Here is a 115,343-nt window from a genome sequence, read left to right as displayed (position 1 = left end):
ATACATATAAGACTTCGAAGGTGAAGTCGTTTTTATTCTTCTTGTTGTTGGCAATGATCTTTTGGATACTCGCCAAATTTTCTACCGAAACAACGGCATTGGTCTATGCCAATATTCTTTACGATAATGTTCCAGAACATATTTCAGTGACTAAGGAAGGTTCCGATAAACTATCCTTCGAAGTAGAGACGAACGGATTCCAAGCCTTGTCGTATGGGTTTAAACAGCCTTCCATTTCCATAGATATCTCTAGGTATTATAAAGAAGGGGACACCGTCGTCGTATTGGAGAATGCAGATCTGGTGCAACTCATTGCTACACAATTGGACAATAGTTCGGGTATAAACAATCTGTCTTCAAATTCCCTTCGGGTTTCACTGGATAGGCTGGAAATGCGAAAGGTAGCTGTAAAGTCGATGGTAGAAATTCAGTATAAGGAAGGCTACAGGAATTTAGGAGCCTTGCAAATACAACCCGATTCTGTATTGTTGGTGGGGCCTTTGCAAAAGCTGGAAAAGATCGATTTTATTGAAACAGAAAATGAGGTTGTGAAGAATGCCTCCGATCGCATTGAAAAGAAGATAAAATTGAAGGTGCCCGAAGATCCGGAACTTTCAATAAAGACGGATGAGGTTAGTATTTCGGCGGCTGTGGAGGAATTTACACAAAAACAATTCCCCATTTCGGTACAATTAATCAATGCTCCAAGAGATGTAGAAGTGAAGTTGTTGCCTTCAGAAATCAATGTGTCTTTTAATGTAGCTATGAGCCGGTTCAATTCGGTATCACCCAATGATTTTAGATTGGTATGCGATTACCGAAATAGAAATGAAGCCGAAAGCTTTTTAATCCCTTCATTGGAAACCTATCCCAATGATCTATACGATGTAGAAGTGGCTACCAAACGGGTAGAATATTTAATCTTCAAATAAATTGAAAGTCGTCGGGCTTACGGGAGGAATTGGGAGCGGTAAATCTACCGTAGCAACAATGTTTGCCAAATTGGGTATACCCGTTTATATCGCAGACATTGAAGCGAAAAAGCTTACCAATAGATCTAAGGTGATTCGGAGAAAGTTAATTGCCTTACTCGGAGAAGAAACCTATATAGACGGTTCCCTAAATCGGGAATACGTAGCTCAAAAAATCTTTAACGACACAACACTGCTGCAGCAGGTTAATGGGATTATTCACCCCAAGGTAGGTCAGCACTTTAAGCGATGGCTCAAAAAGCAGGAGGGATCTTACTGCATTAAGGAAGCCGCCATATTATTTGAAAATGGGGGATACAAAAATTGTGATTATACCGTTCTAGTAACAGCTCCTAAGGATATTAGGATCCAACGGGTTATGCAACGTGATGCAACCACTCGTGAGGCAATTGAACGTAGAATGGCAAATCAATGGACCGATGAAGAAAAGATACCTCTGTCTAATTTTCATATTGAAAACATCGATTTAGTTTCCACCCAGTCGAAGGTGGAAGAGATTCATAACATCCTGCAAAACAGCTAAAAAGAGATTGCTTCTTCCGTGTGTTAACATTAGGTTAAACAACCCAATGTCTAAATGTTAAAATCTTACTTTTGGATCATGAACAAAAGGTTGTTTGCCCTGCTTATTGGTTCTATGTCGCTGTCCTTATTGGGAATCATTTTTGTTCAAGGATACTGGATTAATAATGCATATAAAACGAAGGAAGATCAGTTCACCTTCAATGTAAGACAGGTGTTGACGGAAGTTTCCAAGAGTATCCAACTTCGTGAAATTGACGATTATTATCGTTTGTACAGTGGACTGATTGAAAATGTAGAGGAACCCGATAATGTTAGTGTTACAGAACTAATCTATAGGATCGTAAATGAGGACAATAATGAAACCATCATCTTTTCGGATGGGATCATTGAGGAAGATTACAAACTTTCTACTGGGTTTTTCGATACGGAAATGGACAGTATTGAGTTTACGAAGATTACGAACAAGCAGAAAACAACCAAAATTATTGGTGGGCTGGACGGAAGTAGTTACACCACCCAAACGCAGGTTAATTTTAAACGATTACCAGATTACGAACGCAAACAGTTCGAATCGTTTGTAAGCAATATATCTTCCAGAACACCCATACATAAAAGGGTAGGCAAGGAAGAAATCGTAGAATTGATAGATAGGGAATGCCGAAGAAGAGGACTGGAGCCTAAGTTTGAATATGCTGTGTACAGCAATGAACTGGCCACAAAAATTCACTCGAAGAATTTCGATTTGGATCCGGCAAGCACCTATGGTGTTCCGCTCTTTGTAAACGATAATTATAACACCAGTTATAAGTTATACGTTAATTTTTCGAACAAAGGGAAATTGGTATTGAATACCATTTTAGGAATGGCACTGTTATCCTTGGCGTTTACCACGGTGATTATTTTAGCCTATTCTAACGCTCTTAGACAGATTTTTAAACAACGACAGATTTCGCAGATCAAGACCGATTTCATCAATAATATGACCCATGAGTTTAAGACGCCCATTGCTACCATTAACTTGGCATTGGATGCGCTAAAAAACCCAAAAGTCTCCGAGAATAAAGATTTTATTTCTCGCTATCTAAAGATGATTCGGGATGAGAATAGAAGGATGCATGCCCAGGTAGAAAATGTATTGCGAATCTCGAAATTGGAAAAGAACGAGCTCGATATCCCAAAGGCACGTGTAAAATTACATGAGATTGTAGAGGATGCCATATCGCACGTGAGCCTTATCGTGGAAGACCGGGGCGGATATATAGAAACCCATTTAGATGCAATGAAATCATCGGTACTGGCAAACGAACTACACCTTACCAATGTGGTGGTGAATATGTTGGATAATGCCATTAAGTATTCGGAAGAAGCACCGAAAATTGATATCTATACCGAAAATGTGAAGGATAATATCCTGCTTAAAATACAGGATCAAGGACTGGGGATGGGTAAAAATGTTCAGAAAAGAATATTCGAAAAGTTCTATCGTGAACACACGGGAGATATTCACAATGTAAAAGGGCATGGTTTAGGACTGTCCTATGTGAAGCGAATATTGAACGATCATAACGCAGAAATATATGTAGAAAGCGAAAAGGGAAAGGGGAGTACCTTTATAATAAAAATGCACTTAATATCTTAGAAATATGGAAACAGAAAACAAAAAAATCTTGTTAGTAGAGGATGATCCAAATTTTGGAACTGTACTCAAGGACTACCTTTCAATGAACGAATATGATGTTACCCACGCCAAGAATGGGATGGAAGGTTTTGAAAAATTTAAAAAAGACGACTTCGATCTCTGTATCCTTGATGTCATGATGCCATATAAGGATGGATTTACCCTGGCCAAGGAAATCCGTGAGAAAAATGAAGACGTGCCGATTATATTTTTAACGGCTAAGGCGATGAAAGAAGATGTTCTTAAAGGATATAAAGTTGGAGCCGACGATTATCTTAACAAACCTTTCGATAGTGAGGTATTGTTAATGAAGATAAAAGCCATCATACAACGAAAAGCAACCGATTCTATCGCAGATAGCAAACAATTTGAGTTCAATATTGGTAATTTCCACCTTAACTCAAAACTTCGCTTCCTTACCTACAAGGATGAGGACCCAATAAAGCTATCCCCGAAAGAAAATGACCTCCTACGTTTGTTGGCCTTGCATAAAAATGACTTAATGCCCCGCGAACTGGCATTAACCAAAATTTGGAGAGATGATAACTATTTCACCTCCCGAAGTATGGACGTATACATTGCAAAGCTTAGAAAGTACCTAAGCAAGGACGACGGTGTTGAAATCATCAACATTCATGGAGAAGGTTTCCGTTTGGTTGTAAAAGACGAAGTAGACCAATAATCTAACAGGTTAAGTGTAAAAGAGCATCCTATCCCTTTATGGGATCTGGGTGCTTTTTGTATTTACAAAAGTCACGATTTCCTCGGTGGGGGTCGTATAGTCGAACCAGTGAATGTTTTCATTTTTCCGAAACCAAGTACCCTGCCGCTTCGCAAAACGCCTTGTGTTTTTCTTTATTTCTGAAATGGCCTCTTCCAAACTTAATTCCCCTTCAAAATGTCCGAACAATTCCCGGTAGCCAACTGTTTGCAGGGCATTTAGCTGTCTATGAGGGAATAATGCCTCCGCTTCCTTCACCAGCCCAGCTTCGATCATAAGGTCTACACGTTTATTGATACGGTCATATACGATTTCGCGATCGGCGCTGAGTCCAATATGTAAAGTGTTGAAGGGACGTTTGGCATTCGGGGCATTGAGAAAAGAAGAGTAGGGTTGCCCGGAAGCCCGAAAAACTTCGAGTGCTCTAATAACCCGATGTGGATTTTGAATATCCACTTTTTCGAAATGGGTAGGATCCACTTCCTTCAGTTCCTGTTGTAGATGAGCCAATCCTTTTTCCTCTAGTTCTGAGACAAGTGATTCCCGGATTTCACTAGAGACTTCGGGAAAAGTATCCAAACCTTTCACAACGGCATCCACATACAAGCCCGAACCTCCAACCAAAATAACGATGCTGTGTTTTTGAAAAAGACTTTCAAGCAGCACAAGGGTATCCCGTTCAAAATCACCTACACTGTATTCATCTTCAATACTCAAGTTCTGAATGAAATGATGGGGAGCTGCCGCAAGTTCTTCGGGCGAAGGAACAGCCGTCCCAATGCTCATTTCCTTAAAGAATTGACGGGAATCTGCCGAGATGATTTCCGTAGCAAAGGCTTTGGCCAATTCGATAGAAAGTGCAGTTTTTCCAATAGCCGTTGGGCCTACCACACAAACAAGAAGCGGTTTGGGTTCCATTAGGTGTCCAATTCTTCGGGATTAATGGGTTCACCACAAGCATGACAATAAACGGCATTGTCCTTATGGTGGCTTTCCCCGCAATTGGGACAATTCTGAGTATTGGTATCGATATGCTCTTGGGCCGCCTTACTATATTCTACAGTCATAATGCCCGTGGGAACAGCTATAATTCCGTAACCCATAATCATAATAATACTCGCGATAAACTGACCTAGCGGCGTGGCTGGGGAAATATCCCCATATCCCACGGTGGTAAGGGTAACGATACACCAATACACACTATGCGGAATGCTATTAAAACCATGCTCTTCCCCTTCAATAAGATACATTAAGGTTCCTGAAATAATAGAAATAATGAGTACCGCGAAAAGGAACACGAAAATCTTGGGTCTACTGTGGAGCAAGGCCCTTTTTAGGCGATTCGAAGCTCCGATGTATCGGGTCACTTTCAGGATTCGGAAGACCCTTAGCAAGCGAAGGGCACGAACCGTTAGTAGATAACTGGAACCAGCTAAAATAAATGACAGATATAAAGGGATGGTAGAAATTAAATCTATGATGCCGTAAAAACTAAAAATATATTTAAAAGGCTTCTTTACGGTGATGATGCGAGCAACATATTCGAAAGTAAAGAATATGGTAATGACCCATTCCCCTACATACAACAATTCATGGTATTGTTCATCAATGCTCTTGACACTCTCGAGCATTACGAAAACTACACTTAAAATAATAAGAATGAGTAGAATGAGATCGAAAGCTTTACCGGCAGGAGTGTCGGCCTCATAGATAATGTCGTGAAGTTTCTTTCGCCAAATATTCATCAAAATTTCGTTTGGTCTGCTTAAAGGTAAAGAAGATTATTTAGATGGTGGCTTCCTTAGGAAGGGGAACGATCTTTAACACCTTGTTCTTGCGTAAGTATCCTTGTATGATATGCTGGGCATCCCGGTTATTGTGCATAGGAGTGATGATGGATTTTAGCACATTGGGATTGGTAATCTGAAAATTGAGGTTGAAAAACCCAAAGCCCTTGTAATTTCCATTTTCAATGAGAATTACAGAGCGTTCGTCTATATCCCTGCCTTTATCGATAATGAGCATGTGTTTGTTTTCGTAACTGTTATCATTCAAAAACTCCTGAACGCGCTCATTGTATGCTGCAACGGCCTCTTCCTTAACACAGGCGCCAAGACATTCTTTAATAGAATAGGAAAAACAACTGCCGTTTACTCTGTGAAGGCCGGTTAGTTTCTGGCACAGTTGATAGTTCTCTGTAATCTTAAAAAGTACCGATTTGGCCTGAGCATAATTCGTAAAAGTGGTTACGGCTCTTTTCTTGGCATCCGCCTTTTCAACTTTCAAATTAATATACCCATTGTCATCGGTGTAGGTGCCTAACTGATACTGATAAAGTGTCCTGCGAAGTGCTCTATTGTAAATGGGTTTGTTTTGCTTTATTTCCTCGCTCTCCTTCAAGAGCGCCACCAATTCACTTCCCGTGAGTTCGAAGCTTACCGAGACTACTTCCAACTGAATCTTCTTCGATTTCCGGTTATCGCTCGTAAAGTGCTGCGTAAGCCTTTTCTTTATGTTTTTGCTTTTTCCAATATAGATAACCTGCCCGTCCTTATTGTGCATATAATAAACCCCAGTATCCGTTGGGGCATTATCGATCATATCCAATAGCTTGGGTTCCAAAAGGCGTTTGGGATCCTTACGGATACTCTGAGTAATGATTTCCTTTTGCGTATCCTTAGTAAGTAAGAGCTTGAATAATTCTAGCGTTGCTTTGGCATCCCCTTGGGCTCTGTGTCGATCACTTATTGGGATTCCCAAGGCTCGGACCAATTTCCCCAGACTGTAGGAATCCATATCGGGGATAAGCTTTTGTGCCAGTTCTACGGTACACAAAGAGTCTTTTTCGTACGTATACCCCAGCCGATCGAATTCTGTAGTGAGAATCCTGTTGTCGAACTGTGCATTATGAGCTACAATAATGGTGTCTTCGGTAATTTCAATAAGGCGTTTGGCGATCTCGTAAAACTTGGGCGCATTACGGAGCATTTCGTTGTTAATACCCGTAAGGTTTACGACAAAGGGTTGAATTTTCCGCTCGGGATTCACCAAACTCGAAAACTGATCTACAATTTGATGGCCATCGAAACGGTATACGGCAATTTCGGTGATACCCTCCTCGTTGTACTTTCCTCCGGTGGTTTCAATATCTATAATTGCGTACACTAAGTTGCTTCGTTTGTTATCTTTTTGGTAAGGTAAGTTACGAATAATTACGGGCACCGAAAATGGCACTTCCTACTCTAACCATATTACTGCCATGCGAAATGGCCAAAGGGTAGTCGCCGCTCATACCCATACTTAAAACAGTAAGCTGGGTATATTTTTGCTGAAGGCGATCGAAGGTCGTTTTTAGATATCCGAATTCCTGAGCCAATTGTTCTTGGTCATCTGTAAAGGTGGCCATTCCCATAAGCCCAACGATTTCTATATGTTGTAGGTCATTCAAATCATCCGAACTAAGCAAAACTTCCGTGTCTTCCGCACTCATTCCGAATTTACTGTCCTCTTGGGCAATCTTTACCTGAAGCAAGCATTTAATAATCCGATCATGCTTGGCTGCCTGTTTATTGATTTCTTTCAATAGTTTGAAGCTGTCCACAGCATGTATTAGGCTTACGAAGGAAGCCATGTATTTCACCTTATTGGTCTGTACATGCCCTATCATGTGCCACTCTATATCTTCGGGCATTTCTTCCCATTTGCCCACCATTTCCTGAATTTTGTTCTCCCCAAACACACGTTGTCCTGCTTCATAGGCTTCCATCAGGGTACTCACGGGCTTCGTTTTAGAAACCGCAACCAAGGTCACTCCTTTAGGGAGGTTTGTCTTGACTTTTTCCAGATTATTGAAGATGGTTGACATATTATTGTCTATTGATATTGGAATTTATAACTCCTAGGAGCCGCATATTAAACATCGTTTGTTTTTAATTTTCTTATTTCCCATTTAGAAAATAAAGAGCTTGAAACCAACATTAGGGTTCCCATAACTACAGAGACATCTGCCATATTGAATATACCTGTGTGTAAACTGGCAAATTCTAAATACATAAAGTCGGTAACTGAATTATATAAGACCCGGTCATAAATATTACCTATCCCACCACCTATGATGAAGGAAAAAGCAACAATGTTCCAATTCGAAATTTCTCTTTTTCTTGCTGCGTAAAAGAACATTAGGAAAAGGATTGTTAATGGCAATACTTTCAAAAAAATCACTTTAAGTCCAGATGGCAAGTTTGCACCTAAACTCATGGCTGCACCAGTATTTTCTACCCGCTTCAATACAAAATGATCATCCACTACCTCGATAATTTCGTTCTCCGAAATTTCGGTTCTTGCCTTTTCCTTGCTTATTTGATCACAGCTTATATTACAGCCAATCAAGAAGACTAGGGCAATTATTTTGCAAACTCTTTTCATCTTCAATGTATTTCTAGTCAAATGCCTGACGTCAAATTAAAGAAACTTATCTAAAATTCGTAAATGGTTACCCCACTTCTCAATTTGGGCTCAATATAGGTGCTTTTAGGCGGCATGACCAATCCTTCATCGGCTATGCTTTTCATTTCTTCCACTGTAATGGGAACCATCCCAAAGCCTACCGAGTATTCCCCGGTATCGACCCAGGATTTCACATAAGCCAAATCCTTCTTGCCATGCGAATAGCTCAACCGTTGGTCGTTTCGAACATCCTCAATGCCTAGAATAGGCCGTAAGATGGTTTCAAAAAGAATCTGGGTGTCCAAGGCGTCAAGAGACGTTTCAAAATTATATTCTTGTTTCCGCAGGTAAAGCGAATAAAACTCCCCATCCAAATACATACTGAAATGATGCTTTTTGGAAGGTTTATAGTACTCAGTCCCGCGGTTTTCAATACGATACAATGTATCCAGTTTTATAAGGAACTCTTCCTTGCTAAGTCCATTAAGTCCCTTCACCAACCGATTGAACTCATAGATTTTCAACTCACTTTCCGGAATGAGGTAGCCCATAAAGAAATTATAGGGTTCCTTTCCCGAATGTTGTTCATTTTCGGCACTTAGATCCTTTGCCAATAAATGTGATGAGGAAGAACGATGGTGGCCATCGGCTATGTACAGTGCATCCATTTTGGAAAAGGCCTTCTTTATCTCAGCTATGATGACTGGATCGTCCACCTTCCATAAGAAATGTGTATCGCGATACGTAGTTGTAAATTCGTACTCTGCCCGTTGCTCCATGACCTTGGCAATGCGCTTGCTAAGCCGTTCATTGTCGGGATAAGTAAGCAATACAGCTTCCGCATTGAATCCCACAGCTTTTAGGTATTCCTTAAACAGGGTTTCCCGAAATTCAAGCGTTGCCTCGTGCTTTTTTATCGTGTCCTTTTCATAATCCTCAACACTCAAAGCCGCAGTAATGCCGTTGAATACGTTTCCATCTCGGTTCACGATTTTGTAAACGTAGAAGCAAGGGGAATCATCCTGTGTAAACACTTCATCTTCTATAAACTCCCGGTATCGGTTGTATACCAGTTTATAACGTTCTGGACCCGAAATTTTCTTATGGTATTTGAATCCTGGATTAATGACATGCAAGAATGAAAACGGATTGTCCCGTAAACGGGCTTCCCGTTGCTCTTGGGTATAGCTCTCATAGGAGCGTGAAGCCACTAAGCTTACTTTATCGCGTGTAGGACGAACCGCTCGAAAAGGATGGATTTTAGGCAAAACAGAAGGTTTTAGGCGAACATTTTGGCTACTTTCTCGGCCTTACGGCTTTCTGAATAGTCATAGAACCCTTCACCACTCTTAACACCCATCTTTCCTGCCATTACCATATTTACCAATAGGGGACAAGGAGCGTATTTTGGGTTTTTGAAACCGTCGTACATCACGTTTAAGATGGAGAGACAAACGTCTAACCCAATAAAGTCTGCCAATTGTAGGGGCCCCATAGGGTGTGCCATTCCTAATTTCATCACCGTATCAATCTCCTGAACCCCTGCAACGCCATTGTACAAAGTTTCAATGGCCTCATTAATCATTGGCATAAGAATGCGATTGGCCACAAAACCAGGGTAATCGTTTACTTCTACCGGGACTTTGTTCAGTTTTTTGGAAATTTCTTCGACGGTCGCGTAGGTTTCTGCGCTTGTACTATATCCTTTTATAATCTCTACCAATTTCATGATCGGTACGGGATTCATAAAGTGCATACCAATCACCATTTCCGGACGGGAAGTAACTGCAGCTATCTGAGTTATAGAAATGGAAGAGGTATTGGTAGCCAAGATGGTGTCTTCTGGGCAAAACTGATCCAAATCCTTGAATATTTTCAGTTTTAGATCCACGTTCTCCGTAGCGGCTTCTACCACAAGGCTGGCATATTCTACACCTTCTTCCATGCTGGTATAGGTAGTAATATTGCCCAAGGTACGTTCCTTATCGGCTTCGGTAATTTTTTCCTTGACAACCATTCGATCCAAATTCTTGGCTATGGTGGCCATTCCACGTTTTAGGGATTCTTCGGAAATATCGATAAGTTGAACTTTGTAATCGCACTGTGCGAAGGTATGGGCAATTCCATTTCCCATGGTACCTGCACCTATTACTGCTACATTTTTCATATTTGGAATTTGGTTGTTATAAAATTTTAAAATTTTCGATTACCTGCATGGCTACGCGCAATGCATTGGTCCCTTGCGCTAGCGTCACGATAGGAGTCGTATCATTGTTAATAGCATCGGCAAAGGTTTCCAACTCGTCCAGAATGGCGTTGTTGGAATCGATTTCTGGATTGTCGAAATAGATCTGCTTTTTCACCCCTTCGGCATTGGTCAGGATCATGGCAAAATCATCTGGATGTTCGGGAGCATCCTTCATCTTCACCACTTCACATTTCTTTTCTAAGAAGTCTACCGAGATATAAGCGTCCCTTTGAAAGAAACGTGCCTTTCGCATTTTTTTCATGGAAATACGACTGGCCGTAAGGTTCGCTACACAGCCATTTTCAAACTCAATACGAGCGTTGGCGATATCCGGTGTTTCGGAAATCACTGAAACACCACTGGCTGAAACTGACTTTACCTCACTCTTCACCACACTTAAAATGGCATCGATGTCGTGAATCATTAAATCCAATACTACGGGTACGTCCGTTCCTCTTGGATTGAATTCCGCCAAACGGTGTGCCTCGATGAACATGGGATTTTCAAACTTGTCGCGAACCGCCATGAAGGCTGGATTAAAGCGCTCCACATGCCCCACTTGCCCTTTTACGTTGTATTCTTGGGCCAACTCGAGCAGTTTTTCGGCTTCTTCGACCGTTTGTGTAATGGGTTTTTCTATAAATAAGTGCTTTCCGGCACGAATCACTTTTTCGGCCACATCGAAATGATATATTGTCGGTGTTACCACATCGACCACATCACAAGCCTCGATCAAAGCCTCCATAGTGGGAAAGCTTTTGTAACCGAATTCTTCAGAAATTTTTTGGGAAGCTTGGGTGTCCGCATCAAAAAAACCAACAAGTTCATATTTGCTGGATTGATTGAGAAGTTTTAGATGAATTTTTCCTAGGTGGCCTGCACCCAGAACTCCTGCTTTTAGCATGGGCGTGTATTTTGCACAAAGATACCTTTTTTTGTATGAAATTTAGGCTTCGTTTTGCCGGATTTCGGCAGAGGATTTTAGTAGCTTTGTGGTACCCTAAGATTTCAAAATGAAACAACCCACCCTAGAAACTGAACGCCTTATCATTCGCGAAATGCTCCCAACCGATGCGGAAGGGATGTTTGCCATGGATTCTAATCCCAATGTACATAAGTATTTGGGCAATAAACCTGTGAAAACGATAGAGCAGTCTAAAAAGATTATTGAAGATGTTCGTCAGCAATACATCGACAGAGGCATTGGGCGCTGGGTCATGGAAGACAAGCATACGGGCAAATTCATTGGTTGGACGGGTTTCAAAATAAACACCGAACCCCTTAATGGACGCACTAATTTGTTGGATATTGGGTATCGAATGTTGGAATCTGAGTGGGGCAAGGGCTACGCCACCGAATCCGCGGTTGCTTGTATGGATTACCTCTGTGAAAGGGGCGATCATCCTATTATCTATGGGGCCGCGGTAATTGATAATGACGCTTCCAATAAAATCTTGGGTGAAAAATTGGGTATGCATTTAACGGCTACATTTACCTTCGATGGCGATGAGTGCTACTTTTATGAAATCACTAGGGAAGAGTGGTTAGCGCGACGTAAAGAGTCATGAAGGATACATTTTTACATAAAGGAATGCGCCGAAAATTGGTAGAAACCCTTCGGTTAAAGGGGATTGCCGATGAAGCCGTGCTTGAAGCCATTAATGCAGTGCCAAGGCACCTTTTTATGGATAGTGGTTTTATAGACCATGCCTATGTGGATAAGGCCTTTCCCATTGCAGCAGACCAGACCATCTCGCAACCCTATACAGTAGCACGGCAAACAGAATTGCTCCAAGTAAAGGAAGGGGATAAAATCCTTGAAATAGGTACAGGAAGTGGATACCAATGTGCCGTGTTATTAGAAATGGGAGCTATGGTGTATACCATTGAGCGACAAAATGAACTCTTTAAAAAGTCCAAATTATTCCTTCCCAAAATAGGATATCGCCCTAAGAAAATGATCTTTGGCGATGGTTATATAGGCCTTGAGGAATTTGCTCCTTACGATGGAGTAATCGTTACGGCGGGAGCACCTTATGTTCCCAATCCATTACTGGCGCAGCTTAAAGTAGGAGGGAGACTCGTAATTCCCGTTGGGAAAAACGTTCAGATCATGACAGTCTTCACCCGAAAAAGCCCTACTGAATTCGAAAAGAAGGAATACGGAGAATTTCGTTTTGTACCCTTATTGGAGGATAAGAATTAGGGCAAGTCCCTTTTGCCAAACACGATGGATAGTTCATCATCTGCTATCTGTGGATCATCCCTAAAGTTGAGGAATAATTCATTTCCAACGACTTCATATTCGTATACATTTCCCCAAGGGAGGCCTTCGATAATCACCACATTGTCTGGTAAGACGGTTACACTATAGGTTCCGCTTTCGGGTAGATAAGGATAATCGCTTTCTACATTGTTTACAATAGTAAGGGTATTGGTGACTTGGCTAAAACTCCAAATAACATCCCCTTCCTCAAGTTCTGGAGGTTCGGGTCCAAAAAAGATGTAGGATTGCATATCCCAACTATCTAATATGGAGTTATCGGTCTCAGGTCGGTCGTCACTTGTATCGCAGGACAGTACAACGGTACATAATAGGAATAGAAGGATCTTTTTCATTTTCTTTTTCTGATAAGATGGAAGAACCCAGAAACGTTGCGTTTTGCTATTGCAAATACACATTGGTTATAAGTCGTTCTACGGTGGGATGATCGCTTCCGCCAGCAGGTTCTATGGTAATATTGTAGGACTCGGCATGATCTATATAATTCATAGCGAGGAAATTTTCCCCTTTGGCAATTACCCCCATGTCGATCATCTCACCTTCCACATCGGCCCAAAGCTGGTAGTCGTGCTCTTCCGAAAGTTTAGGTAAGCCTTCGGCATCAATAAATACGGTTTTATCGGTATGGTTTACATAGGTCACTGCAGTCGCTTGGGGTGAATTTTGATTCCCAAGCATGATCAGTTTTTCGGTTTTCGGATTGCTTGTAATCTCGTATGTATTGATGACGTCATCGTAGTTTTTGGTCAGATCCTCAAGTTCATCCGAAAGGATATCATTTTGGGAACGAACCAATTCTAATTGATCTTCGACACCATTCAATTTTGTATACATCCAGAAAGAACTTATTCCAAACAATAAGGCGAGGGCTGCAGCAATGGCCAAATAGGACTTAAGCGCAGAACGGTTGGCATTAATAGGCGGTTGCTGAGGTGTTTTTGAGCCGACTTTATCCATAAGTCCCTCCTTTACCTGTGGAGGGGGTGAAACGGCATTTTCCATCGCCATTCTTTCAAAATCTGCTTCCAATTGGCCGTAGTGCTTCCGTATCTCCGAATCCTGAAGATACCTTTCCACCTGTAGCTGCTCGGTTTCGGAAACCTCACCGATTAGATAGCGCTCCAGTAATCCAGATTCCAATATTTCCTTTTTATCCATCATAGCATCCATTCAATTAACACCCCAATCATAAGGATCATTTCTACTCCATACAATTCCCTAAGCTTCCGTAAGGCCTGTTGTACATACGATTTAAACGTACCCAAGGGTACTCCCATTTCTTCATGAGCTTCCCGATGGGTAAGTCCGTTAAAATACACCAATTCCAAGGCCTTTTGGTGATGTGATTCCAGCTGGCGGATAGATCCGTTGAGCTTGGCCACATCGACGGGAACTTCTTCCGAAACTTCTGTCTCTTTATATACACCTAAATCTTCGGTTTGGATGAGCTTGGAAGGGGAGCGTACTTCATTTAAAGCTGTATTTCTCGCAATACGATATGCCCAGGTGTAAAATCTTCCTTTATCGGCTTTATAGGAAGAAGCGTTGTTCCATATTTTCAAGAAGGTCTCTTGCAGTACATCCTGTGCCTTGCCTTCGTCCTTGCAAATCCTCAGGATAACACCGTACAAAGCCCCAGCATACTTATCGTATAGGCTGGAAAGTGCCTTGGCATTGCCTTCCTGAAGTTGTTGTATGAGCAATAGATCGGATTGCATATCGGGGTATGGGATGTGTTAAAGTTAAGCAAAAATTATAACCCTTCTCATCCACGGTTTGGAATCCGTGTATATAAAATTGAAAGCGCGCAAAACTTTTATACATCAAACTTTAAAAATTAAGATCATGAAAAAATTCGTATTTATTTTATCAACCATCGCATTGTTCTCTTTTGCACAGAATGCGATCGCACAAAAGAAAAGTATCGTAGAGATCGCTTCAGGAAATAGTGACTTCTCTACCTTGGTTACGGCGCTTAAGGCTGCCGACCTAGTAGGAGCTTTACAGGGTGACGGACCGTTTACGGTATTTGCCCCTACCAATGATGCCTTTGCTAAAATTGACTCAAAAGCCTTAGGAAACTTACTAAAGCCAGAAAACAAGAAAGCCTTAGCCAACATTCTTACCTATCATGTGATAAGTGGAAACATCCCAGCCAAAGGAGTAGCATCTGCCCTAAAGAAAGGTGGAGGAAAGACTCAATTGACCATGTTGAATGGAACCGGACTTAAAGTAATGCAGAAAGACGGTAAAATTTGGCTGAAAGACAAAAATGGAAACTATAGTCAGATAGTTACAACGGATATCATGGCGAGTAACGGAGTGGTTCATGTGATTGACACGGTAGTGATGCCAGAGTAGTAATTGTTCGTTTTCACACTTCGCTATGAAAAAGGCCTCCCCTCGGGGAGGTTTTTTTGTTTAAGGTGGAGGGCCGTCGAGAGACGCACGCCAGCGGAGGGTCGAATTTTAAATTATGAAATTCTAAAACATACCCCTAATGCCAAGATTAAAGTAACCTTCACTTTTCCCTTGAGACGAATCGCCAATATAGCCACCTCCCAAAACGGGGCCTAAAAGGACTTTATGTTCTTTACTGCCTACATTGCCTCGCAGATAAATAGATGCTCCAGTATCTATAAAAGCACCACTTTTCGGCTTTTTGTCTTTGGTGCCATAAAGAGAATAGCCTCCAGTAAGATATATATTGGCTTCCCAAATATTTCCAGTATAAATAAAATTGCCTGTAACTCCTAAATTCATGGAACCAAAAGGTTTTCTTTTATCGTCCTCGGTTTTAAAGCCTCCAGAGCCTGCTAAGTAAGGTCCCATAGTTAAGCTGAAATTATTTTGTTTGACTAAAAAATCCAGCATGTCTAGTTGAAACTTTAAACCAGCTTCAAATTTTTCTTTTGCTGGACTCTCTAAAGATTGCTGCCATTTAATAAAGGGCCCCGTCTTTATAGCAAATTTAAAATAGTCTAAAAAAGGGCCACCCAAGGGTATCTTTAACTTTGCGTCTGCACTGGCAGCAAGACTAGTCCCTTTTTTATCTGTTTTTGTACCTGCTGCGGCATTAATCACAGTTTTCAGCTTTTTCTTCTGTTCTTTTTCTTTAGTAGCATGTTCCGAACTGGTTTCTTTTGGTGTTTCCTTAGTTTCAGCATCGTTATCACTAGTTATCCATGCACGATAACCTTCCGTGTATTGCAAACCTAGTCGATAAGGCACACCTGTTTCTCGACTATATTGTGTGGTAAGGTCTTTGTGTAGGCCAATAGTCCCGGCATGAAAATCTGGAGTTTTCGGCGTTTTCTTAGTGTCAACATCGTTTTTACTAGCTAACCATAAACGGTAACCTTCTGTGTATTGCAAACCTGGTCGATAAGGTACACCTGTTTCTTGACTATATTGTCTGGTAAGATCTTCGTGTAGGCCAGCAGTCCCACCATCAAAATCAGGAGTTCTTTGTATTTGTTGAATACCTCGTTGCTGTACTACATGAGTAAGCTCATGTGCCAATAAGTGCTTGCCCTGTTGATTATTAGGACTGTATTGCCCCTGATTAAAATAAATATCGTTACCAACAGTAAAGGCCTTGGCTCCAAGTTGGCGGTTCATCTGGATAGATGATTGGTCTGTATGTATGCGTACATCTCCAAAATTAGTCCCGAATTTTTGGCTCATTTCTGTTTGTGTGTCAGTATCCATAGCACTTCCGCCACCTTTACTTGTATTTATTTTACTTTCAAGTTGACTGCTTGCCATAAGACTTTTGGGGTTCGAGTTGCCTCCATTAGTGCTAGTAGTTTTACGCTGAGTAGCACTAGTATTTAATGGGCTTATCTGCGAAACCAGACTGTTATGCTGTGTTGACGTGCTAATAGCCTTATTAGCTATGCTATCTGCTTCTTTTTCGTAGCTATCGTTTACCTGTCCAATAGCTAGTTTTGGCTGGATAATAGCCGGAGGAAAAAATGACGATTCCGGCTGCTTAGAATTTGATATAAAATTGGCAGGTTTGTTAGTGCTAATAAGTGACTTTGGTATAGCGTTGTATTTTCTGGCAAATGTGATGCTCATGTCGTATTCGTTTTCTAAAAATCCTATTATCTTCTATTTCAGACTTGTGTCAATCAATCTGGCACTTCCTATTTAATATCACTTAATTGCCGAAAGAGATTGATTTTCATTTGGTAAAGTGCTAAAGGTAAGAACTTTAGATTAATAATTTTAAAGGTAAAAACCTATATTTACATGGGAAAAATCACCTGGTTTTTGAATTTCAAGTAGAGGGCGGCAATTGATCCTACGGAAGTATAGAATAAAGCATCATCATTCTCTTACATACACTTGTACCCAACCTCCCCAGCGTTCGGGTAGTTTCCAGTGTATACTGTCCTTGTTTTTAAAAAATAGAGTTCCTGTAAATGATCTTAATTCAAATTTGTCTTTTTCAATAGGTAGTAAATGGTGACCCACATAAAAGTCATTCAGATGAAGGTATAAGTCATTGTCCACATTTTTTATATCTATAATACGATCTTCGTTGAGCTTAAACCTACCGGTATATGTACTGAAATCCTGTGTTGGACTATATGTATCTTCTCTTTTTTTCGGATAGAAAGTGTCGGTTGAATCTTTAAAATAAATTTTCGCGAGGTCTTTGGTCCAATCCACCCACAAACCATTTTCAATATTGGAAAGCAAAACCATAGTTACCTTTTCTTCGGGAAAAATGAATAAAGAAGAAACAAACCCATTATTCATGCCAGTTTGATTTAAACAAAACCTCCCAGCTATAGAATCCCTTCCCCATCCATACGGATAGGCTTCTTTAAAAACATTAACTGAATTTTTACTTGCGATGCTACTTCCCCATTTCCATAAATCAATCGCCGAAGAATACATAGAGCCAGACCCTAAAGACAGAGAATAATTCACATCGGGTATGTATCGGGTTAATTCGGGTCTAGGGCCAGGGAAGTTAGGATTTGAGAAATCTTTGGGGAATTCATGTGTGCTCAAGTCACCCGTGTGCTGCATATCATAAGTTGTAAAGAAGTTTTCTTTTAAAAACGCACCATACGATTGTCCGCTTACAGTTTCTACAACTCTTGCGAGTATTGTAAATCCCGCATTACCATATCTTCCATCGGTCCCTGGTTCAAATTCTAAAGGTTTCTTTTCTATTTCAGATACAAGTGCTTTTGCATCAAGTATGTTGTGCCTGTTAAGCTCCCAATCAATATCTGCCAATCCTGATTCATACCTCAGTAAATTCAATATGGTGATTTGATCACCATATTTAAAATCGGGCAGGTATTTACTTACTTTATCATTGAATTGAATTGCTCCTCTATCCTTCAATAAAATGATGGCAGCTGCGGTAAAGGTTTTAGAGTTAGATGCTATACAAAACGTACTAGTAATAGTATGTTTTACCTGTTTTTCAAAATCTGCATATCCAAACGTATATTGCTCCAGAATTTCATTTTCATTCCCAATCAAAATAGTTCCCGAAAAGTCCTTGTTTTCAGACAACACATTAAAGTAATTGTATATTTCTGTATCCTCCTCAATCTGAACTTCAGCGATTTTTTCTTTACATCCCGTGTTCAGAATTATTAAAAAACCTAGAATATATATAGCATGTGGCTTCATGGTTGTTTCTTTTGAAGGTGCGTATTACGCAAAGCTATTAGGTAGATTTTAGATCAATAGGCTACCACGGTATGAAAAAGGGGTGAAAAAAGGAGGAAAAACGTATTAGGACGTGCTTTTTATAGGATTTTACTTTTCTCTACTGAACAAAAAGTAAATACAGAATCTTCTAAAGGGTACCGGGCAGAACGGCATTTTCTTAAACCGCAAAAATCGATGAATAGAAGACGTATATAGGCCATAAAAAACCCGGCCCGACTGTTATGAAGAGGTACCCCAATACAAACCTTTCAATCGTCGGACCGGCAAACAACTAGTATTAAACTCTTATGTATCTATGGCCGTGTTTCAATAAACACGTTTGATATCTTTTATATCCTTGTCGCAATCCTGTTTGCAAATCGCGAAAAAGCCTTTTATTGCTATGGAGCATCTTGGGAACCCAAGAAAAAATGGCCTTGCGCAATACTATCGATTGAATCGTACCAATGAACGGGAAATCGCCTTCATAAATCTCGTATGGAGCTAGTCCATCTACAGGGAGTTGATTGGTATCAATTATTTTGAGACCCATGCGATAAGGTGTTGCTTAATGATGATGTAAAATTCATACATAGAACAATTCCAATCAAGAGTGGAACGCCCCAAATTACTACAGGAAAAACCCTGATTCTTTTTCCTGTTAGAAGAGGTTCAGAAACTTCAATCCGAAAATAAAGGCACCTTTGCTGTTCCCTTCAAACTGCGAATGCACATAGTCTACACGTAAGAATCGGAATTTGCCCCATCCCAGATTATCAATACCAATAGAGAGTTCGCTATAGGGTTTACGGTCTTCGGTAAGTAGGATGTGCCCTCCAGCAATAAGATTGAAGTTCAGTTGATTGATTCCGGGAATCTTTCCGAGGACCCAGCCCTTAAAATCGTATTCGGCATGTCCTTCAAAATAGCTTTTGTTGGTACTTAAGGAGTAATACGGAAGTAAGTTGAACACGTTGAGGTAGTTGAATGAAGTGCCCACCCGTGTTTGATTGCCATTAAAATGCTGATAGTCCACAAAGGAGATGTCGTCCCCATCTAAAAATGTACCTCCTTTTAGATTGTATTGCAACACCCCAAAACTCTGAAGGGAGACGTATTGATAAAGACGAGCCCTAAGTTGTGTATAGTTATAATCACTATTGGAGGCACCCATACCATTTTCAACCGCGAGAAATAGTTGTGGATATTTTGTAGATCCTATATTGTACTTTCCATCAGGATAGGTAAAATACTTCTGTGCAAAGGAAATATTGGCACTAAAGGTCGATTTTATAATATCATGCTCATCAATAGCTGGTTCTGGAACGTTGACGACCGGATTATTGGAAGTATAGTCCACATCATCATCGGGAAAGATGACATAATCGGTGGTGTTGAAAAGCGGCTTTCGTTTTTCGTATCCCACATTTAAAAAGGCCCGTAGTCCATTAAACCATTCCTGCTGGTATGCCAATCGGGCATAGGTGAGATCGTACACCTTCATATAGTTTCTTTCAAAAAAGAGGGTAGATACGCTATTTATTAGAGGGCTAATAGGTTCACTTGGATTGAATTGCGCCACGGTATTTCCTCCGGAAATGGAAAGTCTTAGGCGATTAATGCGATTAAAATTCTTGGTAAGACTCCCTGTGAATCGTAGTCGATCGTCCGAAATACCATAATTGGCATTCACATTTGCACGAACCCAACGCGTTCGGTTCTCGTCATACCATTTATAGAAACCGATACCTGCACTACTGTTCCAACCCTGAACAGTATTAAAGCTCGTTTGTAATAGGGGACCGTCATAGTTGATGGACCATTTCTCATAACTGTTACGATAGGTATACTCCATTAAAGGATCCAACAATCCGAACTTATTGTTCTTTCGGTCGATGGAATCTAGATAGGTTTTCGATTTTCGCAGTTCCTGAATGCTGTCTTTACGTGTATAGTCATTAACTTCTTCTAGGGTAAGGGGAACTGGGCGGATCGCTTCCCAATAGAGGCTATCCTTTTTGTTGGCCAAGGGTTCAAAAAAGAGTATCTCATTACTGAAGTCTTTCTTTTGAAACCCTGGATTGAAATCATAATCGCTGTAATTGGCTATAAAGCGTCCATCCCCATTAAAGCCAAAGAAACCAAAGCCAAAATCGATGGTCTGTGAAATCTTGACCCATGCATTTTCGGTTTCATCGAAAGTGAAGTTCTGCTTAAATATGAGATCCTTTACAAAAGGCACCTGAATAGCTTCTCCGTTGGTAGTAAGCTCTACTCCATACAATTGCCAGTCGTCTTCCACGATATAAATAACACCCTTCCAAACCCTATCTTTGGGGCGTCTTGGAGTGACGATGATTTTATTGATAAGCTTGTTTCCCTCATAAAAAACCCCATCCAATTGGTAGCGATAATACCCTAAGGCATTGGCGGCAATAGGGGAAACAATTGAGGTGTTCATGGTGATGCTATTTTCATAAAAATTGAAATTGGCATCCCCGGCACTATTAAAACTAAATCCGTTATCATCCCCACTTACTTTACTAGCTGTAACGCGTTCCTTAAAACTATTAGGTCGCTCGTAAGCAATTTCACTAATGGTTTCGGACAAATAGATGATTCCTGTACGTGTCGAATCGAGCGCGCCATTAAAGTCTCCCACGTCCTGTCCAAGGATTTTTTCGGGAGCATCCTTTACCCTCCAAAGTCCACGGGAATAGAATTTCGCAGTATAGGCTGAAATCCGCTCCAGATTTTCCTTCCGCCGTTGAATGGTTTCCCGTATAATTCGATAGGCCGGATCTTCGGAAGTGGAAATCACCACTTCATCCAAACTTACCGTGGCTTCCGAAAGGGACGTATTAAGCTCGTAAGGGAATTGGGCTATGGTTACTTGTTTTTTGGAAGTAGTATAGCCCAGAAACTGAAAGACAATGGTGTAGTTTCCCGTTTTGGATAGATCGAGCGAATAAAAACCTTCTTCGTTACTGGTAGTCCCCGTGTAACTGTTCTCTAAGTAAATATTTACGTAAGGGAGTGGATTTCCTTTCGTATCGGTTATCGTTCCCGTGACTTGGGCATTGGAATAAAGGGTGACGAAAAGAAAAGTAGCTAGTAAAATTCGCTTCATACGGATGGTTTCTTATAAAGACGCTCTGAAATTGAAAAAGGTTGTTTGCTATTGCAACGTGAAAGTAACCAATCTTTGTATGAGAAATACTAAAGAAATGTTAGTTGGGAAATATTTGGGTACGTTTCCTGCTATTTTCGATCCATATCATATCCCTTGTTATCGGTATCCATGGTACTTATAGTATTTCGGTCTGGAGTCAATTCTTAAATGCAGCCAGTACACTCCCAAACCAGCGGTGCTTAACCATTTTCTGTTTTGACCAATGTTTTCTTCATAGGTTTCGCCCACAGTTTTCCAGAAATGGTCTACCTGTTCCTTGGGAGCCCTTCGAACAAAATTTCCAATGTGCGAATAACTTTCGGTTTCGCCCATGGGTGTAGGGACGATTAGGATAGCATCTTTCCTAAGGTTTGGAAAAACAACTGTCATGCTTCCATTTTTGAAATGCGCCCGAAAGGCGTGAGGTTCAGGACTTACTTTTTCTAAGGACGTACTTCTCATCACCACAAATTCATAGGTTTCGTCCAATTCATGGATCGTGATGGAAGGGTTTTCCCAATAAAAAGCCCCAAACTCAACATCTACAAGGAGTTGGTTGTAGAATTGCCTAAAGCTTTGGTTCTCTTTCCAACGTTTAATCACATCCCTTCTTTTTAAAGGGACGTCATTCTCATAAATAACGAACTTAATGAGCTCGTTTTCTTTTAAAACATCTTTTTTGGCTCGCCACATGGTTTCGAGTTCTTATATAGGCTGAGGAGGAAAGTGGTAGACTAGTTATTGAAAGCCTTTTTAATTCTGCTTAGGTTTCGTTTGTTATCGCGATCTTTCATGGTTTCACGCTTGTCGTATTGTTTCTTACCGCGGCAAAGCGCAATTTCCAATTTGGCAAATCCCTTTTCGTTGGTGAACAATAACAGAGGAATAATGGTTAATCCCGTATTTTTCACATCCTTTTCCAATTTTCGGAGTTCTCGTTTGTTGAGCAATAGTTTGCGCTCGCTTTTCGGGGCATGCTGGAAATGGGTAGCGTGCGAGTATTCCTGAATGGTCATATTAATGACAAACAATTCCCCGTTGGCGAATTCGCAGAAACTCTCGGCAATGGATGCCTTTCCTTCGCGAATAGCCTTTATTTCCGTACCTCGTAATACAATCCCAGCGGTATACTTGTCCAGAATTTCGTATTCGAAACGGGCCTTACGGTTCTTTATTTGTACATTTTTTTGCAATGCCATAACGGGGCAAATGTAGTACAAATTTATTCTTTAGGCCTAGTAATTTTGTCACCTTTTACAGGCGAATAATCCCGTTCTAAGGTTCCATTTATCCAAAGGGAATCGAAATAACATTTTACTCCAATATCTCCCAAAACATTGGGCCCGTCCTGTATATGTATGTGAAGATGGGCTTCGGTGGAGTTACCCGAATTTCCACAATTACCCAAATACTGTCCCCGTTTTACAAAGTCGCCTTCCTTTACTTTTACGGTTTCTTTTTCGAAATGGGCATAGACGATGTACTCTTCATTTTCAGTTTTAAGGATCACACTGTTACCCAGCATTTGTGTTGGATTCATGATACCCGGCCGATTATCTTCAACACCCGTAGTAACTTTGTACAACAAAGCGTCGCATACTGCGTATATGGGTTTTCCAAAAGCATAATAATCTTCATTTCGGGTACCGCTGCGTTCGTAGGACTTTCCATTTTTGTCTAAAATCAAAAAATCGAAAGCATGCTTTTGTGTTTTTGAAACCACATGATAGTTCTGGGCCTTGGTATCACCACCCCAGAAGGTATACCACTCACCCTTAAAGGGTAGCGATAATGGCGTTTGGTTTCGGTCCATTTTGGCTACTGAATTTTCTTCGGCGGCGGGTAGAAAGCGAAGTCCACTCATAATACCGTCTGGTTGTAGTGTAAGAGCTATATTTTGTCTTCCATGTTCGAATGTCGCTTCGTAAGTTTCTGTAAAGCCTTCCCTAGAAATGAACTTGTATTCCGTGATGCTTCCTAAATTATCCCGAAAAGTAGTTACGATAGCTTTCACATTTTTAAGACCCAATTGTTCCTGCATGCGCGAATTCATCATGTCGTAGATCGCTTGCGAATCCCCTTGATTGTAATATTCCTGAAAGGTTTTTAAAGTTTGCACATACGATTCTGTCTGGCCGAAAATGGACATGCTTGCAAAAAGGAGAAGGAAACAAAATTTTTTCATTTTCTTGGGATAGTTTTGGTAAGGGATTGTTTTAATTTGTGACCAAATAGCTATGATTGTTACATTTTTAAACGTATGAAACTCCTTCCTATTTTAGCAATCACATTACTTGTTATAGCTTGTAACGAGAAAAACACTGAGCTTACGGCGCAACAGATCGTGGACAAGTCTATCGTCAATGCCTGTCAAGGCAATTGTGAGCATGCCACGATCGATTTCACCTTTAGGGATCGACGTTATGTAAGTAAGCGGGATGGAGGCGCCTATAGTTTAGAGCGGATTATATCAGATTCTACAGGGGTAACCCATGATGTAGTAACGAACGACGGATTTACCCGCTTTAAGAATGATTCCTTAGTGAAAGTTCCAGATTCTATGGTCACACGCTATTCCAATAGTGTAAATTCGGTGCATTACTTTGCACAATTACCTTTTGGGTTGAATGCTCCCGCGGTGAATAAAAAGTTGCTGGGTGAAGACATTATTAATGGTGAGCCTTATTATGAAGTAGGGGTCACTTTTAAGGAAGAAGGTGGTGGAACCGACTTTGAGGACGAATTTGTCTATTGGATACACAAAGATCGGTTTACGGTCGATTATTTGGCTTATAGCTATGCTACCGATGGAGGCGGTATCCGTTTTCGGGAAGCCTATAATCCTCGGGAAGTAGAAGGCATCCGTTTTGTAGATTACAACAATTACAAGCCCAATTCCAAAGATATTGCACTCACTACTCTAGACTCCCTTTTCCAATCCAAGGAACTAAAATTGCTTTCTAAAATTGAGACGGAAAATGTTGGAGTACGTCTCCAGCAGTAGTTTCACAAGAAATTTCTACTTCAGGAAAACCGACTCTTGCCTTTTTACGTATATACGGTTAAGGTTTGAGTTTAGTTGTTTTGTGTTAGGTTGGTTTTTTGTGAAGAAACCCTCCCTTGTACCAGCTTCCTTCGCCATAGTAACATGATTACGGAGGCTGAATAACATTGGAGGGTTTTGTTTGTTATAGATACTGTGTAAGGGTCAAGGCGGTATAAGTAACCATAAATGTAGTAATACAAAGTATGTAAACGCCTAAGGCAGTATTGTGTTTTGTTTGTGTTTTCATGATTTGGTTTTTTTGATTGATACACTACTATGACGATCAAGCAGATCGTTTTGTTACAAAAATTCCGTAAAATTTTGAAAATAAGTTACTTATCGATAGTATAATTCATAAACCCAATGAGCATTTCGTCTATGCTTTGTATGCCATAATGCAATTCTTGTGAAGGGTCCGGATTTAAAGGGTTTTGGTAACTATTGTCGTACACTCCTTCAACCACCAGAACTGTGTTTTTGGGTAAGGAAATAGGTTCCTTTAGTTTGTAGATGAGCTGCCAGTTGAAATTATAGTCGGGAACCGAAACCAAGGTTTGTATTTCTCCCGAAGGAAACGCTGCCATGATTTTGATGCTTTTTCCTCTGTAATGCATATGCGGTCCCAAATAATGAAGCGTAATGTCTTTAGTAATAGTATCCCTTGCCACAACTTTGGTATCCTTGGAGTAGGGTGGAATCGTGAAGGTATGATTGTAGGGAGCAATGGCATACAATGGGTTGGCCGGAGGCGTTTCGTGAAAGTAAAACCCGATTTGGGTTTCGTCTACTTCTGGTTTTCCTGTGGTAGTATAATGAATTTGAATGCTTAAGGAGCTACCTTTTTTCAGAAAAACACCAGTGCTGTCTGGAAAAATGGTTGTTTCATCTCCTCCCGTGCCCACAGCTATGTAATTGTCGATCCATGGCGTAGGAGGTCTATTTACAATTAGGCTTTCTTTGTTGCCGTCCGTTTCAGCAATCACGAAGTGATGCACTACTTTCGGATTCCCTGGTTTCATGGCAATACCACTAATCCAAACATCGCGATCCACATTTAATGTAAACTTTTGGTAGCGGTAGGGAATAACTCCCGTTGCTGGAATGCTTTCTTTTTTCAAGGTTACAATGTCATCGGGCGTTCCCATGGGCCAAACCAAGGTATCGGTTGGGATAGTAGCTAACGGATCTTCACCTGGACCTTGTTTCATGCCCGTTTCGATCCAACGTACGACTTTACGCGCCTGTGAATCCGGAAGGGAAAAACTATTGGTGAATTCGCCAATGGTAGGATCGGCTTTCCAAGGTGGCATTCGCTTGCTCCATAAGACTTCCTTAATCATTTCGGACCAACCCACGATAGTAGGGTAGTCCTTCATTTGCCATGGAGCAATACCGCCATCCTTATGACAGCGAACACAATGATTTTGTAAGATAGGAGCAATGTCTTGGGTGTAGGTAAGCGAATCTTCTTTTTGTGTTTTTGAAAGCCTCGTTACCTTACATCCTTTGGTTACCTCAAAGGTCTTAGCGATTGTCTGACCCTGCAATAGTGTGGTAAGGGCATCTCTTAGATAAGATTCAGTGGGAGCGCTTTTCTGCCCTTCAAAATCCAAACGATTGTTTACAGGGCCACGATATAGCACCTCTCGTGTCGTAGGGTGGAGGATAATGGCTTCGGCCGTGGTATTGATATCCAAGGCATCGGCAAACAACTGATTGGAATCCAATAATACCGGCACTTGAAAATTGAAATCTTCGGCTTCTTTCCGAACGGATTCTCGACTGTCCTGAAGGTTCGCATTCAGCATAAAAAATGCAAAGTCATCTTTGAATTCCGCAACGACTTCATGAAAATCGGTAAGGCCATTCCTAACAATGGGGCAGCCATTTCCTTGTACATATAGGACTATGGCCTTGCTATCGTTGTAACGTGAAAACCTGTGGAATTCTCCATGGGCATCATAGAAGGCATAATCTGCCTTGCGCCCGTCGGCAATAGGCTGAGGTGCTTCCTTGCAACTCACAAGACAACCAAATAGAAATAAAAGAATGAATAGCCGGCGAACCATGTTGCGAAAGTACTAAAAGCTGAACAATCCCTTCAAAATAAAAAACCACCCAGAATCATGCGATTCCGGGTGGTCAACCAACCAAATATGAGGGGTTTTCTGAGTCGATAGCTTCAAGGGAACCCCCAGCCCTTTATGTGTTCACTAAGTCGGATTGATTCCGAAATACCAGTGTGTCGTCAAAACTATCCAGTAGAATGATGCTATCTGTCGTTATTTTCCCAGAAAGGATCTCCTTAGATAGTGCATTCAACACTTCACGCTGTATCACCCGTTTTACAGGTCGTGCCCCGTATTGAGGATCGAATCCTTTTTCGGCCAAGTATGCGATGGCCTCTTGGGTAGCATCCAGCGTAATATTTTGCTTGGATAGCATTTTTGTCACGCCGCGCAACTGAAGCCCCACAATACTGGTAATGTCTTTCTTAGATAACGGCGTAAACATGATTATATCATCTATCCGATTCAAAAATTCAGGTCGAACCGCTTGTTTTAACAATCCCAGTACTTCTACTTTGGCAGCTTCCATAGAAGTTTCCATATCCTTCATCGTCTCGAACTTCTCCTGTATGATATGGCTTCCCATGTTACTGGTCATGATAATAATCGTGTTTTTGAAATCGGCTACACGCCCTTTATTATCTGTTAGTCGTCCTTCGTCCAGTACTTGTAACAAAATATTGAAAGTATCTGGGTGTGCTTTTTCAATTTCATCCAATAACACTACCGAATAAGGCTTTCTACGTACCGCTTCGGTCAGCTGTCCGCCTTCATCATAGCCCACATATCCTGGAGGTGCGCCCACCAATCTACTTACACTATGGCGTTCTTGATATTCGCTCATATCGATGCGAGTCATGGCGTTTTCGTCGTCGAACAAATATTCCGCCAACGCCTTTGCCAGTTCGGTTTTACCCACTCCCGTAGTTCCTAGAAATAGGAAGGAGCCTATGGGTTTTTTTGCATCTTGCAATCCTGCACGACTTCTTCTAATAGCATCGCTCACCGCTATAATTCCCTCGTCCTGGCCTACCACACGTTTGTGAAGTTCGTCTTCGAGGCTTAGGAGCTTTTCACGTTCGCTTTGCAGCATTTTCGTCACAGGAATACCGGTCCATTTGGCAACCACTTCGGCAATATCCTCATGGGTAACCTCTTCCTTGATCAAGGCACTATCCTGTTGTTGCTGTAATTGTGCTTGAAACTTTTCTAAGGCCTCCTGCGCTTCCTTTATCTTTCCGTAACGGATCTCGGCTACTTTTCCGTAATCCCCATCACGTTCGGCCTGTTCGGCTGCCTGCTTATAGGTTTCAATATCTTTTTTGGCGTTCTGAATGTTCTCTACCACTTCTTTTTCGCTCTTCCATTTGGCATTCAGTTCGTTTCGTTCCTCTTTTAGGTTTGCCACTTCGGCACCCAAGGATTTTAACTTTTCAGCATCCTTTTCCCGTTTAATGGCTTCGATCTCAATCTCCAATTGCATAATCTTACGATCCAATACATCCAATTCTTCTGGTTTGGAGTTGATTTCCATGCGAAGCTTAGAAGCCGCCTCGTCCATAAGGTCTATGGCCTTATCGGGTAGGAAGCGATTGGTGATATAGCGTTGTGAAAGTTCTACCGCAGCAATAATGGCTTCGTCCTTAATTCGAACCTTATGGTGGGTTTCATATTTCTCCTTAATCCCACGAAGAATGGAAATAGCACTTTCGGTATCGGGTTCATCCACCAATACTTTCTGAAAGCGTCGCTCCAGCGCTTTATCCTTTTCAAAATACTTTTGGTATTCGTCCAAAGTCGTAGCTCCAATAGCACGCAGTTCTCCTCTTGCTAGGGCTGGCTTTAGAATATTGGCAGCATCCATGGCTCCTTGTCCACCGCCGGCACCTACAAGAGTGTGTATTTCGTCAATGAAGAGTACGATGTCTCCATCACTGGTTGTTACTTCTTTAATTACAGATTTAAGACGCTCTTCGAATTCCCCTTTAAATTTTGCCCCTGCAATCAATGCTCCCATATCTAATGAGAATACTTCCTTACTCTTTAGGTTTTCGGGAACATCGCCTGCAATGATTCGGTGGGCGAGACCTTCGGCAATCGCTGTTTTTCCAGTACCAGGTTCCCCAACCAACATTGGGTTGTTTTTGGTGCGACGGGAAAGTATCTGAAGAATCCTACGTATTTCTTCATCACGCCCTATTACAGGATCCAGCTTGCCGTCTTTGGCCAACTGATTCAAATTACGAGCGTATTTATTCAGTGAATTATAAGTGTCTTCTGCACTCTGGGAAGTTACATTCTCCCCTTTGCGCAATTCTTCGATGGCTGCTTTCAAGGCCTTTTCGGTAACGCCTTGATCTTTTAGGGTTTGGGCTATCACACTTTTCGATTTGAAAATAGCCAGTAGTAGGTGTTCTACAGAAACATATTCGTCGTTCATTTTCTTGGCCAAAATGCTAGCCTCGTTCATCGCCTTTCCTGCATTTTGCGAAAGCATGAGCTGCCCGCCTGATACTTTGGAGAAAGTTTCCAACTGCTTGTCTAACACCTGTTTTAACAAATCGACGTTGACATCTAATTTCTTCAATAGGAAAGGAGTCACATTCTCATCGACAATAAAAATCCCTTTCAAAATGTGTTCGTTCTCTATTTGTTGGTGCCCGAATTCCTGAGCAAGCTGCTGTGCTTGCTGCAGGGCTTCTTGACTTTTTATAGTGAAATTGTTGAAATTCATACATTCAATTTTGTCTGAACCATTCAAAATGCACGCCAAGCTGAAAACAAGCCATTTTGACCGATTTCCGTATTCTTTTTCGGTCAAATTGACGGATTTTGTAAGGTTTTTACCTTTTTTCCGAAGTATTTGGTGTAACGAGATATTATATATTTGACAAAAATTAAAAACAATGGGATTATTTGGGTTATTTGGTAGTAATAAGGACAATTCGGAAAGGGAGCAAAAAGAACTTCCTTGGAAACGACTTACTTCGGTAGATCAGCTTTCACAGATTGTAGCGGAGTCCAAAACCAAGCCTGTTGCCATTTTCAAGCATTCTACCCGGTGTGGTATTAGCCGAATGGTACTACGCAATTTTGAAGGGACCTACGATCTTGATCCCGAAAATATGCACCTCTATTATTTGGATCTTCTTGCGTATCGAGATGTGTCGGATGAAGTGGGATTCCGATTTCAAGTGCTGCATCAAAGTCCACAGTTGATCGTCATTAAGAATGGAGTAGCCGTGGCCCATGCTTCGCATCACGGTATTCGCGCAGAAGAGTTGGTGAATTTCGTTTAAAACTTACCCCATGAAAATTACCCTTACGGTTTTCCTATTTTGTTGGTGTGCGTTCGTTTTCGGACAGGACATTACAGTATTGGAATCGAAGCAAGAGAAAGACTCCGATTTTTTCGATTATGCAGATTATGCCGAGGAAGATGGTAAGTTGGTTCCCATAGGTGGTCTTGAATTCTTGAAGGGATGCAGTTGGTATTGTGGTGGAAGCGTGAACGAGATTACGGCTTCTTCTGAGTTGGCCCAGAACGGATCCATTACTTATGAACCGGATAATGCCCATGATTTCAATGAAAAAACAGCATGGGTAGAAGGCGTTGAAGGTTACGGTATTGGAGAATCTATTGAGTATGTATTCGACTTTATTCAGGATCCTATTTACAATACGAATTTGGGAGTTAATAAATTGATCATTGCCAACGGATACAAGAAAAGCAGAAGTGCATGGGAAAATAACTCCAGAATTAAACAGTTACTTATTTACATAAACGATGAGCCAAAATACCTTGTAAACCTTAAAGATTCATTTGAGATCCAAACAGTAGCATTCGAAACCATAAAATTCTTTCACGACAGAAAGGTTCGGATGAAATTTGAAATCAAGGATGTTTACGAGGGAAAGAAATATAAGGACACAGCACTCAGCCTACTTATGTTCGATGGTGTAGGCGTACACTGATAAATAAAAAAATCCCCGGAATGGGGATTTTTTAATAGATTCATTTTCAACAGAAACCTTAACGTTTTAACGTAAAGTGCCCTCTAAATTCCTTTCGGGTTTCATCTTCTGTATATTCTACCCTAAACCAATAATCACTGGAAGGTAATGGGTTTCCGTTATACGTACCATTCCAACCTGGACCTGAAGGACTAATTTGTTTCAGCAGTTTTCCAAAACGATCGAAAATATAAATCTTGGCTGTAGGATCGGCCGTGGCAATACCTATAATATTCCAAGTATCGTGAAATCCATCCTGATTCGGGGTGAGCAATTTTGGGTAATCTATAACCCCGATTTCTACGGTAACACTTCCACATCCATTAATATCCCGAATGGTCACGGTATGGGTTCCCGCGGACACATTGGTAAAGGTATGGACAAGTTCACCACCGCCTTCGAAAGGACCATCGTCCAATTGGTACTCGTATTGACCTTCTCCAGAAGCTGTCGCTTCTATCATATGGTCACCATCAAAAGCATTGCTGGTAACATCTACATCATACACTTGAGGAGGGGAAGAGAGGACGACCGTCGTCGTAGCGGTAGTGGTACATCCGGATTCCCTTTCGGTTGCGGTTACTTCGTAAGAACCTGCTTCCAAAGCAATAAGGAATGGCTCTGTGGCATTGGGTAAAATTTCTCCGTTCACGGTCCAAGAGAATATGTACAGGCTAGGATCTAACCCCGTATCTATTACGGGTGGAGATACTTCGCCGTCTTCTTCGGGAATGGCTACTCCGTTATCCACACATAATCGATATTCTTCCTCGAGCTCCACGGTAGGTAACTGTTCTACGAGTAAGCGCACTTCAACAATTGCGAAGCAAGGGTCTTCATCTTCTGGGTCTACTTCGTTGGTTACCCTTGCATATATGATTTGTGGGTTTATCACATTTATGTAAATATTGGATAGGGGATCGATCCCCGCTTCTGCATTTTCGAAGGTTTCATGATAGGTGAGTATGTAAATTGCAGGATCTTGTCCATTTAGGATTTCATCACGCAGGGCGTCTGCTTCATTGTCTAATTCTGTTGGGTTATCACTATCACTAGTTAGGGTAAAGGCCCCAACGCCATCGTTTTCTTCCAAATTATCACAAATTATGTAGGGCAAGGCTGGTTCCATGGCAAAAGCCGCTTCCTTCACCTCTATATTGAAGGTAAGCGAGGTTTCTCCCGTGCCGATATCGGTTTCACTGGCCACGAAGCACCCGGTTTCATTATCGGTGATTCTTACATATATAGGCTGTGGATTGCTGGTATTGGGGAAGTTCATGGGGTCTAAAATGACCGAAGTTCCGTTTTGTGCATCGCTTTCGCTTAAATAGTAAGAAACACTGAATAACAAAGGATCTTGTTCGCCCAAAATTTCGCTGTCTTTTTCGGTTAAATCGAAGATGGCTACATCATCCGCCAAAAATTCGCAAGCCACCAAATCGGTTAGGATAGCACTGTCGTCGGGAAGTGGATTTACACGTAACTCCAGCACAACAATGGTAAAGCAAGCCAATTCTCCTGGTGGAACATCTCTGATCACACGAGCATATATAAGCTGTGAGAATGCTGTCGTATTTTCATATTGCGTGGGGGTGGCTATGGCCAAGGTAGGATCTCCTTCTTCGGCCAATTCCATACTTTCATAGTACAAAATGCTTACATCGGGTTCTCCATTGATAATTTCGTCGTCTTTGCTAGTAAGATCGAAAACAGACAATCCGTCGCTATCATCAATATCTATCGTTGGGTCTCCATCTCCATCACAAATCTCAAGAGGTTGTGGCTCAGAGGGCGTTGGATTGGGAAGCACCCGTAATGTCATATTGGTTCTGGCCTCACATCCATTTTCAGTAAAAACGGTTACAAAAATATCCTGTGGATTCACAGGGAGCCCGGTTTCATCCATATTTTGATGTGCAGTTGGGTCCATTATAGGATTGTCGTTATCCTGATCATCTTGGGACATATAATAAGAGACAGAATAGCTTATGTTACCAGCAGTGATGACGTCGTTGTTCATGGTGAGATCGAAGGTAGAGATACCATCATCTGCTGTACTACCGTTTTCATCATCATCGCATTCGACCATCTCAAAAGGACCCGGTGCCAATTCGGGCGAGGGGTATACTTCAAGAACAAAAGAAGATACCCTCGAACATCCTGAAATCGCATTTTCCAATCGAACCCAAATTGTTTGTGGATTGCTAAGATTTATGTATGCCTCTGGAGTAGGTATGGCATTTACTCCATTATTAGCATCGTCTTCACTTTCATAATACGTAATGGGTAGAAAATCTGCTGCATCCTGGGTTCCCAATACGGGAATATCGTTATCGGTTAGCATGAAAGTAGCAAATTCGTCTTCGTCATCGTCGCAAATCCCCATGGGATTAATGAAGTCTTCTGTGGGCACATCTGGAAGTTGTTCCACTCGTAGTTCCATCGGAACGATGGTATAGCAAGGATTTACGCCTGGAGGTGTATTGCGTACCGCTCTTGCATAAATGATCTGTGAAAAAGGAACCACATTGCTATAAGGACTCCCCAACATATCTGCGGGATCACCACTTTGGGCATCTACCAAGGTTTCGTAATAACTGATAGTTAGGTCGGAATCGCCATTGGTAATTTCCGCATCTTTATCTTCCAACATAAAATCATTGAAAAAACCATCATTGTCATCATCGCAGGCAAACAAGGGTGTTGGCTCGATAATGGCTGGATTTGGTTCTACGGTGATAAAGAAACTGTTTGTGGCGATACAGTTTTCGACATTTAATACCCCCACGAAAATTTCCTGTTGCGGAGTCACTGTATTTTGATACGATTCTGGATTGACGATAGGGATGTCTGCGGCAAGATCTGCAGCACTGGCATAAAAGTTTATCACCAAGGTTTCGTCTCCCAAATTAATAAGGGGGATATTAGGGGTCAGATCGAATGTGGATAGCCCGTCTACAGGGGTACTTCCGTTAATTTCATCATCACACAAAAAGAGATCATTCCCGACACCAATGGTAGGGAACGTTCCTACGACCAACTCGAAGGGAGTAATGCGAACACATCCAGTAATCATACTTTCAAGGCGCACCCATATCGTCTGTCCTGTGCTAGGGAAAGCATTAGCGGGGTCGATAGCATTCACTCCAATTTGGGCGTCGGCCTCTAAAACGTAGTAACTAATCGGTTCGAATTCTGCAGGATCTTGTACACCTAATACCGATGCATCCTGTAATGTAAGGTCGAATATAGCTTCTCCATCACCATTTTCATCACATGAGGCAAACGGATTTTGGAAGGTACTGTCTGGCATATCGGGTAGTGCTATAACATTTAGTGTAAGCTCTACGATGGCGTAACAGGGCAATATCCCGGGTGGAACGTCGCGTGTGACACGTCCATAAACAATTTGAGAATTAGGCGTTGTATTCGTATAAGGACTTACGATCTCGGTTCCTGCAACGGCATCTATGGCTTCCTGTAGCGTTTCGTAATAAAGGATGCTTACGTCGGGTTCTCCATTGATAATTTCAGCATCGCGATCGGTTAACACAAAACCACCCACAATTCCATCATCGTCGTCGTCACAAAGCTCGATAGGAGCGGGGGACAGGTTTGGTGTAGGATTGGGAAGTACGGTCAACGTAAGTGTAATGATACGTTTACAGTCGAATTCTGTGGTCACTCGCCCGATAACAGTCTGTGGGGTCGAGGTGTTCTGATACATGGTTGGGTCTGGAATAGGGTTGCCCGCAATCTCATCGGCAAGGGTTTCGAACCAAACAACGGTAAGTGTGGGATCTCCAAGGGTGGCAGCGTCATTCTGACTGGTTAAATCGAATGTCGATATTTCATCGTCCGGCAAACTTCCGTTCAATTCGTCATCGCAAAGCATAATTTCGAAAGGTCCAGTATCGGGCGGTAGGGGATCAACAATCAATTCCAGTTCTACGATGGCATAGCATCCACTGGCTCCATTGGGATTGGGCGGACTCGTGCTCGTATCATTTCCGACCATTAAAATATATATGGTTTCTGGGTTCGAGGTGTTGATATAGTTTGTGGGATCTGGGATGGCCAACGAAAAGTCTGGAGAGTTCAATGCGGCTTCACCCGCTAAAATAGCCTCTGTTTCATTGTCATAGTAGTATACGTCGAATTCGCTGGGAGATAGGGTTCCGTATACCTCCATTTCAACTTCAGTTAGATCGAAAATATAAAATCCATCTTCAACCCCGTCATCATCACATTTTCGCAATGGTTCGGCAGGTGTGGTGGGTACGGGACTATCCCTTACTTCTAAGGTCACCGGAACAATTTCGAAACAAGTACTCACTGTACTTTGTACCAATGCCCAGACACCCCCTGTACCATAAAATGGATCTGTTATATCGGTAATGGGTATGTCCAAATAGATATCATCGTTCACATAAGGATTTGGAAGCGGTAGTTGTGCTAATTGTGCATCGATGAGTGTTCCATGGTATGTCACTACCAAATCGGGGTTATTCAAGGTAATAATTTCGTCGGCCGTGGAAAGATCGAAGTCTGCAAAACCATTATTGTCTGGGTCACAAACTACTAAAGGTGGCGGATTGTTATTAATGGGAGCCGGAGGTAAGAAACTAACGTCAATTTCATCTTGGATAAAACACAATCCCTTAGATCCTTCCACTGCATAAGTGCCTGGAACAGTTACGCTTAAGGACGGACCATCTTCCCCAGGAATGGGAGCGCCATTAAAGAACCATACAAAAGTAAAATCCTGATCTAAAATTCCAGTATCCAAAAAAACTGGGGTTCCTTCACATCCTACGATGTCGTCACCTAAGAAAAATTCGGATTCAGTTTGATTGATCTCCACAACAAACTCATTGTTATCTTCGTTGGTTTCAGCTACAATACCCGTTCCATCCCCGATATCGTCCACTACGGCTCTTAAATTGAAAATATTGGGAGTCCCTAGAGGGATGTTTAAAGTAATGGCTCCGGCTTCGGTTCCGCCAATGGGAATTTCATTCACTGTCTGCGCTTGTCCCACTAATACAGCATCTGCGTAAAATGCTATGGGTGTGTTCGCTTCAAGTGGTGCCGTACTATTAACATTGGAAACAACATAGGTAATATCCAAGTCATTATTGTCACATATGACACCTACATTTTGAATTTCGATCGTGGCATCCGGTATTTCTGAATTCACGCTTGTAATGATGTTATTCACCATTACAAAGTCCTGCCCAGACGTTAAGTTTATGGTAATACTTGTATCTCCTTGCGCTACAACATCTTCTATGTTGTACACGTCCATGTCCATATTGTACAATTGATCCGACCCCGTATAGCTATTGGTACCGTTAAAGGCGTTGTTAGCGGGGTTAAGGGGAGGGTTGCTAATAAGATTACCGTTAATGAGCAAGGTTTCATCCACCGCAATACCCGAGTCTCCTTCCCAAGCCAAGAATCCAATTTTTGCCAAATCCTCGGTAGTGATATCAATATTGTTAAGGATGATTTCTAAGGTAGGATTATTGGCGGAAACGAATTCTAACCCATCAAATAAACTAATCTGATTTAAGGTGAGGGAAAGATCCTGAAAGATGACAATAATACTCCAGCCCCCATAGTTGGTTGCGTTCCCGCAGTAATTGGGAATTGCACCCGTTAAGTCCAATTCGGAAAGGGTATAGGTTCCCGGCCCCGTAGACCCTACAATGTCGGATACATCTGCATAGGCAGAAAAATATTCCAAACCTGTACCGGAAATTAAACTGAAAGTACGTTGCGCCACGACCTCTTGGCCATTGAGTTCAACATTAAAATCACCAGATCCGGATCCAGACCAGTAAAGATGTGCCGAAACGAAAGCCTCTCCCGGGCCTAAGTTATAATCGGCGCTACTTTCGGTGAGGATGGTACAGGGGGCACCTAAGCCATTTTCTTGGGTGTTCAGTGTATTTCCAAATGCGGTAAAATCATACCTTCCATTAAATTGTTGAAATAGTTCGACATTTTGAGCGGTAAGGTGAGTGGATATGCATACTAGAAAAAGGAGGGTTAGTCTTCTCATCATAGCTTTATAATTGACTGTCAAGCAATAGTTTTCGAATAAATGTATTGATATTATTTGATGAAAACGTAGATGGAAGTATGTTTTTTTGTCTTAATCCATGAAAGGATGAGATTTATAGGAGACAATAGGGTAAAAAAAATCCCCAAAACGGGGACTTTTTTATCGCAGGGAGTTTTGCCTTAAAATATCCCTGAGTCTTGCTTTTATGTCGTCGCCGGCATCCAAGACCATTTGTTCATTGGATGGGAATGGAATAAAATCGAATTCCAAAAACCTTAAGTCTTCTTCGGTCAAGGCACGTTCGTCTCCTCGGAACTTGGCGAATTCATTTTCAAAAATAAATTCGGTTGCCAAAGGATGTCTTCCCATATCCCTTCCTTGCTCTAGGTTTCTATAGTGTACATCACCTCCCACAAGCACGCTCTTAGTTTGTGTGGTATACATGACCCTAGCGGTTACATAGATGTAGTTAGGGATCTTTATATCATTACCCAGACTATCCTTCATTACATTTCCATTACGGTCCAGTTGATACTTCCAGCCATCTTCAATCTTTTTCTTTCTACGGAATTCCCTTTCGGAAATACGCTCTGGAGAAATGGCGATCTCTTCAAAATTCATTCGAATACCAAATTGATAATCGATATCGGATTTTGGCTCTTCGTGGTATTGCGTCCAGAAATCATCCAGATCGTAGGTGTTGAAGTCCAACAACTCTCTTTCCAATCTTCTCGGGATGATCTGGCCGCTTCTATTTCTCAATTCTACATGCACAAAATCGGTACCCAGGAATCGGGACTGCTCCTTCAATCTTCGAACATCCTTATAGTTCTCCTGTAGCTCTTCGATTTCACAGTATATGTTGTACGCGGTTCTTGCGTCTAATGTAGTATTTCGATTAAGATATTGCGCTGCCTCATCATAGCTGTAAGCCACATAATTATTTTTGGCTACAAGAATATCCTGAGAGTAATCCTTGATCTTGAATTTAGCTTCCCTTCCTTGCGAATTGGTCAAAGGAAGGATTGGACGCAATAAGTTTTGACGTTCTTCTAAGTCTAAGTAACGGAAGAAGATTTCCTTACTGTTGGAAGGCTGATTCTCTTTTTCCAAGAATTTGATCCTTCGGGTATCATCGTCCACGACTTTTACGAAGGCTTCTTCCAATAGGGCAATATGCGCGTCACTTTTGGACGAAACTTTTCCTTTCCTCAATTTCTTTACGGCCAAATAAATGGCTTGGTCGTAATTTCCTTGGGCTAAAAATTTCTGGTTTCGCTTTACACTATTACATCCCAATAGCGTAAGTGCCACCAATACTAAAGTAATAGTTGTTCTCATAACGAAAATGTTTGGTTACGAAAAGGGGAATACAAGGGTTATGCCAAAATTATATCTCTCTGGCGGGTAGCACTTTACCACTGCAGTCGCCAAAGCCAATACGTACTTCATCATTTTGGCAGTATCCTCGTAAGATAACAGTGTCATTGTCGTTAATGAACTTTCGTTCGCTGCCGTCTTTCAGTTTCAGGGGATTTTGTCCACGCCAGGTAAGTTCCAGCATAGAACCATAGCTATCTTTGGTAGGACCGGAAATGGTTCCACTTCCCATCATGTCTCCACTGCGAACGTTACAGCCATTCACGGTGTGGTGGGCCAATTGCTGCGCCATGGACCAATACATATACTTGAAATTGGAGTCTGCCACTACATTTTCTTCACCCCCTTCTGGTTGAATAATCGCCTGTAGGTGAATGTCGAAATTTTTAGGGCCGTCCTGTTGTAAATAAGGAAGCGGCGCCGGATCTTGTGCGGGACCTGCAACTCGGAAAGGCTCTAGTGCATCCAAGGTGACGATCCATGGTGAAATGGTAGAAGCAAAGTTCTTTCCTAGGAAAGGCCCTAGGGGAACATATTCCCAAGCCTGAATGTCCCTGGCACTCCAATCGTTGAAGAGTACAAGTCCAAAAATATTGTCTTCGGCTTCCTCAATCGGTACGTGTTTGCCCAAGTCGTTGGTTGCTGTGGTAATGAATGCCATTTCCAATTCAAAATCCAATAGTTTGGAAGCTCCAAATCCAGGAATTCCATCTTCTCCCGGCTTGGTTTGTCCTACAGGTCTGCGAATGGGCGTTCCCGACGGAATGATAGAAGAGCTTCGTCCATGGTATCCAATGGGGATACGAAGCCAGTTGGGAAGCAAGGCGTTTTCTGGATCGCGGAACAGGGAACCTACGTTGGTAGCGTGTTCCTTGCTAGCATAAAAATCGGTATAGTCACCAACGTCTACCGGTAATTGCATTTCAATTTCGTCCAAACTGAAGAGCACTTTCTTACGATGTTCTTTGTCGTCCCTTAGTCCAGGAGATGTGTGTAAGAAAATGTCGGATATTCTGTTACGCACCAAGCGCCATGTTTTGCGTCCATCGGCAATGAAATCGTTTAATGAATCCTGCAAGAAAATATCGTCGGTAAGCTGGATTCCCTTAAAGTATCCTAGCTGATGCATAGCCCCCAAATCGATAGCGGTATCGCCAATTCGGGTCCCAATAGTGATCACATCGTCACGAGTAAGAAATACCCCGAAAGGGATGTTTTGTATGGGGAAATCGCTATTCTCAGGAACATCGATCCAAGATTTGCGCGTGGGGTCATTTGCAGTAAGTGGCATAGTGCGTTTTTTTGTTAGTAAATATGTGAATCAAATATATAATTTCTGCGGAACCAACCCAAGCTTTTACTATTTTTGATTCCGAAATTAACGCTACTATAATGATTGCAAAAGACGAACAAATATTTGAACTTATTGAGGCAGAAAAAGAAAGACAATCTAATGGCCTCGAATTGATCGCTTCCGAGAATTTTGTAAGCGATCAGGTAATGGAAGCCCAAGGGTCTGTCCTAACCAACAAATACGCCGAAGGATACCCAGGAAAAAGGTACTATGGCGGTTGTGAAGTAGTAGATGAGGTAGAGCAGATAGCCATAGAGCGCGCTAAGACACTTTTCGGTGCTGAGTATGCCAACGTACAACCGCACAGTGGTTCGCAGGCCAATACGGCCGTATTCGCAGCTTGCTTGAAACCAGGTGATAAGTTCTTGGGATTCGATCTGGCGCATGGGGGACATTTAACCCATGGTTCTCCTGTTAATTTCTCAGGTCTTTTGTATACCCCAGTTTTTTATGGAGTAGAAGAAGAAACGGGCCGCTTAAATTATGATACGATTGAGGAAATTGCCGTTAAAGAGCAACCCAAGTTGATCATTGCAGGAGCTTCTGCCTATTCGCGTGAGATTGATTACAAGCGTTTCCGCGAAATTGCAGATAAAGTAGGCGCCATCCTTATGGCAGATATTGCACATCCTGCAGGGCTTATCGCTAAAGGAATTATTAGCGATCCTATTCCGCATTGTCATATAGTAACCACGACCACACACAAAACACTTCGCGGACCTCGCGGTGGGCTTATCCTAATGGGTAAGGATTTCGAAAATCCATTCGGATTAAAGTTGAAAAACGGTAATCTGAAAAAAATGTCCATGTTGCTGAACAGCGCTATTTTCCCAGGAAATCAGGGAGGACCATTGGAGCATGTTATTGCTGCCAAGGCGATAGCTTTTGGAGAAGCGTTAACGGATGATTTCTTACACTATATGATTCAGGTGAAGAAAAATGCTGCTGTTATGGCACAAGCATTTGTAGATAAAGGATATAAAATCATTAGTGGTGGTACGGACAACCACATGATGTTGATCGACCTTAGAAACAAGGATCTTTCCGGTAAGCAAGCGGAGGAAGCCCTTGGGAAGGCCGAGATTACCGTAAACAAGAACATGGTGCCTTTTGACGATAAGTCTCCTTTTGTTACCAGTGGAATCCGAATCGGTACCGCAGCAGTGACAACCCGTGGATTGAAGGAAGACGATATGTTACAGATTGTGGACCTAATCGATGAGGCGCTTATGAATCACGAAGATGAAGATCGATTGGAAACTGTTGCCGAAAAGGTAAACACAATGATGGCAAACAAGCCTTTATTTCAAAATTAAAACAAGCTTATGTTGAAACGTCTTATCTTCCTTTTGCCCCTTATTTTTATAGTAGCCTGCTCCAGTAGTGACGATAGTCCGCAGGAAATGCAGGAAGAGATGGAGGAGGAAGAGATGCAGGAGACCTATTCTTTTGGAATCAATGTTTCCTCAGATTATTTGTCCGATACCGAAACTGGCAAGGTGTACATTAGTAATATTGCTGGGGTGATTGTTTTTGAAGCGGATTTTGTGAATGGCGAGAACTATGACTTTTCATTTGAAGCTGCCCCTGGGCAAACATTTGACTTTACCTTATATCGTCGTTTTGAAGTAAGCGGAGCAAATTTATACCGCGTTACGACCTTTGAGGATTTTATTTTCTCAAGTTATGAGTTAGATAGAAAGGATGTCCCTCCAAGCTTGGAAGATGTTTCTTTGGAGTATTTCAACTTTGGACAACCCGATCCGACCGAACAGAATCTTTTTTACACGCTTACTAGCGGTTCCTATTCTTCAGATAATGGAGGAACGCTTACCACAAGTAGTGAACAAATACGAAATGGAGGAAGTTACTACATGGCTGCTAGGAACGACTCCGATGCATTTCCTCGGTATTTTTGGCAAGAGTCTGTCACAGCTCCTATCAATGTTTCAGCCGATTTCAGTACGCTGCCTTTCGCAGACGATGTGATGAATATTTCATTTCCTGCCAACGATGATACTAGATCAATCGTAATGGGGCATAAAAATTACAATAGCAATAGTATAGAAAATGTAATTAGGGACGAGATTAGTAGTTCTAAAATAGATGAAATGAATATCTTTTTGAAAGATGGTCTTTTCGATTTTTATGAAGTGCTATGCTCTTATTCTATGGGTAATAGAAGCTACCATTATAATGAACTTAGCGAGGGATTGGATTTTAACATAAGCAATCCCGATTTCGATTTCTCCATTCAAAACAATACTATAGGGGATTTTTCGGCAAGTACCTCTGGGAACTACGACAACTTTAATGCACGTTACGAGGCAACGGATGATACTTCTTTTAATGTAATCTATAATGTTGTTGGTGCGTCTGGCCAAAACATTAGCTTTTCGAAGGACGAACTCTTCGATGCTATTTTTTCCAATATTCTTTTAATTAGCGCTAATGGTCTGGAACCAAAATCCTTCGGGCTTGGCAATAGTAGTTCTGTAAACTCATTTCAGGATGTTATTCAGGGCTTTCTTAATGTTTCTGTAAATACCGATACTCTTGGACATACGGAGCAATCGGTTGGGGAGATATTCCAGTAACCTTCTTTTTTAGTACGCTTTCAATAGTTTTTGTACATTTAACTCTATCAAACCCATGGGGTTTATTTTAAATTAACTTGCGATCGCGTATGAGAGTACATTACATTTTTATCTTTCTGCTTCTTACATTTTTTCCCTTATCAGCTCAAATTCAGTTTCAAGAAAATACGACGGCTTTGGGCCTCAACAATGTGAACTATGGAGACGGATTTTTGGGCGGAGGTATCTCTTTTTTCGATTTCGATGATGACGGTTGGGACGATATCACCGTGAGTACAGGAGACGGCTATCCCATTCGGTTTTTTAAAAACTTTGGGGGGACATTTCAAGAATTATTCTTCTTAACCGACGATCCGCACTACCAAAATAAAACCGTGGTTTGGGTCGATTTCGACAATGATGCGGATTATGACCTATATATAACTGGGAATACCGATAGCAATCGTCTGTACGAGAATACTGGGAATATGAATTTCGTAGATATTACGGTAGCTGCAGGGCTTATGACCGACGATCACCGCACCTTTGGCGGATCGTGGGGTGATTATAATAAAGACGGCCTACTAGACCTCTTTGCCAGTTCACGGAATACAGAAGATCTTACCGTTCCTAATATTTTATACCGAAATAATGGAGATGGGACCTTTACCGATGTTAGTTCCGCTGCCGGGATTTCGGATGTAAACCATTATTCTTTCTGCTCAGCCTTTTTCGATTACAATAATGACGGTTGGCAAGATATCGTTATTGCCAATGATAAGGATCCCAAAAACCTGCTGTATCACAATAATGGAGATGGCACCTTTACGGAGGTAGGTGAGGAAACCAATACCAATGTGGTGATGGATGCCATGAGTACTACGATTGGGGACCCTAACAAAGACGGTTGGCAGGATTTTTATGTAACCAACACCCAAGCAGGAAATGCTTTTTTTGAAAACAATGGAGATGGCACCTTTACCGACATTGCTTCCACTAATGGTACCTTGTTTGAATCCGTAGGATGGGGCGCGGTATTCTTGGATGCGGATAACGATAGGGATGAGGATCTCTATGTAAGTGGAGTGCTAGATGGTAGCACAGGTATGTTACCTTCTGCCTTTTATGAAAATGATGGTGCAGGTAATTATACAATTCCAACAGACGCTGGTTTCGAGAATGATACGGCACAAAGTTTCGGGAATGCCATTGGAGATATCGATAATGATGGTTATGCCGATATCATTGTATTGAACTACGCTCCAGACAATATTTTCCTTTGGCAGAACAATTGTCCCGCTAACAATAATTGGTTCAAAGTAAAGTTACAAGGAACCGAAAGCAACCGAATGGGAATAGGTTCGACCATTGAGATTATGGTTGATGGACAAAAGCAATACAACTATACATTGTGCGGAGAAGGCTATCTGGGTCAGAATTCGGCCTATGAATTCTTTGGATTAGGCACCGCTACCGAAATTGAATATGTAAAAGTAACTTGGCTGAGTGGAATCGTGGATTATATTGAAAATCCTACCATTAATGAGGCTATTACGATTATTGAGGGAAGTACATTAGGTACAGAAACTTTTCAGCAAGAAAGTAGGGTAACTATTTCTCCTAATCCTGTAACAAACCAGGCACTTTTGAAAACGGGGTCTTTCTGGAGGGATGCCACGGTTGAGATTTCAGACATCCAAGGAAGAACCCTTTGGACCGCACAAATCTCTTCGGAAGAAACTACTTTGAATTTCTCCCGATATCCTTCAGGGGTTTATTTCGTGAAAGGTACGAATGGACAAAGGACGTTTTCCGAAAGGATCGTATTAGATAAATAGAAAACCGTCGAAGTTCTCATCTAACGGGATTCCCATTTCATCGTACATGTCTTGCATGCTCTTTTGGAAAGCCGCTTCATTATAATAAGCTGGTTTCTTAAGGGGTTTAATCACCGGTCCGTCTACTACTGGGGTCAATTCTGGATTCATAATATCATATTTTAAAATTGGTTTTACAAAACTATGTGTGTAGTGCACTGTAATCAAGAGGCTTAAACCGTAATATGGTAGGGGATTTTTCCTGTGCGAAAACCGCCAAAAATCCTATATTCGTGTTTCAATGAAACTCATTACGCAACGACTTATACTCAAGAAAATCACTACTGCTGATGCTCTTTTCTACGTTAAGCTCTTCAATTCTGAAGGTTGGCTCAAGTATATAGGAGACCGCAATGTTCATACCAAAGCGGATGCAGTGGCTTATATTAAAAAACATTATTTACCCATCTACGAAAAGAATGGTTATGGCCCTTTCACTGTAAATCTGAAGGATACAGGCGAAACGATTGGTGCTTGCGGTTTGTACAAACGAGATCATTTGGATCATCCCGATATTGGCTTTGCTTTTCTTCCCGACTATATAGGCAAAGGATATGGTTACGAAGCCGCGAAAGCGGTCATGGAATATGCCCAAAGCGATTTAGGATTAGCAACCATTCTTGGCTTCACAGTCCATTATAACAAGGCTTCCATAGCGCTTTTGGAAAAAATAGGATTGAAGGAATCCGGTACCTTCAAATTTCCGGATGATGATGAAGAGCTGCTCTTGTTCTCTAACGAATCGTAAATTATAGATGCACCCGCCAAGTGGGAAAATACATCATTTGGGGTATATCCCTTTCTGTCTAATTGTTTACTTTTAAACAAGTTAAATAGACATGCAAGTGAACCGTAGGCTTTTCATATTCCTATGTTCTGTAATGTTGTCTTGGAGTGTGTTCGCTCAGTTCTACGAGGTTACCCGTTATGCAGATCACAACGGATTGCCTTCGCGAATTGTTCTAGACATTGCCCAAGACGATCTGGGGTACCTATGGATTGCGGGGAACAATGGTCTGTACAAATTCGATGGTCAGAAGTTTCATGGATATTATGCTCGCCTAGGAGACACGACGGGACTAAGGGATAATAAGATTCAGACGCTAGTTACTGCTAGCGATGGTAGGGTTTGGATTGCGACACCGCAAGGTTTGCACGTGCTCGAAAATGAGGAAATTACTTTTATTGCCCTAGAACCTGAGCGCGAAGGGAAAATCGATTATGTCATCAATATTCTTGAAGATAGTTCCCACAACATTTGGGTGTCCACTTATCAAGGGCTTTATTTCATATCGAAGGGAAATGATATCCCCAAACGCATACTATTGCCAGATGAGGTTGCCCATGAGGATAAAGCCATTTGGAGTGTTACCGAAGACAGTAAGCATAGGATATGGGTTTGCAGAGCAGATTCACCGCCACTCATCGCCGAAAAAGGCTCGCTTACATTCAACAAATTGCCTTGGGAAGCAGGAGAGGATGTAGATCTCGTGAATTTGAATCCTTTCAAATATATCGAGTTCGATGCAGAGACCATTCTTATCAGTGCCGGAACGGGCTTGCTGAAGGGAAGTTGGAAAGACGACTCCACCTTATTTGTTGAAAAATTTAAGGCGCACGACGGAACTATTGCATCCCCCCATTTTCTTTATAATACGGCGATTGATAAAGAAGGATTTATTTGGAATGCCACATGGCGTAATTATTTCACAAAATACAAACTGGAAGATGGATTCCTCATAGAGCAGGAAGTGATTACAACTAATGGTCTTCCTGGGATGTCTAGTTTTTCTCGAAGCATTTTCGAAGATTCCCAGGGAAATATCTGGATTGCCAATAGCAATGGTCTTTATAAACTGAGCAAGAATGTGGGTAAGATGTATACATTTCCACCTGTGCATATCTCCAATTGCTTGGATAATATTAGTATGTACGCCTTGGCCGAAGATGATGGCGGACATCTATGGATTAATACGCCTACCATACTTTACAGGATCAACAAGCAGGATATACTGGATAACAAATGCCCCACCAATTTTCTTGAATTTAAAAACGAACATTTTGAACAGGCCCGCGATCTGCTCATTGATAGTAATAATAGATTATGGATAAGCGGAAAAGGAGGGGTAAGCGTTGCTCAATTGGACGAAAACTACGAGCCCGGCCCTTTCGCTCATTATACCGCCGCTAATGGACTTCCCAATACCATTTCTACGGGAATTATAGAGGAAGATTCCAACACTTTCTGGCTTGGGAATTACATTCGGTTACTCAAAGTGACCTTGCCCGATGGTGACTTCAACAATCTACAGTTTAAGGCCTACGATGCTAGTTTCGATAGGGATGATGCCTTGGTGAATTCGTACACTTTTCAGGTACAAAAAGATAGCAAAGGACAATTGTGGGTAGGGACATTTGCAGGACTAAGTCGAATGCTATCTGAAGAAGGAGAGGGAACCTTCCAGAATTATACAAGTTCCTTTGGGGACCGTACTCGGATAAGTAATAACTCCATCAAAAAAATATTCAGGGATCGCAAGGATCGCTTATGGATAGGAACCCAAACCGGTCTTAACTTATATGAAGAAGAAAGTGATCGATTCCGACAATTTGGATTAAACGATGGCCTCCCTTCCGAATATATTTTAGGCATACAGGAAGATTCCAAAGGAGCCTTATGGATTGCCACAACACGAGGTGTTTTCAAAGGCATCTATAACGAGTCCATGCAGAGCTTTGTGCATATTGAATATTTCACCATGGGCGATGGTTTAGCCGATAATATAACCAATCGCAATTCCATTTATATAGATTCCGACGACCATGTATTTATTGGAAGCAGTGGAGGATTGAGTGTTTTGAATCCTTCGGCTGAAGCTATGATTGCTCGTTCTTTCAACCTTGGGCTTACTACCCTGGAGAGCATCACAAAGAAAGACCAAGGGTTTGTTTCGATCAAGGATCGTATTAAGGATGGTACCATCGAACTTTCACATCGGGAGAATTCCATTAAATTAAGCTACGCAGTATTGGATTTTACGGGGCCTTCCCATAATCAGTACCGCCATAAGATGTTACCCACCAGTGAAGATTGGATCGAAACGGGAAATGATGCTGCCTTGACCTACTACAACTTACCCCCTGGGGAATATACTTTGCTTTTGGATGGAAGCAACAATCAAGGAATTTGGTCGGAAGTGCCTTTAGAATTGAAGATTCACGTGCTTCCACCTATTTGGAAAACGAAGTGGGCCTATGCTTTATACGTGCTTTTGTTATTAGGTACTGTATGGTGGATCTATCGACTTCGCATTCGGAAAAAAATGCAGGAATTGCAGCAGGAAACCCGCTTGGAACGGGCCTTGATTCGGGAACGTGAACAATTACGCAATGAAAACGCCGCCGATTTCCATGATGAATTGGGGTCTAAGGTGACCAAAATATCCATGTTCCTCACCTTGGCAGAACGCACCCTTCAGGAAAACAAGGATCCATCTAATTGGTTCGGGAAGATGCGGGAAAATATTAAAGATCTATCAGGTAGTTTCCGCGATTTGCTCTGGGTTATTGATCCGCAAAAGGACAGTTTGAGCGATGCCATTTTGCGGTTGAAGGATTTTGGAGAAGAGTTATTTTCCAATACCGATACCCATTATACCACCCAAGGCTATTCGGAAGCGTTACATGAGATTCAATTAGACCCGCAGACCAAGAAGCAGATCGTGCTCATCTTTAAGGAAGCCATGCATAATTGTGCCAAATATTCTGATTGTACTGTGGTTGAACTAACTGTGGAAACGGAGGAAGGATATTCTTCCCTTCGATTGAAGGACAACGGAAAAGGGTTTAATGTACATCGACAAAGTAAGGGTAGGGGATTGACCAATATGAAGAACCGATCGGATAAGATTGGAGGAAATCTTTCTATCGTTTCGGGTGAGGAGGGCACGGTGGTAGTGTTACACCGAATACCCCATCTGAGGGATGAGAATGGTGATAAATAATTGTAAATTAGTGTTTTAAATTAGATAATGAATCAGGATATTGTGCATATTGCCATTGTAGAGGATGACCATGAAATACGGCAGACCCTCAATCTTATCTTAGATGGCTCCACGGGCTTTTCGTGCAAGTATGCCTTTCCCGACGCCGAATCGGCCATTGCTTCCATTCCCAATTTGCCGGTAGACGTGGTACTCATGGATATCGATCTACCACAAAAGAACGGTATTGAGGCCACCCGGGAACTCAAAAAGAAATGTCCTGAGATCGATTTCATTATGCTTACGGTACAGAGTGACGACGATTCCATCTTCGAATCCTTGTGTGCTGGGGCTTCTGGGTATTTGTTGAAGGATACCAATCCCGCCGATTTATTGGTACACATTAAAGAGGTATTTAATGGCGGATCGCCCATGAGCAGTCAGATAGCGCGACGCATTATCAATTCCTTCCGTATTATAGATAATCCCCTTTCCGAAAGGGAGACCGAAATCCTAAAACTACTAAGCCAAGGACTTAACTATAAGGATGTGGCCGAAGAGGTTTTTCTAAGCCCACATACAGTAAAAACCCATATAAAGAATATCTATTCCAAGCTGCATGTAAACAACAGGGCAGAGGCGATTTACAAGGCAATTAAGCAGAAACTCATCTAGTTCTTTTTTAAAATACCCCAAACGAGCGATTGATTCAAGTGTTTCATTGTGAGAGATTTGCGAAGTGTTAACCATTTTAAAATCTCACTTATGAAAACTATCAGATTAGTACGATTATCAATACTTGTATGTATGGCCTTTGCTGTGACCAATGTTTACGGACAGGACATCGGAGGTATTGTAAAGCGAAAATTAAAGAAAAAAGGAAAAGACAAAATTGAAAAGACCGTAGACGACGGTATCGATGTCATTGAAGGCAAAGACAAAAAGAGCGACCCAACCGTTTCTGGAGGAGGAAATGGAGAAGTGGTTGTAGTTTCTACCAATGAAATGGGCGGAAATGCTCCTATCGTTAATTTTATAGACCCCGGAAGTGCAGTATTTGTGGACGATTTCAATACGGAGCGCCCAAGTGAATTCCCTTCCAAATGGACCCATGTAAGCGGTAGCCTGCAGAATGACCAAGTTTTAACGAATGGTGAAAAAGATGGCGTTGTAGAAGCCATTTCTGGGTATAGTACCATAAAGCCTACCATTAAAGGGGATCGTTACTTGGGAGATACTTTCAAAATTGAAATTCATGTGTATTTCTACGGAAAAGGAAACGAGGTATACTATGTGAACCTTAAGAATGACGATAATCCCTATGCCAATCATGATCTGCGTATTGCCAACGGTTCTTTGCATAGTGGATCGGATGGGATTGTTCGCTTCCCAGGAGGGATTCAGCCGGGATGGCACGTTATTCAGTATTCCTTCAACAAGGGGAATTTGAAAGGATATTTCGATGGGGTACAGCTTATTAATGATCCAGACATTACCCACAACCCTGAGCATCCAAGGAAAACATTCAACCGATTGGAAATAGAAATGGTTTCTCCAGGATCCAATGCCGCACCGCCAAGAAGACAAATGATCTCCTATTTCGCTATTGGAGGACAAGGGCTTCCTTTGTATGATCGTCTTATTAACGATGGCCGTTTGGTCATGAACGACATTAACTTCGAGGTGAACTCTTTTGTGCTACAAACATCTTCCTATTCAATTCTCGATAGGATGGTAGCTATGCTTACAGAACATCCAGAGCTTTCATTAGCCATTCACGGGCATACCGATTCAGATGGTACGAATGAATTTAATCAGACCTTATCCGAAAATCGCGCCAATTCTGTAAAGAGTTATCTAACCAGACGTGGTATCGAGGAGAGCCGATTAACCACTTCCGGATATGGGGAAGATCAACCTGTGGATAATAGTGGCACGGACAAAGCAAAGGCTAAGAATCGTAGAGTAGAATTTGTTCTTAAAAAGTAAAAGTATGAAAACAGCTAAGAGTTTATTTTTTGTAGTTCTATTGTTCATGGGATATGTGCAAGTAGCGGCCCAGGGGTATACACCTCCCAGCAGGGATCGGGTAGAGGCTCTTTTAGAACGCGCAGATGATTGCAAGAAAAACATAGAGAAAGAAGAAGAGAATCTAAAAATGATGGAGGCAGATCCAGAAAGTGTTACGTTGGCCCAATACAATGCTACGAAACAAGCGATAGCCGCTTATAAAAAATGCCTTAATGTGGTACGCAAAGAATTGGATTCCCTTAGGAAGGATTACCCTGGCTGGTTCAATTCGCCATCGGCCACGTTAGAAGTAACCGTGCATCGTCAGATTATAATTATTACACCACTTATCATCTTGGCCATGCTTACCGATATGGAAGGTGTAATGAAAGCGATTCAAGCTCGTTTTGGAGCCATTCCAGAACCTGGACATTAAAAGGAAATCATATGAAAATTATTAAGATTTTAGGAGTCGTAGTACTTGTGCTATTCTTGGCTTCCTGCAATAAGAAAAAGAAAGAAGCAGATAATGAAACTGCCACTACGCAAGTAGAGGAAACCGAAAGGGGAGCCTCTGGTGAGAACAGTTTGGCACTCACCGCTTGCGATAAGTTTTTGAACGAATACGAAGCTTGGATGAACGGTTTCATCGAGATTATGGCACGCCATAAGGATGACCCTGTAGGACTCGTAGGTGATCCTGAATACACCAAAACCATGGGTGAAGGGATCGACTGGGCCACACGGTGGATGCAACAACCACAGGCGTGTATGACGAATTCCAACTATTCGAAACGGTTCGATGCCATACAGGAACGTGCCGATGCCAAAATGAAAGAGTTGGGGCTTAAATAATTCCCTCCCCAAAAAAATACCGCGCTATCTTTTGTTGTCGATGAGCGCGGTATTTTTATGTTTTTATCTCGGGATTTAATCTCCATCATCGTCTGGGAATACCGTGGCTTCATAAGCCCCAGCATCTGGAGCACTGCCATCCCTTGGAGTTCCGTTGAGGTCTGTACCGGGATTGACGCCTCCTAGACCAATACCTTCGGCACCGGATGTACCTTGTTCGATGTTGAAATTATTGCGATCCGTATTTTGGAATACGGGATCTATATTGAAAACACTGTTGGTGTAAAATACAGGGTTGGAGAAATCATAATTAGGATCATCTTCAAAATCACCCTGTGGATCTTCGAAACGGATCAAACTATTTGTGAAATTGAAGTTGAACTGCGCACTAGGGTCTTCAACTTTAAAAATACCCAATTCTCTTCGTTCGTTTCCGTAAATCAAACAGTTGGTGAAATTAGCCGCAATTAAATCGGCTCCTTCGTCAGAACCTGGAATGATATTGTCGATCTGAACCGTTGGGAAACTTCTGAAACTATTGGTCCAATAATTGGCAAACGTACTGTGGTTGAAATTGTAAATCCCACCTAGCGTACACGCCAAAGAGGATTGTCCACTGTTGTTAATCACCATATTGTTTCCAATAACATTTCCGTTCCTTCCAAATAATCCAACATTAGAACTATTATAGATTTGAACATTGTTTAAGGTAACGTCACTTGTCTGATCTACCAAAATACCAACGATACTATTTCTAATGGTGGTATAATTAAAAATATTATTGTTGCTTCCGATCGTGAGCCAAATGGTACCCCATTGTCCGGGAATGTCCGAAAAGTCGGGTTCTAGTCGATCTCCTTCGATAATAATCTCGTTTTCTAACAGCACGGGATCGTTACTTGGACCACCTAGAGCGTGGATAGAACCTTCGTTGGCTACCAAAATTCCGCTGTCCCTATGAAAATGAATACGTGCTCCAGCTTCTATGGTGAGGGTCTCATTAGAAGGGACTGCTGCGTAGCCATATATGACGTAAGGTTTTTCATTGGTAAAAGTGAGCTCGTCCTGATCGAGCACAAACCCTTCAATGGTAACGTCTTCTCCCTCTTCATTCTGACCCAGCACGATGGTTCCTACCATCCCATCATCGTCCAATTCTGGAAAGAGGAATACGGCGTCCTGTACTAGGGTGACCAGCTCTACATTTTGTTCGTTGGCTCCTGAGTCGAAGAGAATTTGATCGGTATATAAAAACTGAAGGTCGTTTGTTTGTTCTAAAATATCTACGGTGGTTTCCACGAAGATATAGATGCTATCCTTGGCCAAGATCTGCACGTCCTCGAACACCTTACCTGCCACTCCGTCTACATTCAAACGGTAATTGGAGTTTTCCCCTTGCCCCAGTCTAACGGAAGGAATATGGATGTCCTCGTCGCTTCGGTTGTATACGCGAAGGTTATAGGTACTGGATCCAATATTGGTGAATATGGTGTCTAGGTATACGGTATCCTTGGAGAATTCCAAGTTTCCTGTGGAGGGTTCGGTTTCAAAATCGTTTCGGCACGAGCTCCATAAAACAATGGCACATAGGAGTGCCAAGCCGTAAAGATATCTCATCTATATAGTTATAATTTGACAGTAAAAATATAACTTTTTATGTTGCGGATTATTGTGAAGGTTAAGTTTTAAAAAGACAGCCGTAGTAGCAGCGGTATCTTATCCCTCCTCGCACCTGCTGCTACCACACACCAAACGGTACTGTCCATATCATTTTTTGCGTTTGTTAGCCCTTCTTTTCTTGCGGGCTTCCTTGGCGCGTTCTTGTTGTACTTTTTTATAGGCATTTTCCTTTGCCACGTATTCTTGGCGCTCGCGTTGGTTCTCCCATTGTTCATTATCCCAGGATGCTTCCCGTTCTAGGGGGCTTTCCACCAATTCCTCTACCGGTGTCGCCACCATCATGCCTACGATCACTATTTCTCCCATTAAATCATTACTAGGTTCTAAAGACATGTCTATTCTATTGGAGATATTGGCAAGGGTGATTTCCCGGGTATCATATCCTATGTATGAGAATACAAGGGTTTGATTTGCTTCAGATGCTATTTCATAGTTTCCGTTAAAATCCGTAAAAGTGCCTATTTCCGTTCCTTCTAACTGAACTTGTACCCCAAGCATGGGAAGTCCTGTTTCATCGGTAATCGTTCCACGGGTGACTATTTTGTCAATTTCATTTTCTTCCTCATCAATTTCTTCTTCTATTGTTTTAACCTCTCCTTTTTCGATCACTTCAATCTCTTCAATCTCTTCAATCTCTTCTGGAGGTGCTATTCTACCTAAGATGAAATGATCTGGCATCAGTAATTCTTCACTACTCAATACAGCATGTATCACGCTATTTTTGGTGCCTACGGTTACTTCGTAAGGTTGTTTTTCTTCGTGAAGGAATGCTAAGGTAGCGCCACTGGGGGATTGTATGCGGTAGTTGCCTTGAGCATTGGTCAACGTGTTTTTTCCCGTTTCTAACACTAATACCTCTACACCCGAAATAGGGTTTCCCGCTTCATCGGTCACTTGTCCGGTTATAGTAACAATAGATTTTTCGGAAAGGACACCTACATTTATAGAAGCCCCTGGTTTGCTGAAAACCGATACGCCACCTTGGGCTTTGGCCTCCTGATGGCCTAATAGACTTAAAGGGAGTAGCAGGGAAGCTGCATAGGGTAGTATGCTGTTTCTGGATTTGCGCTCTAACGTCATCTGGCGATTGAGTTGCGACGTCTTGAAACGACCACAGAGGTTATCGCCTTTTTGTACCCTTTTAATAAGGGCTTCGTCACTTTCTTTAGTGAAATCGATCACCTCTTTCGTACAGACCTTGCAAAATTTTCCTTTTTCAGTAGCGGTCATTTTGCCCCAATCTTCATGGCAAGGTTCTGGAATGGAAATGGTGATCGATTTTTTCATAATGACTAGTGCTTTGTTACATCAAACCACCGATAAATTATCCAAACAAAAAATGGCCGTTGAGTAAACGGCCATTTTCAGTGAGTAAACAGTATTTTTCGAAGAGGGTTATTTTTCCACCACTTCTATTTTAAAAAGTTTGTCCCAGTTTTTTCCGGTAACATATAGGATGTTGAGTTCTCCTTTATAGGCAATACCATTCAATACATCCAATTGACTGTGCTGAGTAACTTCATCTTGCAGTCCTTTCATATTAATAACACCTTCTACAGCACCACTGGCTGGATTCACCATGGCGATGGCATCTTTCTGATAGATATTGGCATAGATCATACCTTCTACCCATTCCAATTCGTTCACCTTGTCTATTTTACTTTGGTTGGTGTATATTTCTATGAAGTCTTCTTCGGAAAGGGTATTGTTGTTCAATGTCCAGATACGCTGTGTACCATCACTTTTATAGATAGTAGTGCCATCGTTGCAAAGTCCCCAGCCTTCATTGCTCTTGTTATACACGAAGGTTCCTGTTTCTTCCATATCGGCAAGGTTGTAGATGAATCCTGTATTTTCCTGCCAGGTCAATTGATAGATCTTGTCATTCAATATGGTAAGACCTTCGCCAAAGTACTGATCTCCCAGTTTCTTATTTACCAAAACTTCTCCTGTTTGGTAATTGGTTTTGCGAAGTGTAGATTTCTTTTTTTGCCCTGTACTTTCATATAAGGTATCATTTTCAAACTCCAATCCTTGGGTATATGCACCCATATCATGAGGATAACTCTCTAGGATCTTGTAGGTATACAGTTTAGGGGTCTGGGTTGCGGTTATGGTGAATTCTTTGCTCAAGCTATAGGTTTCACCATCGGAAGTAATAGTTGCCCCCAATGTATGTACTCCCATGCGTTGCCCTGCTAGTGATAATTCGTTGTTGGTTAAGGTCACAGCTTCGCCATTTAAGGTATAGGCAACACTTTCTATGGTTTTGTCCTTTTTGGGACTTACGGAAATGGCCACGGCATCTTCTACCTTGAAAGACTTCTTGGCGTTGGTAATGGTAAGATTAAAAAGTTGGTTAGGGTCTTTTGTATCGTCCCCACAGCTTATAAGTAATCCCAGTAGTAGGGTGCAAATGAACAGTTTGTACATTTTCATGGATTCCATAAATTTTTGGGCAAGATAACCTATAATTAATTCATAGCAAAAATGCTTGTGGGAACTTCAAAATGGGCGTATATTTGCACCGGCAAGTCCTACACAACCAGCTCCCGTTGAATCCCCCAGGGTGGGAACGCAGCAAGGGTATTCGGTCGTAGCGGTGTGATGTAGGTAGCTTGCCATTTTTTTTTGGCCTTAATCGAACTAAAAACCCCTTCGATTTGGAATACTAATCGCTACTTGCCATCTTTGTCTCCAAGTTAACATTTATGCCCAAAGTTGTATTAATTACCGGAGGGTCCTCCGGAATAGGAAAAGCCATAGGGGAGTACCTCCATCAAAAAGGATATACCGTATATGGAACCAGTAGAAATCCTTCAAAGTATATAGACACCGTTCCCTTTACGTTACTGGCATTGGATGTTACCCAAGAATCTACCATACAAACTGCTGTGCAGATACTTTTGGACAAGGAAGGTCGTATCGATGTCCTAGTAAATAATGCTGGGGTGGGAATTACGGGGCCTATAGAGGAAACCCCCGTGGAGGAAATCCGAAATGCTTTCGAAACCAATTTTTATGGTCCACTTTCCGTAATAAAGGCGGTACTACCCACCATGAGAAACCAAAATGGAGGACATATTATTAATGTAACCTCCATTGCAGGTTATATGGGCTTACCGTATCGTGGTATCTACAGTGCTACCAAAGGAGCTTTAGAGCTAATTACGGAGGCCTACCGTATGGAAGTAAAACAATTTGGCGTACAAATGACGAATGTGGCTCCTGGGGATTTTGCCACGAACATTGCCTCAGGAAGGTACCATGCTCCTGTACTCGAAAACTCGCCGTACAAAAAGGCTTATGGTGACACTTTGGAGATGATGAACGAACATGTGGATGGTGGGAGTGATCCCAAAATCATGGCGGAGAAAGTGCATTCCATCATAGAGAATGCTTCCCCTAAGATACATTATAAGGTAGGAGCCTTTCTTCAGAAATTTTCTATTGTTCTTAAGCGAATACTCCCGGACAAAGTATACGAACGTATGCTTATGAACCACTACAAGCTTAAGTAAACCCTTATTAACATTTTTATGTTATAAAATTTGGAACGATTCGTTTCCGAAGGCTAATTAGTTGCGTATTTTTGCCCTAACAAAAAACGTAAATCCTATACTATGAAATTCTTCGTCGATACTGCTAACCTAGATCAAATTCGTGATGCCCAAGACCTTGGGGTATTGGATGGTGTAACCACCAATCCGTCCCTAATGGCTAAAGAGGGAATTACGGGACGTGATAATATCCTGAAACACTACGTGGACATCTGTAATATTGTAGATGGTGATGTTTCTGCCGAGGTAATTGCGACCGATTTCGAAGGGATGGTTAAAGAAGGGGAAGAACTAGCGGGACTCCATGAGCAAATCGTTGTGAAATTGCCAATGATCAAAGCCGGGGTAAAGGCGGCCAAGTATTTTAGCGATAAAGGGATAAAGACCAATGTAACCTTGGTGTTTTCTCCTGGACAGGCCATTTTAGCAGCTAAAGCTGGAGCCACCTACGTTTCTCCTTTTATCGGTCGTTTGGACGATATTTCTACCGACGGTCTTAACCTCATTTCCGAGATTCGTCATATCTATGATAACTACGGCTTTGAAACTCAAATTTTAGCGGCTTCCGTGCGACACACCATGCACGTGATCGATTGTGCTAAGATCGGTGCCGACGTAATGACCGGACCACTTTCTTCTATTGAAGGATTATTGAAACACCCATTGACCGATATTGGTTTAGAAAAATTCTTGGCAGACTACCGCAAGGGGAACTAAGAAAGAAAGATAATAATGTAAAAAGGCCATGTCAGAATCCTTCGACAAGCTCAGGATGACATGGCTTTTTTATTTCTGAAAGTTTCGGATTATTTGTTGAGGTAGCTCAGTAACTGATTCTCAATGCCCATGTCGAAGATGTACGTATTTCCATCCAAGATTTTACCTTTCTTGTCCACGATCATTGCCTTGTTCACAGAATTGATAACCAACTTCATCTCCGCCTCATCGAAGTTTTCGAACTGATATTCGTTGATTTCACTGTAGCCTGAATTCTTAACGGTCTTTAACCACTTTTTGAAGTGGGTGTCGATATTAATCGCTATAAAATCGAACTCAGGATATTTGGCTTGCAATTCCCTTGCTCTTGTGTGAATCTTTCTGTGGTGCTTGACCGATTTCTCAGACCAAAAGTAAATTACCGAAGGCTTATTCAGTGTACTGTGGAGATCCTTTACGGTGTTGTCTGTAGTTAGCAACATGAGATTAGGAATCGTATGTCCGGGTGTCAGCTTAATGGTAGCTTCCGCCAGGAGGGCAATCTCCTTTTTATCGGCTTCGTGTGTACTAAATTTATTGAACTGTCCTAAAATGACGCGCTCATTGCTCTCATCTTCCGCATTTACAAAATAACGGTGTGCATTGGTGCGTAGTAGACTATTGCGCAGGGAATCGTTGGAGATAAGACTATCTATCAATATATTCTTATGGTAATTATGCAGGAAGCCGTTTCTGTTGTAATTGCCTTTGGTCTTATATTCATCGTAGGCCAGATTATCCAAATGATAGGCTAAAAAGCGATAATAAGGGTAATAACTGCGTAAGTGTTCATTCCCATATTCTACTTCTTTACGGAACCCTAAGAAGCTTTCCGGAATCTCAATATTTTCATTATATACCTTCTTTCGGGAATTGGCCGACACATAAAGTTCCTTCTTAGCATAAAGCCCATAGTTAATGCCTGCTTCTGCTACTTCCTTGAATCCGCGAGACGCGTTTTTGCTTTCCAAATACTCGTCAAATAGCTCATAACGCGAATCTTTGATGGAATCTATTTTCGATTCAAAATCTTCGGGCGTTAGCGTATAGTACTTAGGCAATGAATCGTCTACTTCTTCATTCAACAAGAATAAATCCATAAGAAAGTTATTCCTGTGCGATCCTTTTCCGGTAAAGGAGAGGGATTCGTCAAACTCCAAGGTATTCACTCGAAGCATAAGACTGTCGTCGGGCTCTACGTAAATGGCTTGATATTCGTAATGACTGATGAAATAAATACCCGGATCTACGTGCTCCAGTTTGTACAAAAAGAAATTGTTCTCATCGAGTTTCACTGTGTCAATGATCTTGCGACTACGGCCAATGAGAATGAAATCCTTTTTAGGATTTACAATTTCACCACCTATCCATGCCGTTCCACAGGCGTTGGACGAATTTTTCTTGCAAGAAAATGTACATAGGACGATGAGGGGGAGTAGTAGTATTTTTCTGATCAGATGCAAAGTATTTTCGATTCTGGAAACAAAAATAAACGTCTTCACTTGTGTTTGCTGTTAATTACTAGTTAAAAGATTTTTTAAAGAATTAAAGAACTTAGGAGGGCTTTCGTTTCATCAATCGCGCTTATTTAGCTAATTTTGCGCAAAATTTAAAACGACAAATCCTATGCTTTCAGTATCCAATTTATCGGTTCAGTTTGGGAAACGTGTATTGTTCGACGAGGTAAACACCCAATTCGTGCAGGGCAACTGTTATGGAATTATCGGTGCCAATGGAGCAGGAAAATCTACTTTCCTTAAAATCATCGCAGGTAAACAGGACGCAACTTCCGGGCATGTACACCTAGAAGGCGGTAAGCGAATGTCTGTCTTAGAACAGAATCACAATGCTTACGATGAGTATCCCGTATTGGACACAGTGGTTCGTGGTAACAAAGAGTTATACGCCATTAAATCACAGATCGATGCCTTGTATGCGGACTATTCTGATGAGAACGCTGAAAAAATAGGGGAGTTGCAGGTGCAGTTCGAAGAAATGGACGGATGGAACGCCGATAGCGATGCTGCAGCACTTTTATCCAATTTGGGAATAAAAGAAGAGTTGCACTATGCCATGATGGGAGATTTGGACGGAAAGCAAAAAGTTCGAGTGCTATTGGCACAAGCGCTTTTCGGAAATCCCGATGTACTTATCATGGATGAGCCTACCAATGATTTGGACTACGAGACCATTTCTTGGTTGGAAACCTTTTTGGCGAATTACGATAACTGTGTAATTGTCGTATCGCACGACCGTCACTTCTTGGATGCGGTTTGTACACATATTAGTGATATCGATTTTGGAAAGATTAACCACTTTAGTGGTAACTATACGTTCTGGTATGAGAGTAGCCAATTGGCTGCCCGTCAGAGAGCGCAACAAAACAAAAAAGCGGAGGAAAAGAAGAAGGAACTAGAAGAATTCATTCGACGTTTTTCTGCGAACGTGGCTAAGTCCAAACAGGCCACAAGTAGAAAGAAGATGATCGAAAAGTTGAATGTTTCCGACATTAAGCCTTCCAGTCGTCGTTACCCAGCCATTATTTTTGAAAGGGAACGCGAAGCTGGAGACCAAATCCTAAATATTGAAGGATTGGCGGCAAGCATGGAAGGGGAAACGCTTTTCAGTAGTGTAGATATTAATTTGGCCAAAGGGGACAAAGTCGTAGTTTTCTCTCGCGATTCGAGAGCTACTACGGCATTCTATGAGATCATTAATGGAAATATGAAGGCCGATGCTGGAGAATATCAGTGGGGAGTTACTACGAACCAGAGTTATTTGCCTTTGGACAACAGCAATTTCTTCCAAAATGAAATGAACTTGGTCGACTGGTTACGTCAATGGGCCAAGACCGAAGAAGAAAAAGAAGAAGTATACCTACGAGGATTCCTTGGGAAAATGCTATTCAGTGGTGAGGAGGCGTTGAAAGAGTCCAATGTACTATCGGGAGGTGAAAAGGTGCGTTGTATGCTAAGTCGTATGATGATGATGCGTGCCAATGTAGTAATGATGGATGAGCCTACCAACCACTTGGATCTTGAGTCTATTACTGCATTCAATAATTCTTTGAAGAACTTTAAAGGAACTGTACTATTAACTACACACGACCACGAGTTTGCGCAAACGGTTGGGAATCGCGTGATCGAACTAACCCCTAATGGGATCATAGATCGTTACACTACCTTCGATGAGTACATGAGCGACAAAAAGATCAAGGAGCTTCGCGATAAGATGTACGGGGTAACGGCTTAAATTCTTTCACTTAGTATCTTTGGGGTAATGGATGAAGTCATTGAAATACCCCTTAGCAAGAAGAAAATCGTTTTGCTAGTCATCGCGGCCTTTGCCTTTGTGCTAGCAGGTCTATGGCTGGTATTGGATCCTGAAAGATTTGCCGATCAACTTTTCGGAAGTACTAAAACGGTTATCATTGTCGGCGTGGTCGGAATACTCTTTTTTGGCGGCACGGGCATCTTTGTCTTCAGGAAGTTATTCGATAAAAAGAACGGTCTTGTTATCAATTTTGAAGGTATAACCGACCATTCTAGTGGTGTGAGCGTAGGGTTGATTGTATGGGACGATATAGTCAAAATAAGGAGAACGGCTGTCATGTCGACCAAATTTCTTCTTATTCATGTGAAGGATCCGGAGAAGTATATTCAAAAAGCAGGGAGTAAATTTAAAGCGAGCGTTATGCGAGCGAATATGAAGACCTATGGAACACCTTTATCCATTAGCTCTAATACCTTGCAATACGATTTTGACGAGCTAGAGGATCTTGTCTATTCGCAATTCTCCAAATACAAGAACTAATTCCCGAAAAGTAATTATCCGTTGTAGTAACGACTATCCCAAATAGCGGTGTTAAAGTTTTTTCCTTTGGCAAAGCCATAAAACAAAACGGTACCTCCCACGGCTTTAAACATAAACAAGAACATGAGTAGATACTCCGTATTGGTCACTTCTCCTTTTGTAAAGGCCTGCATAGGGGTAATCGCAGTTAGTAGAATACTCACGAGGAAAATGGTGAAAACCAAGTTTTCGAAGGTTTTATAAGGCCACATAAGCCATTTACGCAGGGGATGGAGGTCATTTCCCCATTTGTGGATGAGATAATAGTAATCATTCCCAATAGGGGCAAAAAGAAGTGGGTCGTCGGCATTTTCCAACTTCAGAAGTTTGGCAGGTGCCATGATTTTGAGTCCCTGTAAAGAGATGTCGTGGTCCTTTTCCAACTGTCGCATTTTGGAAATCGCTTCTTCGGGAATGTCGCCTTTGAAAAAATGGGCTCCCAAAAAGCGTAGGCGGTAGTCTACGCATAGTTTTTTAATATCGTCTAGATGGAAAATTCTATCCGCCTCCAACAAATCCACATTAAAATCATTCTCCTTGCCCGAAGAAGGTTCTGCGAGTTTTGTTTTAAGCAATTCCCTATCCTGATCATTTTCTTCGAAAATGGTCTTTACTTGATTCAGGATTTCATCGGGTGAATTTTGTCTATTACGAAGTTTTACGAGTTTTCTTTCGATATCGATCTTAGGGAGCATAGCGCAATTTTTTATAAAATTACGGACTAAGCCTCATTATTCCAATATTTTAACAATAAGAGTGTTATCGAAGTTGAGCCCCGAAATCTTTTTCGAATCGTTGCTGTAGTTTCCCCATAATTTTGTCGATCTGCTTATCGGTAAGGGTCTTTCGTTCATCCAATATGGTAAAGCTAAGCGCATAGCTTTTCTTGCCTTTCGGAAGATTTTTACCCGTGTACACATCGAAAAGTGATACTTCCTTCAATAAGTGCTTTTCCGTTTGTAGTGCCGCTGTTTTAAGAGCATCGAAAGTTACTTCGTTGTCAATAAGCAAGGCAAAATCACGCTTTACCTTTGGGAATTTCGATATGGGTTTTACGAAGAAGTCACCCTGTGGAATTTCTTCCAAAATAGCATCCCAATGGAAATCGGCAAATAACACTGCCTCGGCAATACCGAAGTGTTTGGCTATCTTTTTGGTTACTATACCAAATTCTACCAAGTCCTTTTTTCCTTTGGTGATTCGAATCCCCTCGGAGAAAGCATCGTTTTTCAATCCTTTTTCAGAATAACCATCAATTCCCAAACGATCCAATACAGTGGTAACGATTCCTTTGCCATAGAAGAAATCCGATTTTTTATTAGCGGCTGTCCAAGTATCTTCGGTACGGTTTCCACTAATGACTAGCGAAAGGTGTTTCTTCTCCTCGCGTCCGCTAGGATAGTTGTGATAGGTCTTACCAAACTCGAACAACTTCACGTTAGCAGTCTTTCGGTTATTGTTATAGGCAACAGCTTCCAAAGCACCAAACAAAAGGGTTTGGCGCATTACTTCCAAATCCTGACTTAAAGGATTGAGCATAGGGATGCTATGTTCGTCCTTTAGACTATTCAGTAGCGTAGTGTAATTAGCACTGGTCAATGAATTACACAACATTTCATGAAAGCCTAAGGCGGCCAACTGATTTCCAACTTTATTCCGAACCTCGTGATCTTCGATCTTCTTGGTTGTGGCGATAGAGGCATTCAGTTTATTGGTGAAATCGATTTTATTATATCCATACACCCGAAGGATTTCTTCAATCACATCGGCTTCTCGCGTTACATCGTTACGGTATGCAGGAATGGTCATCCCAATACCCGTTTCGGTCACGTTTTCGATCTTAATGTCCAAGGATGTCAGGATCTCTTTCATGGTTTCCCTAGGGATTTCCTGACCAATTAATCGAGTGGCATTATCGAAATTTAAGAATACTTGATGGTCTTCGATTTTCTTAGGATAGATGTCTACAATATCACTATTGATTTCTCCACCGGCAATTTCGCCCATGAGAATAGCGGCACGCATCAAGGCATATTCGGTGATGTTCGGGTCGATTCCTCTTTCGAAACGAAAGGAAGCATCGGTGTTTAATCCATGTCGCTTTGCTGTTTTACGAATGTTCACAGGATTAAAGTAGGCACTCTCTAGGAAGATGCTTGTAGTACTTTCGGTTACTCCACTGTGCTCTCCTCCAAATACCCCAGCAATACACATGGGTTTTTCACCATCGCATATCATAAGGTCTTCCTCATGCAATTCCCTTTCAATACCATCTAGCGTAACAAATTTGGTTCCGGCCGGTAAGGTCTTCACCTCAATCTTATTTTGGGCAATCTTCACGGCATCGAAGGCGTGAAGAGGTTGTCCCAACTCGTGCAATACATAGTTTGTGATATCTACTATGTTATTGATGGGAGCGAGTCCTATGGCTTTTAATCTATTTTGCAACCAAGAGGGGGAAGCTTCCACTTTAAGACCACTAATGGTCACGCCGCAATAGCGAGGGGCTAAGTCATTATCTTCTACCGAGACATCGATCTTCAACATACGGTTTTCGATCTTGAAACTGCTGGTAGAAGGAGTAATGAGTTCTAATGGCACTTCGTGCTGCATTAAGCCAGCTCTTAAGTCCCTTGCGACTCCCCAATGGCTCATGGCATCTGCTCGGTTGGGCGTAAGGCCAATTTCGAACACATGGTCATTTTCAATATCGAATACTTCAGAAGCGGGCGTTCCGGAAATGAGACTTTCATCCAATACCATGATTCCTTCATGGCTTTTTCCCAATCCCAATTCATCTTCGGCACAAATCATTCCCATACTCACTTCGCCACGAATCTTCCCTTTCTTTATCTGCCAAGGTTTTCCTTCATCATCATAAAGCGTAGTTCCCACGGTAGCAACTGGGACTTTCTGTCCGGCAGCTACATTGGGCGCACCACAAACAATCTGCACGGGATCACCGTTGCCCAGGTCCACTTTGGTAAGCTTTAGTCGATCTGCGTTGGGATGTTGTTCGCATTCCAAGACCTCTCCAACGACAACGCCTTCCAAGCCGCCAGGAATTGAAGTAAAGGTGTCTATCCCTTCTATTTCCAATCCTAAATCTGTAAGAAGTTCACCGGTTTTTTCGGCGCTCCAATCCACATTGATAAACTGTTTTAACCAGTTATATGAAATCTTCATGAGAGGTTCAATTTTAAGCCTACAAAGATAAAATATTGGAGGTAGCATTCAAATAATGCCCCATATTTTGTACATTTAAAAACCATTAACTAAAACAACTTATATTTATGAAGATCGTAACCAGATTACTATTAGCACTATTGCTGGTAGGGTTTATTTCCTGCCGCGACACTAAGGCTGAGGAAGAAGAGGCCCAAAAAGCAGTAGAACAAATTGAAGCTGTTGAGAAAGAAGCCGAAGAGATTTCAGAAAAAATTGACCAAGAAGCTGGTGAATTAGAAGAAGCCCTAGAAGAGTTAGACAGTATTTAAAACCCCTTACAACATGAAAACATTAAAGTACCTCGTATTATCAGTGCTATTTTTATTTGCCATCAATACTTCTTTGACTGCCCAAAACAGTTTGGGCGATGCCAAGGGAACCGTAGATAAGAAAACCGGACAGGTAAAGCAAGAAGCAGATAAAGCAAAAAAAGATGCCGAAGACCGTGCAGAGAAAATGAAAAAGCACGGACAAGAAAAAGTAGATCAGGCTAAGAACAACTCCAAAGATGTAGAAGAAAAATACAACGCGGTAAAGTCTCAATACAAAGAGAAGATCGCCAATGCTTCTACGGCTGAAGAGAAGAAAAAGTTGGAAGCCGAGATGATGGAAACGTTACGCGCCATCCGCGAATCTGGGAAAGATGCTGGCACAGAAATAAAGAAAGGAGCACCGACAGATGCTAACATTGATGTAACCAAGGAAGCCAAAGAAAGAACTGCCAAAGCAAAGGAAGAGGCAGAAGAGAAGGCGAACGAAGCAGATGAAAGTGCCAGAGAAGAAGTTAAGATGACCAAGGAGTACGGTATGAATCGTGCTAATCAGGCCAAAGAGAAAATGGTCATGCGTCAAGAATCCCTTAACAAGAAGATGCAACTTATCGATAAGGGTAAGTCGAGAATTAGAGCCGCTACAGATAGAGTAGATGCAGCCCTTGCCAACGGAGACATTACCGAAGACGAGGCAGCGGCTAAGCGAATGAAAATTGCAGCAGCTCAAGCGCGTTTGGACAAACTGCAAAGTTCTGTGGACGCTGGAAAAGCTACTTTCGAAAAGCAGAATGCCACCTTGAACGATATGTACAAGGAAGAAAAAGGAAACTAGGATAATCATCCTATTACGATAAGAGGCGTTATTTTATAGCGCCTCTTTTTATTATTGTTATGATTTAAAATCCAATACGACTATCCTCCTCATGAAAACAAGACTTCCCATACTACTTCTGGCATTCGTATCCTTATTCTCTTGTAATAAAGAACCCGTAAAACCAAAATTAGGTCCATGGAGGGTGGTGCTTGAGGTACAGGATGGAAAAGAACTCCCTTTTATGATCGATTGGAAAGAGGATCTACATTGGGTGGTTAGCAACGCAGATGAGAGAATCGATATTACCGATATTCAAGTAAATGGGGATTCCATTACCATAGCACATCCTGTTTTTGAAGGAGTCTTTAAAGGAGTCTTTACTGCCGATAAGGTGACAGGAAGTTTCATCAAGCCCAGTTTGGATCGCGTTGTTCCTTTCGAAATGGTCCATGGAGATGCCCCCCGCTTTATAGTAGGACAGGTTTCCGACCAGAATGTTTCGGGAAATTGGGAAATGCTTTTTAGTGCACATTCGCCAGAAGACCGCTATATCGCTAAGGGAATTTTTGAACAGCAAGGTGATAAAGTGACTGGCACCATTAGAACCACTACAGGCGATTATCGCTACTTGGAGGGAGTTATGGACGGAAGTACCTTAAAGCTCTCTACCTTCGATGGCGCCCATGCTTTTCTTTTTGAAGCAGAAGTAAAGGACACTATTTTATACGGGAATTTTTATAGTGGCAACCATTGGAAAGAACCTTTCAGTGCAAAGCGTAACGAAACCTACGAACTTCCCGATGAAAATACCCTTACGTATCTGAAAGAGGGGTATGATCGTTTCGATTTTTCCTTTCCGGATACGGACGGTACTATCGTTTCCCTTTCCGATGAGAAATTCAAGGATAAAGTTGTGGTGGTGCAGATTATGGGGACTTGGTGCCCGAATTGCCTGGAGGAAACACAGTATTACACCGAATATCTTACAAAAAATCCTTCTCCCAATTTGGAGTTTATTTCTTTGGCCTTCGAGTATGCGCCAAAGGAAAGAGCCATACGGGGTATAAACAAGCTAAAAACCTCTGTTGGGGTTCCTTATCCCATATTGTTGGCTCAATACGGTAGTAGTAGCAAACAAAAGGCGAATGAAAAGCTCCCGATGCTGAATCATGTTCTTAGTTATCCTACCACTATTTTTATAGACAGGGAAGGAGCCGTGAGAAAAATCCATACTGGATTCAATGGAAAGGCAACCGGGGAGAAGTACACACAATTCACGCAGGAATTCGAAGCCTTTTTAACACAACTTCTTAACGAATAGTTAATTAACATCGATCTTTTTCATTTAACACGCCCGTAACATTATGGGGTAGCGGTTGACAGTACTTTTAAGGGAAACAATCAAATCCAGAAAAATTATGTCAAACGTTTACACGCGCGTGGTTACCTTCCTTGTTCTTCTCTTGGTGACCACCTTCACAGCACATGCACAGATCAATGCTCCGAGAGGAAGTCAGATGGCTACAATATCGCAGACCATAGGAACTTCTTCGGTAGAAATCACCTATTCACGCCCCAGCGTTAATGACCGGGAGATTTGGGGACAGTTGGTTCCCTACGGCCTCAATAATTTGGGCTTCGGGACTTCTACTGCAGCTCCATGGCGCGCCGGGGCCAATGAAAATACGACGATTACCTTTTCCCACGATATGAAAGTAGAAGGGAAGCCCATTAAAGCAGGGACTTACGGACTTCATTTGGAGGTGAATGAAGGGAACAAAGCACGATTAATTCTTTCGAAGAACTCTACTTCTTGGGGAAGTTTCTTTTACGATGCTGCCGAGGACGCCCTAAGTGCCGGCATCACCACGAAGGAGGTGCATCACACAGAAATGCTGACTTTCGATTTCACAGAAGTAACTGCAAATTCGGCGGTAGCAGCCCTTAAATGGGAAAAGAGGGCCTTTCCGTTTAAAATAGAGGTCCCTGTTACCGAAATTGTATTGGCAGATATTCGAAATAGTATGAGGGATCAGCCGGGCTTTAATCGTCAAACATGGGAACAGGCCGCTAACTACTCCTTGAATAATGGAGGTGACCTAAACGAGGCTATGGGTTGGATAGACAATGCCATTGCCGGACAGTTTTTTAGTCAGAAGACCTTCGCCAATCTACAGATTAAGTCGGCCATCCTTGCGAAAATGGGCAAGGAGACAGAGGCAGAAAAACTACTGAATGATAATTTGGACATCGGGTCTGTTTTCGAGGTGCACCAATATGGTAGAACGCTTATAGCCGCAGGAAAGAAAGATAAGGCTATGGATATATTTAAGTACAATGCGAAGAAGAATAAAGATACTTGGCCCGTACATTATGGAATGGCAAGAGCCTATTCCGCACAGGGCGATTATAAGACAGCCTTAAAGCACTTGGAGAAGGCACATGCAAATGCGCCCAATCCTGGCAGTAAAGGCCGTGTAGCAGCTAATATTGAGAAGTTGAAGAATGGCGAGGATATAAATTAGTTGTTGGTTTTTGAGGAAGGCTCCTGTTTACAGGGGGCTTTTTTTATTTAGAATTTGTAGTGGAAGGTTAACAGGTAATTGTCGTTTCCTGATGCAAAGCCAATATCGAAATTATGCTTGGGATATGACGATGTAAATAAATACGTCGTGCTTATGCCAACACTGGCACCTGCAATGACATCCCAAATATCATGGTATCCGTCGGGCCCTTCCATACGGCTAACTCCCACTAGGGTGGCCAGAACGTAAGCGGGCCAACCGTATTTCCAACCGTATCGCCTTTGTATAAAAGACGCCCCGGAGAATGCGGAGGCAGTATGACCGCTGGGGAACGCATCGTACCGGTCTCGCCCTTCGGGGCGCTGTTTGTGAATAAGATGTTTTAAGGAATGCGTTAGGAGCATCGCGCTTCCGTAGGAGAATGCAAATTGTTTGGTCCCTTCATAGTCCTTTTCAATCAAAGTAACCGATAAGGCGGTAATAGGGAGTGCTAATTGTAGGACATCTCCCGTATCTTCCAAAATGAATTCCCATTGTTCATGGCCTCCTTCGTCCACCATATCTTGTGAGAACGAATAGGTTTGGGGGAATAGTAAAAATACCACGTAAAAGATACCCGTTCCAAAACGTCTGAGAATCATAAAGGAATGTATTGGTTAGGGTAGCTTTTGTAATAAGCGATAGTTTCATCATTAAACGACAAAACCTATCATTTAGTATTTTTTTAAATTGATTATCAGCTAGTTAAGTTTCTTTAGGAAATATAATTCCAAATATTCTTGTACTTGGCCAATTGTTGGTAGGTATTCCTAATGGGCGTGTTTTGGGGAAGAGAAAGTTGTGGATCTTCCTTTATTACTTGGGTAGCATAGCCTCGAGCGATCTTAAGAATCTCGCTATCTTTTATAATGTCCGCGATTCGTAAGTTGAGCACTCCACTTTGTTGGGTACCCATCATATCACCGGGCCCTCTCAATTTTAGGTCTACTTCACTTATTTCGAAACCATCATTAGTGCGAACCATGGTTTCCAGTCTAGTTCGAGCATCCGCACTCAATTTATGGCTGGTCATAAGAATGCAATAGCTCTGTTCGGCACCGCGACCAACACGTCCTCGTAACTGATGCAATTGAGAAAGCCCAAATCGCTCGGCACTTTCAATAATCATTACCGAAGCATTGGGCACATTTACCCCCACTTCAATAACCGTTGTGGCAACCATGATCTGAGTTTCACCTTTAACAAATCGTTCCATTTCATAATCCTTATCGGCCGCTTTCATTTGACCATGTACTATAGAAATTTGGTATTCGGGTTTAGGGAATTCCCTTTCAATACTGGCGTAGCCATCCATCAGGTCTTTGTAGTCCATCGCCTGACTTTCTTGTATCAAAGGGTAGACAATATAGACCTGTCTTCCTTTCGCAATTTCGTCTTTTAGAAATCGAAAAACCTTCAATCTATTAGCGTCAAATCTATGCACAGTCTTTATGTCTTTTCTTCCCGGAGGCATCTCATCAATGACACTAATATCCAGATCGCCATAGACGCTCATAGCCAAGGTTCTTGGAATAGGGGTGGCGGTCATTACAAATACATGTGGCGGATGTATGTTCTTGTGCCATAGCTTACTACGTTGCGCTACTCCAAAGCGATGTTGCTCATCTATAATGGCCAATCCCAAGTTTCGAAATTTTACTTTATCTTCGAGTAGCGCATGAGTGCCAATAAGTATCTGTAAATCACCATTTTCCAAACTTTCGTGGATTTCTTTTCTTCTTGAAGCTTTGGTTGAGCCTGTTAATAAATCTACTCTGATATTCAATAAGTTACACCATTCTGATAAGTTATTGTAGTGTTGAACTGACAAAATTTCAGTTGGAGCCATTAAACAAGCTTGAAAATCGTTGTCAAGTGCTATGAGCATTGACATGAAGGCCACAATGGTTTTTCCAGAACCTACATCTCCTTGTAACAGTCTGTTCATCTGGGCGTTACTTCCCAAATCATTTCTTATTTCTTTAATAACTCGCTTCTGTGCACCAGTGAGAGGAAACGGTAAATGTGATGAGAAAAAGGTATTGAAATAAGGACCTACTTTTTCAAAAGGATACCCTTTAATTTTTGTTTTGTGAAGTTGTCTTTTCTGTAATAATTGAATTTGAATAAAGAATAATTCTTCAAATTTCAACCGATACTGCGCTCTTGTCAATTTTTCCTGACCTTGTGGAAAGTGCACATTAAAGAATGCTTCACTTTTCGGCATCAATTTCAATGATTTCAAAAGTGGCTCGGATAGACTTTCAGTAATGTTGTTTTTCAGTTCCCGAAAGAGGGTTTGCATGAGTGTATTGATCACTCGATTCGTGATTCCGCTACTACTTAATTTTTCAGTAGACGGATAAATAGGTTGCATGGCAGAACGCAAACTTTTTTCGTGCTGGGCCAATAACTCCATTTCTGGATGTGGCATGGAGTACACTCCATTGAACCAGTTTACCTTTCCGAAGATTACATAGGGTGTATTCAGCTTTAGATTTTCCCTTATCCATTTGTGCCCTCGAAACCAAACCAATTCCATTTTTCCGGTGTCGTCCACAAAAGTAGCCACCAATCTTTTGTTTCTTTTTTGCTCTACGGTTTTAATATGGGTGATCTTACCTACAATTTGAATCTCGGATGAATTACGCTGTAAATCGCCAATTTTATAATAGTGGGTTCTATCTAAATACCGATTGGGAAAGAGATTGATTAGATCCTGAAAGGTATGAATGCCCAATTCCTTTTTAAGAAGGTCGGCGCGATTTGGGCCGACTCCTTTCAAATAATCGATGGGTGTCTGTAAAAATTGGGTATTCATACAACGAATTTACTTAATTTGGCAAAACAATTGTGGTATATCGTTTATGCGGATTTTAGTTTTATTATTCTTTTGTTCCACTATGGTTTTTTCCCAACAAACCGATGTGGTTGACTTCACAAATATTAGTGCTTTGATTGCCCCTGATATTGAAAGTCGTGAAGTGCAGGGAGAGCTTTCGGCAACTTTTAAAATGTTGAAACAGACAGACAGTATTTATTTGGATGCTGTGGCTGCTTCTATTGTGAAAAACGTAACGACAGATATTCAACTCAGGGTTTCCGATGACAAGCTTTGGATGATTTCCAACTTTCAGAAAGATAGTGTCTATGAGGCTAAATTCATCTATACAATGGTACCAAAGAGAGCCATGTATTTCACTTACGATCAAGTTTGGACTCAAGGACAGGGAAAGTATACTTCCAATTGGTTGCCCAGTATCGACGATATGAACGATAAGATTGAATTCGATCTTAAGGTGGTAGCTGAAAAGGGAAAAACAGTTATAGCCAATGGAAGGGATGTTGAGCATATAGGCGCGGGAAACAATACCATTTGGTCTTTCGATATGGAAAAGCCTATGTCGAGTTATTTGGTGGCCTTCGCCATGGGTGACTTTGTAAAAAAGGAAATACGGTCCGAATCTGGGATTCCTATAGAATTGTACTTGCGACCCGAAGATTCCTTGAAAATGGAACCGACCTATCGCCATACCAAAGAGATATTCGATTTTTTTGAAAAGGAAATCGGCGTTCCCTATCCCTGGCAAAACTACAAACAAGTACCCGTTCGGGATTTCCTATATGCCGGGATGGAGAATACCACCGCTACCTTATTTTCGGAAGCCTTTGTGGTAGATAGCATTGGATTTCACGATCGAAACTATGTAAATGTGAATGCCCATGAGTTGGCTCACCAATGGTTTGGGAATTTGGTGACCGAAACTGAGGGGAAACATCATTGGTTGCATGAAGGATTTGCTACTTATTATGCCCTATTGGCCGAACGCCATTTGTTTGGGGACGATTACTACTATTGGAAACTCTACAATACGGCAGAGCAGTTACGTTCCATAAGTGATCAAGGGAAGGGACAATCGTTGTTGAATCCCAAGGCGAGTTCGTTAACCTTCTACGAAAAAGGGGCTTGGGCACTGCATATATTGAATGAATTGATCGGGGAAGAGGCTTTCAAAAAAGCCATAAAGAATTACCTTGAAAAGTATCAGTTTAAAAATGTAACAACAGACGATTTCCTAGCCGAGGTTCGGGCTGTTAGCAGTGTAGATATTTCTGCATGGGAAAAAGATTGGTTGAAACAATCGGCATTTAAGGCAGAGCAGGCCTTAAATTCATTAACGAATAGTGAATTCTTAACCACTTATTTTGAATTGGTTTCCCTGCGTGAGATGACCATTTCGGACAAAAGCAAACTATTGGAACAAGCCCTACAATCGGGCAACGATTATCTGGCAGAGGAAGCTGTGATTCAATTAGCACTGGAAAAAGGGAAAGAGGTCGAAGCACTCTATGAAATGGCATTTAAAGGAAATACTACCACTCGTCAAGCGATTGCCTTGTCTATGGAGCCTCCGGTTTCGGAAGCGCTTAAGAGCGCATATGAAACTTTACTGAAAGATAAGTCGTATACAACTCAAGAAAGTGCCTTGTATATTTTATGGGCTTCGTACCCTCAGGAACGGGCGCGTTATCTGGATGAGATGAAATACGCGCATGGATTTCAGAACAAAAATATCCGATTACTGTGGTTGGCATTGGCATTGAGTACCGAGGGCTACGCTACTTCTGCCAAACCCTTGTTTGAGAAAGAGCTTCGTAACTATTCGCGTCCCGATTACAGCTATGAAATTCGGGAAACTGCATTTCAATACATTTCTTCTTTAGGGAATTGGAATGAAGAGGTGATAAAGAACCTTGTAAACGGATGTACCCACCACTATTGGCGATTTAGGGACTATTGCAGGGAATTGCTCGATGAGTTGTTAAAAAGTGAGGAACTGAAGCAATACCTACAAAGCAAAAAAGATTCTTTTTCCGATAGGGAGAAAGCCTATTTGGAGCGGGTACTATAAAAAAGCTGCCCGTTGGGAAACGGACAGCTCTCCACAATCAAACTGTATGGAAAACATACAATTTGCAATCAAAAGCAGGCGATTATTCTACCAGCAATTTTCCAGTATGCGTATTCCCAGTGGTATCCTGAATAGTTACCAGATACAGTCCACTGCTTAAGTGGGAAACATCGATACGGGCTTCGCTAGCGGTTCTCGTTAAGCGTTCTGCAACTACTTTTTGACCGTTGATGCTAGTGATTTGCACACTCGCGATTTCGTTGTTCAGTAAGGAAATATTCACCTCATTATCTACTGGGTTTGGATAAATGCTTACCATGCTATCACTATGTGGCCCCTGATCTCCTAGGATACCTCCATAAGTACCCAACCAAGAATAGATGAATTCGATATCCTCGTCGCTAAGCCCACCTTCGGCCGGGTTAAGACCATTGTTGTAGATGAGTTGGTAGGTAAATCCATCATCGGTACAGTCCTCACAACAACTTGGCGTGGTAAGTCCAACCAAGTACATGGTATCCTGTGCAAATGGGAATCCTGGGAACGTGGTGGTCAAATCCCAATTCGGTCCTGTAGATGGTGGGTTGAACAAACTACTTCCTAGGGTGTCGTTCCCCCATCCATAAGGAGCGGCCCAATCGATCGTAAAGGTTCCTCCAGAGAAACTGGAAACGGTTAGTACAAACCAATAGTATGGATCTTCACAAACTGTAGGATCGTATGGCAATACGTCGTCTCCTGTAGCAATGGTGTTAATAGACCCAGTTACCATTTGCGGGGATCCTTGATGCTGCACAGTAATGCTCAACATAGGATCCGCCAATTCCTGAACCGAAATGTCGTCTATAGCAAGGTCGTTTCCGTCTCCTAAGGAATCCTCGTTCAACAAAATCTGGAAGTTAATTTCATCCTGTCCGCGGAAGCAGAAACTCAAGTTTTGCCAGTCACATGGATCGCTAGGATCGGTATTGATGGTGGCTGTTTGGGTAACTCCATTGGATAGCTGTACTGTGATTTCAGGAAGAACATCGAATGTACACTGTGGCATGTTCTTGAAATTCGCACAGAATCGGTATTCCTTTTCACTTTCGAAACCGGCGATGGTCTGTTCCCAGATTACACTTTGCGAACCGGAAGGCTGGTTGGTCAATCCGTTCACCAATAAGTACATATCGTTATTCGCATAGGCTGTAGAATCTACACAGAAAGAATGATCGGTAATAGTAGCACCAAAGGCGCTAGCGTTATCGGTTACATCGTACTGGCTTGGGAAGGTAGCAGGATTCTGGGTGTAGTCACTACCGAAATCTACATCACCAAATTCGAAGTTTCCGTTGGTCACCATATTCTCAGATTCATCACAACAGTAAGCACCTTCGTTAGTCGGCTGGTTCGTTAAGGTACTATCGCATTCCTCGCTGATACAAATATTGTCAATACCGAAACGCTCGTCTCCGCTGGCTACATCTACCGCATATCCTAACGAACCTACATTTTGAATCAAATTGTCCCAGTCTGCAGCACTTCCTGTGTTAATTACCCATTGTCCATCGGCATTACTTGGTAGCACGCCACCACTGCTCAATTCGATTGGAGCACAAATACGTACCCAGCCCAAAGAGGGATCTACAGGAACATTTAGAACAAACGTGGCTCTAATTGTTGAATTATCGGGATCAGTTCCCGAATAGATACTTAAGGAACTTCCTGTAAGGGTTCCGGTAGCGATTAAAAAGGTTCTGAAGTCATAACAGAAGCATCCTACACCACCTACTTGATCGATCCAGTTACCTGAATAATCTACCGGATTGAATATGTAACTAGAACCATTGCTACAAGCAGTATCGTCTAAAAACAGATAAAAATCACCTGTTCCGTTTTGGCTGTTAACGTCTTGGTAATTGATATCCGTATGCTTCACTCCCCAATTGTTCAGGAGGCTATACGTTGGAGATCCTAAGCAGCCATTCCCCACGGGACTGGTGGTGCTAAATTGATCGAAAGTTTCACAGAATGGGTTCTGTGCATGGGTAAGGGTGGCTAGGGATAAAAACAGGCCCAATAGCCATACCTTTTTAGTTAGTTGAATAAAGGTTTTCATGATTAATTCGATTAGTTACCTACTCTTTTCTTACGGGCTTTTCGGTTTACGCCCTTGTGGATGTATATTTCGAAATATGGAACAAAGATCCTTCTGAGGCCTTGTGAATTCAAGGGTTGCTGAACGGGAAAGTAGGGGGCGCTACCCTCAAAATGAAGGGGAGGAGTACCCTTCTTGAAAAGGGGTGAAGACCCCTTTTCCTACAAATTTAATTTGGATACTTTTACACCCAACCTAAAAAATTTCAATTATGAATCCTAAACGATTATCTATCAAAAAAGAGACGGTTCAGTCTGTAAAAACGGACCTGAATCCTGTCGAAAATCCTGGTAAATCACGCAATCGTGTGATACGCAGGTATGAGCGATCTGGAATGCCGCTTTCGCATGACAGAGCCAAAGATCTTTATGTTCGCTATAACGAGGAAATAAAGAGCGATTTGGAGAACAGTAGAAATGAGCGTTTGCCCAATGCAGCCGGTTTCCAAGGGACGGAATATGTTTGGATAAGCAGAAAAAGACTTAAATTGTATTTACGATTTCTAAAGGAACTGGAAGCGTTGAATCCAGATCAACCAGAAATTACAGGAGTAAGCCTTTATTTTGGAAGAATTGGTTACGAAGATGACAATGTATATGAAGGCTCGGGAGAACCTGAAGAAGTAGGGGATGAGCCACCTAAAGTAGGGGATTATAGAGGAAGACATACCTTATTCATGGCCCCAACGATTCGAAAGGAAGAAATTGAAGGACCTGAAATGTTGAAGCACAAGGCCTTTTATGTAGATTCAGAGTTTACCGAAGGTTTTGAGAGGTATATTGGTAATTTTGAGGTATTGCCTTTTCTTGAGGAAGTTCCGTTTGCTGGAGGAGGAACCGAGGGTGGAGATCCAGGGGATGACGATGGAACCTCCCTACTCAGTAATGATTTAAACAACATGCCACCCATGTCCAGCTAATAAAACCTTAATGATCGATATGATAAGTGATATTTTCCGGGGGATGCATATGATAAGCTATCTTCAAATCATCACAGCTTTAATAGGTGTTCTTAATTATAGGAAATTCAAAGATTCCCCCGTAAAGTATTTCATCTGGGCATTTGTCTACTTTGCATGTAACGAATTTTTTGCCACATTTTACGGAAGGGTATTGGCAGAAGGATATAATGCGATTGTTTATAATATCTATTATTTCGTTTCCTTTTCCATTTTGGGATACCTTTTCTATACGAGTATAAAGAATAGGCGTTTCAAGCTTTTTCTGAAGTTGATGTATGCCGTTTATATTGCGCTTATTCTCATCGACGTATTCGTCTTAAAGACAGATTACCATACCAAATACCAAGTATGGCCTTATATCATTGCAGGCATAACGATATTGGTGTGTATTCTTTTCTTTTTCTATGAAGCCCTAAATTCAGAAAGTGTTGTAAAATTGGATAGGAACTTGATGTTTTGGATAGGAATTGGCTATTTTTTCTATTATTTGGCCATGGTCCCTTTTAAGGTAAGTAAGAATTTCTATGCCATTAATCGCGAGTTTTATTATCTGTTTAAATTACCGATCATTATGACCACGGTACTTAATATTTCACTCATCATTGGATTCTTATGGAGCCGAACGCAACAGCAGAACTCATAGTTTTCATATCCATACTATTGGTGGCGGGACTGTTTTTGGTGCTGTTGTTCGTCATTTTCATTCGGAGGAAGAATGTACTCATTAGGAAAAGTCAGGAAGAGAAAGAAGCCTTCGAAAGGGAATTGGCCGAGGCACAGATAGAAATTCGAGAGGAGACCTTACGTAATATTAGTTGGGAATTACATGACAATATTGGTCAGGTAATGACTTTGGCCAAGGTAAAGGCACAAAACGCGGGGGACAATCCAGAAAAAATGAAGCAGGCGGCTAGGCTCATTGGAGATGGCTTGGACGAACTACGGGCTTTGTCCAAAATGATCAACCCAGAAACCATCCGAAAATTGAGCCTAAGGGAAAGCGTACAAATGGAAATAGATCGCTTCAATAGAATGCGGTTTATTGATGCAAGCTTAACAATACATGGGGAAGTGGTCGATGTTAATGTGAAGGACCAATCCATCCTTTTCAGAATATTACAAGAGTTCTTTTCTAACACCATAAAGCATTCGCAAGCTACCGAACTGAAAGTTGACATGTATTTTAAAGGGGAGAATCTCATCATTAAAGCCTCCGATAACGGAGTGGGATTTAATGACTCTGAGTCGTTTACGGGCATAGGGTTGAAGAATATGGCAAGCCGGGCCAAATTGATAAAAACAGATTTTTCCATTCAATCCGAAGAAAATGTAGGAACAACCCTAACTTTGGAGTATCCACTAACCAAAAATCAAGTATGAGTACAAAAGTTGTAATTGTAGACGATCATTTTTTATTGGCACAGGCCATACAGGAATTGGTGAATAGTTTTGAAGGTTTTGAAACCCTTTATCTCTGTAAAAATGGAAAGGAATTGATAGAGAAGATGAAGTTTCCCGCTAATGTGCCGGACATTATCCTTATGGATGTGAACATGCCAATACTGAATGGGATAGCCGCAACCAAAATCATTAATGAAACCCATCCCAATGTCATTGTACTAGCACTGTCTGTAGAAGTGGATGAAGACATTATTTTGGGAATGCTTCGTGCTGGAGCCAAAGGATATTTGATGAAGGACACCGAAAAGGAGCAATTACAGGAAGCTTTGGAGCAGGTGATACGCGAAGGATACTACCACACGAATACCATTGCCAAACTGTTAGTAGGGAGTTTGGTGAAACCCAAGGAAGGTGTTCAGCTCAAAGAACGCGAGTTGGAATTTATTAAGCATGCCTGTACAGAAATGACCTATCGCGAAATCGCAGAGGCCATGTTCTTAAGCCCCAAAACCATAGAAGGGTATCGGGATTCACTCTACGAAAAATTGAATATCAAGAATAGGATTGGCTTGGTGCTGTATGCCATTCGGCATAAGCTCTTCGTACCTTAAACAAACAATTCTGCCACCTCTTTTTTAATATAGGCCAATGCCTTTTGTGAGGGAGTTACCTCCTCCATGAAATTGCGCAATAAATACTCGCGTAGTTTGTCTGCATTGGCACCTTTTTCGTGCATTACCGCTTGGCGAATAATATGTATCGTGGCATTTTTTGCTGCACTGATCAAATCCCAGCATTCTGGAGTCACATAGATTTGTTGGGTGACATTGTGTTCAAACTCCTGTTCTATATTCTTAATAAGGAGTTCTTCATACTTGTCAATATCGTCCGAAAAGGGCTTAACTCTAATGAGTATCTTGTTGGGGTCAATGCGTTCCAACAACAACGTTAAGCGTTCATAGGCCTGTAGACGTGCCGGAAGCATTTTGTTTTGAGCTTCTTTTTGTACCAAATAACGCCTTCTGCCTTCTTCGTTGGCGATGTGTCCTTTAAAAAAATAGTAAGCAACAATACCTACTACCAGTGCAGGTAATAGGTAAGAGGCATAGCTTAAGACTTGAGTCATTTCTTCCATGGGATAGTAACGTTGTTTTAGTGGTTGTTCGTATGGGACTTGTTATAGTTGCCGCCTAAAAATACACAATCTTTTAAATCCTGCATATTTGTGAATGGTACGGTATCTTTTTCGTACATGTAAGTACGGCTTAGTTCTTTGGAAAGGTTGTGGTCGTCTACATTCATTTCAATATCGGTCATATTGAACTGGCAGGGGTGTTCGTGCCCTGCTGCGTGGGTAATCTCTACCAATTCCTTTCGGAAGGTTTTAAAGTATTGTGCCAGTCGCTCGCTTTTCAATGGAATATTGATCCCATTTTGCAACCACTTACTCTGGGTTGCCACGCCAGTGGGGCAGCGGTTGGTATGGCAAATTTGAGCTTGGATACAACCAATGCTCATCATCGCCTCTCTAGCTACATTGATACAATCTGCCCCCATGGCAAAAGCCATGGCAGCTTTGGCGGGAAAACCAAGTTTCCCACTTCCTACAAATACAATGCGATCGGTAATATTACGCTTCTTGAATATCTTGTAAACGTCGCTAAACCCATATACCCAAGGGAGGGAAACATGGTCCGCAAAGCTGGGTGGCGCGGCACCCGTCCCGCCTTCACCTCCGTCCACAGAAATGAAATCAGGGCCTGTACCTCGTTCGACCATAAGATCAGCCAATTCCTTCCACTGATCCAATTTCCCGATGGCTGCTTTTATTCCTACGGGTAGTCCCGTAACTTCAGCAATGGCTTCAATGAAGTCCATGAGTTCCGGTACGTTCGAGAAAGCCGAATGATTGGGAGGGGACAAAACGTCCTTTCCAATTTCAACCCCACGAATGGAAGCTATTTCTTTGGTGATCTTGGCTCCGGGTAGGACACCTCCTTTTCCCGGTTTAGCGCCCTGAGATAGTTTTATTTCAATGGCTCTAACAAAGGGATTGTCGGCCACTAACTGTTTCATCTTCTCCATGGAAAAATTTCCTTCGGCATCGCGTACGCCAAAATATCCGGTTCCGAAGTGAAATACGACATCACTTCCTGTGCTATGGTAGGGGGAAAGTCCCCCTTCACCCGTATTGTGGTAGGCCCCGGCTATACCGCATCCTTTATTTAGGGATTCTACGGCCTTGGCACTTAAAGAGCCAAAACTCATGGCAGATACATTAATCACGGAAGCGGGACGATACGGTCTTTTTCGCTTGTTGTAACCTCCCATCACCTTGGCGCAGGGAAGAAAACTTTTGTCAAGTGCATTGGGATGGTTTTCGCCTACTTTAAAAGGCATCATGGCATTATTGATGAATATATGTTGATGGGCATAAATATCCCGATCCGTTCCAAAGCCTTCGTAGTTGTTTTCCTTTTTGGCCGAAGCATAAATCCAGCCGCGTTCTATTCGGTTGAACGGGAGCTCTTCTCGATTGTTTGCTACAAAATATTGCCGCATTTCCGGACCAATACTCTCAAACATATAACGAATATGTCCAATGATTGGGAAATTGCGCTGAATCGTATGTTTACGCTGTAGTATATCCCTTAGGGCTACGATTCCCAAAACAATCAATACCCAAGCCCACCATGGGATGGATTTCACGATTTCAATGACAGCGTCCATAAAGTGCTTTGTTTTTAGTTGGCCAAATAATCGATTGCGACTTGTGTCATAGCCTTTACCCCTAGTAACATACCTGCATCGTCAATTTTGAAATCGGGGGTGTGGTGTGGAAAGGGCTGGGTATTACCAGGAGTCATGCCACCCAAGAAGAAGTAGAATCCAGGAACCACTTCTTGAAAGTAGGAGAAGTCCTCTCCGCCTGTGGTTGCTTTCATCAAAACTACTTTGTCCTTACCTGCTACGTTCTGTAGGGTCGGTAGCATTTGTGCGGTTAAGTCGGGATCGTTATAGGTGACTACAGTATTGTTTTGCCAGTCTATGGTGGCACTTCCGCCATAAGCTTTGGCAATATCACTGGCCATTTCGGTCATACGACGCATAATAAGTTCACGCATTCTAGGATCTAGGGTACGCACTGTTCCAATCATTTCGGCACTTTCCGGGATGATATTGAAACGAACCCCGGCCGTTATTTTTCCAACAGTAATTACGGCAGCTTCTTCTACAAGGGGAGATTCACGGCTAATAATGGTCTGGAAACCATCAATAATCTTGGCCGAAATAAGAATGGGGTCTACACCCGACCAAGGTGCCGATCCGTGGGTTTGTTTTCCTTTTACGTTAACTACAAAGCGTTCTACGGCAGCCATGGTTCCACCGCTTTTGTATTTTATGGTTCCTACTGGAGTACCGCTATTAATGTGCAATCCAAAAATGGCATCCACATCTGGGTTTTTCAGAACGCCTTCTTTAATCATTAATTTGGCACCTCCTTCTTCGCCCGGTGGCGGGCCTTCCTCGGCAGGTTGAAAGATGAACTTAACCGTGCCTTTTATTTTGTCTTTGTGCTTGGATAGTACTTCGGCCACACCCATAAGAATCGAGATGTGTGTATCGTGTCCGCAGGCATGCATTACACCCGTTTCTTTATCCAGAAAGGTGGTCGTTACTTCACTTTTAAACGAAAGATCATTACGTTCGGTAACGGGTAATGCATCGATATCGGCACGCAACGCTACCACTTTCCCTGGCTGATCTCCCTCTAAAATACCTACAACCCCTGTTTTGGCGATCCCTGTCTGGACGGTCATGCCCAAGCTCTTCAAATGATCGGCAATTTTTTTGGCTGTGTTGAATTCCCTATTGGAAAGCTCTGGAAATTGATGGAAATGGTGCCGCCAATCGATTACTTTAGATTCAATCGCTTCAATGTCTTTCAAAATATCATTATCCATTTGCGAGTACCCCGGTCCGGCAAAGCATAGGGCCAAGCAGGAAATAACAAAAAATCTTTTCATAAAATAACAGTAAATGGTTCTTGGGAAACGTTTGAGTTCCGCCTCTAGTCGGTTTATGGAAACAGCTCCAATGTGCTAAAGATATTCAAAATTTTCAGCAACTCCAACGTGCATTGTTTGTTTATAAATTCTGAAATTCACTGTTATTCTTTCCCCTTAATTTCTGTATTTTCACACCTTATAATTAAAGGGTTTGCAGGATTACTTAGAACAACTGAATGATGCGCAAAGAGCTCCCGTGTTGCAGAAGGATGGAGCTATGATTGTTATTGCGGGTGCCGGATCTGGGAAGACCCGTGTACTTACTTTTCGTATTGCTTATTTAATGTCGTTAGGGGTCGATGCTTTCAATATTTTGGCACTAACATTTACCAACAAGGCGGCCCGCGAAATGAAGAAGCGGATTGCAGAAATCGTTGGGAATAGCGAAGCCAAAAACCTTTGGATGGGTACCTTCCACAGTATCTTTGCTAAGATCCTTCGTTTCGAAGCCGATAAGCTGGGCTACCCTTCCAATTTTACAATCTATGATACCCAAGACTCCCAAAGTGTGATCCGAGCGATCATCAAGGAGATGCAATTGGACAAAGACATCTACAAGTACAAACAAGTTTATTCGCGTATCTCTTCGTATAAGAACAGTCTCATTACCGTTAAGGCGTATTTCCAGAATCCAGAACTCATGGAGGCAGATGCCATGGCTAAGATGCCACGTCTAGGGGATATCTATAAAAACTATGTGGATCGCTGCTTTAAGGCAGGTGCAATGGATTTCGATGACCTTCTATTGAAGACCAATGAACTACTTACCCGTTTTCCAGCTGTATTAGCCAAATACCAAGATCGATTCCGCTACATATTGGTAGATGAGTACCAAGATACCAACCACAGTCAGTACTTGATTGTACGGGCTTTGAGTGATCGTTTTCAGAATATTTGTGTGGTAGGGGATGATGCTCAGAGTATCTATGCTTTTCGTGGTGCCAATATTAATAACATTCTGAACTTTCAAAAGGATTATGACGATGTAAAGGTGTATCGATTGGAACAGAATTACCGATCTACCAAGAATATCGTAAATGCGGCCAATAGCATTATTGAAAAGAACAAAAACCGTCTGGAAAAGGTCGTATGGACGGCCAATGCCGAAGGGAACAAGATCAAGGTGAATCGCAGTATGACCGATGGGGATGAGGGACGTTTTGTGGCCAGTAATATTTTTGAAACTGCCATGAACAATCAAATTGGGTATGGCGATTTTGCGATTCTTTACCGAACCAATGCCCAATCCCGTGCGATGGAAGATGCCCTAAGGAAGAAGGATATTCCGTATCGCATCTATGGTGGGCTCAGCTTCTACCAGAGAAAAGAAATTAAGGACGTGTTGGCCTACCTACGTCTTATCCTGAATCCAAAGGATGAGGAAGCCTTAAAACGGGTTATCAATTATCCCGCAAGGGGAATAGGACAGACCACGGTCGATAAACTGGTGGTGGCGGCCAATCATTACGACCGATCCATTTTTGAAGTAATGAAAGCGATCGATAAGATCGATTTGAAAATAAACAGTGGCACAAAAACGAAGCTTCAGAACTTTGTGACCATGATTGAAAGCTTTCAGGTGCTGAATCAAGGGTATAATGCCTTTCAGATTACCGAACACGTGACAAAGAAGACGGGATTGGTACAAGAATTGAAAAAAGATGGTACTCCAGAAGGTATTGCGCGTATTGAAAATATAGAGGAATTACTGAACGGTATCCGCGATTTTGTGGAAGAGCAAAAGGAATTGGCCGATACCACGGGATCCCTTGCCGAATTTTTGGAAGATGTAGCCTTAGCGACCGATATGGATAATGACAAAGGCGATGCCGACCGTGTAGCACTAATGACAGTGCATTTGGCAAAAGGACTGGAGTTTCCTTATGTCTATATTGTGGGAATGGAAGAAGACCTTTTTCCAAGCGGCATGAGTATGAATACCAGAGCAGAGTTGGAAGAAGAGCGTAGACTGTTCTATGTGGCTTTAACACGTGCCGAAAAGCAGGCCTTCCTTACCTATACCCAAAGCCGCTACCGATGGGGAAAATTGATCGATGCAGAGCCCAGTCGTTTTATTGAAGAGATTGACGAAGTCTACCTAGAATATCTTACTCCAGTTACGGAGCATCGATATAAACCTCTATTAGATGCCGATATCTTTGGGGAAGTAGACAAGAGCAAATTGCGGTTACGCAAACCCACGGCAGGAGCCCCACCGAAAGGCCCTACCGAAGAACAGCTGCGAAAATTGAGAAAGCTAAAGCCAGTAAGTAGTTCGGCCAGCAAGAATTTCGATCCCAATGAAGCCAATATCGAAGTGGGTAAAATCGTAGAGCACGTCCGATTCGGAAAAGGGAAAATCTTAAAAATCGAAGGGGTAGGAGCCGATACCAAGGCAGAGATTCAGTTTGAAAATGGCGGATTGAAGAAACTGCTACTACGCTTCGCTAAATTGAACGTGATCGATTAAAGATCGGGAACCAACCATCTCCAAAGTCTGAGAAAAGGTAAAGGGATCGTTAGTATTGAAATTATAAGTAAAGAGACTACCATAATCTTGCTTTCCTTTCGTTTGCGTGCCAAGAAAACAAGTATTATACCGACAATTCCACCAAGACTTAAGTAAACTTTATCCAAATAAGCTAATTCCGTTATGCCAAAAAGCGCTCTGGTTTTACCTGAAACTTGCATGTAGTCATTATAGATGTTCCATTCAATGGAAAAAAGCCAACTCATGCAGATGAGACAGATTAGAATTCCTAAGACACTGAAATAATCCCTTCCCCAAGTCTTGGTCATATTTGTAAGTAAAAGCTTAGTTAATCGGTAAGTATTGCTCTATGTAATCACTGATCTGCTGCTGAAGATTGTCGAAATCGGTAGCGCTCCAATCATCCCCATGTCCACCGTCATAGACTGTAAAACTGTGAGAGACTTGTCCATCGTTTAGAGCCGTCTCCAACGCCGTTCCATTGGTTAAAGGAACCAATGGATCTTGATTTCCATAGAACATGACCACGGGGCTGGTTCCCGAATGCACGTTGTAAGCAGGACTTACCGCTTCTATGGCATTTTCTGGATAGGAAGCTTCGTCCACCAATAGGGCGAAGGCAAAATTAAAGTTGGGATCTTCTAAATAGAAGGGATCGGTAAAATCGGTTGGGCCTACGATATTGGCCACAAATTTCACCTGATCGTCAGTATCATAAACAGAGTCATACATGAGGGCGAGATGCGCTCCTGCACTTACACCTATCATCCCGAATTCCCGAGAGATTTGTAGTTCTTCCCCTTCCACATTTAGCTTGTCTATAATCGCTTCAATATTCAAAAACTGATTGGGAAACGCCGGCGTGGTTACATTGGATAGAACGTAATTAATATTCACGACGGCATGGTCCGGATGGGCCAACTGAATGGCCTGTACAAATTCGGTCATATCTTCCTTATCCCCTTGGGTCCATCCTCCTCCATGAATGAGCATGATCGTTTTTGTTTTGGCCTGCGTTCTACCTTCGGGGAGGTACAGATCGTATGTCATACGGGAGTGGGGTCCATAGGCCACATCTAGATAAGAAACCGCTTCCAATCCCCCGGTTTCCTCGTCTATACTTGCATCATCTTCCGAAGAACAAGAAACCAAAAAGAGTGTAAGGCTGCAGAAAAAAACAATGGTATGGACTATTTTTTTCATAATTGGAGGGTTTAGCATTACAAACGAAATATTTAACGATCTATTATGATGACAACCAAAAGTGCCGTATCTTTAATGGAAACAGTTTTGCTGTAATTTCCCCTTAAAACCAACGAACGCTATGGCAGAATTCATCAAAATTTACGAAGAAAATCCGAATCCTAAGGAAATAAAAAAGGTTGTGGACGTATTAAAGGCGGGTGGATTAGTCATTTATCCCAGTGATACGGTCTATGCCTTGGGCTGTGACATCACTCATAAAGGGGCTTTAGAGCGCATTGCCAAAATAAAAGGGGTGAAATTAGAAAAAGCCAATTTTTCCTTTGTCTGTGAAGATTTAAGCAACTTAAGCGATTACGTAAAGCAAATTGACACAAGTACTTTTAAATTATTGAAGCGCGCCCTACCCGGTCCCTATACTTTCATTTTACCGGGGAATAACAATTTACCCAGTGTGTTTAAAAAGAAAAAGGAAGTGGGGATACGTGTGCCCGATCATTCCATCACCCAGGCAATTGTAGGCGAATTGGGTAATCCCATAGTTTCTACCTCTATCAAAGATGAGGATGAGGTCATTGAATATACCACCGATCCGGAATTAATCTACGAAAAATGGGACGATTTGGTCGATGTGGTAATCGATGGGGGTTATGGAGGCAATGTGGCTTCTACGGTAATCGACCTTACCTCTGGCGAACCCGAATTAATTCGGGAAGGGAAAGGAAGTTTGGAGATTTAACTATTCGTCGTAGGGATCCATAATGCCTGTAGGAGTATAGGGTCGTTTACTCCAAAGCTGTGCCGGATTTATAGTACCTTCAAACTCGTTGCTATATAGTGCTCTCTCTTGGTTTTCAAAGTTTCTTGATGTATACCAATCTGTCAATTTAGCCCTCAATGTGGTTTTTATGGCACCTTCATATTTAGGGATGTTGAATTCCCAAAAGTGTTCCTTAGGGAGAAATAAGTAATGATAACTATTGCCGCACCAACTATTAGGAAGGAATTCTATGTCCTTCCAATTTCCTTCAAGGTCTTTGGCTTGTAACACCATATAAATCCTGCTATCCTGAGCAGAAAAGAAAAGGGTATCCTGGGTATTGTTTGATAGGTATAGTTTCATCCCTTCAAAGGAATAGTAATCACTTTTTTCTTCGGGACGGACTACGATGTTGAAACCGTTTTCAGGAAGCCCTAACTTTTTGGTTGCCCTTTTGAATTTATTGGAGGATCCAGCCCATCCCCCGAATTGGGATAATTCTTCATCTGTAGGAGAAGAAGCTATAAAATATCCCCGGTTCATATAGTCTATATTGAGTCTTTTGGAAGTTTTTGTGGTCCCCTTTTGCTGCCAAATTTCCTTCCCTTTATTATTAATATAGGCCAATTTACCATCGTACTCTACCATCCAGATTTCACCTTCAACAAGGGTATCCATATTGTAGAATTTTGGGGGAATCAAAAGATCCGTTTTCCAATTCCAAATGCCATAGCTATAGGGAGATTCTTCCTGGGTCTTTGGGTCATAATTTTGAATGAATAGGGTATTCCCAATACGGAACAAGTCGTCGTATTCAAAATTAAAATAGATCGGCCCCCCTACAATGTCGCCATCCATATCTATAACCGAGATTTCACCATCCCTTTCAACAAAAGCTGTACCTTTTTGAAACGGGGAGGCGTCACCCATACCATTATCTTCTATATGAATCGTATCGTATTTCTCATCGTTGATGCAGTTTCCGGTTTCATCAATTAAGAACCACTTTTCGTCTTTATCCTGCACGAAGGCCCTGTTTTGATAAAAGGAGGTGATTTTCTTCCAATTAGTATTACTGAATAGAATCTCGCCTTTCGTGTTTATCACCCCTTTTTTAGTGTATTTTTCCCTTGAGGACCATCTCTTTATGGTATCCGGGTCTACTGTGTAGATATCTACAATAGCTTTTCCATCCTGAAAATAGCCATAATCATAACTCATCTTCCATTCTTTGGGTACTTCGAATTGAATTTCTCCATTTCCATTCACATAAACATCATTGCTTGATATTGGTTCTACCTTGGCAATACCATCCTGGAAAATACCAATCCCATCGATTTCGAAATTTTTGAAAACACGATTTCCTTTTGAATCAAAGACCTTGATAAAGCCTTCATAAGAATCTTCTTCCTTGAACATTCTTGTGTCGAAGAGCTCATCATTTAATTGAAACACTTTTTGAAATAGGGTATCGATGATGATGTTTCCCGCTTGATCGACCACGCCATACTTTCCAGAATTGGTCTCGCAGATATATAGAGAATCGTTTTCGGTCATGTAAAAATTCTTTAAATGGTGATCGAACAATATATTTCCATCTTTGTTGATGAAATACGCCTTCCCCTGCATATAAACCTTCGCCTGACCATTTACAAAGGCATGGGCCATATCAAACTTACTTTCAATAACTTCCTTCCCATTTTTATTAATATACCCAAAGGTGCCGTTTTTTCGCACCGGAGCTAATCCTTCGGTAAACACACCGACGTTTTTATAAATCGCCGGAATTACTTCCTTTCCCGATGGATCAATAAATCCGTAGTGTGCTCCTTCTTGAAAGGGAATACGGAGTTCTGACTCTAATGCCATTTGGGAAAATAAAAGCGAATTACAAAAGAGTAAACAAGGTAGTATGAGGATTCTTTGTACTGGAGGAATGGTCATTCTAAGCATTTCGGTGGTTTTAAGATATGATTTTAACGTGAAAGTAGAACAGCTTCGTGTTTATACACAGGATAATTTAAGAAGGGGGTAGCCCCATTGAGGCAATGATACGTTTCGTTTAGGGAAAAAGATTTTCGACAAAGCCATAGAACTACTTCGTTTTTCTTCCGATATTGAAGAGAAATTAACAAACGTAAAGAATAAAAGTATTTTGAATCCGAAAAGCCTACCCGAAGCCTTGGACATTTCAAGAACCACCGATTGGAGCGAAATTTCCGTTCGACGAACCCTAGAATTTTTAGAACAATCTTGCAAATTGGCAGCAAATACCTATGTGTTTCAACCCAATACCAAGAACACTTGGGAAGCCGTAAAGTCCGAAATAGGAAGCTTCCTTACTACTGTATGGCAGGAGGGAGGATTGCAAGGAGCAAAAGCCTCCGATGCCTTTTCTGTGGAATGTGGTTTAGGTACTACCATGACTTCACAGGATATTGAAAATGGGATTATGATCGTTAACGTAAAAGTAGCGGTAGAACATCCGGCCGAATTCATCGTGCTTGTCATTTCACAAGAGATGGCGACAACGGGGTAGTTGGATTATTGGATGGTTGGATTTTTAGATGATCGGACTGCTAGATGATAGGATGCTTTAGTCAATGTAATAAGGGATGCTCACGCCGTTCTCTCCGAATTTTTCCAATTTTAATAGAATCTCGATATACTTTTCAACGGAAACTTCTTCCGAAATTCGAACTACGCAATTTTGGTTTTTGTGAATAACATTCAACACCATTACAGGTGTATTGGAGTCGATATCAATAATGAGTCCTCCGTTTTTTTGGAATGTTTCTTTAGATAAGAAACCATCACTTGGTAAGGGTGGAGGATAGCTATGTTGTTCGTTATAACGCACCAAATCTTCATGAAAACAAAAGGGTCTAAAGAACACAGTATGATAGGTGTGGAAACCTTCTTTCTGCAAAACCAAATACATCCTGTTATGCCGTGCAATGGAGAACTCCATTTGTAAATGCTTCAAAACCGATAAATCAACACTTCGATCCAAAAACAGTGACGGAGTAGTTGTTCGATTTCTATCATGTAGCGTCATTAATATATCTAAAATGCTCACCTCCATGGGGCCTAAGGTCATAACCGGTTGTCCATCTCGCTTAAAAACACCGACTGGTATTCCTTGAATATCAAACCTACCTTTTTTGGGAGAAGCGATGTCTAATAGTTGAATTGAATACTCATCGATTTCTTTGTTGGACTTTTTGAAAGTATTCTTCCCAATTTTTATAGAATCCCTATTGAAATACTTAAAAGGAAGCATGGTATCCAGAGTGCCATCCGAACTTTTTAGTTGTATGGATCCCGGATTAATTTTGAAAGGTACTTTTTCTTCGAATCCGGCATCATCCAGAAACATAATCGTATCGTCTTGAATTTCGAATAACCAAAAAATGGGATCATCTTGATAGGTAGAAATATCCCAAGTACCCTGCAAATGTTTTTTATCTACCGGATTACAGGAAACAATGGTAAATACTATGGCAAGAAGAAGAAGTTGAAAAAGTTTCATGATTCCTAAGGCCACAAATTTAAGGCCAAAATGCTACTGGTCGCGCAAGTAATCAATCCTTTCATTAAGGAAGAGTTGTTCTTGCTTGGACTGCGTGAGTTCCAAAGCTTTTTTGAAATGGTCAATAGCCAAATCCTTTTCTTCCAATTGCTCATACATGGCCGCAAGACTGGAATGGTATAGGTAGTATTTATCCAAAATGGGATCCTTGCCCAAGGATTTCAGTTCTTTTAGTGCTTGCTCAGGACCATGGAGAATGGAAATGACCAAACATCGGTTAAGGGCAACCACGGGATCGTCCTCAATAGATAATAGCATGTTGTAGAAATACAGAATGATCTTCCAATTCGTATCTTCATAGGTAGCTGCAATACAGTGTTGATGGGCAATACTCGCCTCACAATGGTAGGTAGAAAAGGTATTCCCGGAACCTGCTTTGAATAGATAGTTGGTTCCTGCTGCAATGAGCTCTTTGTTCCATAAGGATCGATCCTGATCTTCCAATCGGATGAGCTTTCCTTCCTCTGTCAATCTGCTATCAACTCTAGACGTATGAAAGCACATCAGCGCCATAAGGGCATATACTTCGGGAAGTTGGGTCTTTTCATTATCTAGCATTGCTTTGCACAGGTGCAGCGATTGGAAAATAAGATCGTTCCGAATAAGGTCTTCAGAATGGGTAGAATTATATCCTTCATTAAACATAAGGTAGATGGCGCTCAACACCGACTGGGTTCGGGAGGCAATATGCTCCGAAGAAGGGATTTGCGGGGCAATCTTATGATTTCTAAAATATTCCTTGGTGCGATACAGTCGCTTGGAAATAGTCGTTTCTGAAGTTAAGAAGGACTTTGCCACTTCCTTGGTACTAAAACCACAAAGCGATTTCAGGATAAAAGTCACCTGATTCTCAGGCGAAATCTCTGGATCGCAACAGGCATACATCATGCCTAGAAAATCATCTTGTATTTGGGCTTCTTCCCAATAGCCGTTCATAGTAGGGGTTAAGGTGTATTCTGAAGTCAATAATTGACGTTCGGGGTCTGAAAAGTCGATTGTTCGGCTGTGCTTGTTCTTCCGAATGATATCAATGGCTTTGTTTTTGGCGGTACGATAGAGCCAAGCCCTGGGGTTGTCGGGTACACCGCGAAATTTCCACACTTCCAAGGCGCGTAACAGAGCGTCCTGTACCACATCTTCGGCCATTTCAATATTCTCCGATCCGAAAATCTTGATCAAAACCGAAACCATCTTTCCAGATTCCTGCCTGAAAAGATGGTTTAAGGTATGGTCTATGGAGTTTGTGCTTTCCAAAGGAATTAGCCCATTGGCGCAATTTCGCGTACCTCGATGGTACAATCGTGTTCAAATCCAGGGCAGCCTTTGGCAAGATCGGTTGCTTCATTTAAATCATTGGCACGCACCATAATGTATCCGCCTACCATTTCTTTTCCTTCGGCCAAGGGTCTATCGGTTACCTTGGTGCCGCGTTCGGTAAGGCTTTTTCCTTCTCGTTGTAGCGGTTGTCCGCCTATAAGTTTCCCGTCGTTTGCGAGACCTCCCATCCACTGTTGCCAATGGTTCATGTGTTCTTGCATTTCTTCTGGGGACTTACCGGAAAGATCTTCCCCACCTCTAATAATCATTAAATATTCGTTCATTGTATGTGAATTAAGTTGTTTTTAATAGTCAATAGTCAATAGTCAATAGTCAATAGAAGATGGTCTATTTTCTGTATCCCTCGCTTCCAAAGGCTTCTCCACGCCCTGTTTGACAATACTGCCGAAGGCTTTCGAGGTAACGACCCCAGCTAAAACTGCAGTGGGAATAAAAATCGTCCTGTTCCTTCCATCCATTATGGGAAAATCGGATTCGGGTCTTTCCGTCATTTTCATCCAAGGCAAACACAAATGTATGTCCATGCCAACCTTCACTCCGAGCGACGCATTCCCATACCAATGTTTCATTGGGAACATGTTCTATCACCTTCATCGTAGGGCCTAGAAAGGAACCAAAATCGAATTCAATTTCTGCTCCCAATCCTTCCATGCCTTTGGTCTGCACCGTCCACCAATTGGAGAGCCCTTCGATGGTAGCAATAGCATTGAAAACTTTTTCTCGGGATGCGTCTATGTGAAAAAGCTGTTTGATCGCGTATTCCATAGGGTTCTATTTTTTAGGGAAATCGGCATGCGCCATGACCTCTTTTATTTGCGAAATGTGCCTGTCGGTATGTGCCGACATAAACAATAGGATTTGATAGGCATCGATCGTTCCGAAGGGAAGCTCGGTATAGCGATTACGAAGGTCTTCCTCTGTTGATTTCACAAACTTGATATTCGACTTTCTTTTGGCTTTGAACTCCTTCACCGTCACTTTATGGGAGCCAAACTGCCCTGTGGGTTCGAAGGGTTTGGCCGTCTTTACTTTTTGGGAGCGATCTGGAATCATTTGGAGAATCTGTGCATCGGTCATTTTCACTTCGCTTCTTTTAGAAGGATCGGGCTCGTTCGCCAGTGCACCCTGCAACATCCCGAAGATGTTGTTTTCAGAAATCGTGATGTGCTCAGTACATTCGGCAATGGACCAGGATTCTGGACTGCTCTTAAAATTGAGTTGTGCTTCGCTCAACCCCTTAATCGTCTTTAGCAAATGATCGTACGTCTTGGTCATTTCTTCAACAGCGAAGTCACGTTCTGCTTGGGTCAATTGCTGTTCTGTCGTGGTAAAACCCATGATGAGCAATGCAAAGATGGGTAGCATTAAATTTTTCATTTTGGTGTTGTTTTGTTGTTTATACCCTTATGACGTGCAAGGGTCGAAAAATTGGACAGCTTCCTTATAAAAATATTAAAAAAATTAAGGAATCCCTATAAACAGAGGGTTAAGAGGAGAACTGCTTGGGTGTAGAAATTAAAAAACCCAGCCTAAGCTGGGTTCTTATACGATATGTTTTTGCAACTTTAGTTTCCGTCGCCGTCACCTTCACCTGTTCCTTCGCCACCACCTTCATTGGAAAGTACTTCCAATTCATTTTCGATCATTTCATAGAATTGATCAATCTTAGGTAGGATAAAGATTTTCGTTCTACGGTTGGTCGACTTATTTTCTGCAGTATCGTTAGGAACCAGTGGCACGAATTCACTACGTCCTGCTGCAATTAGCTGAGACGGATTAGCACCCAGCTCCATAAGCTTTCGTACTACAGCGGTGGAACGCTTCGCACTTAAATCCCAGTTGTCTAACAGCACTCCTTTTTTGTAAGGAACGTTGTCGGTATGTCCTTCAACCAAAGCTTCGAAATCGGGCTTACTGTTAATTACAGTGGCTACTTTTCCAAGGATTTCATTGGCTCTTGTAGATAGGTTATAGCTTCCACTTCTAAACAATACTTTATCGCTCAAGGAAATAAATACTACACCTTTTTCTACATTAATCTCAATGTCCTCATCGTTTAGACCCACTTCCTTCTTAAGACTCGTTACCAAAGCAAGGGTCACACTGTCCTTTTTGTTAAGGGCATCTTGTAGACGATTTATTTTTAGGTCTTTTTCCTTTAAACTTTCTAATGACTTCTCTAGGTTCGTAGCTCCTTGCTTGGTTAGGATTGTTAATTCCTTAGAACTTTCAATTAGATCTGTGTTGGTTTTACGAAGATCTTCAATTCGTTCTTGCAAGGAAGCGATACGGGCATTGGCTGCAGCTTTGTCTGCTTCACAAGCATTCAGCTTAACCGTGGCTGTATTTAATAGGTCTTGTGTTTCTTTTTGTTTAGCCTCCAATTCGGCATATTTTTGCTTCGACACGCAGGAAGTAAAAACAAGCCCAACGGAAACCATTAGGATAAATAACTTTTTCATTTTGTTACGAAATTAGGTGAGTCAAAATTATAAATTCATTCAGTTGCCAAATGGCACTTAACATTATTTTATGTAAAGTTTATTAGAGGTTGTTAAAGTTACGTTTTTTTGCAATAAAGTACTTCCAAACGATAGATTTTATTGTGGCGTAAGAAAGTCCCGACGCCCATTTTTTCCGCTTTCCTACAAACTTGGGGATAAGAGCGTAAAAGCTAAAATGCGCTTTGATAACAGCTATAAAATGCTTCGGTTTTCCCTGCAATAGGAACATCATGCCCGCTAAACCATCCCATAGCATCCTAATGAAAATGCGCCGCCAAGCAGCAAAGCCTTTTACATTTTTCAATAGAATAAGAAGGGAATTTCGGAAGTTGTAAAATGTTTTTTTGGGATGTGCTGCCGCTAAAGTAGCCCCTCCCACATGATAAACGGTCGATGTACCTACATATTTAACAATGCCGCCTCGCGATTGCATGCGCCAACAAAGATCGATTTCCTCTTGATGGGCAAATAAATCTTCATCCAATCCGCCCACATTCCAAAAAGCCTCACGCGATACAAATAGACAGGCACCTGTCGCCCAAAAAATAGGAATGACATCGTCGTATTGCCCTTCATCTTGCTCCAAGGTATCAAAGATACGTCCGCGGCAATAGGGATAACCCAAACGATCTATAAATCCTCCACCTGCACCGGCATATTCAAAATAGGACTTGTTTTTGTAATCCAATATTTTGGGTTGGGCTGCGGCCAAAGAAGGGTCTTTTTCGAATTCTGAAACAATAGGGGAGAGCCAACCTTGGGTCACTTCCACATCACTATTCAAAAGCACAAAAAGATCTTCGGTTAGGTCTTTGAGGGCATCGTTATATCCTTTGGCGTAGCCACCGTTTTCTTTATTCTGAAGGATACGTACTTGGGGATAAGTTTCAGTAACGAACGCAACACTGTCATCCGTGGAGGCATTGTCGGCCATATAGATATGGGCATCATCAGAATGCTGTACAACCGAAGGCAGAAATTGCTCCAAAAGGGATTTCCCATTCCAATTCAGTATGACCACGGCGATTTTCACAAGGCAAAGAAAAACATTTTTAATCAGTTGCTAGGAAGGTCTTCCAAAAACACATACCGTTCGTTTTCGTAATCCATTCGGCAATAATAATGATCCAAACCGTTGGTCACCATGAGATAATTGGCTTGGGTGACCAAATTATAGCGGGCGATTTGATCGAAGGTGTCTTGGGTAATGGAGATATATGGCGCTTTGCATTCCACAATAAGAAAAATAGAGCCATCGGGCTCGAATACCACAATATCGTATCGCTTCTTGGTATTGTTGAGTACCAATTGTTTCTCCACATTAATGAGGTTGGCCGAATACTCTTTTTCAGAAATCAGGAATTGAACCGTATGTTGCCGAACCCATTCCTCGGGTGTGAGTACCACAAATTTTTTCCGGATGGGATCGAAAATCAGTCGTTTGTTTTCCCTATTTTTGAATCGGAAGGAATATGCTGGAAAATTGAGTTGCGGCATCGAACAAAGTAACGCTTTCCAAAGCAGATTTCATAATCTATGGGATATGCCTGTCCCCTCGAGCGCAGTCGAGAGGCGGTTTAAGTTCTCGACTGCGCTCGAACAGACAAATAAACGCTTTTGGCCCTAGATCAAGTAAAAAAAATCATTTCGGACATCAAGAATGGCAAGGCTTCTCCTATTTATTTTTTAATGGGGGAGGAACCCTATTACATTGATGGCATTAGCGATTATATTGAAAAGAATCTGCTTACCGAGGAAGAAAAAGGCTTTAACCAAATGGTACTTTATGGTCGTGATGTTTCTATCGATGACATTGTAAGCAATGCAAAGCGCTATCCCATGATGGCCGAGCGGCAAGTGGTTATTGTTAAGGAGGCTCAGGATTTGGCGCGTACCATCGAAAATTTGGCATCCTATGCGGAGAATCCTCAACCCACTACCGTGCTTGTTATTTGCTACAAATACAAGAAATTGGACGCCCGTAAAAAGCTTTCCAAAGTACTTAAGAAAAGTGCCGTTCTTTTCGAGAGTAAGAAACTCTATGAAAATCAGGTGCCGGACTGGATCCGAAGGGTTATGGGAGGAAAGGGTTATACCATAAGCCCCAAGGCGGCGCAAATGCTCACTGAATTTTTAGGAAACGATCTAAGCAAGGTGAACAATGAATTGGAAAAATTGCAACTCATTGTAAAGCCTGGAGAGCAAATCACTCCTCAAATCATAGAAGAAAACATTGGGATTAGTAAGGACTTCAATAATTTCGAGTTGCAAAATGCGATAGGTGTTAGGGATGTGAAGAAGGCTTTTGGAATCGTTCAGTATTTTGCCCAGAATCCGCGTAACCATCCTATTGTTATGACCATTGCCCTGTTGTACAATTTCTTTTCAAAATTGCTGAAATACCATTCGCTTTCCAATCCGTCCGATGCTCCCAAAGTATTAGGGGTAAATCCCTATTTCATTAAGGACTATGAAATGGCTGCCCGTAATTATCCCATGAAAAAGGTGAGCAAGATCGTAGCAACGATCCGTGAAATAGATATGAAAAGTAAAGGAGTAGGAGCGGCCAATGTGCCGCAAGGGGATTTACTTAAAGAACTTCTTGTAAAGATCTTCGATTAATTTTTGATTTTTTGGGAATTCATGATCTAGCCAAGGGCGCTCAAGAAACGCCCATGACCGTGATCATTAGGGGATTTTTATTTCAAATTCTGGAGAATAGGCATTTGTTATTTTTTGTCCACAGACAATCTTCCAGCTCCCATGATTCCTATGGCTATGAAACCAACCAAATACATAAGCGCTTTTTCTTTGGTACCAATAGGATCGGAGGCGTGGATCATAAATGCAGCGATGGCCATGGTTATGATAACCGGGATGGTTGCCATACGCGTTTTAAGGCCGATAATAATAAGGACAGGGCAGATAAACTCTGCAATTACAACAAGAATGGATGTTAACAGGCCACCAACACCAATGGGATTGCCCACTACGGCCGTGTTGCCTCCAACGAGTTCTAGAAATTTAGGGATTCCATGCGTAAGCATGAGGGCGGAAAGACCTACGCGTAAGACGAGTAGACCTAAATCAGGGTTTCTTTTCATTTGTTGTTTGTTTTTGATGGGTTATTTGTTAAAAATAGAAAAATTATAACAGTCCATGAATCCGCCTAACATTTAGTTTACCTTCTCTTAATTTTTGAAGCTCTCCCGCACCCATAATACAATACCCAGTTCATTATAACTTAAAGATTAGCTAAACCCATACGCTCCCCCAGCGAATAATTTTGTAGTGCTAATTAAAAAACGAATACCAAATGAAGAAAATTACCTTTTTTGCTCTAGCTCTTTTTGGGAGTTTGAGCATGTTACAAGCTCAAATAGCATCAACCAGTTTTGAAGAACCTACCGTACCTGGAGGGCAATATACAGACACTGGAGATGCCAGCGTAGCGCACGATTTAGTAAATAATGCGGGAGAGCCTGAAGTAGATTTTACTTCTACCGGCGGAGAGATAGGGTTCAATGCTACTTACGTACCTTATGATATACCGGGTTCAGGTCTTACCGATGGAGATTTTGTTGGGGTTACCGACTTTACAGGAGACGTGGTTGCCTATACCGATGGAAACAATGGCTATCAAATGTCCGATGCAGATGGAAATATGATTGTTGAATTCGATGTGGTCGATTTCAACGGATTCTCGAACAATGTTGTGTTTGTAGATTATTTCATCAACGCAACCGGATGGGAAGGAGATGGTACTGCCAATGACAGTTCCAACGACCGCATTCGTATTTATGTACGTGATCTTACCAATGGTACCGAAATAGATATTCTTAATACCGAAGGAAACGATATCGACGATTTGGGTATTGAAGATGCTTGGCAAAACGGAAGTGCTTCGGTACCAGATAACGTTATGGTACAGTTGGTAGTAGAATTACGCTCCAACTCCGGCGGAGAAGCCATCTACCTTGATAATGTACGTTTCGAAGCAGATCCTATTATTATTGCCGATGTTGAATTTGATGGTGGTTTCGTTTCTGTTTCTGAAGGAGACAGCTCTATCGAAATTTCTGTAGTTCCAGATCAGGCTCCAACCGAAGAAGGATCTGTAGATGTGGTATTGCTTTCTGGCGGAACTGCAGTAAACGGAACCGATTTCAACTACGTATCGACCGAAACCCTTATGTTCCCAGTTTCTCAATCGGGAGCGCAAACGGTTACCATTCCTATCACCAACAATACAAATGACGAAGGAGATAAGTTCTTCGTGTTGCAACTGCAAAATGCAGACAATGTAACCTTGGGAGGGAACGATACCTTTGGAGTATACATCCTAGATGATGATACCGAAGTTCCTGCGGGCGACGATTCTCAACTAGACCTTACCTTTCTATCAAGCTTTTTGGTAGACGGTGACGGTACTGCCGAGATCGCTGCTTACGATAAGGACAGCCAACAGATTTTAGTAACCAACGACACCAAATTGGAGTTCATCGATTTCTCAGATCCAAGTAATATGAGCACCAACCTTTCCATCGATTTTGCCGCTACAGGAGATGGAGTGCAGAGTGTTACTACCTATGGCGGATTGTATGCCTTGGCTATTTCCGGAATTGAAAAGACCGACAACGGAACCGTACTTATCGGGGATGTTGCCAATACCGATGGAGTATACCTAGAAGTAGGCGCACTTCCAGACATGGTAACTTTTACTCCCGATGGAACCAAAGTAATTGTGGCCAACGAAGGAGAGCCTAACGACGATTACTCCATCGATCCGGAAGGAAGCATTTCTATTATCGACGTTAGTGGTGGATTAGGAAACATCAATCAATCCAACGTAACTACTTTGAATTTTAATGCTTTCGATGCGCAGCAAGCAGACTTGGAAGCTGCCGGAGTTCGTATCTACGGACCTGGAGCTAGCGTTTCTCAAGATTTAGAGCCTGAATATGTAGCGGTTTCAGGCAATTCCGAAAAAGCATATGTAACCCTTCAAGAGAACAATGCCTATGCTGTAGTGGATTTGGTAACTATGGAAATCACCGACGTATTGCCTTTCGGGTTGAAAGACCACAGTCAATTCCCTAACACTATAGATGTAAGCGATGAAACCGATTTCGTATTCGATGCCAACTGGCCCATTATGGGAATGTATATGCCCGATGCCATTGCTACTTACGAAGTAGATGGAACTACCTATGTGGTTACTGCCAACGAAGGTGATGCAAGAGAATACGATACGTACGAAGAAGAGCGTAAGATCGACGATGACGATTATACGTTAGATCCTGCCGTATTCTCCAACATTGATATTTTGGAACTTGAAAGCAACTTGGCCGAAATCAACGTAACAAACGCTTCAGGAGATATCGACGATGATGGTCTTTTTGAGCAAATCCATGTATTTGGAGGTCGTTCCTTCAGTATTTTCGAAGCCGATTCTGGAAACTTGGTATACGACAGTGCTAACGATTTTGAAGTAATCACTGCAAACGATCCGGTATACGGAGGCATCTTCAACGCTAGCAATAGCAACAACAACTTCAAAAACAGAAGTGATAACAAAGGACCAGAGCCAGAAGGAGTAATCGTTGAGGAAATTAATGGTCAATACTACGCTTTTGTATTGTTAGAGCGCATTGGAGGGGTTATGGCATACAACGTAACCGATCCTGCTAATCCAGTGTTCCTTGAATACGAAAACAGCCGTGATGCGACTCCCGGCGGAGACGAAATGGGAGACCTTGCTCCAGAAGGAGTGGTGTACATTCCATTTGAAGACAGCCCAACCAGCACAGGATTGTTGGTGCTTTCCAATGAGCGAAGTGCCACATTGAGTGTATACGCAATCAACAATGACGTACTTTCTGTGAACGATTTCGAAACGGCCACCGAGACGTTAGCGATATACCCGAACCCAGTAAATGATATCATTTTCTTGAGCAAGCCCGGGGAGTATCAAATCTATGATATTACGGGAAGATTGATGGCGACAACCGGAGAGGTTGCTACTATCGATGTGGCTTCTTTCGCAAGTGGAACCTACATCATCAAAAACAAAAAAGGACAGACAGCAAGATTCATAGTTAGATAAATTAGTTAGTTAGTTAGTTAGTAATGGAAAGTCCGTTCCTTCATTTATGTAGGGGCGGATTTTCTTTTTTACCCTATTTTTGTGCGGTAATTTTCAATTATGTCACAACTGAAAGCTTGGCTCGGTGCAGCCCGATTGCGAACCCTTCCATTGTCCGTTTCAGGAATTATTGTAGGAGCTGCTCTTGGCAACCCTATTCTTAATGTATTAGAGGCTAAATGGCTTGAAGAAAGTGCAGGAGGCATTGCCTGCACTGTGTATGACTACTACTTCGAAAGACCATTGTTCTGGTTTGCCATATTAACGACCATAGGTTTTCAGGTACTATCCAATTTCGCGAACGATTATGGAGATGGGGTAAAGGGAACCGACACCCATAGGGAAGGAGAAAAGCGTATGGTGGCCAGTGGGATTATTTCACCAAAGCAAATGAAAAAGGGGATGTATATTACCGCAGGGATTACCCTGCTCATTGCCAGTATGCTCATTTTTATGGCATTCGGGAATGAAAATTTCCTGTTGGCCTTTATCTTCTTCAATTTGGCCATTGCTGCTGTGATTGCAGCTATTAAGTATACTGTTGGAAAAAGTGCTTATGGATACTCTGGAAAGGGCGATATTTTTGTCTTTCTCTTTTTTGGCTTGCTAAGTGTGTTAGGGACCTATTTCCTTTTTGCCCATTCCCTGAAGTGGGACTTGTTACTTCCCGCAACGAGTATAGGAGTGTTTAGTGCCGCGGTATTGAACCTCAATAATATGCGGGATATAGAAAACGATGCCAAGGTGGGGAAAAACACCCTTGTAGTAAAATGGGGAAGCCAAAAAGCCAAAAAATACCATTACTTCTTATTGATTTTGGGCATGACGACCGCCTTGTTGTATACCTTGTTGCATTACGAAAAGCCCCTGCAGTTTATCTATGCTTTGGCTTTTATTCCTTTTATATTGAATATGGTGACTGTGGGTAAAAACAAAGAACCGCGTTTGTTGGATGCAGAGCTAAAGAAGGTGGCTTTAAGTACGTTTGCCTTTGCTATACTTTTCAGTGCTTTTCACTAAACCGACTACCCAAGAATTCGCGATCTGCATGCTGCGTAGCTTCGAAAGCACTCGCATCCATTTTTTTGCGTTGTTCTATTTCATACTTCACCAAGGAATTCTGAATGTCGTGGATGTTCCTTGTCATACGTACAATTTTACGCTGTCGAAGCACCAATACGACAAGAAGGAGGATTCCAAGGGCGGTAAGGATATAGATGGTTGCTAGGTATTTGTTCTTTTGCTTCAAATTTACCAGACTTGCTTCCTGCTCTTGAATTTGCAGCTGCAATTCCATTCGGTCTACTTCACTAAGCCGATGTGCATCATGAATACTGTCATGGTAAACAATAGACTGTTTTAAATATCCCATGGATGTATCGTAGCGTCTCTGGTCTTCGAAAATTTTAGATAGCAGGATGGAAATTTCATAGGTGTATTCTAAGTCCTGCTCTTTCTTAGCTGCTTTTTCGGCTAAAAGCGCTACTGCTTCGGCATTTTCAAGGTCACCTTGAGCGTAAAAGACACTGGCCTTGGTATAGTAATAGTAATGCCCCATGAGATCATATTCCATGGCTATTTGAGTCCCTTTTTCAATGTATTCGGAAGCTTTAATTAGATTCCCTTCCTCTAGATAAATCTCTGCCAGACTCGTGTAGCCTGTTAGGATGAAGGGAGGTTTATCCAGTCGTTGGGCCAATTTTATCTTATCAATGAAAGCATCTTTGGCAAGATCGTATTGCTTGGTTTCCATGTATATTTTTGCAATATTCTGACCAGCCGAGATCAATGCATTGTCCAAATTGAGCTCCTCAGCATACTTTGCACACTCCTTAAAATACTGCAGGGACTTTTCCCATTTTTTGGCCATCCCATAGGCATGTCCCAAACGGAAAAGGGTTTCTGCCAACACTTCGTCTTTCAAATGCTTCTTTTTGGCAATTTGTTCTGCTTTGTGAAGATAGAAGACGGCACTGTCCATATACACCTGTCCCTCGAGATAGATTTTACCAATCTCTTTGTTCAGTTCAATTTTCTTTTCGGGAATGAGGTTTTTCCTTAGCTCTAGTTTGAGGCTATCCAGGGTCGGATTTTGACCGTAGAGAGGAATGATGAAAAATCCCAATATAAGTAGGGAGAATCGTGGCATGGGGCAGGTTTGGCGGAGTCAAGATAAATAAAATATCAAGTGGTTCCCAAAATTTTGTTAAGAAAATTCTTACACCTGTATTCCGTGAGATAATCGTATGCCTTTAGTTTACAGCCTTTACGGACAATTTAGTAGTATCGAGCAGTGCACCAGAAACGTGAAAGGTGCTTGATTGGATAATATGACAAACCATCTTTTCTGAAAAGAGGCGAAAATCAATTAAATTTACGGAAGTAACAAACACCCTTTGTCCAAATAAAAATCATACTATGAAAATCACGTTTTACGGTCAAAACAGTCTCTCTATCGAAGCTTCAGGAAAGCATATTATTGTAGATCCATTCATTTCTGGAAATCCGTTGTCTAAGGATGCTGTTTCGGTAAACGACTTAAAAGCCGATTACATTCTGCTTACCCATGCACACTTGGATCATGTATTGGATGCAGAGACCATTGCAAAGAATACAGGAGCGACTATCGTATCCAATTATGAAATAGCCATGCACTATCAAGCCAAAGGTTGTACCGTACATCCTATGAATCACGGTGGAAGTTGGCAGTTCGATTTTGGAAAGGTAAAATATGTAAATGCGATTCATACAAGTACCTTTGATGATGGTTCCGACGGCGGCTTTCCTGGTGGTTTTGTGATTGAAGGAGAAAGCAAGAACATCTACATTGCAGGGGATACGGCCCTTACCATGGACATGAAATTGATTCCCATGCGCACCCAACTGGATATGGCTATATTACCCATTGGGGATAATTTTACCATGGGTGTGGACGATGCCATTATCGCCAGTGATTTTGTAGAATGCAATCGTATTCTTGGAGTACACTACAATACTTTCGGCTTTATTGAAATTGATACCCAGGTCGCACAGGAAAAATTCAGCAATGCTGGAAAAGAGCTCGTTTTGTTGGAAATCGGCGGTACTGTGGAAGTGTAGTGGTCTATAGTCAATAGTCTTTAGACAATAGTAGGAATGTTAATCCGTATTACCATTAACTCATTCAATCATTGGATCATTCACTCATTAAATCATTAATTCATTTTGTTGCACGCAACTTATAAACGTCACCTCCTCCAATTCAAACGCCCAGCTGGGACTTCCCGTGGCGTACTGAAAACCAAAGAAACCTTTTATATCTTTTTAAAAGTTGGGGATAAATGGGGCATAGGTGAGTGTGGGCTCTTGCGAGGATTGAGTGTTGACGATCGGCCGGATTATGAAGAGACCCTGGAATGGACCTGTAAAAACATAGACTTGGGTCTGGACGAATTGTACGATCGATTGTTCGAATTCCCATCCATTCAGATAGGCCTAGAGACAGCTTTTACATCCATGTTATCAAAAGATCCTTATGAAATATTTCCTTCGGCATTTTCCAAAGGCGATGCGTCTATTCCGATAAATGGGCTCATTTGGATGGGCGATGCTACCTTTATGAAGGAACAAATAGCCGAACGCATCGAAAAAGGATTTGATTGTATTAAAATGAAGATTGGAGCGATCGATTTCGATACGGAAATTCAGTTGCTGAAGTCTATTAGAAAGGAATTCTCCCCTTCAGAAATTGAACTCAGGGTCGATGCCAATGGTGCCTTTTCCCCTTCAGAAGCATTGGAAAAACTGAAGCAGCTTTCCGAACTGAACATTCATTCCATAGAACAACCTATAAAACAAGGACAATGGCAGGAAATGGCCCATTTGTGTGAACTAACTCCGTTGCCCATCGCCTTGGATGAGGAACTCATCGGAGTTTTTACGAAAGAGAAAAAGGAAGCATTAATTCAGACCATTCAACCGCAGTATATCATCCTAAAACCTAGTTTTATTGGAGGTTTTAAAGGAAGTGATACCTGGATTTCCTTGGCTGAAGCCCACGAAATAGGGTGGTGGATTACCTCTGCCTTGGAGAGCAATGTGGGATTGAATGCCATTTCACAATATACCTTCACAAAAAATAGTAAATTGCCCCAAGGATTGGGTACCGGCAGCTTGTATACCAATAATATTCCATCGTCCCTAGAGGTTATTCAAGGGCACATAGGATATCATCCTGAAAAAGAATGGGATATTTCACAAATCGAGTAACAAAACCTACCTAAGGTTATCTAATCCCATATAAAAATACACTATGTACATAAAGCTTGCTTACAACTACCTACATGATGCTTGGCGCTACGTCATTGGATTTGTCGCCATTTTTATTGTTTGGCAATTGGGATCTATCCCATTTATCATCGGAGTGATGATCAAAGCTTCCTCCGACGGTTTGGACGCACTTACCGTTTTGGAAGACCCCAACGCCATTATGGGGGTTCTGGATGCCAATCTCACCTTATTTTTAATGCTTTTATCATTTGTCATTGGACTCATTGGGCTTTGGCTCTGGGTGCGATATGTGCATCGACAACCCATGCTAACACTTACCACGACAAGAAAGAAGATAGATTGGGGCCGCTTTGGGTTCGGTTTTGCTATGGTAGCAGCATTTACTATTGTAACCACACTATACGATTATTATGCGTTTCCTGAGGATTATGTAGTCCAATTCAATTGGGTGCCCTTCATCATTTTGGCCATTGTGGCTATTCTTATGATCCCGTTGCAAACCAGTTTTGAGGAATACCTATTTCGTGGCTACTTAATGCAGGGTATTGGGGTAATGGCTGGTAATAGATGGGTTCCTCTAATAGTAACTTCGGTCATTTTCGGAGCCATGCATTTCTTTAATCCCGAAGTAGAAAAATTAGGGAATGTCGTAATGGTCTACTATATAGGAACAGGTTTTTTATTGGGAATTATGACCCTTATGGACGAAGGCTTGGAACTGGCCCTAGGATTCCATGCTGGGAATAATCTTGTAGCTGCTATGTTGGTTACGGCCGATTGGACCGCATTTCAGACCGATTCCATTTTTAAAGATATATCCGATCCGAGTATGGGCTGGGATGTGCTCATTCCAGTATTAATAATTTATCCCATTTTTCTAGGTCTTATGGCATGGCGCTATAAATGGAAGAATTGGGGAGAGAAGCTCTTCGGAAAGGTGGAGCGTCCGCCCGATGATTCCATTCTAGAAATCGGAACCGAATAGAACAAAGCTAGATGCCAACCTCACCTCACATACATCCAAAGTTTAAGTTCAATGGGCTTTCCTATAGCTCTGCAGAAGAACTGCTCAACTTCGCGGATGACCTTAAAAACCACGGGGCTGCTTATGAGGTGAGTATCGCCAACTTTTTGGAGGAGTGGTTGGATTTTGGTGAAACCGTCATGGTACGTACGTCGGGCTCTACAGGAACACCCAAGGAGATTTTTCTGAACAAACAACAGATGATCAATAGTGCAGAAGCCACTGGAGCCTATTTTAAGATAGGTGAAGGCACAAAAGCACTATTATGCCTCTCGGCCGATTATATCGCCGGGAAAATGATGTTGGTACGTGCTTTGGTATTGGGATGGGACTTGCATGCTGTAGCCCCTAATAAAGACGCCCTCACCGAATATGACAATGATTATGATTTTGTAGCCATGGTACCTTTTCAATTGCACCATTCCATTCATGCTTTGGACAAGGTGAAGAAAATGATTGTGGGGGGTGGCGCTATTTCTGTCGAATTGGAGGCCCAACTTCAAGATAAGACCACCGAGGTATTTGCAACCTACGGAATGACCGAAACCATTACCCATATAGCGGTGCGTCGAATCAATGGCTTCGCAAAGTCTGATGCATTCTCTGCTTTGCCTAACGTTAAATTTGCGAAAGACCCTAGAGGCTGTCTCGTCATAGAAGCTCCTAAAGTGAGCGATGATGAGGTCGTTACGAACGATCTGGTGACGCTGCATTCCCCGGTCTCATTCACTTGGTTGGGTCGTATCGACAATGTAATTAATAGCGGTGGGGTGAAATTAAGCCCTGAAAAGATTGAAATGAAGCTGTCTCAACATTTTGACTTTTCATTCATCATTGCTTCAGAAACAGATGAAGCCTTAGGCCAACGGGTAATTCTCATCGTAGAAGGAAAAGATGTGCCGAGCGAGGAAGTCTACGGTAAGGCCTTCGAGAGTCTCGAAAAATACGAACGCCCCAAACGAATTTATTCCCTTTCCAAATTCCCATATACTGAAACGGGAAAAATCAAAAGACTGGATGTGCTGTCTTTGCTTCACAAGCACAACTAGCGGCTTCCCTCAATGAGATAAGGGCTTCCCTCAATATCACTTTTTTCCTACAAGTTTCAGCGGTAAGTTTGAGTGTAATTATTTTTTCATAAGATAAGTCATCTTAGTTTTTTTGGTTGGTTTTTTTGGGAAAGGGGAGTCACATGAGTTGGGCTCCCTTTTCTTTTTTATGGGAAGCAAATGTAGTTGATAGCCCGATAGTTACTTCCCTCATTCAAAAGCCTCACTGACTCAATCTTCATTTTTTGAGAACCTTCTCCCCACTAGTTTTACCGCATCAATTTTAAATCAAACAGATATGAGAACAGTAATACTATTATGGGCCCTCATACTTTCATCAAGCTTGTTGCAGGCTCAGGAAGTGGAGATTATGGGTACGATAACTGACGAAGCCAACCTTCCTATGTATGGAGTAAGTGTAGTTGTGAAAGGAACGTCCCGGGGAACGCAGACCGACAGTAACGGGGAATACACAATACAAGCGAATGTAGGGCAAACATTGGTATATGGTTATGTGGGCTATATAACCGAGGAAATGGAGGTGTTGAAAGACACACCCGAAATTTCATTTGCAATGAAGCTTGCACCTGCTCTTTTAGAGGAAGTAGTAGTCAAGGGATTTGTAGTTAAAAAAGAAAAGCGGGCATTGGGATATTCGGTGTCTTCGGTACAACAGGAAGCCATAAAGGAAAGCCCCCGTACGGATCTGTCGCAGTACATCAGGGGTAAAGCTGCGGGAGTAAAGATTACAACGCAAAACGGAAACCCAGGCACTTCTAACAAAGTTGTAATACGAGGAACCAATTCATTTTCTGGGGACAACAACGCATTGTACATCATCGATGGGGTGCCTGTATCATCGAATGTGGCTAAAGGAAAATCTGTAACCGGGAATTTAGGGACAGCTCGTTCCTATGATTTGGACACAAAGAATATAGATAGGGTAGATATTTTGAAAGGCGCTGCTGCGACGGCACTATATGGCTCTGAGGGAAGGAACGGTGTTATTGTAATAACAACAAAGGATGGAAAAGGAGTTCCGGTTTCAAACAATGAAAGCTATAAATACATTCCCGAAAACACTTTCAAGAATGTGGCTACCAGTCCACTTTCTACATTTTCTATTGATGTTGACAAGGCTGGATATAGCAATATCCGAAGAATGATCAACAATGGACAAGAAGTTCCACAGGAGGCTGTTAAGATTGAGGAGATGATCAATTATTTCTCTTACGATTATCCGAACCCTGAAGGCGAACATCCATTTTCTATCCAGACCGAAATGGCCAATTCTCCATGGAATAAAGATGCTAAACTGGTTAAGATAGGTTTGAAGGGAAAGGACATTGCCCAAGAAAAGGTACCACCATCCAACCTGGTTTTTCTCATCGATGTGTCAGGCTCCATGAATTCAAACAATAAGCTGGGGCTTTTAAAGTCTTCATTTGGGGTTTTGGTAGATAAATTACGCGAAAAAGACAAGGTATCTATTGTGGTGTATGCTGGAGCGGCAGGAGTGGTTTTAGAGCCTACCCATGGTGATGATAAAGACACCATTATGGATGCCATCAACAGATTATCGGCAGGAGGTTCTACCGCGGGGGGACAAGGAATTCAGTTGGCGTATAAGATGGCTCAGGAAAATTTCATTAAAGGAGGGAACAACCGCGTGATTCTAGCCACCGACGGAGACTTTAATGTAGGGGCTTCTAGTGATAGAGCGATGGAAGAGCTTATTGAAGAGAAACGAAAAGGAGGCGTATTTCTTACCGTACTGGGATTCGGAATGGGGAATTATAAGGATTCGAAAATGGAGACCTTGGCCAATAAAGGCAATGGAAATCATGCCTATATCGACACTATGCAAGAGGCACAAAAGGTGTTGGGAGCAGAATTTTTTGGAACCATGTATACCATTGCCAAAGATGTAAAGATTCAAGTAGAGTTTAATCCTGTACTTGTGCAGGCGCACCGACTTATTGGTTATGAAAACCGATTGCTTGAGGATAGGGACTTTAACGACGACACCAAAGATGCTGGTGAAATTGGAAGTGGACATACCGTTACGGCCCTCTATGAAATTATCCCGGTTGGGGTAGAAAGTATATATGTAGGAAAGGTAGATACCCTAAAGTACAGAACATCGAACCATACAAATACGGAAGATGAATTGTTAACCGTTAAATTCAGATATAAGGAGCCCGATGGAGACAAAAGCAAGCTCATTGTAAGAACCCTTACCGACACTAATTCGAGCTTCGAAAGTGCTTCTCAGGACTTCAAATTCTCCGCAGCGGTGGCCTTATTTGGTCTTCAGCTTAGGAAGTCAATATTCATCGATACCTTCAATAAAAAGGATGTGATCGCACTGGCACAAGCAGGAAAAGGATTGGACGAGGATGGATATAAGGCAGAATTTATTCGATTGGTTAGAAGTTATTAGAGCAGTTTCTGGTTTGGGAAACGGGCAAAGGGAGTTTCATGAGTTGGACTCCCTTTCCTTTTTTTTGAAGGGTATATCGAATAAGAACGGTTCCCTCATTCAAAAGCCCTGTTCCCTCAATCCTCCTTTTTTCGTAAAGAAGTAGTGGGTAGTTTCATGTCATAAACTATAATCCAATCGATATGAAGACATTATTAACACTATTTTCCATCAGCCTAGGGATGCTAGTTGCCCAGGGACAACAAATTGAAGTTTCAGGTATCGTTATCGACGAAACCAATAGCCCTTTTCCTGGGGTGAATGTTTTGGTTAAAGGAACCGAAAATGAAACACAAACCAATGAAGAAGGAACCTACACTATTGCTACCGAAATAGGGCAGGAATTAGAATTTAGCCGCTTTGGGTATTTTACGCAAACCGTAATTATTGAAGATGCCGAATCCATCAACATTCAAATGGAGGTAGACAATGCTACGGTCATTGACGCCATTGTAGGGGGATTCAATAAAAAGAGAAAACAAGGCTATTCCGTGGCAACCATCTGTGGCAGCGAAATTGCCGATAATCCGCAAAAGGACTTTTCGAGAGCCTTGGAAGGCAAAACCGCTGGGGTGATCGTGAAACCACAAACAGGATATGCGGGTTCTACCAATACGGTCATTATTAGAGGGCTTAATTCTTTCAACGGGTCCAACCATCCACTGTATGTAATTGATGGAGTTCCTTATGATACAAGAATAACGTATCCTGGGAATGTCATATGTGGCGATAATGGATCTAATAGATCTTTCGATATCGACCCTAACAATATTGCCAGTGTAAAGATTCTAAAAGGTTTGGCAGCCACCAATATCTATGGGTCGGAAGGACGTAATGGAGTTGTAATTATCACCACCAAAGCAGGACCCTATGCCAATAGGTGATCCAAACATATAACGATTTGCTAGTAGTTACCACTAGTATTTAATTGGGGTTGAGGGAATCGCACGTTCGGTTCCCTCTTTTTTTCTAAATGCGTATTTTTAGGAAAATTATCCCTCATGAAACACCTCTATTTTCTCTTCATTCTTATTTCTACAACACTATCTGCTCAAATCCTTTCGGAAAGGGACCGAGCCACGCTCAAAGATGAATTAATAGCCGAACGTTTCAATACGGTACTTCCCATGCTCATGGATCGCACCGAAATTGATATGTGGTTGGTCATTTCTAGGGAATACAATGAAGATCCGGTTATGCGAACCATGCTTCCTGCGAAATGGTTAAATGCCCGCCGTAGAACCATCCTCGTTTTTTATCGCAACAAGGCCGAAAATAGAATCGATAAGTTGGCGGTAGCTAGATATGATGTGGGAGAAAATATTGTTTCGGCTTGGGACAAGGAAAAACAGCCCGATCAATGGGCACGCCTGGTAGAGCTCATCGAAGAGCGAAACCCCAATAAAATTGGGATCAATATTTCAGAAAATTTTGGAATCGCCGACGGTATGGTACATACCGACCTTGAAGAGTTGAAAGAAGCCCTGCCCCAAAAATGGGAAGATAAATTGGTGTCGGCAGAAAAGCTGGCCATTGGCTGGATAGAAACCCGGACGGCCAGGGAAATGGAACTGTACAATACCTTGGTCGAAATTACCCATGGCATCATAGACGAAGCCTTTAGTAGCAAAGTCATTACACCAGGAACGACAACTACAGACGACGTGGTGTGGTGGATGCGACAAAAGGTAACCGATTTGGGACTGGAAACTTGGTTTCATCCTACCATCGATGCCCAACGAAGCGATGAGGCGTTGAAAAGCCACATTTATTCCTTTAGCAAAGGGGAGAAAGACAAGGTCATTATTCCTGGGGATCTGTTACACTGTGATTTTGGAATCACCTACATTGGTCTGAATACCGATTGCCAGCAACATGCTTATGTGCTTAAGGAAGGCGAGAAAGAAGTACCTGCATTTTTGAAAGACGCCTTCGCTAAGGGAAACCGGATTCAGGATATTTTTACGGGTAATTTTAAAACGGGCAAAACGGGGAATGAAATTCTTCTAAAGTCCTTATCAGAAGGCAAAGCCGAAGGGATGCGCCCTTCCATTTATACGCATCCATTAGGAACCTACGGTCATAGTGCCGGACCTACTATAGGCCTTTGGGATTCGCAAGGTGGTGTTCCCGGGACGGGTGACTATCCGCTGTATGAAAACACAGTTTACGCCATAGAACTCAATACCACAGTAACCCTTACCGAATGGAGTAAGGACATACGCATCATGCTAGAAGAGGCGGGCTTCTATGGTGAAAATGGCTTTCGGTACGTAAATGGCCGTCAAGAAGCCATTAAACCCATTTCTTGGTAGTTATTGGTACATCTTCAGGTACTTGTCCATAGAGCGTTTTCCCGAGCCATAAAAGGTGAAGAAAACACATAGTAAAAGAGCAATACCTGCCAATACCAAATTGGAAGTGACCATCTCCCCAGCGAAATTAATGAGTACCGCCCCAATCAGAATGGGAAGCTGGGCAATACAAGCCCAACGGGTTAACAGACCAAATACGATGAGCAGCCCTCCGATAAAGTGAGCTGGGACTACGTAATGGATGGCAATCATTTCACCCACCAAACTTTTCATGGGCTTAATCAATTCCAGTAATTCTAGGGTATTACCCATAAAATTGAACCCTTTTACTACCAAAAAGGCTCCTAAAGCAATACGTAGGACGTCCAAGGGATAATAGCTATGGGCATTAGCCCATTTATTAAGGCTTTTTATGGTTCCCATGATGCAAAATGTATTGGTTACACATCATAAGGTACTCATTTTTAATGATATAATGAATTTAATTGGATGAATGATCCTTATTTTTCGATCATTTCCCTCTGAAAATTGGGTGCAAAAGATGTACTTCTTTACCTACATTTTTTGGCCCTTACGGCTCCATCTCCAAAAGATGAAGGAGGCAATTCCCCCAACAACGGAGAAACAACTGAGCGTCCAAAATACATTTTGATGACCGCCCAATCCAGGGGTTTGGTCCAGTAGATATCCCATCACTGCCCCAGCAAAAATATCCGGAGTATATCCTACCAGTGAAATAAGTCCTACGGCAGTACCTGTAAGAACCAAGGGTATTCTTCCTTCTTTCATCGTAGCAAAGTAAAGTGCTCGCGCAGCATAAATACCGGAAGCCGTTATTAACACAGAAAGGAAAAACATAGCCGTTCCACTAGGGGTAACCCATCCCAATGCAAATAGCAAAGCCCCCACAATACTTAAGGCAAAACTAATAACCAACCATAGGGTGACCCGACTTCGGTCTGCTATAAACCCAATAAGCACGCCGGTGATAGGGCGTATGGATAGGAGGAATGTTCCCACTTTGGCCGAATCCACTTCATTGTATCCCATAATTTCATTGGCGTATTGTGAGAAGATATCGGTGAATTTGTACCCCACATAGGCACAAAGGATGATGACCATAAGTAACCAAACGGAAGGGATGCGAAGCAAGGCATTGATATCTTTTTTGGAAATCCGTTCAATGAGCAAATTCTTTTCATTCCGGTCCGATTTCAGGAAGAACCAAACTAGAATCCCAATAAGAATAACAATGGAAGATGACACCCAAATAACATATTTAAAGGCTTCTTTACGTTCTTCTATTGAAATGTTCTCCAGGTCCCCAGCAGCAAATAAGGAGAAAATAAGCACCCCTAAAAGTCCGAAACCAGCGCCAACCAATCCACGGCCACCGTCTAAAAACCCAAAGGCCTTTCCTTGGGATTTAGCACCACCCCAAACCCTAGTCGCCTTAATCATGGCAGCCCAGAAAAGAAAAATGGTGGTTAATCCCCAATAGCCATACAGTATTTTCAATGTGAGTAAAGAGGGATACGAGGCATATACCAATCCCCCAAGGGCGGTCGCCCATAGGGCAACAGCAATTAACTTCCTTGGTGGGAATCTGTCCGCCAATGGGCCTCCTAAGAGATAGGCAGGGAGCGCCACTAAGCCATACACCGAATAGCACAACCCCAGTTCTAAATTGGTTAATTGAAACGCCTCCAAAACAGTAGGGCGGAAAACCCTTGCCAATACGAAGGGCAGGATAAATACAGCTTCACCAGCCAATATTAATAATAAGAGGTAATAAAAGGGAAGGGGTTTCGATTGGGTTTGCGCGTCGCTGTTCATATTGGGTAGGCTGTGAAGGGCAAGTTACTCACTTCCTGTGAATTTCCAAATTATGGAATGATGGAATAAAAAAGCGACCGAAATAATTCGGCCGCTTCTACAAAGCACTAATCGCTCGCTTTTTTGATATTTCTCATAAGATGTTCCTTAATTCGAGTAGGGGTATATCCCTGTAATTTCCACCATTGAAATTGATCTATCATTCTCATATCCGGAAGTATCCTTTCTAAGTGTCCAGCATTTCCAGCTTGCACAGTTCCCTTTTCAATAGTACTTCCCCAACTACGATTTACACTAGAATCAACAGGAACGATAAGCACATATCCATACCCTTGTTGGGCTGCCCTAGTCTCACTTTGTAAATGGTCAATATCCATTCCTTCGGGAATATCTCCATGTACATCGCTGTAGGCTTTTCTGTAATCGGAATATCCGGGACGAACCCAAACCTGTTTTACATCCGATCCGTCAGGACCCTTTGCAGTAATTACCAACACATTGTTCTCGCTTTTTCTTCCCAGTTTATTCACGTTTTCAGCTCCGAAGAACTCTTCCAGTGCTTTTTTATCCTTGGCTGCAGTAGCCATATTCGTAGGTCTTGGCGTACCTATATCGAAAGCCCTACGAACCTGAGAAGATTGTGAAGCAATTTCCTGTAAATCATCAGCCTTTTTCGAGATGGCATTGGCAATATCGGCATTGGTTTCATTCTTGGCTGCGGTTCTCAGCACATCGATTACTTCGTCCATTTTCTTCCCGCTAATGGTGGAAGCTTCTACCAAAGGTTTTACCGTGGCTTTTCCGCCTTTCACTGCTCCTCCTCCGGGCCAAAGCTCTAGTACCAACATAGCCATATCGAATTGAGCATAATTCAATTCTAACCAGGCTTGGACCCAATCCCCTCTTTCCGCAGCTTCTAAGGCTTTTTCGAAATGTTCGTTAATAGAGCGAACATGGTCTCCCAATTGTGGCATTACCATTTCAAAAGAAGCTGTGAACTGCATTAGTAACAATACATCTGGAGGAATATCGATAACAATGGCTGGATTGTCGTTCTCTTTCATATCCTTCATGAGTCCGTCCAAGTAATCCTTTCCTAGGGATTCAGCACTTTCCACAATACGGGAGACCAGATTGAGCGGACTTTTGGTAAGGGAAATAAGATAGATAGCGTACCAATCTTTTCCTTCGATCACCCTTCCTTTGGTAAAGTCGAAGAAGGAAACAGCGGTTTTAGTATCAGGATCGACTGATACGGACTTTTGTTCCGTAATGAAGTAGTAATCGCCTACTTTCGTAATTCCAGCCTCTACACCGCCCAATCGGATGGTAATGGTACGATAGGGTTCTACATTATCCGACTCGAAAGCCCGGGTAATCCTCTCATCCTTGAATTCGGGCGCATCCGGATTTTCAACTTTCTCCTGAATCTCTTCTTGAACAGCTTCTTCACCATCTTCGATTCCATCCTCATCTTTGTCGGGATCTTCAGGTGTTTCGGAGGTATCATTCATGACTTTTTTAATCCGCTCTTCAGTCTCTAGGAATTTTTTATACTCCTCAGGCCACAAATTTGCCATTTCCCATAGAGCATACCCACAAATGCCTTGGTAGTTACCCCACATATCTTTATTGTCTTGATAGATTTTTCTTAGCTCATCATCGATAATAAAGTCATCTGTTGTCTTCTCGTCCTTATTGAACCAAGCATCGATTTGGGCTTCATATTCCAAGAATTTGGCATACCCCTCGGGATCTTGTTGGGCCATTTGCAGAAGGCCGGTTCCACAGATTCCCGAATAATTTCCCCATGTTTCCTTATTGGCTTTATAGATGTCGCGCATAGCCTCATCGAATTCGAATTCGGCATCTTCCTCATCGTCTTCCTCATTGTTCAACAATTCTTGGAGCCATGAACGGATTTGCTGTTTGATATCTGTATTATTGGCAAAGGCTTCTGGATCACTTCTTGCGATTTCCAACAATCCCGTACCACAGATACCTCCATACGTACCCCAAACACTCTGCTGTTCTTCGAAGATTTTAGCCAATTCCTCAATAAGGGCTTCATCAATTTCTACATCTTCTTCATTACAGTTTTGAGCATTCCCTTCCTGAACATTGGCAAGGGTATGCCCGACAACCTGTAGCGGATAAAAAGAAATTAAATCAGAAGGAATGTTTCCAGAAACCACTGTATTGAGCACCAAAGTCCCGGATTCGTTCGTTGTGGTCGAAATGTATTCCACGCCATCGGGATGGGTCAAAACACCATCTACAGGGGTGTTGGATAGGGGAGTCCCATTTTCAGAAATGATTTCTATTTCCGAAGAATTGGTAGTCTCATCGGTATCCACATCATAAGAAGTCTCTGATGTCATTCCTTCCGTGGCCACTTCACCGTTATTGAATTCGACAGGCAATTCATCTTCAGCATACACTTGTGCGGTTACTGTGTATTGTCCTACTTGATGGGCCCTGAAAGGGATTTTAATGGTTTTTCCAGCTTCTACAGAGATTCTATAGTGATCATTCCCCAGAGGTTGAATCACATCACTATTAAGTAGAAATTGGATAATGGGTAGACCTCCCGATAGGATGATGACACCATCTACATTGGTTTTTAGCGTAATTTTACCACGCTGTCCTACATTTTTTAGGGCAGGCCCTTGCATCTCTAGGGTCGGATTTACCGATATGTCTTCGGAAATATAGGTCTCCCCAGCTGGATCCTGAGCAGAAAAATGATAGTCACCTTCCGGAAAATTACCCGAAACCAAAAACTGTGATTCAAAATAGGATGAGGATACCTCGGTTAATGGGACTGTATTTCCCGTAGTGCTTTGCAGTACTTCTTGGGATAACTGATCCACGTTTGTTCCCTGTACTGTGATCAGTTCACCTGGCCCTACAATATCGGATGTGTTCCAGATTTCAATATTCGGAGTAGCCGCATTGGATACAGGAATAAACGTAGGGGTCGTTGAGGTGATAAGGGTCGTACTAGGTAGAGTTCTTTCCGGAAGGGAAATCAATTCGGCCAATAGGGGGAAGGTGCCGGAAGCTTCTGAACAACTAGGAATTTTCACTTTTCCTTGGTCACCCACTTCCACCACAGTACCCATAACCTGTATCTGGC

Annotated in this window: 95 protein-coding genes and 1 other RNA gene (2 of these 96 only partly in view); 46 read left to right on the top strand and 50 right to left on the bottom strand. The window is 41.9% G+C overall.

Going from position 1 to position 115,343, the window contains the following annotated elements:
• The 4 genes from POV27_RS12950 to POV27_RS12935 form a co-directional block, all read left to right on the top strand.
• Nucleotides 1-932 carry the 3' portion of a YbbR-like domain-containing protein gene (locus POV27_RS12950; RefSeq protein ID WP_272863197.1) on the top strand. 16 nt of this gene lie to the left of the window's left edge, so only the last 932 of its 948 coding nucleotides appear in the window; its start codon lies off the left edge, out of view; it ends in the stop codon at nucleotides 930-932.
• Between the two features lies 1 nt (nucleotide 933).
• On the top strand, nucleotides 934-1,515 hold the full coding sequence (coaE, locus tag POV27_RS12945) for a dephospho-CoA kinase (RefSeq protein WP_272863196.1): 582 nt from the start codon (nucleotides 934-936) through the stop codon (nucleotides 1,513-1,515).
• 78 nt (nucleotides 1,516-1,593) lie between these two features.
• Nucleotides 1,594-3,156, top strand: a complete 1,563-nt coding sequence (locus POV27_RS12940; protein ID WP_272863195.1) for a sensor histidine kinase — start codon at nucleotides 1,594-1,596, stop codon at nucleotides 3,154-3,156.
• A 4-nt stretch (nucleotides 3,157-3,160) separates the two neighbouring features.
• A complete protein-coding gene (locus POV27_RS12935; RefSeq protein ID WP_272863194.1) occupies nucleotides 3,161-3,877 on the top strand; it encodes a response regulator transcription factor in 717 nt (238 codons plus the stop codon).
• A 36-nt stretch (nucleotides 3,878-3,913) separates the two neighbouring features.
• Here POV27_RS12935 and miaA read toward each other — a convergent pair whose 3' ends face one another.
• Genes miaA through POV27_RS12895 form a run of 8 tightly spaced genes read right to left on the bottom strand, consistent with a single transcriptional unit; the run spans nucleotide 3,914 to nucleotide 11,514 of the window.
• Complete coding sequence (miaA, locus tag POV27_RS12930) at nucleotides 3,914-4,834, bottom strand: tRNA (adenosine(37)-N6)-dimethylallyltransferase MiaA (RefSeq protein ID WP_272863193.1); 921 nt, start codon at nucleotides 4,832-4,834, stop codon at nucleotides 3,914-3,916.
• On the bottom strand, nucleotides 4,834-5,661 hold the full coding sequence (locus POV27_RS12925; protein WP_272863192.1) for an ion transporter: 828 nt from the start codon (nucleotides 5,659-5,661) through the stop codon (nucleotides 4,834-4,836). The genes miaA and POV27_RS12925 overlap by 1 nt, the downstream gene beginning before the upstream one ends.
• A 40-nt stretch (nucleotides 5,662-5,701) precedes the next feature.
• Nucleotides 5,702-7,081: an exonuclease domain-containing protein gene (locus POV27_RS12920; RefSeq protein ID WP_272863191.1), complete on the bottom strand. Its 1,380-nt coding sequence runs from the start codon at nucleotides 7,079-7,081 to the stop codon at nucleotides 5,702-5,704.
• A 37-nt stretch (nucleotides 7,082-7,118) separates the two neighbouring features.
• A complete protein-coding gene (locus POV27_RS12915; protein ID WP_272863190.1) occupies nucleotides 7,119-7,781 on the bottom strand; it encodes a YggS family pyridoxal phosphate-dependent enzyme in 663 nt (220 codons plus the stop codon).
• 47 nt (nucleotides 7,782-7,828) lie between these two features.
• A complete protein-coding gene (gene lspA, locus POV27_RS12910) occupies nucleotides 7,829-8,341 on the bottom strand; it encodes a signal peptidase II (RefSeq protein WP_272863189.1) in 513 nt (170 codons plus the stop codon).
• 50 nt (nucleotides 8,342-8,391) lie between these two features.
• Complete coding sequence (locus POV27_RS12905; protein WP_272863188.1) at nucleotides 8,392-9,630, bottom strand: DUF1015 domain-containing protein; 1,239 nt, start codon at nucleotides 9,628-9,630, stop codon at nucleotides 8,392-8,394.
• A gap of 11 nt (nucleotides 9,631-9,641) precedes the next feature.
• Nucleotides 9,642-10,529, bottom strand: a complete 888-nt coding sequence (locus POV27_RS12900; RefSeq protein WP_272863187.1) for a 3-hydroxybutyryl-CoA dehydrogenase — start codon at nucleotides 10,527-10,529, stop codon at nucleotides 9,642-9,644.
• Between the two features lie 16 nt (nucleotides 10,530-10,545).
• On the bottom strand, nucleotides 10,546-11,514 hold the full coding sequence (locus POV27_RS12895) for a Gfo/Idh/MocA family protein (RefSeq protein ID WP_272863186.1): 969 nt from the start codon (nucleotides 11,512-11,514) through the stop codon (nucleotides 10,546-10,548).
• A 109-nt stretch (nucleotides 11,515-11,623) separates the two neighbouring features.
• Here POV27_RS12895 and POV27_RS12890 point away from each other — a divergent pair, with 109 nt between their 5' ends.
• Nucleotides 11,624-12,178, top strand: a complete 555-nt coding sequence (locus tag POV27_RS12890) for a GNAT family N-acetyltransferase (protein ID WP_272863185.1) — start codon at nucleotides 11,624-11,626, stop codon at nucleotides 12,176-12,178.
• Nucleotides 12,175-12,816, top strand: coding sequence for a protein-L-isoaspartate(D-aspartate) O-methyltransferase (locus POV27_RS12885; protein WP_272863184.1), 642 nt, complete (start codon nucleotides 12,175-12,177; stop codon nucleotides 12,814-12,816). Before POV27_RS12890 ends, POV27_RS12885 begins: the two co-directional genes overlap by 4 nt.
• Here the strand turns inward: POV27_RS12885 and POV27_RS12880 are convergent.
• Genes POV27_RS12880 through POV27_RS12870 form a run of 3 tightly spaced genes read right to left on the bottom strand, consistent with a single transcriptional unit; the run spans nucleotide 12,813 to nucleotide 14,612 of the window.
• Nucleotides 12,813-13,229, bottom strand: coding sequence for an RNA-binding protein (locus POV27_RS12880; RefSeq protein ID WP_272863183.1), 417 nt, complete (start codon nucleotides 13,227-13,229; stop codon nucleotides 12,813-12,815). The two genes, POV27_RS12885 and POV27_RS12880, sit on opposite strands and share 4 nt — an antisense overlap.
• A 46-nt stretch (nucleotides 13,230-13,275) precedes the next feature.
• Nucleotides 13,276-14,055, bottom strand: a complete 780-nt coding sequence (locus tag POV27_RS12875; RefSeq protein ID WP_272863182.1) for an anti-sigma factor — start codon at nucleotides 14,053-14,055, stop codon at nucleotides 13,276-13,278.
• The gene (locus POV27_RS12870; RefSeq protein WP_272863181.1) at nucleotides 14,052-14,612 is read right to left on the bottom strand and encodes an RNA polymerase sigma factor; all 561 of its coding nucleotides are present in this window, start codon (nucleotides 14,610-14,612) and stop codon (nucleotides 14,052-14,054) included. Before POV27_RS12870 ends, POV27_RS12875 begins: the two co-directional genes overlap by 4 nt.
• 127 nt (nucleotides 14,613-14,739) lie before the next feature.
• Here POV27_RS12870 and POV27_RS12865 point away from each other — a divergent pair, with 127 nt between their 5' ends.
• Nucleotides 14,740-15,255: a fasciclin domain-containing protein gene (locus POV27_RS12865; RefSeq protein ID WP_272863180.1), complete on the top strand. Its 516-nt coding sequence runs from the start codon at nucleotides 14,740-14,742 to the stop codon at nucleotides 15,253-15,255.
• 123 nt (nucleotides 15,256-15,378) lie between these two features.
• On the opposite strand, the gene POV27_RS12860 is transcribed toward POV27_RS12865, so the two are convergent.
• From POV27_RS12860 to POV27_RS12835, 6 genes are all read right to left on the bottom strand, one after another.
• Complete coding sequence (locus POV27_RS12860; protein ID WP_272863179.1) at nucleotides 15,379-16,977, bottom strand: eCIS core domain-containing protein; 1,599 nt, start codon at nucleotides 16,975-16,977, stop codon at nucleotides 15,379-15,381.
• A 252-nt stretch (nucleotides 16,978-17,229) separates the two neighbouring features.
• On the bottom strand, nucleotides 17,230-18,405 hold the full coding sequence (locus tag POV27_RS12855) for a serine hydrolase domain-containing protein (RefSeq protein ID WP_272863178.1): 1,176 nt from the start codon (nucleotides 18,403-18,405) through the stop codon (nucleotides 17,230-17,232).
• 835 nt (nucleotides 18,406-19,240) lie between these two features.
• Nucleotides 19,241-21,709 (bottom strand): DUF5686 and carboxypeptidase regulatory-like domain-containing protein, encoded by a 2,469-nt coding sequence (locus tag POV27_RS12850; protein WP_272863177.1) that lies wholly within the window; start codon nucleotides 21,707-21,709, stop codon nucleotides 19,241-19,243.
• 159 nt (nucleotides 21,710-21,868) lie between these two features.
• The gene (locus POV27_RS12845; protein ID WP_272863176.1) at nucleotides 21,869-22,444 is read right to left on the bottom strand and encodes a DUF6940 family protein; all 576 of its coding nucleotides are present in this window, start codon (nucleotides 22,442-22,444) and stop codon (nucleotides 21,869-21,871) included.
• Nucleotides 22,445-22,485: 41 nt separating this feature from the next.
• On the bottom strand, nucleotides 22,486-22,950 hold the full coding sequence (smpB, locus tag POV27_RS12840; protein ID WP_272863175.1) for an SsrA-binding protein SmpB: 465 nt from the start codon (nucleotides 22,948-22,950) through the stop codon (nucleotides 22,486-22,488).
• 23 nt (nucleotides 22,951-22,973) lie between these two features.
• Nucleotides 22,974-23,936, bottom strand: coding sequence for a peptidoglycan DD-metalloendopeptidase family protein (locus POV27_RS12835; protein WP_272863174.1), 963 nt, complete (start codon nucleotides 23,934-23,936; stop codon nucleotides 22,974-22,976).
• A gap of 75 nt (nucleotides 23,937-24,011) precedes the next feature.
• Between POV27_RS12835 and POV27_RS12830 the strand changes: the two genes are divergently transcribed.
• Nucleotides 24,012-24,755, top strand: coding sequence for a DUF6503 family protein (locus POV27_RS12830; protein WP_272863173.1), 744 nt, complete (start codon nucleotides 24,012-24,014; stop codon nucleotides 24,753-24,755).
• Between the two features lie 374 nt (nucleotides 24,756-25,129).
• Here POV27_RS12830 and POV27_RS12825 read toward each other — a convergent pair whose 3' ends face one another.
• Together POV27_RS12825 and clpB are read right to left on the bottom strand one after the other, a co-directional pair.
• Nucleotides 25,130-26,821, bottom strand: coding sequence for a redoxin domain-containing protein (locus tag POV27_RS12825; RefSeq protein WP_272863172.1), 1,692 nt, complete (start codon nucleotides 26,819-26,821; stop codon nucleotides 25,130-25,132).
• Nucleotides 26,822-26,999: 178 nt separating this feature from the next.
• On the bottom strand, nucleotides 27,000-29,600 hold the full coding sequence (gene clpB, locus POV27_RS12820) for an ATP-dependent chaperone ClpB (RefSeq protein WP_272863171.1): 2,601 nt from the start codon (nucleotides 29,598-29,600) through the stop codon (nucleotides 27,000-27,002).
• Nucleotides 29,601-29,772: 172 nt separating this feature from the next.
• Between clpB and ytxJ the strand changes: the two genes are divergently transcribed.
• Together ytxJ and POV27_RS12810 are read left to right on the top strand one after the other, a co-directional pair.
• Nucleotides 29,773-30,165 carry a bacillithiol system redox-active protein YtxJ gene (gene ytxJ / locus POV27_RS12815; RefSeq protein ID WP_272863170.1) on the top strand — a complete coding sequence of 131 codons (393 nt, stop codon included), beginning with the start codon at nucleotides 29,773-29,775 and terminating at the stop codon, nucleotides 30,163-30,165.
• A 10-nt stretch (nucleotides 30,166-30,175) separates the two neighbouring features.
• Nucleotides 30,176-30,841, top strand: a complete 666-nt coding sequence (locus POV27_RS12810; RefSeq protein ID WP_272863169.1) for an NADase-type glycan-binding domain-containing protein — start codon at nucleotides 30,176-30,178, stop codon at nucleotides 30,839-30,841.
• A 58-nt stretch (nucleotides 30,842-30,899) separates the two neighbouring features.
• Here the strand turns inward: POV27_RS12810 and POV27_RS12805 are convergent, their stop codons facing one another.
• From POV27_RS12805 to fahA, 3 genes are all read right to left on the bottom strand, one after another.
• Nucleotides 30,900-36,950 carry a T9SS type B sorting domain-containing protein gene (locus POV27_RS12805; RefSeq protein WP_272863168.1) on the bottom strand — a complete coding sequence of 2,017 codons (6,051 nt, stop codon included), beginning with the start codon at nucleotides 36,948-36,950 and terminating at the stop codon, nucleotides 30,900-30,902.
• Between the two features lie 159 nt (nucleotides 36,951-37,109).
• Nucleotides 37,110-38,291: a hypothetical protein gene (locus POV27_RS12800; RefSeq protein WP_272863167.1), complete on the bottom strand. Its 1,182-nt coding sequence runs from the start codon at nucleotides 38,289-38,291 to the stop codon at nucleotides 37,110-37,112.
• A gap of 49 nt (nucleotides 38,292-38,340) precedes the next feature.
• Nucleotides 38,341-39,621: a fumarylacetoacetase gene (gene fahA / locus POV27_RS12795; protein WP_272863166.1), complete on the bottom strand. Its 1,281-nt coding sequence runs from the start codon at nucleotides 39,619-39,621 to the stop codon at nucleotides 38,341-38,343.
• Nucleotides 39,622-39,725: 104 nt separating this feature from the next.
• Here fahA and glyA point away from each other — a divergent pair, with 104 nt between their 5' ends.
• The 3 genes from glyA to POV27_RS12780 all read left to right on the top strand — a co-directional run bounded on the left by glyA (nucleotide 39,726) and on the right by POV27_RS12780 (nucleotide 44,098).
• Entirely contained in the window at nucleotides 39,726-41,000 is a 1,275-nt protein-coding gene (glyA, locus tag POV27_RS12790) for a serine hydroxymethyltransferase (RefSeq protein WP_272863260.1), read from the top strand.
• Between the two features lie 9 nt (nucleotides 41,001-41,009).
• Nucleotides 41,010-42,281: a hypothetical protein gene (locus tag POV27_RS12785; RefSeq protein WP_272863165.1), complete on the top strand. Its 1,272-nt coding sequence runs from the start codon at nucleotides 41,010-41,012 to the stop codon at nucleotides 42,279-42,281.
• A gap of 89 nt (nucleotides 42,282-42,370) precedes the next feature.
• Nucleotides 42,371-44,098, top strand: coding sequence for an FG-GAP-like repeat-containing protein (locus tag POV27_RS12780; RefSeq protein WP_272863164.1), 1,728 nt, complete (start codon nucleotides 42,371-42,373; stop codon nucleotides 44,096-44,098).
• Here the strand turns inward: POV27_RS12780 and POV27_RS12775 are convergent.
• A complete protein-coding gene (locus POV27_RS12775) occupies nucleotides 44,087-44,248 on the bottom strand; it encodes a hypothetical protein (protein WP_272863163.1) in 162 nt (53 codons plus the stop codon). The genes POV27_RS12780 and POV27_RS12775 overlap by 12 nt on opposite strands.
• Before the next feature lie 130 nt (nucleotides 44,249-44,378).
• Here POV27_RS12775 and POV27_RS12770 point away from each other — a divergent pair, with 130 nt between their 5' ends.
• The 6 genes from POV27_RS12770 to POV27_RS12745 all read left to right on the top strand — a co-directional run bounded on the left by POV27_RS12770 (nucleotide 44,379) and on the right by POV27_RS12745 (nucleotide 50,985).
• Nucleotides 44,379-44,885: a GNAT family N-acetyltransferase gene (locus tag POV27_RS12770; RefSeq protein ID WP_272863162.1), complete on the top strand. Its 507-nt coding sequence runs from the start codon at nucleotides 44,379-44,381 to the stop codon at nucleotides 44,883-44,885.
• 97 nt (nucleotides 44,886-44,982) lie between these two features.
• Nucleotides 44,983-48,141: a ligand-binding sensor domain-containing protein gene (locus POV27_RS12765; RefSeq protein ID WP_272863161.1), complete on the top strand. Its 3,159-nt coding sequence runs from the start codon at nucleotides 44,983-44,985 to the stop codon at nucleotides 48,139-48,141.
• A gap of 27 nt (nucleotides 48,142-48,168) precedes the next feature.
• Complete coding sequence (locus POV27_RS12760) at nucleotides 48,169-48,795, top strand: response regulator transcription factor (protein WP_272863160.1); 627 nt, start codon at nucleotides 48,169-48,171, stop codon at nucleotides 48,793-48,795.
• 90 nt (nucleotides 48,796-48,885) lie between these two features.
• A complete protein-coding gene (locus tag POV27_RS12755) occupies nucleotides 48,886-50,109 on the top strand; it encodes an OmpA family protein (RefSeq protein ID WP_272863159.1) in 1,224 nt (407 codons plus the stop codon).
• Nucleotides 50,110-50,113: 4 nt separating this feature from the next.
• Nucleotides 50,114-50,566: a hypothetical protein gene (locus POV27_RS12750; protein ID WP_272863158.1), complete on the top strand. Its 453-nt coding sequence runs from the start codon at nucleotides 50,114-50,116 to the stop codon at nucleotides 50,564-50,566.
• Nucleotides 50,567-50,577: 11 nt separating this feature from the next.
• Nucleotides 50,578-50,985: a hypothetical protein gene (locus POV27_RS12745; protein WP_272863157.1), complete on the top strand. Its 408-nt coding sequence runs from the start codon at nucleotides 50,578-50,580 to the stop codon at nucleotides 50,983-50,985.
• Between the two features lie 75 nt (nucleotides 50,986-51,060).
• Here POV27_RS12745 and POV27_RS12740 read toward each other — a convergent pair whose 3' ends face one another.
• The 3 genes from POV27_RS12740 to POV27_RS12730 all read right to left on the bottom strand — a co-directional run bounded on the left by POV27_RS12740 (nucleotide 51,061) and on the right by POV27_RS12730 (nucleotide 55,113).
• Nucleotides 51,061-52,602, bottom strand: a complete 1,542-nt coding sequence (locus POV27_RS12740) for a right-handed parallel beta-helix repeat-containing protein (RefSeq protein ID WP_272863156.1) — start codon at nucleotides 52,600-52,602, stop codon at nucleotides 51,061-51,063.
• Nucleotides 52,603-52,752: 150 nt separating this feature from the next.
• The gene (locus POV27_RS12735) at nucleotides 52,753-53,952 is read right to left on the bottom strand and encodes a carboxypeptidase-like regulatory domain-containing protein (RefSeq protein WP_272863155.1); all 1,200 of its coding nucleotides are present in this window, start codon (nucleotides 53,950-53,952) and stop codon (nucleotides 52,753-52,755) included.
• 108 nt (nucleotides 53,953-54,060) lie between these two features.
• Nucleotides 54,061-55,113, bottom strand: a complete 1,053-nt coding sequence (locus POV27_RS12730) for a glutaminyl-peptide cyclotransferase (protein ID WP_272863154.1) — start codon at nucleotides 55,111-55,113, stop codon at nucleotides 54,061-54,063.
• A gap of 80 nt (nucleotides 55,114-55,193) precedes the next feature.
• Here POV27_RS12730 and ffs point away from each other — a divergent pair.
• The 3 genes from ffs (at nucleotide 55,194) to fsa (ending at nucleotide 56,942) form a co-directional block, all read left to right on the top strand.
• Nucleotides 55,194-55,292: signal recognition particle sRNA small type (gene ffs, locus POV27_RS12725), an RNA gene on the top strand.
• Nucleotides 55,293-55,376: 84 nt separating this feature from the next.
• Complete coding sequence (locus tag POV27_RS12720) at nucleotides 55,377-56,186, top strand: SDR family oxidoreductase (protein WP_272863153.1); 810 nt, start codon at nucleotides 55,377-55,379, stop codon at nucleotides 56,184-56,186.
• A gap of 102 nt (nucleotides 56,187-56,288) precedes the next feature.
• Entirely contained in the window at nucleotides 56,289-56,942 is a 654-nt protein-coding gene (gene fsa, locus POV27_RS12715; protein WP_272863152.1) for a fructose-6-phosphate aldolase, read from the top strand.
• 89 nt (nucleotides 56,943-57,031) lie between these two features.
• On the opposite strand, the gene POV27_RS12710 is transcribed toward fsa, so the two are convergent.
• The gene (locus POV27_RS12710) at nucleotides 57,032-58,444 is read right to left on the bottom strand and encodes a TlpA family protein disulfide reductase (protein WP_272863151.1); all 1,413 of its coding nucleotides are present in this window, start codon (nucleotides 58,442-58,444) and stop codon (nucleotides 57,032-57,034) included.
• A gap of 163 nt (nucleotides 58,445-58,607) precedes the next feature.
• Between POV27_RS12710 and POV27_RS12705 the strand changes: the two genes are divergently transcribed.
• Together POV27_RS12705 and POV27_RS12700 are read left to right on the top strand one after the other, a co-directional pair.
• Nucleotides 58,608-60,233 (top strand): ABC-F family ATP-binding cassette domain-containing protein, encoded by a 1,626-nt coding sequence (locus tag POV27_RS12705; RefSeq protein WP_272863150.1) that lies wholly within the window; start codon nucleotides 58,608-58,610, stop codon nucleotides 60,231-60,233.
• A 27-nt stretch (nucleotides 60,234-60,260) separates the two neighbouring features.
• A complete protein-coding gene (locus POV27_RS12700) occupies nucleotides 60,261-60,794 on the top strand; it encodes an STM3941 family protein (RefSeq protein ID WP_272863149.1) in 534 nt (177 codons plus the stop codon).
• 14 nt (nucleotides 60,795-60,808) lie between these two features.
• On the opposite strand, the gene POV27_RS12695 is transcribed toward POV27_RS12700, so the two are convergent.
• Both POV27_RS12695 and pheT read right to left on the bottom strand, forming a co-directional pair.
• Entirely contained in the window at nucleotides 60,809-61,528 is a 720-nt protein-coding gene (locus POV27_RS12695; protein ID WP_272863148.1) for a hypothetical protein, read from the bottom strand.
• A gap of 64 nt (nucleotides 61,529-61,592) precedes the next feature.
• A complete protein-coding gene (pheT, locus tag POV27_RS12690; protein WP_272863147.1) occupies nucleotides 61,593-64,019 on the bottom strand; it encodes a phenylalanine--tRNA ligase subunit beta in 2,427 nt (808 codons plus the stop codon).
• A gap of 107 nt (nucleotides 64,020-64,126) precedes the next feature.
• On the opposite strand from pheT, the gene POV27_RS12685 reads away from it, so the two are divergent.
• The 4 genes from POV27_RS12685 (at nucleotide 64,127) to POV27_RS12670 (ending at nucleotide 67,672) form a co-directional block, all read left to right on the top strand.
• The gene (locus tag POV27_RS12685; protein ID WP_272863146.1) at nucleotides 64,127-64,330 is read left to right on the top strand and encodes a hypothetical protein; all 204 of its coding nucleotides are present in this window, start codon (nucleotides 64,127-64,129) and stop codon (nucleotides 64,328-64,330) included.
• A 13-nt stretch (nucleotides 64,331-64,343) separates the two neighbouring features.
• Nucleotides 64,344-65,165 carry a hypothetical protein gene (locus POV27_RS12680; RefSeq protein WP_272863145.1) on the top strand — a complete coding sequence of 274 codons (822 nt, stop codon included), beginning with the start codon at nucleotides 64,344-64,346 and terminating at the stop codon, nucleotides 65,163-65,165.
• 91 nt (nucleotides 65,166-65,256) lie between these two features.
• On the top strand, nucleotides 65,257-66,468 hold the full coding sequence (locus POV27_RS12675; protein WP_272863144.1) for a peroxiredoxin family protein: 1,212 nt from the start codon (nucleotides 65,257-65,259) through the stop codon (nucleotides 66,466-66,468).
• Between the two features lie 97 nt (nucleotides 66,469-66,565).
• On the top strand, nucleotides 66,566-67,672 hold the full coding sequence (locus POV27_RS12670) for a DUF2911 domain-containing protein (RefSeq protein WP_272863143.1): 1,107 nt from the start codon (nucleotides 66,566-66,568) through the stop codon (nucleotides 67,670-67,672).
• Between the two features lie 47 nt (nucleotides 67,673-67,719).
• Here POV27_RS12670 and POV27_RS12665 read toward each other — a convergent pair whose 3' ends face one another.
• Nucleotides 67,720-68,313 carry a phosphatase PAP2 family protein gene (locus POV27_RS12665; RefSeq protein ID WP_272863142.1) on the bottom strand — a complete coding sequence of 198 codons (594 nt, stop codon included), beginning with the start codon at nucleotides 68,311-68,313 and terminating at the stop codon, nucleotides 67,720-67,722.
• Nucleotides 68,314-68,426: 113 nt separating this feature from the next.
• Nucleotides 68,427-70,532, bottom strand: coding sequence for an ATP-dependent DNA helicase RecG (gene recG / locus POV27_RS12660; RefSeq protein ID WP_272863141.1), 2,106 nt, complete (start codon nucleotides 70,530-70,532; stop codon nucleotides 68,427-68,429).
• A gap of 82 nt (nucleotides 70,533-70,614) precedes the next feature.
• Between recG and POV27_RS12655 the strand changes: the two genes are divergently transcribed.
• Nucleotides 70,615-72,624, top strand: coding sequence for a M1 family metallopeptidase (locus POV27_RS12655; RefSeq protein WP_272863140.1), 2,010 nt, complete (start codon nucleotides 70,615-70,617; stop codon nucleotides 72,622-72,624).
• Between the two features lie 82 nt (nucleotides 72,625-72,706).
• Here the strand turns inward: POV27_RS12655 and POV27_RS12650 are convergent, their stop codons facing one another.
• Nucleotides 72,707-74,725 carry a T9SS type A sorting domain-containing protein gene (locus tag POV27_RS12650; protein ID WP_272863139.1) on the bottom strand — a complete coding sequence of 673 codons (2,019 nt, stop codon included), beginning with the start codon at nucleotides 74,723-74,725 and terminating at the stop codon, nucleotides 72,707-72,709.
• Nucleotides 74,726-74,975: 250 nt separating this feature from the next.
• Between POV27_RS12650 and POV27_RS12645 the strand changes: the two genes are divergently transcribed.
• Genes POV27_RS12645 through POV27_RS12630 form a run of 4 tightly spaced genes read left to right on the top strand, consistent with a single transcriptional unit; the run spans nucleotide 74,976 to nucleotide 77,737 of the window.
• On the top strand, nucleotides 74,976-75,683 hold the full coding sequence (locus POV27_RS12645) for a hypothetical protein (RefSeq protein WP_272863138.1): 708 nt from the start codon (nucleotides 74,976-74,978) through the stop codon (nucleotides 75,681-75,683).
• Between the two features lie 10 nt (nucleotides 75,684-75,693).
• Nucleotides 75,694-76,368, top strand: coding sequence for a hypothetical protein (locus POV27_RS12640; RefSeq protein WP_272863137.1), 675 nt, complete (start codon nucleotides 75,694-75,696; stop codon nucleotides 76,366-76,368).
• Entirely contained in the window at nucleotides 76,338-77,105 is a 768-nt protein-coding gene (locus POV27_RS12635; RefSeq protein ID WP_272863136.1) for a sensor histidine kinase, read from the top strand. Before POV27_RS12640 ends, POV27_RS12635 begins: the two co-directional genes overlap by 31 nt.
• Nucleotides 77,102-77,737 (top strand): response regulator, encoded by a 636-nt coding sequence (locus tag POV27_RS12630; RefSeq protein ID WP_272863135.1) that lies wholly within the window; start codon nucleotides 77,102-77,104, stop codon nucleotides 77,735-77,737. The genes POV27_RS12635 and POV27_RS12630 overlap by 4 nt, the downstream gene beginning before the upstream one ends.
• Here POV27_RS12630 and POV27_RS12625 read toward each other — a convergent pair.
• From POV27_RS12625 to POV27_RS12615, 3 genes are read right to left on the bottom strand one after another with little or no spacing between them, the layout of a single operon-like run.
• Nucleotides 77,734-78,261 carry a DUF7935 family protein gene (locus tag POV27_RS12625; protein ID WP_272863134.1) on the bottom strand — a complete coding sequence of 176 codons (528 nt, stop codon included), beginning with the start codon at nucleotides 78,259-78,261 and terminating at the stop codon, nucleotides 77,734-77,736. The two genes, POV27_RS12630 and POV27_RS12625, sit on opposite strands and share 4 nt — an antisense overlap.
• A 17-nt stretch (nucleotides 78,262-78,278) precedes the next feature.
• Nucleotides 78,279-79,856: an FMN-binding glutamate synthase family protein gene (locus POV27_RS12620; RefSeq protein ID WP_272863133.1), complete on the bottom strand. Its 1,578-nt coding sequence runs from the start codon at nucleotides 79,854-79,856 to the stop codon at nucleotides 78,279-78,281.
• A gap of 14 nt (nucleotides 79,857-79,870) precedes the next feature.
• Nucleotides 79,871-81,154: an amidohydrolase gene (locus tag POV27_RS12615; RefSeq protein ID WP_272863132.1), complete on the bottom strand. Its 1,284-nt coding sequence runs from the start codon at nucleotides 81,152-81,154 to the stop codon at nucleotides 79,871-79,873.
• Between the two features lie 193 nt (nucleotides 81,155-81,347).
• Between POV27_RS12615 and POV27_RS12610 the strand changes: the two genes are divergently transcribed.
• Nucleotides 81,348-83,666, top strand: coding sequence for an ATP-dependent helicase (locus tag POV27_RS12610; RefSeq protein WP_272863131.1), 2,319 nt, complete (start codon nucleotides 81,348-81,350; stop codon nucleotides 83,664-83,666).
• Nucleotides 83,667-84,011: 345 nt separating this feature from the next.
• Here POV27_RS12610 and POV27_RS12605 read toward each other — a convergent pair whose 3' ends face one another.
• Nucleotides 84,012-84,890, bottom strand: coding sequence for an alpha/beta hydrolase (locus tag POV27_RS12605; protein ID WP_272863130.1), 879 nt, complete (start codon nucleotides 84,888-84,890; stop codon nucleotides 84,012-84,014).
• 121 nt (nucleotides 84,891-85,011) lie between these two features.
• Between POV27_RS12605 and POV27_RS12600 the strand changes: the two genes are divergently transcribed.
• Entirely contained in the window at nucleotides 85,012-85,629 is a 618-nt protein-coding gene (locus POV27_RS12600) for an L-threonylcarbamoyladenylate synthase (protein ID WP_272863129.1), read from the top strand.
• Here POV27_RS12600 and POV27_RS12595 read toward each other — a convergent pair whose 3' ends face one another.
• Nucleotides 85,630-87,519, bottom strand: a complete 1,890-nt coding sequence (locus POV27_RS12595) for a WG repeat-containing protein (protein ID WP_272863128.1) — start codon at nucleotides 87,517-87,519, stop codon at nucleotides 85,630-85,632. It lies immediately after the preceding gene.
• A 286-nt stretch (nucleotides 87,520-87,805) separates the two neighbouring features.
• On the opposite strand from POV27_RS12595, the gene POV27_RS12590 reads away from it, so the two are divergent.
• The gene (locus POV27_RS12590) at nucleotides 87,806-88,189 is read left to right on the top strand and encodes a phage tail sheath C-terminal domain-containing protein (protein WP_272863127.1); all 384 of its coding nucleotides are present in this window, start codon (nucleotides 87,806-87,808) and stop codon (nucleotides 88,187-88,189) included.
• Between the two features lie 57 nt (nucleotides 88,190-88,246).
• Here the strand turns inward: POV27_RS12590 and POV27_RS12585 are convergent, their stop codons facing one another.
• The 8 genes from POV27_RS12585 to POV27_RS12550 form a co-directional block, all read right to left on the bottom strand.
• Complete coding sequence (locus tag POV27_RS12585) at nucleotides 88,247-89,182, bottom strand: hypothetical protein (protein ID WP_272863126.1); 936 nt, start codon at nucleotides 89,180-89,182, stop codon at nucleotides 88,247-88,249.
• 33 nt (nucleotides 89,183-89,215) lie between these two features.
• The gene (locus POV27_RS12580) at nucleotides 89,216-90,496 is read right to left on the bottom strand and encodes an RNA polymerase sigma factor (protein ID WP_272863125.1); all 1,281 of its coding nucleotides are present in this window, start codon (nucleotides 90,494-90,496) and stop codon (nucleotides 89,216-89,218) included.
• Between the two features lie 5 nt (nucleotides 90,497-90,501).
• Entirely contained in the window at nucleotides 90,502-90,843 is a 342-nt protein-coding gene (locus POV27_RS12575; RefSeq protein WP_272863124.1) for a YciI family protein, read from the bottom strand.
• Nucleotides 90,844-90,907: 64 nt separating this feature from the next.
• Nucleotides 90,908-91,345, bottom strand: coding sequence for an SRPBCC family protein (locus POV27_RS12570; RefSeq protein ID WP_272863123.1), 438 nt, complete (start codon nucleotides 91,343-91,345; stop codon nucleotides 90,908-90,910).
• Between the two features lie 6 nt (nucleotides 91,346-91,351).
• Nucleotides 91,352-91,957 (bottom strand): DinB family protein, encoded by a 606-nt coding sequence (locus tag POV27_RS12565; protein WP_272863122.1) that lies wholly within the window; start codon nucleotides 91,955-91,957, stop codon nucleotides 91,352-91,354.
• Nucleotides 91,958-92,145: 188 nt separating this feature from the next.
• The gene (locus POV27_RS12560; RefSeq protein ID WP_272863121.1) at nucleotides 92,146-93,042 is read right to left on the bottom strand and encodes an OmpA family protein; all 897 of its coding nucleotides are present in this window, start codon (nucleotides 93,040-93,042) and stop codon (nucleotides 92,146-92,148) included.
• Nucleotides 93,043-93,124: 82 nt separating this feature from the next.
• Nucleotides 93,125-94,117 carry a glycosyltransferase family 2 protein gene (locus POV27_RS12555; RefSeq protein WP_272863120.1) on the bottom strand — a complete coding sequence of 331 codons (993 nt, stop codon included), beginning with the start codon at nucleotides 94,115-94,117 and terminating at the stop codon, nucleotides 93,125-93,127.
• A 23-nt stretch (nucleotides 94,118-94,140) separates the two neighbouring features.
• Complete coding sequence (locus tag POV27_RS12550) at nucleotides 94,141-94,581, bottom strand: type I restriction enzyme HsdR N-terminal domain-containing protein (protein ID WP_272863119.1); 441 nt, start codon at nucleotides 94,579-94,581, stop codon at nucleotides 94,141-94,143.
• A gap of 120 nt (nucleotides 94,582-94,701) precedes the next feature.
• Here POV27_RS12550 and holA point away from each other — a divergent pair, with 120 nt between their 5' ends.
• Nucleotides 94,702-95,706, top strand: coding sequence for a DNA polymerase III subunit delta (holA, locus tag POV27_RS12545; RefSeq protein WP_272863118.1), 1,005 nt, complete (start codon nucleotides 94,702-94,704; stop codon nucleotides 95,704-95,706).
• Nucleotides 95,707-95,813: 107 nt separating this feature from the next.
• Here the strand turns inward: holA and POV27_RS12540 are convergent, their stop codons facing one another.
• Nucleotides 95,814-96,188, bottom strand: coding sequence for a DoxX family protein (locus tag POV27_RS12540; RefSeq protein ID WP_272863117.1), 375 nt, complete (start codon nucleotides 96,186-96,188; stop codon nucleotides 95,814-95,816).
• A gap of 212 nt (nucleotides 96,189-96,400) precedes the next feature.
• Between POV27_RS12540 and POV27_RS12535 the strand changes: the two genes are divergently transcribed.
• Both POV27_RS12535 and menA read left to right on the top strand, forming a co-directional pair.
• Nucleotides 96,401-99,190 (top strand): choice-of-anchor I family protein, encoded by a 2,790-nt coding sequence (locus POV27_RS12535; RefSeq protein ID WP_272863116.1) that lies wholly within the window; start codon nucleotides 96,401-96,403, stop codon nucleotides 99,188-99,190.
• Between the two features lie 99 nt (nucleotides 99,191-99,289).
• The gene (gene menA / locus POV27_RS12530) at nucleotides 99,290-100,249 is read left to right on the top strand and encodes a 1,4-dihydroxy-2-naphthoate octaprenyltransferase (protein ID WP_272863115.1); all 960 of its coding nucleotides are present in this window, start codon (nucleotides 99,290-99,292) and stop codon (nucleotides 100,247-100,249) included.
• Here the strand turns inward: menA and POV27_RS12525 are convergent.
• The gene (locus POV27_RS12525) at nucleotides 100,233-101,378 is read right to left on the bottom strand and encodes a tetratricopeptide repeat protein (RefSeq protein ID WP_272863114.1); all 1,146 of its coding nucleotides are present in this window, start codon (nucleotides 101,376-101,378) and stop codon (nucleotides 100,233-100,235) included. The genes menA and POV27_RS12525 overlap by 17 nt on opposite strands.
• 269 nt (nucleotides 101,379-101,647) lie before the next feature.
• Between POV27_RS12525 and POV27_RS12520 the strand changes: the two genes are divergently transcribed.
• The 7 genes from POV27_RS12520 (at nucleotide 101,648) to POV27_RS12490 (ending at nucleotide 110,368) form a co-directional block, all read left to right on the top strand.
• Nucleotides 101,648-102,328: a metal-dependent hydrolase gene (locus POV27_RS12520; protein WP_272863113.1), complete on the top strand. Its 681-nt coding sequence runs from the start codon at nucleotides 101,648-101,650 to the stop codon at nucleotides 102,326-102,328.
• 108 nt (nucleotides 102,329-102,436) lie between these two features.
• Nucleotides 102,437-103,477 carry an o-succinylbenzoate synthase gene (locus tag POV27_RS12515; protein ID WP_272863259.1) on the top strand — a complete coding sequence of 347 codons (1,041 nt, stop codon included), beginning with the start codon at nucleotides 102,437-102,439 and terminating at the stop codon, nucleotides 103,475-103,477.
• 43 nt (nucleotides 103,478-103,520) lie between these two features.
• Nucleotides 103,521-104,483 (top strand): CPBP family intramembrane glutamic endopeptidase, encoded by a 963-nt coding sequence (locus POV27_RS12510; protein WP_272863112.1) that lies wholly within the window; start codon nucleotides 103,521-103,523, stop codon nucleotides 104,481-104,483.
• 11 nt (nucleotides 104,484-104,494) lie between these two features.
• Nucleotides 104,495-105,571, top strand: a complete 1,077-nt coding sequence (locus POV27_RS12505) for an AMP-binding protein (protein ID WP_272863111.1) — start codon at nucleotides 104,495-104,497, stop codon at nucleotides 105,569-105,571.
• A 298-nt stretch (nucleotides 105,572-105,869) separates the two neighbouring features.
• A complete protein-coding gene (locus POV27_RS12500; protein ID WP_272863110.1) occupies nucleotides 105,870-108,014 on the top strand; it encodes a YfbK domain-containing protein in 2,145 nt (714 codons plus the stop codon).
• Between the two features lie 182 nt (nucleotides 108,015-108,196).
• Entirely contained in the window at nucleotides 108,197-108,937 is a 741-nt protein-coding gene (locus tag POV27_RS12495) for a TonB-dependent receptor plug domain-containing protein (protein ID WP_272863109.1), read from the top strand.
• A gap of 117 nt (nucleotides 108,938-109,054) precedes the next feature.
• On the top strand, nucleotides 109,055-110,368 hold the full coding sequence (locus POV27_RS12490; protein WP_272863108.1) for a M24 family metallopeptidase: 1,314 nt from the start codon (nucleotides 109,055-109,057) through the stop codon (nucleotides 110,366-110,368).
• On the opposite strand, the gene POV27_RS12485 is transcribed toward POV27_RS12490, so the two are convergent.
• From POV27_RS12485 to POV27_RS12475, 3 genes are all read right to left on the bottom strand, one after another.
• On the bottom strand, nucleotides 110,369-110,791 hold the full coding sequence (locus POV27_RS12485; protein ID WP_272863107.1) for a DoxX family protein: 423 nt from the start codon (nucleotides 110,789-110,791) through the stop codon (nucleotides 110,369-110,371).
• Nucleotides 110,792-110,923: 132 nt separating this feature from the next.
• Nucleotides 110,924-112,204: an MFS transporter gene (locus POV27_RS12480; RefSeq protein WP_272863106.1), complete on the bottom strand. Its 1,281-nt coding sequence runs from the start codon at nucleotides 112,202-112,204 to the stop codon at nucleotides 110,924-110,926.
• Between the two features lie 107 nt (nucleotides 112,205-112,311).
• On the bottom strand, nucleotides 112,312-115,343 hold the 3' portion of the coding sequence (locus POV27_RS12475; protein ID WP_272863105.1) for a hypothetical protein. Its footprint extends 208 nt past the window's final position; only the last 3,032 of its 3,240 coding nucleotides appear in the window; its start codon lies off the right edge, out of view; it ends in the stop codon at nucleotides 112,312-112,314.

Origin of the sequence: Aureisphaera galaxeae (assembly GCF_028561275.1) — a bacterium.
Lineage (GTDB): Bacteria > Bacteroidota > Bacteroidia > Flavobacteriales > Flavobacteriaceae > Aureisphaera > Aureisphaera galaxeae.
Note: the sequence above shows the minus strand (reverse complement) of the source record. Positions and strands in the feature narration are given on the sequence as shown.

Coding starts and splice junctions, on each gene's coding strand:
- POV27_RS12940 (WP_272863195.1), top strand. CDS start 1,594: ATGAACAAAAGGTTGTTTGCCCTGCTTATTGGTTCTATGTCGCTGTCC.
- POV27_RS12935 (WP_272863194.1), top strand. CDS start 3,161: ATGGAAACAGAAAACAAAAAAATCTTGTTAGTAGAGGATGATCCAAAT.
- miaA (WP_272863193.1), bottom strand. CDS start 4,834: ATGGAACCCAAACCGCTTCTTGTTTGTGTGGTAGGCCCAACGGCTATT.
- POV27_RS12925 (WP_272863192.1), bottom strand. CDS start 5,661: ATGAATATTTGGCGAAAGAAACTTCACGACATTATCTATGAGGCCGAC.
- POV27_RS12915 (WP_272863190.1), bottom strand. CDS start 7,781: ATGTCAACCATCTTCAATAATCTGGAAAAAGTCAAGACAAACCTCCCT.
- lspA (WP_272863189.1), bottom strand. CDS start 8,341: ATGAAAAGAGTTTGCAAAATAATTGCCCTAGTCTTCTTGATTGGCTGT.
- POV27_RS12900 (WP_272863187.1), bottom strand. CDS start 10,529: ATGAAAAATGTAGCAGTAATAGGTGCAGGTACCATGGGAAATGGAATT.
- POV27_RS12895 (WP_272863186.1), bottom strand. CDS start 11,514: ATGCTAAAAGCAGGAGTTCTGGGTGCAGGCCACCTAGGAAAAATTCAT.
- POV27_RS12890 (WP_272863185.1), top strand. CDS start 11,624: ATGAAACAACCCACCCTAGAAACTGAACGCCTTATCATTCGCGAAATG.
- POV27_RS12885 (WP_272863184.1), top strand. CDS start 12,175: ATGAAGGATACATTTTTACATAAAGGAATGCGCCGAAAATTGGTAGAA.
- POV27_RS12880 (WP_272863183.1), bottom strand. CDS start 13,229: ATGAAAAAGATCCTTCTATTCCTATTATGTACCGTTGTACTGTCCTGC.
- POV27_RS12875 (WP_272863182.1), bottom strand. CDS start 14,055: ATGATGGATAAAAAGGAAATATTGGAATCTGGATTACTGGAGCGCTAT.
- POV27_RS12870 (WP_272863181.1), bottom strand. CDS start 14,612: ATGCAATCCGATCTATTGCTCATACAACAACTTCAGGAAGGCAATGCC.
- POV27_RS12865 (WP_272863180.1), top strand. CDS start 14,740: ATGAAAAAATTCGTATTTATTTTATCAACCATCGCATTGTTCTCTTTT.
- POV27_RS12860 (WP_272863179.1), bottom strand. CDS start 16,977: ATGAGCATCACATTTGCCAGAAAATACAACGCTATACCAAAGTCACTT.
- POV27_RS12850 (WP_272863177.1), bottom strand. CDS start 21,709: ATGAAGCGAATTTTACTAGCTACTTTTCTTTTCGTCACCCTTTATTCC.
- POV27_RS12845 (WP_272863176.1), bottom strand. CDS start 22,444: ATGTGGCGAGCCAAAAAAGATGTTTTAAAAGAAAACGAGCTCATTAAG.
- smpB (WP_272863175.1), bottom strand. CDS start 22,950: ATGGCATTGCAAAAAAATGTACAAATAAAGAACCGTAAGGCCCGTTTC.
- POV27_RS12835 (WP_272863174.1), bottom strand. CDS start 23,936: ATGAAAAAATTTTGTTTCCTTCTCCTTTTTGCAAGCATGTCCATTTTC.
- POV27_RS12830 (WP_272863173.1), top strand. CDS start 24,012: ATGAAACTCCTTCCTATTTTAGCAATCACATTACTTGTTATAGCTTGT.
- clpB (WP_272863171.1), bottom strand. CDS start 29,600: ATGAATTTCAACAATTTCACTATAAAAAGTCAAGAAGCCCTGCAGCAA.
- ytxJ (WP_272863170.1), top strand. CDS start 29,773: ATGGGATTATTTGGGTTATTTGGTAGTAATAAGGACAATTCGGAAAGG.
- POV27_RS12810 (WP_272863169.1), top strand. CDS start 30,176: ATGAAAATTACCCTTACGGTTTTCCTATTTTGTTGGTGTGCGTTCGTT.
- POV27_RS12805 (WP_272863168.1), bottom strand. CDS start 36,950: ATGATGAGAAGACTAACCCTCCTTTTTCTAGTATGCATATCCACTCAC.
- POV27_RS12800 (WP_272863167.1), bottom strand. CDS start 38,291: ATGAGAACAACTATTACTTTAGTATTGGTGGCACTTACGCTATTGGGA.
- fahA (WP_272863166.1), bottom strand. CDS start 39,621: ATGCCACTTACTGCAAATGACCCCACGCGCAAATCTTGGATCGATGTT.
- POV27_RS12785 (WP_272863165.1), top strand. CDS start 41,010: ATGTTGAAACGTCTTATCTTCCTTTTGCCCCTTATTTTTATAGTAGCC.
- POV27_RS12780 (WP_272863164.1), top strand. CDS start 42,371: ATGAGAGTACATTACATTTTTATCTTTCTGCTTCTTACATTTTTTCCC.
- POV27_RS12775 (WP_272863163.1), bottom strand. CDS start 44,248: ATGAATCCAGAATTGACCCCAGTAGTAGACGGACCGGTGATTAAACCC.
- POV27_RS12770 (WP_272863162.1), top strand. CDS start 44,379: ATGAAACTCATTACGCAACGACTTATACTCAAGAAAATCACTACTGCT.
- POV27_RS12760 (WP_272863160.1), top strand. CDS start 48,169: ATGAATCAGGATATTGTGCATATTGCCATTGTAGAGGATGACCATGAA.
- POV27_RS12755 (WP_272863159.1), top strand. CDS start 48,886: ATGAAAACTATCAGATTAGTACGATTATCAATACTTGTATGTATGGCC.
- POV27_RS12750 (WP_272863158.1), top strand. CDS start 50,114: ATGAAAACAGCTAAGAGTTTATTTTTTGTAGTTCTATTGTTCATGGGA.
- POV27_RS12745 (WP_272863157.1), top strand. CDS start 50,578: ATGAAAATTATTAAGATTTTAGGAGTCGTAGTACTTGTGCTATTCTTG.
- POV27_RS12740 (WP_272863156.1), bottom strand. CDS start 52,602: ATGAGATATCTTTACGGCTTGGCACTCCTATGTGCCATTGTTTTATGG.
- POV27_RS12735 (WP_272863155.1), bottom strand. CDS start 53,952: ATGAAAAAATCGATCACCATTTCCATTCCAGAACCTTGCCATGAAGAT.
- POV27_RS12730 (WP_272863154.1), bottom strand. CDS start 55,113: ATGGAATCCATGAAAATGTACAAACTGTTCATTTGCACCCTACTACTG.
- POV27_RS12720 (WP_272863153.1), top strand. CDS start 55,377: ATGCCCAAAGTTGTATTAATTACCGGAGGGTCCTCCGGAATAGGAAAA.
- fsa (WP_272863152.1), top strand. CDS start 56,289: ATGAAATTCTTCGTCGATACTGCTAACCTAGATCAAATTCGTGATGCC.
- POV27_RS12705 (WP_272863150.1), top strand. CDS start 58,608: ATGCTTTCAGTATCCAATTTATCGGTTCAGTTTGGGAAACGTGTATTG.
- POV27_RS12700 (WP_272863149.1), top strand. CDS start 60,261: ATGGATGAAGTCATTGAAATACCCCTTAGCAAGAAGAAAATCGTTTTG.
- POV27_RS12695 (WP_272863148.1), bottom strand. CDS start 61,528: ATGCTCCCTAAGATCGATATCGAAAGAAAACTCGTAAAACTTCGTAAT.
- pheT (WP_272863147.1), bottom strand. CDS start 64,019: ATGAAGATTTCATATAACTGGTTAAAACAGTTTATCAATGTGGATTGG.
- POV27_RS12685 (WP_272863146.1), top strand. CDS start 64,127: ATGAAGATCGTAACCAGATTACTATTAGCACTATTGCTGGTAGGGTTT.
- POV27_RS12680 (WP_272863145.1), top strand. CDS start 64,344: ATGAAAACATTAAAGTACCTCGTATTATCAGTGCTATTTTTATTTGCC.
- POV27_RS12675 (WP_272863144.1), top strand. CDS start 65,257: ATGAAAACAAGACTTCCCATACTACTTCTGGCATTCGTATCCTTATTC.
- POV27_RS12670 (WP_272863143.1), top strand. CDS start 66,566: ATGTCAAACGTTTACACGCGCGTGGTTACCTTCCTTGTTCTTCTCTTG.
- POV27_RS12665 (WP_272863142.1), bottom strand. CDS start 68,313: ATGATTCTCAGACGTTTTGGAACGGGTATCTTTTACGTGGTATTTTTA.
- recG (WP_272863141.1), bottom strand. CDS start 70,532: ATGAATACCCAATTTTTACAGACACCCATCGATTATTTGAAAGGAGTC.
- POV27_RS12655 (WP_272863140.1), top strand. CDS start 70,615: ATGGTTTTTTCCCAACAAACCGATGTGGTTGACTTCACAAATATTAGT.
- POV27_RS12650 (WP_272863139.1), bottom strand. CDS start 74,725: ATGAAAACCTTTATTCAACTAACTAAAAAGGTATGGCTATTGGGCCTG.
- POV27_RS12645 (WP_272863138.1), top strand. CDS start 74,976: ATGAATCCTAAACGATTATCTATCAAAAAAGAGACGGTTCAGTCTGTA.
- POV27_RS12640 (WP_272863137.1), top strand. CDS start 75,694: ATGATCGATATGATAAGTGATATTTTCCGGGGGATGCATATGATAAGC.
- POV27_RS12635 (WP_272863136.1), top strand. CDS start 76,338: ATGGAGCCGAACGCAACAGCAGAACTCATAGTTTTCATATCCATACTA.
- POV27_RS12630 (WP_272863135.1), top strand. CDS start 77,102: ATGAGTACAAAAGTTGTAATTGTAGACGATCATTTTTTATTGGCACAG.
- POV27_RS12625 (WP_272863134.1), bottom strand. CDS start 78,261: ATGGAAGAAATGACTCAAGTCTTAAGCTATGCCTCTTACCTATTACCT.
- POV27_RS12620 (WP_272863133.1), bottom strand. CDS start 79,856: ATGGACGCTGTCATTGAAATCGTGAAATCCATCCCATGGTGGGCTTGG.
- POV27_RS12615 (WP_272863132.1), bottom strand. CDS start 81,154: ATGAAAAGATTTTTTGTTATTTCCTGCTTGGCCCTATGCTTTGCCGGA.
- POV27_RS12605 (WP_272863130.1), bottom strand. CDS start 84,890: ATGAAAAAAATAGTCCATACCATTGTTTTTTTCTGCAGCCTTACACTC.
- POV27_RS12600 (WP_272863129.1), top strand. CDS start 85,012: ATGGCAGAATTCATCAAAATTTACGAAGAAAATCCGAATCCTAAGGAA.
- POV27_RS12595 (WP_272863128.1), bottom strand. CDS start 87,519: ATGGCATTAGAGTCAGAACTCCGTATTCCCTTTCAAGAAGGAGCACAC.
- POV27_RS12585 (WP_272863126.1), bottom strand. CDS start 89,182: ATGAAACTTTTTCAACTTCTTCTTCTTGCCATAGTATTTACCATTGTT.
- POV27_RS12575 (WP_272863124.1), bottom strand. CDS start 90,843: ATGAACGAATATTTAATGATTATTAGAGGTGGGGAAGATCTTTCCGGT.
- POV27_RS12570 (WP_272863123.1), bottom strand. CDS start 91,345: ATGGAATACGCGATCAAACAGCTTTTTCACATAGACGCATCCCGAGAA.
- POV27_RS12565 (WP_272863122.1), bottom strand. CDS start 91,957: ATGAAAAATTTAATGCTACCCATCTTTGCATTGCTCATCATGGGTTTT.
- POV27_RS12560 (WP_272863121.1), bottom strand. CDS start 93,042: ATGAAAAAGTTATTTATCCTAATGGTTTCCGTTGGGCTTGTTTTTACT.
- POV27_RS12550 (WP_272863119.1), bottom strand. CDS start 94,581: ATGCCGCAACTCAATTTTCCAGCATATTCCTTCCGATTCAAAAATAGG.
- POV27_RS12540 (WP_272863117.1), bottom strand. CDS start 96,188: ATGAAAAGAAACCCTGATTTAGGTCTACTCGTCTTACGCGTAGGTCTT.
- POV27_RS12535 (WP_272863116.1), top strand. CDS start 96,401: ATGAAGAAAATTACCTTTTTTGCTCTAGCTCTTTTTGGGAGTTTGAGC.
- menA (WP_272863115.1), top strand. CDS start 99,290: ATGTCACAACTGAAAGCTTGGCTCGGTGCAGCCCGATTGCGAACCCTT.
- POV27_RS12525 (WP_272863114.1), bottom strand. CDS start 101,378: ATGCCACGATTCTCCCTACTTATATTGGGATTTTTCATCATTCCTCTC.
- POV27_RS12520 (WP_272863113.1), top strand. CDS start 101,648: ATGAAAATCACGTTTTACGGTCAAAACAGTCTCTCTATCGAAGCTTCA.
- POV27_RS12510 (WP_272863112.1), top strand. CDS start 103,521: ATGTACATAAAGCTTGCTTACAACTACCTACATGATGCTTGGCGCTAC.
- POV27_RS12505 (WP_272863111.1), top strand. CDS start 104,495: ATGCCAACCTCACCTCACATACATCCAAAGTTTAAGTTCAATGGGCTT.
- POV27_RS12500 (WP_272863110.1), top strand. CDS start 105,870: ATGAGAACAGTAATACTATTATGGGCCCTCATACTTTCATCAAGCTTG.
- POV27_RS12495 (WP_272863109.1), top strand. CDS start 108,197: ATGAAGACATTATTAACACTATTTTCCATCAGCCTAGGGATGCTAGTT.
- POV27_RS12490 (WP_272863108.1), top strand. CDS start 109,055: ATGAAACACCTCTATTTTCTCTTCATTCTTATTTCTACAACACTATCT.
- POV27_RS12485 (WP_272863107.1), bottom strand. CDS start 110,791: ATGGGAACCATAAAAAGCCTTAATAAATGGGCTAATGCCCATAGCTAT.
- POV27_RS12480 (WP_272863106.1), bottom strand. CDS start 112,204: ATGAACAGCGACGCGCAAACCCAATCGAAACCCCTTCCCTTTTATTAC.